Annotated in this window: 129 protein-coding genes, 2 tRNA genes and 18 pseudogenes (1 of these 149 only partly in view); 107 read left to right on the forward strand and 42 right to left on the reverse strand. The window is 46.4% G+C overall.

All coding sequences use genetic code 11. The annotated features are described in order from the left end of the window. The 6 genes from JCM16161_RS17950 to JCM16161_RS17970 all read right to left on the reverse strand — a co-directional run. Positions 1-29, reverse strand: the 5' end (the start) of a protein-coding gene (locus JCM16161_RS17950; RefSeq protein WP_243671325.1) for a DUF1616 domain-containing protein. 436 nt of this gene lie to the left of the window's left edge; only the first 29 of its 465 coding nucleotides appear in the window; its start codon is at positions 27-29; the stop codon falls past the left edge of the window. Continuing rightward, positions 2-466: a hypothetical protein gene (locus tag JCM16161_RS17955; protein WP_243671326.1), complete on the reverse strand. Its 465-nt coding sequence runs from the start codon at positions 464-466 to the stop codon at positions 2-4. Before JCM16161_RS17955 ends, JCM16161_RS17950 begins: the two co-directional genes overlap by 28 nt. Continuing rightward, complete coding sequence (locus JCM16161_RS09965) at positions 463-837, reverse strand: hypothetical protein (protein WP_054855747.1); 375 nt, start codon at positions 835-837, stop codon at positions 463-465. Before JCM16161_RS09965 ends, JCM16161_RS17955 begins: the two co-directional genes overlap by 4 nt. Positions 838-870: 33 nt before the next feature. Then, positions 871-1,227 (reverse strand): hypothetical protein, encoded by a 357-nt coding sequence (locus tag JCM16161_RS17960; protein ID WP_243671327.1) that lies wholly within the window; start codon positions 1,225-1,227, stop codon positions 871-873. Between the two features lie 76 nt (positions 1,228-1,303). Next, positions 1,304-2,089 carry a hypothetical protein gene (locus JCM16161_RS17965; RefSeq protein ID WP_243671328.1) on the reverse strand — a complete coding sequence of 262 codons (786 nt, stop codon included), beginning with the start codon at positions 2,087-2,089 and terminating at the stop codon, positions 1,304-1,306. Further along, on the reverse strand, positions 2,074-2,346 hold the full coding sequence (locus JCM16161_RS17970) for an oligosaccharide flippase family protein (protein WP_243671329.1): 273 nt from the start codon (positions 2,344-2,346) through the stop codon (positions 2,074-2,076). Before JCM16161_RS17970 ends, JCM16161_RS17965 begins: the two co-directional genes overlap by 16 nt. 102 nt (positions 2,347-2,448) lie before the next feature. Here JCM16161_RS17970 and JCM16161_RS09975 point away from each other — a divergent pair, with 102 nt between their 5' ends. The 39 genes and pseudogenes from JCM16161_RS09975 to JCM16161_RS10155 all read left to right on the forward strand — a co-directional run bounded on the left by JCM16161_RS09975 (position 2,449) and on the right by JCM16161_RS10155 (position 28,333). Further along, the gene (locus JCM16161_RS09975; protein WP_054855748.1) at positions 2,449-2,829 is read left to right on the forward strand and encodes a hypothetical protein; all 381 of its coding nucleotides are present in this window, start codon (positions 2,449-2,451) and stop codon (positions 2,827-2,829) included. Positions 2,830-2,912: 83 nt separating this feature from the next. Continuing rightward, positions 2,913-3,113 carry a hypothetical protein gene (locus JCM16161_RS09980; protein ID WP_054855749.1) on the forward strand — a complete coding sequence of 67 codons (201 nt, stop codon included), beginning with the start codon at positions 2,913-2,915 and terminating at the stop codon, positions 3,111-3,113. Next, positions 3,095-3,241: a hypothetical protein gene (locus JCM16161_RS17975; protein WP_243671330.1), complete on the forward strand. Its 147-nt coding sequence runs from the start codon at positions 3,095-3,097 to the stop codon at positions 3,239-3,241. The genes JCM16161_RS09980 and JCM16161_RS17975 overlap by 19 nt, the downstream gene beginning before the upstream one ends. A gap of 2 nt (positions 3,242-3,243) precedes the next feature. After that, on the forward strand, positions 3,244-3,498 hold the full coding sequence (locus JCM16161_RS09985; protein ID WP_243671395.1) for a thermopsin: 255 nt from the start codon (positions 3,244-3,246) through the stop codon (positions 3,496-3,498). Between the two features lie 26 nt (positions 3,499-3,524). Further along, entirely contained in the window at positions 3,525-4,757 is a 1,233-nt protein-coding gene (locus JCM16161_RS09990) for a hypothetical protein (protein WP_243671331.1), read from the forward strand. Between the two features lie 49 nt (positions 4,758-4,806). Next, a complete protein-coding gene (locus JCM16161_RS09995; RefSeq protein ID WP_054855752.1) occupies positions 4,807-6,432 on the forward strand; it encodes a hypothetical protein in 1,626 nt (541 codons plus the stop codon). Beyond that, entirely contained in the window at positions 6,429-6,593 is a 165-nt protein-coding gene (locus JCM16161_RS17980; protein WP_243671332.1) for a hypothetical protein, read from the forward strand. Before JCM16161_RS09995 ends, JCM16161_RS17980 begins: the two co-directional genes overlap by 4 nt. Before the next feature lie 80 nt (positions 6,594-6,673). Further along, the gene (locus tag JCM16161_RS10000) at positions 6,674-6,925 is read left to right on the forward strand and encodes a hypothetical protein (RefSeq protein ID WP_054855753.1); all 252 of its coding nucleotides are present in this window, start codon (positions 6,674-6,676) and stop codon (positions 6,923-6,925) included. Positions 6,926-7,031: 106 nt separating this feature from the next. Further along, positions 7,032-7,412 (forward strand): hypothetical protein, encoded by a 381-nt coding sequence (locus JCM16161_RS10005; protein ID WP_243671333.1) that lies wholly within the window; start codon positions 7,032-7,034, stop codon positions 7,410-7,412. 49 nt (positions 7,413-7,461) lie between these two features. Then, positions 7,462-8,469 (forward strand): ATP-binding protein, encoded by a 1,008-nt coding sequence (locus JCM16161_RS10010; RefSeq protein WP_054855754.1) that lies wholly within the window; start codon positions 7,462-7,464, stop codon positions 8,467-8,469. Next, positions 8,466-9,470 (forward strand): annotated as a pseudogene (locus tag JCM16161_RS10015) (ATP-binding protein). Before JCM16161_RS10010 ends, JCM16161_RS10015 begins: the two are co-directional and overlap by 4 nt. Then, a complete protein-coding gene (locus JCM16161_RS10020; protein WP_243671334.1) occupies positions 9,467-10,561 on the forward strand; it encodes an ATP-binding protein in 1,095 nt (364 codons plus the stop codon). Before JCM16161_RS10015 ends, JCM16161_RS10020 begins: the two are co-directional and overlap by 4 nt. Positions 10,562-10,598: 37 nt before the next feature. After that, positions 10,599-11,813, forward strand: a complete 1,215-nt coding sequence (locus JCM16161_RS10025; protein ID WP_054855755.1) for an ATP-binding protein — start codon at positions 10,599-10,601, stop codon at positions 11,811-11,813. Next, entirely contained in the window at positions 11,791-12,177 is a 387-nt protein-coding gene (locus JCM16161_RS10030; RefSeq protein ID WP_054855756.1) for a hypothetical protein, read from the forward strand. Before JCM16161_RS10025 ends, JCM16161_RS10030 begins: the two co-directional genes overlap by 23 nt. Positions 12,178-12,358: 181 nt before the next feature. Then, positions 12,359-13,371 (forward strand): annotated as a pseudogene (locus JCM16161_RS10035) (ATP-binding protein). Then, positions 13,368-14,387: an ATP-binding protein gene (locus JCM16161_RS10040; protein ID WP_054855757.1), complete on the forward strand. Its 1,020-nt coding sequence runs from the start codon at positions 13,368-13,370 to the stop codon at positions 14,385-14,387. Before JCM16161_RS10035 ends, JCM16161_RS10040 begins: the two are co-directional and overlap by 4 nt. Beyond that, entirely contained in the window at positions 14,384-15,388 is a 1,005-nt protein-coding gene (locus JCM16161_RS10045) for an ATP-binding protein (protein WP_054855758.1), read from the forward strand. The genes JCM16161_RS10040 and JCM16161_RS10045 overlap by 4 nt, the downstream gene beginning before the upstream one ends. Positions 15,389-15,464: 76 nt before the next feature. Beyond that, positions 15,465-16,022, forward strand: a complete 558-nt coding sequence (locus JCM16161_RS10050; protein ID WP_054855759.1) for a PaREP1 family protein — start codon at positions 15,465-15,467, stop codon at positions 16,020-16,022. Between the two features lie 97 nt (positions 16,023-16,119). Continuing rightward, entirely contained in the window at positions 16,120-16,707 is a 588-nt protein-coding gene (locus JCM16161_RS10055) for a class I SAM-dependent methyltransferase (RefSeq protein ID WP_054855760.1), read from the forward strand. Between the two features lie 57 nt (positions 16,708-16,764). After that, a complete protein-coding gene (locus tag JCM16161_RS10060) occupies positions 16,765-17,007 on the forward strand; it encodes a glycosyltransferase (protein ID WP_054855761.1) in 243 nt (80 codons plus the stop codon). Positions 17,008-17,025: 18 nt separating this feature from the next. After that, positions 17,026-17,742 carry a glycosyltransferase gene (locus JCM16161_RS10065; RefSeq protein ID WP_054855762.1) on the forward strand — a complete coding sequence of 239 codons (717 nt, stop codon included), beginning with the start codon at positions 17,026-17,028 and terminating at the stop codon, positions 17,740-17,742. Further along, positions 17,733-17,909: a hypothetical protein gene (locus tag JCM16161_RS17985; RefSeq protein WP_243671335.1), complete on the forward strand. Its 177-nt coding sequence runs from the start codon at positions 17,733-17,735 to the stop codon at positions 17,907-17,909. The genes JCM16161_RS10065 and JCM16161_RS17985 overlap by 10 nt, the downstream gene beginning before the upstream one ends. Then, positions 17,906-18,148, forward strand: a complete 243-nt coding sequence (locus JCM16161_RS17990) for a glycosyltransferase (protein ID WP_243671336.1) — start codon at positions 17,906-17,908, stop codon at positions 18,146-18,148. The genes JCM16161_RS17985 and JCM16161_RS17990 overlap by 4 nt, the downstream gene beginning before the upstream one ends. Before the next feature lie 17 nt (positions 18,149-18,165). Then, the gene (locus tag JCM16161_RS10070) at positions 18,166-19,041 is read left to right on the forward strand and encodes a glycosyltransferase family 4 protein (protein ID WP_243671337.1); all 876 of its coding nucleotides are present in this window, start codon (positions 18,166-18,168) and stop codon (positions 19,039-19,041) included. Then, a pseudogene (locus JCM16161_RS10075) lies at positions 19,031-19,989 on the forward strand (NAD-dependent epimerase/dehydratase family protein). The gene JCM16161_RS10070 and the pseudogene JCM16161_RS10075 overlap by 11 nt, the downstream one beginning before the upstream one ends. Before the next feature lie 6 nt (positions 19,990-19,995). Further along, on the forward strand, positions 19,996-20,640 hold the full coding sequence (locus JCM16161_RS10080) for a hypothetical protein (protein WP_054855763.1): 645 nt from the start codon (positions 19,996-19,998) through the stop codon (positions 20,638-20,640). Positions 20,641-20,645: 5 nt separating this feature from the next. Beyond that, positions 20,646-21,131: a hypothetical protein gene (locus JCM16161_RS10085; protein WP_054855764.1), complete on the forward strand. Its 486-nt coding sequence runs from the start codon at positions 20,646-20,648 to the stop codon at positions 21,129-21,131. Between the two features lie 164 nt (positions 21,132-21,295). Beyond that, positions 21,296-21,703 (forward strand): hypothetical protein, encoded by a 408-nt coding sequence (locus JCM16161_RS10090; protein ID WP_054855765.1) that lies wholly within the window; start codon positions 21,296-21,298, stop codon positions 21,701-21,703. Positions 21,704-21,707: 4 nt separating this feature from the next. Then, positions 21,708-22,139 (forward strand): hypothetical protein, encoded by a 432-nt coding sequence (locus tag JCM16161_RS10095; RefSeq protein WP_054855766.1) that lies wholly within the window; start codon positions 21,708-21,710, stop codon positions 22,137-22,139. Further along, positions 22,127-22,873, forward strand: a complete 747-nt coding sequence (locus tag JCM16161_RS10100; protein ID WP_054855767.1) for a glycosyltransferase — start codon at positions 22,127-22,129, stop codon at positions 22,871-22,873. The genes JCM16161_RS10095 and JCM16161_RS10100 overlap by 13 nt, the downstream gene beginning before the upstream one ends. Continuing rightward, positions 22,870-23,157, forward strand: a complete 288-nt coding sequence (locus tag JCM16161_RS10105; RefSeq protein WP_054855768.1) for a hypothetical protein — start codon at positions 22,870-22,872, stop codon at positions 23,155-23,157. Before JCM16161_RS10100 ends, JCM16161_RS10105 begins: the two co-directional genes overlap by 4 nt. A gap of 166 nt (positions 23,158-23,323) precedes the next feature. Then, positions 23,324-23,668 carry a hypothetical protein gene (locus JCM16161_RS10110; protein WP_054855769.1) on the forward strand — a complete coding sequence of 115 codons (345 nt, stop codon included), beginning with the start codon at positions 23,324-23,326 and terminating at the stop codon, positions 23,666-23,668. After that, complete coding sequence (locus tag JCM16161_RS10115; protein ID WP_243671338.1) at positions 23,665-23,868, forward strand: hypothetical protein; 204 nt, start codon at positions 23,665-23,667, stop codon at positions 23,866-23,868. The genes JCM16161_RS10110 and JCM16161_RS10115 overlap by 4 nt, the downstream gene beginning before the upstream one ends. After that, positions 23,843-24,490, forward strand: a complete 648-nt coding sequence (locus JCM16161_RS10120) for a glycosyltransferase (RefSeq protein ID WP_054855771.1) — start codon at positions 23,843-23,845, stop codon at positions 24,488-24,490. The genes JCM16161_RS10115 and JCM16161_RS10120 overlap by 26 nt, the downstream gene beginning before the upstream one ends. 25 nt (positions 24,491-24,515) lie before the next feature. Beyond that, positions 24,516-24,833, forward strand: a complete 318-nt coding sequence (locus JCM16161_RS10125; protein ID WP_243671339.1) for a hypothetical protein — start codon at positions 24,516-24,518, stop codon at positions 24,831-24,833. Then, entirely contained in the window at positions 24,830-25,495 is a 666-nt protein-coding gene (locus JCM16161_RS10130) for a hypothetical protein (RefSeq protein ID WP_054855773.1), read from the forward strand. The genes JCM16161_RS10125 and JCM16161_RS10130 overlap by 4 nt, the downstream gene beginning before the upstream one ends. Positions 25,496-25,497: 2 nt before the next feature. Continuing rightward, positions 25,498-26,414, forward strand: a pseudogene (locus JCM16161_RS10135) (NAD-dependent epimerase/dehydratase family protein). Between the two features lie 1,006 nt (positions 26,415-27,420). Continuing rightward, positions 27,421-27,933, forward strand: a complete 513-nt coding sequence (locus tag JCM16161_RS10150) for a glycosyltransferase (RefSeq protein WP_054855776.1) — start codon at positions 27,421-27,423, stop codon at positions 27,931-27,933. 148 nt (positions 27,934-28,081) lie between these two features. Next, on the forward strand, positions 28,082-28,333 hold the full coding sequence (locus JCM16161_RS10155) for a hypothetical protein (protein WP_054855777.1): 252 nt from the start codon (positions 28,082-28,084) through the stop codon (positions 28,331-28,333). Positions 28,334-28,382: 49 nt separating this feature from the next. Here the strand turns inward: JCM16161_RS10155 and JCM16161_RS10160 are convergent, their stop codons facing one another. Beyond that, positions 28,383-28,862 (reverse strand): hypothetical protein, encoded by a 480-nt coding sequence (locus JCM16161_RS10160; RefSeq protein WP_054855778.1) that lies wholly within the window; start codon positions 28,860-28,862, stop codon positions 28,383-28,385. A gap of 158 nt (positions 28,863-29,020) precedes the next feature. Then, positions 29,021-29,395 (reverse strand): glycosyltransferase, encoded by a 375-nt coding sequence (locus JCM16161_RS10165; protein ID WP_054855779.1) that lies wholly within the window; start codon positions 29,393-29,395, stop codon positions 29,021-29,023. Between the two features lie 62 nt (positions 29,396-29,457). On the opposite strand from JCM16161_RS10165, the gene JCM16161_RS17995 reads away from it, so the two are divergent. The 4 genes from JCM16161_RS17995 (at position 29,458) to JCM16161_RS10180 (ending at position 32,591) form a co-directional block, all read left to right on the forward strand. Then, positions 29,458-30,603 carry a glycosyltransferase family 4 protein gene (locus tag JCM16161_RS17995; protein WP_243671340.1) on the forward strand — a complete coding sequence of 382 codons (1,146 nt, stop codon included), beginning with the start codon at positions 29,458-29,460 and terminating at the stop codon, positions 30,601-30,603. Next, a complete protein-coding gene (locus JCM16161_RS10175; RefSeq protein ID WP_243671341.1) occupies positions 30,600-31,547 on the forward strand; it encodes a glycosyltransferase family 2 protein in 948 nt (315 codons plus the stop codon). Before JCM16161_RS17995 ends, JCM16161_RS10175 begins: the two co-directional genes overlap by 4 nt. A 23-nt stretch (positions 31,548-31,570) precedes the next feature. Continuing rightward, positions 31,571-31,834, forward strand: coding sequence for a hypothetical protein (locus JCM16161_RS18000; protein WP_243671342.1), 264 nt, complete (start codon positions 31,571-31,573; stop codon positions 31,832-31,834). Between the two features lie 112 nt (positions 31,835-31,946). Continuing rightward, a complete protein-coding gene (locus JCM16161_RS10180; RefSeq protein WP_054855781.1) occupies positions 31,947-32,591 on the forward strand; it encodes an FkbM family methyltransferase in 645 nt (214 codons plus the stop codon). 10 nt (positions 32,592-32,601) lie between these two features. On the opposite strand, the gene JCM16161_RS10185 is transcribed toward JCM16161_RS10180, so the two are convergent. From JCM16161_RS10185 to JCM16161_RS10230, 10 genes are all read right to left on the reverse strand, one after another. Then, positions 32,602-32,802, reverse strand: coding sequence for an FkbM family methyltransferase (locus tag JCM16161_RS10185; protein ID WP_054855782.1), 201 nt, complete (start codon positions 32,800-32,802; stop codon positions 32,602-32,604). 323 nt (positions 32,803-33,125) lie between these two features. Then, positions 33,126-33,428, reverse strand: coding sequence for a hypothetical protein (locus JCM16161_RS10190; RefSeq protein ID WP_054855783.1), 303 nt, complete (start codon positions 33,426-33,428; stop codon positions 33,126-33,128). Positions 33,429-33,659: 231 nt separating this feature from the next. Beyond that, positions 33,660-35,867 (reverse strand): DNA-directed DNA polymerase, encoded by a 2,208-nt coding sequence (locus JCM16161_RS10195; RefSeq protein WP_054855784.1) that lies wholly within the window; start codon positions 35,865-35,867, stop codon positions 33,660-33,662. Beyond that, positions 35,864-36,142, reverse strand: coding sequence for a hypothetical protein (locus JCM16161_RS10200; protein ID WP_054855785.1), 279 nt, complete (start codon positions 36,140-36,142; stop codon positions 35,864-35,866). The genes JCM16161_RS10195 and JCM16161_RS10200 overlap by 4 nt, the downstream gene beginning before the upstream one ends. Continuing rightward, positions 36,135-36,656, reverse strand: coding sequence for a hypothetical protein (locus JCM16161_RS10205; protein ID WP_054855786.1), 522 nt, complete (start codon positions 36,654-36,656; stop codon positions 36,135-36,137). Before JCM16161_RS10205 ends, JCM16161_RS10200 begins: the two co-directional genes overlap by 8 nt. A gap of 29 nt (positions 36,657-36,685) precedes the next feature. Next, positions 36,686-36,856, reverse strand: a complete 171-nt coding sequence (locus JCM16161_RS18005) for a hypothetical protein (protein WP_243671343.1) — start codon at positions 36,854-36,856, stop codon at positions 36,686-36,688. Between the two features lie 260 nt (positions 36,857-37,116). After that, positions 37,117-39,030, reverse strand: a complete 1,914-nt coding sequence (locus JCM16161_RS10215) for a hypothetical protein (RefSeq protein WP_243671344.1) — start codon at positions 39,028-39,030, stop codon at positions 37,117-37,119. Then, positions 39,024-39,356, reverse strand: a complete 333-nt coding sequence (locus tag JCM16161_RS10220) for a hypothetical protein (RefSeq protein WP_054855789.1) — start codon at positions 39,354-39,356, stop codon at positions 39,024-39,026. Before JCM16161_RS10220 ends, JCM16161_RS10215 begins: the two co-directional genes overlap by 7 nt. A 62-nt stretch (positions 39,357-39,418) precedes the next feature. Then, the gene (locus JCM16161_RS10225) at positions 39,419-39,823 is read right to left on the reverse strand and encodes a hypothetical protein (protein ID WP_243671345.1); all 405 of its coding nucleotides are present in this window, start codon (positions 39,821-39,823) and stop codon (positions 39,419-39,421) included. After that, positions 39,820-40,380 (reverse strand): hypothetical protein, encoded by a 561-nt coding sequence (locus tag JCM16161_RS10230; protein ID WP_054855791.1) that lies wholly within the window; start codon positions 40,378-40,380, stop codon positions 39,820-39,822. Before JCM16161_RS10230 ends, JCM16161_RS10225 begins: the two co-directional genes overlap by 4 nt. A 232-nt stretch (positions 40,381-40,612) precedes the next feature. Here JCM16161_RS10230 and JCM16161_RS18010 point away from each other — a divergent pair, with 232 nt between their 5' ends. The 6 genes from JCM16161_RS18010 (at position 40,613) to JCM16161_RS10245 (ending at position 42,685) form a co-directional block, all read left to right on the forward strand. Next, the gene (locus JCM16161_RS18010; RefSeq protein ID WP_243671346.1) at positions 40,613-40,804 is read left to right on the forward strand and encodes a hypothetical protein; all 192 of its coding nucleotides are present in this window, start codon (positions 40,613-40,615) and stop codon (positions 40,802-40,804) included. A gap of 20 nt (positions 40,805-40,824) precedes the next feature. Then, positions 40,825-41,133 carry a polysaccharide pyruvyl transferase family protein gene (locus tag JCM16161_RS10235; protein ID WP_054855792.1) on the forward strand — a complete coding sequence of 103 codons (309 nt, stop codon included), beginning with the start codon at positions 40,825-40,827 and terminating at the stop codon, positions 41,131-41,133. Positions 41,134-41,184: 51 nt separating this feature from the next. Further along, complete coding sequence (locus tag JCM16161_RS18015; RefSeq protein ID WP_243671347.1) at positions 41,185-41,550, forward strand: hypothetical protein; 366 nt, start codon at positions 41,185-41,187, stop codon at positions 41,548-41,550. Further along, entirely contained in the window at positions 41,550-42,194 is a 645-nt protein-coding gene (locus tag JCM16161_RS18020; RefSeq protein WP_243671348.1) for an ATP-binding protein, read from the forward strand. The genes JCM16161_RS18015 and JCM16161_RS18020 overlap by 1 nt, the downstream gene beginning before the upstream one ends. A gap of 114 nt (positions 42,195-42,308) precedes the next feature. Then, a complete protein-coding gene (locus JCM16161_RS18025; RefSeq protein ID WP_243671349.1) occupies positions 42,309-42,539 on the forward strand; it encodes a hypothetical protein in 231 nt (76 codons plus the stop codon). Further along, the gene (locus JCM16161_RS10245; protein ID WP_243671350.1) at positions 42,443-42,685 is read left to right on the forward strand and encodes a hypothetical protein; all 243 of its coding nucleotides are present in this window, start codon (positions 42,443-42,445) and stop codon (positions 42,683-42,685) included. The genes JCM16161_RS18025 and JCM16161_RS10245 overlap by 97 nt, the downstream gene beginning before the upstream one ends. 173 nt (positions 42,686-42,858) lie before the next feature. On the opposite strand, the pseudogene JCM16161_RS10250 reads toward JCM16161_RS10245, so the two are convergent. Further along, positions 42,859-43,378, reverse strand: a pseudogene (locus JCM16161_RS10250) (PaREP1 family protein). Between the two features lie 167 nt (positions 43,379-43,545). Here JCM16161_RS10250 and JCM16161_RS10255 point away from each other — a divergent pair. Further along, a pseudogene (locus JCM16161_RS10255) lies at positions 43,546-44,056 on the forward strand (PaREP1 family protein). A 249-nt stretch (positions 44,057-44,305) separates the two neighbouring features. Then, a complete protein-coding gene (locus JCM16161_RS10260; protein WP_054855793.1) occupies positions 44,306-44,608 on the forward strand; it encodes a hypothetical protein in 303 nt (100 codons plus the stop codon). Positions 44,609-44,640: 32 nt separating this feature from the next. On the opposite strand, the pseudogene JCM16161_RS10265 reads toward JCM16161_RS10260, so the two are convergent. The 7 genes and pseudogenes from JCM16161_RS10265 to JCM16161_RS10295 all read right to left on the reverse strand — a co-directional run bounded on the left by JCM16161_RS10265 (position 44,641) and on the right by JCM16161_RS10295 (position 49,219). Beyond that, a pseudogene (locus JCM16161_RS10265) lies at positions 44,641-45,181 on the reverse strand (PaREP1 family protein). Positions 45,182-45,722: 541 nt separating this feature from the next. After that, positions 45,723-46,166: a hypothetical protein gene (locus JCM16161_RS10270; RefSeq protein WP_243671351.1), complete on the reverse strand. Its 444-nt coding sequence runs from the start codon at positions 46,164-46,166 to the stop codon at positions 45,723-45,725. A 55-nt stretch (positions 46,167-46,221) separates the two neighbouring features. Continuing rightward, on the reverse strand, positions 46,222-47,232 hold the full coding sequence (locus JCM16161_RS10275; RefSeq protein WP_054855795.1) for an ATP-binding protein: 1,011 nt from the start codon (positions 47,230-47,232) through the stop codon (positions 46,222-46,224). Between the two features lie 129 nt (positions 47,233-47,361). After that, positions 47,362-47,502, reverse strand: a complete 141-nt coding sequence (locus tag JCM16161_RS10280; RefSeq protein WP_243671352.1) for a hypothetical protein — start codon at positions 47,500-47,502, stop codon at positions 47,362-47,364. Positions 47,503-47,724: 222 nt separating this feature from the next. After that, a complete protein-coding gene (locus JCM16161_RS10285; RefSeq protein ID WP_243671353.1) occupies positions 47,725-48,030 on the reverse strand; it encodes a hypothetical protein in 306 nt (101 codons plus the stop codon). Then, the gene (locus tag JCM16161_RS10290) at positions 47,976-48,209 is read right to left on the reverse strand and encodes an ATP-binding protein (RefSeq protein WP_054855798.1); all 234 of its coding nucleotides are present in this window, start codon (positions 48,207-48,209) and stop codon (positions 47,976-47,978) included. The genes JCM16161_RS10285 and JCM16161_RS10290 overlap by 55 nt, the downstream gene beginning before the upstream one ends. 233 nt (positions 48,210-48,442) lie before the next feature. Beyond that, on the reverse strand, positions 48,443-49,219 hold the full coding sequence (locus JCM16161_RS10295; protein WP_243671354.1) for a glycosyltransferase family 2 protein: 777 nt from the start codon (positions 49,217-49,219) through the stop codon (positions 48,443-48,445). A 233-nt stretch (positions 49,220-49,452) separates the two neighbouring features. Between JCM16161_RS10295 and JCM16161_RS10300 the strand changes: the two genes are divergently transcribed. The 7 genes and pseudogenes from JCM16161_RS10300 (at position 49,453) to nadC (ending at position 54,863) form a co-directional block, all read left to right on the forward strand. After that, a tRNA-Met gene (locus JCM16161_RS10300) sits at positions 49,453-49,545 on the forward strand. Positions 49,546-49,762: 217 nt separating this feature from the next. Next, the gene (locus JCM16161_RS10305) at positions 49,763-50,506 is read left to right on the forward strand and encodes a hypothetical protein (protein ID WP_243671355.1); all 744 of its coding nucleotides are present in this window, start codon (positions 49,763-49,765) and stop codon (positions 50,504-50,506) included. Continuing rightward, positions 50,452-51,318: a hypothetical protein gene (locus tag JCM16161_RS10310; RefSeq protein WP_243671356.1), complete on the forward strand. Its 867-nt coding sequence runs from the start codon at positions 50,452-50,454 to the stop codon at positions 51,316-51,318. The genes JCM16161_RS10305 and JCM16161_RS10310 overlap by 55 nt, the downstream gene beginning before the upstream one ends. A 429-nt stretch (positions 51,319-51,747) precedes the next feature. Continuing rightward, positions 51,748-52,594: pseudogene (gene nadA, locus JCM16161_RS10315) on the forward strand (quinolinate synthase NadA). Between the two features lie 17 nt (positions 52,595-52,611). Next, positions 52,612-53,701, forward strand: a pseudogene (locus JCM16161_RS10320) (FAD-dependent oxidoreductase). 47 nt (positions 53,702-53,748) lie between these two features. Further along, positions 53,749-54,039: a hypothetical protein gene (locus JCM16161_RS18030; RefSeq protein WP_243671357.1), complete on the forward strand. Its 291-nt coding sequence runs from the start codon at positions 53,749-53,751 to the stop codon at positions 54,037-54,039. Next, a pseudogene (gene nadC, locus JCM16161_RS10325) lies at positions 54,036-54,863 on the forward strand (carboxylating nicotinate-nucleotide diphosphorylase). Before JCM16161_RS18030 ends, nadC begins: the two are co-directional and overlap by 4 nt. 106 nt (positions 54,864-54,969) lie before the next feature. Here nadC and JCM16161_RS10330 read toward each other — a convergent pair. Continuing rightward, positions 54,970-56,205 (reverse strand): AMP-binding protein, encoded by a 1,236-nt coding sequence (locus tag JCM16161_RS10330; protein ID WP_243671358.1) that lies wholly within the window; start codon positions 56,203-56,205, stop codon positions 54,970-54,972. Further along, positions 56,195-56,440 carry a hypothetical protein gene (locus tag JCM16161_RS18035; protein ID WP_243671359.1) on the reverse strand — a complete coding sequence of 82 codons (246 nt, stop codon included), beginning with the start codon at positions 56,438-56,440 and terminating at the stop codon, positions 56,195-56,197. The genes JCM16161_RS10330 and JCM16161_RS18035 overlap by 11 nt, the downstream gene beginning before the upstream one ends. 202 nt (positions 56,441-56,642) lie before the next feature. Here JCM16161_RS18035 and JCM16161_RS10335 point away from each other — a divergent pair, with 202 nt between their 5' ends. The 6 genes and pseudogenes from JCM16161_RS10335 (at position 56,643) to JCM16161_RS10355 (ending at position 61,643) form a co-directional block, all read left to right on the forward strand. Beyond that, positions 56,643-56,855, forward strand: coding sequence for an alpha/beta hydrolase (locus JCM16161_RS10335; RefSeq protein WP_054855801.1), 213 nt, complete (start codon positions 56,643-56,645; stop codon positions 56,853-56,855). A gap of 75 nt (positions 56,856-56,930) precedes the next feature. Continuing rightward, a complete protein-coding gene (locus tag JCM16161_RS10340; protein WP_054855802.1) occupies positions 56,931-57,356 on the forward strand; it encodes an alpha/beta hydrolase in 426 nt (141 codons plus the stop codon). A gap of 574 nt (positions 57,357-57,930) precedes the next feature. Further along, positions 57,931-58,713: a hypothetical protein gene (locus JCM16161_RS10345; RefSeq protein WP_243671360.1), complete on the forward strand. Its 783-nt coding sequence runs from the start codon at positions 57,931-57,933 to the stop codon at positions 58,711-58,713. Between the two features lie 170 nt (positions 58,714-58,883). Beyond that, positions 58,884-59,461: pseudogene (locus tag JCM16161_RS18040) on the forward strand (hypothetical protein). Between the two features lie 17 nt (positions 59,462-59,478). After that, positions 59,479-60,718 (forward strand): annotated as a pseudogene (locus JCM16161_RS10350) (aldehyde ferredoxin oxidoreductase C-terminal domain-containing protein). A 58-nt stretch (positions 60,719-60,776) separates the two neighbouring features. Continuing rightward, entirely contained in the window at positions 60,777-61,643 is an 867-nt protein-coding gene (locus JCM16161_RS10355; RefSeq protein ID WP_054855803.1) for a hypothetical protein, read from the forward strand. An 81-nt stretch (positions 61,644-61,724) separates the two neighbouring features. Here the strand turns inward: JCM16161_RS10355 and JCM16161_RS18045 are convergent, their stop codons facing one another. The 3 genes from JCM16161_RS18045 to JCM16161_RS18055 all read right to left on the reverse strand — a co-directional run bounded on the left by JCM16161_RS18045 (position 61,725) and on the right by JCM16161_RS18055 (position 63,047). Further along, positions 61,725-61,958: a hypothetical protein gene (locus JCM16161_RS18045; protein WP_243671361.1), complete on the reverse strand. Its 234-nt coding sequence runs from the start codon at positions 61,956-61,958 to the stop codon at positions 61,725-61,727. A gap of 180 nt (positions 61,959-62,138) precedes the next feature. Continuing rightward, positions 62,139-62,450, reverse strand: coding sequence for a hypothetical protein (locus JCM16161_RS18050; RefSeq protein ID WP_243671362.1), 312 nt, complete (start codon positions 62,448-62,450; stop codon positions 62,139-62,141). A gap of 108 nt (positions 62,451-62,558) precedes the next feature. After that, positions 62,559-63,047 carry a hypothetical protein gene (locus JCM16161_RS18055; RefSeq protein WP_243671363.1) on the reverse strand — a complete coding sequence of 163 codons (489 nt, stop codon included), beginning with the start codon at positions 63,045-63,047 and terminating at the stop codon, positions 62,559-62,561. 252 nt (positions 63,048-63,299) lie between these two features. Here JCM16161_RS18055 and JCM16161_RS10365 point away from each other — a divergent pair. From JCM16161_RS10365 to JCM16161_RS10380, 4 genes are all read left to right on the forward strand, one after another. Further along, positions 63,300-63,387, forward strand: a tRNA-Leu gene (locus JCM16161_RS10365). Positions 63,388-63,869: 482 nt separating this feature from the next. Next, positions 63,870-64,424 carry a hypothetical protein gene (locus JCM16161_RS18060; RefSeq protein ID WP_243671364.1) on the forward strand — a complete coding sequence of 185 codons (555 nt, stop codon included), beginning with the start codon at positions 63,870-63,872 and terminating at the stop codon, positions 64,422-64,424. 14 nt (positions 64,425-64,438) lie between these two features. Then, complete coding sequence (locus JCM16161_RS18065; RefSeq protein WP_243671365.1) at positions 64,439-64,726, forward strand: hypothetical protein; 288 nt, start codon at positions 64,439-64,441, stop codon at positions 64,724-64,726. Positions 64,727-64,894: 168 nt separating this feature from the next. Beyond that, the gene (locus JCM16161_RS10380; protein ID WP_243671366.1) at positions 64,895-66,127 is read left to right on the forward strand and encodes an aminotransferase class III-fold pyridoxal phosphate-dependent enzyme; all 1,233 of its coding nucleotides are present in this window, start codon (positions 64,895-64,897) and stop codon (positions 66,125-66,127) included. A gap of 105 nt (positions 66,128-66,232) precedes the next feature. Here the strand turns inward: JCM16161_RS10380 and JCM16161_RS10385 are convergent, their stop codons facing one another. Beyond that, complete coding sequence (locus JCM16161_RS10385) at positions 66,233-67,075, reverse strand: class I SAM-dependent methyltransferase (protein WP_243671367.1); 843 nt, start codon at positions 67,073-67,075, stop codon at positions 66,233-66,235. A 479-nt stretch (positions 67,076-67,554) separates the two neighbouring features. Between JCM16161_RS10385 and JCM16161_RS18070 the strand changes: the two genes are divergently transcribed. From JCM16161_RS18070 to JCM16161_RS10415, 7 genes are all read left to right on the forward strand, one after another. Continuing rightward, positions 67,555-68,013, forward strand: a complete 459-nt coding sequence (locus JCM16161_RS18070; protein WP_243671368.1) for a hypothetical protein — start codon at positions 67,555-67,557, stop codon at positions 68,011-68,013. Between the two features lie 95 nt (positions 68,014-68,108). Continuing rightward, positions 68,109-68,687: a DUF996 domain-containing protein gene (locus JCM16161_RS10395; RefSeq protein ID WP_054855806.1), complete on the forward strand. Its 579-nt coding sequence runs from the start codon at positions 68,109-68,111 to the stop codon at positions 68,685-68,687. A gap of 50 nt (positions 68,688-68,737) precedes the next feature. Next, entirely contained in the window at positions 68,738-69,403 is a 666-nt protein-coding gene (locus JCM16161_RS10400; RefSeq protein ID WP_054855807.1) for a hypothetical protein, read from the forward strand. A 76-nt stretch (positions 69,404-69,479) separates the two neighbouring features. Further along, the gene (locus JCM16161_RS10405) at positions 69,480-69,992 is read left to right on the forward strand and encodes a hypothetical protein (RefSeq protein WP_243671369.1); all 513 of its coding nucleotides are present in this window, start codon (positions 69,480-69,482) and stop codon (positions 69,990-69,992) included. A gap of 5 nt (positions 69,993-69,997) precedes the next feature. Further along, entirely contained in the window at positions 69,998-70,207 is a 210-nt protein-coding gene (locus tag JCM16161_RS10410) for a hypothetical protein (protein ID WP_243671370.1), read from the forward strand. A gap of 172 nt (positions 70,208-70,379) precedes the next feature. Next, positions 70,380-70,703 carry a hypothetical protein gene (locus JCM16161_RS18075; RefSeq protein WP_243671371.1) on the forward strand — a complete coding sequence of 108 codons (324 nt, stop codon included), beginning with the start codon at positions 70,380-70,382 and terminating at the stop codon, positions 70,701-70,703. Beyond that, entirely contained in the window at positions 70,646-71,116 is a 471-nt protein-coding gene (locus tag JCM16161_RS10415; protein ID WP_054855810.1) for a hypothetical protein, read from the forward strand. Before JCM16161_RS18075 ends, JCM16161_RS10415 begins: the two co-directional genes overlap by 58 nt. Before the next feature lie 21 nt (positions 71,117-71,137). Here JCM16161_RS10415 and JCM16161_RS10420 read toward each other — a convergent pair whose 3' ends face one another. From JCM16161_RS10420 to JCM16161_RS10430, 4 genes are all read right to left on the reverse strand, one after another. Beyond that, complete coding sequence (locus tag JCM16161_RS10420; protein ID WP_243671372.1) at positions 71,138-71,695, reverse strand: DUF86 domain-containing protein; 558 nt, start codon at positions 71,693-71,695, stop codon at positions 71,138-71,140. Beyond that, positions 71,692-72,018 carry a nucleotidyltransferase domain-containing protein gene (locus JCM16161_RS10425; RefSeq protein WP_243671373.1) on the reverse strand — a complete coding sequence of 109 codons (327 nt, stop codon included), beginning with the start codon at positions 72,016-72,018 and terminating at the stop codon, positions 71,692-71,694. Before JCM16161_RS10425 ends, JCM16161_RS10420 begins: the two co-directional genes overlap by 4 nt. 57 nt (positions 72,019-72,075) lie before the next feature. Further along, positions 72,076-72,234 carry a 30S ribosomal protein S30e gene (locus JCM16161_RS18080; protein WP_243671396.1) on the reverse strand — a complete coding sequence of 53 codons (159 nt, stop codon included), beginning with the start codon at positions 72,232-72,234 and terminating at the stop codon, positions 72,076-72,078. A 75-nt stretch (positions 72,235-72,309) separates the two neighbouring features. Further along, positions 72,310-72,522 carry a hypothetical protein gene (locus tag JCM16161_RS10430; protein WP_054855812.1) on the reverse strand — a complete coding sequence of 71 codons (213 nt, stop codon included), beginning with the start codon at positions 72,520-72,522 and terminating at the stop codon, positions 72,310-72,312. A gap of 111 nt (positions 72,523-72,633) precedes the next feature. On the opposite strand from JCM16161_RS10430, the gene JCM16161_RS10435 reads away from it, so the two are divergent. The 30 genes and pseudogenes from JCM16161_RS10435 (at position 72,634) to JCM16161_RS10545 (ending at position 100,331) form a co-directional block, all read left to right on the forward strand. Further along, entirely contained in the window at positions 72,634-74,193 is a 1,560-nt protein-coding gene (locus JCM16161_RS10435) for a hypothetical protein (protein WP_054855813.1), read from the forward strand. A 1,338-nt stretch (positions 74,194-75,531) separates the two neighbouring features. Beyond that, the gene (locus JCM16161_RS18085; RefSeq protein ID WP_243671374.1) at positions 75,532-75,690 is read left to right on the forward strand and encodes a hypothetical protein; all 159 of its coding nucleotides are present in this window, start codon (positions 75,532-75,534) and stop codon (positions 75,688-75,690) included. 46 nt (positions 75,691-75,736) lie between these two features. After that, positions 75,737-77,017 carry an ATP-binding protein gene (locus JCM16161_RS10445; RefSeq protein WP_054855815.1) on the forward strand — a complete coding sequence of 427 codons (1,281 nt, stop codon included), beginning with the start codon at positions 75,737-75,739 and terminating at the stop codon, positions 77,015-77,017. An 88-nt stretch (positions 77,018-77,105) separates the two neighbouring features. Beyond that, positions 77,106-77,564: a hypothetical protein gene (locus JCM16161_RS10450; protein WP_243671375.1), complete on the forward strand. Its 459-nt coding sequence runs from the start codon at positions 77,106-77,108 to the stop codon at positions 77,562-77,564. Between the two features lie 72 nt (positions 77,565-77,636). Then, positions 77,637-77,945 carry a hypothetical protein gene (locus tag JCM16161_RS10455; RefSeq protein WP_243671376.1) on the forward strand — a complete coding sequence of 103 codons (309 nt, stop codon included), beginning with the start codon at positions 77,637-77,639 and terminating at the stop codon, positions 77,943-77,945. Positions 77,946-78,410: 465 nt separating this feature from the next. Then, positions 78,411-78,788, forward strand: coding sequence for a DNA replication complex GINS family protein (locus tag JCM16161_RS10460; protein WP_243671377.1), 378 nt, complete (start codon positions 78,411-78,413; stop codon positions 78,786-78,788). Beyond that, positions 78,785-80,844: pseudogene (locus JCM16161_RS10465) on the forward strand (minichromosome maintenance protein MCM). The gene JCM16161_RS10460 and the pseudogene JCM16161_RS10465 overlap by 4 nt, the downstream one beginning before the upstream one ends. 56 nt (positions 80,845-80,900) lie before the next feature. Then, positions 80,901-81,275 (forward strand): hypothetical protein, encoded by a 375-nt coding sequence (locus JCM16161_RS10470; protein ID WP_243671378.1) that lies wholly within the window; start codon positions 80,901-80,903, stop codon positions 81,273-81,275. Positions 81,276-81,403: 128 nt separating this feature from the next. Continuing rightward, positions 81,404-82,504 carry a 4Fe-4S binding protein gene (locus tag JCM16161_RS10475; RefSeq protein ID WP_054855818.1) on the forward strand — a complete coding sequence of 367 codons (1,101 nt, stop codon included), beginning with the start codon at positions 81,404-81,406 and terminating at the stop codon, positions 82,502-82,504. A gap of 110 nt (positions 82,505-82,614) precedes the next feature. Next, positions 82,615-83,218, forward strand: a pseudogene (locus tag JCM16161_RS18090) (pyruvate ferredoxin oxidoreductase); the annotation flags it as partial. 153 nt (positions 83,219-83,371) lie between these two features. Further along, a complete protein-coding gene (locus JCM16161_RS18095; protein ID WP_243671397.1) occupies positions 83,372-83,755 on the forward strand; it encodes a hypothetical protein in 384 nt (127 codons plus the stop codon). 48 nt (positions 83,756-83,803) lie between these two features. Beyond that, a complete protein-coding gene (locus JCM16161_RS10485) occupies positions 83,804-84,826 on the forward strand; it encodes a thiamine pyrophosphate-dependent enzyme (protein WP_243671379.1) in 1,023 nt (340 codons plus the stop codon). Between the two features lie 249 nt (positions 84,827-85,075). After that, on the forward strand, positions 85,076-86,089 hold the full coding sequence (locus JCM16161_RS10490) for an MFS transporter (RefSeq protein ID WP_243671380.1): 1,014 nt from the start codon (positions 85,076-85,078) through the stop codon (positions 86,087-86,089). Further along, complete coding sequence (locus JCM16161_RS18100; RefSeq protein ID WP_243671381.1) at positions 86,077-86,349, forward strand: hypothetical protein; 273 nt, start codon at positions 86,077-86,079, stop codon at positions 86,347-86,349. The genes JCM16161_RS10490 and JCM16161_RS18100 overlap by 13 nt, the downstream gene beginning before the upstream one ends. A gap of 158 nt (positions 86,350-86,507) precedes the next feature. Continuing rightward, a complete protein-coding gene (locus tag JCM16161_RS10495; protein ID WP_054855819.1) occupies positions 86,508-87,917 on the forward strand; it encodes an FAD-binding protein in 1,410 nt (469 codons plus the stop codon). 4 nt (positions 87,918-87,921) lie between these two features. Beyond that, the gene (locus tag JCM16161_RS10500; protein ID WP_054855820.1) at positions 87,922-89,115 is read left to right on the forward strand and encodes an FAD-binding oxidoreductase; all 1,194 of its coding nucleotides are present in this window, start codon (positions 87,922-87,924) and stop codon (positions 89,113-89,115) included. Positions 89,116-89,173: 58 nt separating this feature from the next. Further along, on the forward strand, positions 89,174-89,377 hold the full coding sequence (locus tag JCM16161_RS18105) for a 4Fe-4S dicluster domain-containing protein (RefSeq protein ID WP_243671382.1): 204 nt from the start codon (positions 89,174-89,176) through the stop codon (positions 89,375-89,377). After that, positions 89,346-90,404: a (Fe-S)-binding protein gene (locus JCM16161_RS10505; RefSeq protein WP_243671383.1), complete on the forward strand. Its 1,059-nt coding sequence runs from the start codon at positions 89,346-89,348 to the stop codon at positions 90,402-90,404. The genes JCM16161_RS18105 and JCM16161_RS10505 overlap by 32 nt, the downstream gene beginning before the upstream one ends. 124 nt (positions 90,405-90,528) lie before the next feature. Then, positions 90,529-92,052 (forward strand): L-lactate permease, encoded by a 1,524-nt coding sequence (locus JCM16161_RS10510; protein ID WP_243671384.1) that lies wholly within the window; start codon positions 90,529-90,531, stop codon positions 92,050-92,052. Positions 92,053-92,229: 177 nt separating this feature from the next. Next, positions 92,230-92,691: a hypothetical protein gene (locus JCM16161_RS18110; RefSeq protein ID WP_243671385.1), complete on the forward strand. Its 462-nt coding sequence runs from the start codon at positions 92,230-92,232 to the stop codon at positions 92,689-92,691. After that, positions 92,688-93,098, forward strand: a complete 411-nt coding sequence (locus JCM16161_RS18115) for a hypothetical protein (protein ID WP_243671386.1) — start codon at positions 92,688-92,690, stop codon at positions 93,096-93,098. The genes JCM16161_RS18110 and JCM16161_RS18115 overlap by 4 nt, the downstream gene beginning before the upstream one ends. An 87-nt stretch (positions 93,099-93,185) precedes the next feature. Further along, a complete protein-coding gene (locus tag JCM16161_RS10520) occupies positions 93,186-94,310 on the forward strand; it encodes an FAD-binding oxidoreductase (protein ID WP_054855821.1) in 1,125 nt (374 codons plus the stop codon). A 54-nt stretch (positions 94,311-94,364) separates the two neighbouring features. Further along, positions 94,365-96,654, forward strand: a pseudogene (locus JCM16161_RS10525) (DEAD/DEAH box helicase). 116 nt (positions 96,655-96,770) lie between these two features. After that, a pseudogene (locus JCM16161_RS10530) lies at positions 96,771-97,486 on the forward strand (sugar phosphate nucleotidyltransferase). A gap of 42 nt (positions 97,487-97,528) precedes the next feature. Continuing rightward, complete coding sequence (locus tag JCM16161_RS18120) at positions 97,529-98,011, forward strand: hypothetical protein (RefSeq protein ID WP_243671387.1); 483 nt, start codon at positions 97,529-97,531, stop codon at positions 98,009-98,011. Continuing rightward, positions 97,936-98,532, forward strand: coding sequence for a glycosyltransferase family 4 protein (locus JCM16161_RS18125; protein WP_243671388.1), 597 nt, complete (start codon positions 97,936-97,938; stop codon positions 98,530-98,532). The genes JCM16161_RS18120 and JCM16161_RS18125 overlap by 76 nt, the downstream gene beginning before the upstream one ends. Then, the gene (locus JCM16161_RS18130; protein ID WP_243671398.1) at positions 98,525-98,938 is read left to right on the forward strand and encodes a M20/M25/M40 family metallo-hydrolase; all 414 of its coding nucleotides are present in this window, start codon (positions 98,525-98,527) and stop codon (positions 98,936-98,938) included. Before JCM16161_RS18125 ends, JCM16161_RS18130 begins: the two co-directional genes overlap by 8 nt. A gap of 136 nt (positions 98,939-99,074) precedes the next feature. After that, the gene (locus tag JCM16161_RS18135; RefSeq protein ID WP_243671389.1) at positions 99,075-99,593 is read left to right on the forward strand and encodes a peptidase dimerization domain-containing protein; all 519 of its coding nucleotides are present in this window, start codon (positions 99,075-99,077) and stop codon (positions 99,591-99,593) included. Next, a complete protein-coding gene (locus JCM16161_RS18140; RefSeq protein ID WP_243671390.1) occupies positions 99,581-99,715 on the forward strand; it encodes a M20/M25/M40 family metallo-hydrolase in 135 nt (44 codons plus the stop codon). Before JCM16161_RS18135 ends, JCM16161_RS18140 begins: the two co-directional genes overlap by 13 nt. Positions 99,716-99,778: 63 nt before the next feature. Continuing rightward, positions 99,779-100,331: pseudogene (locus JCM16161_RS10545) on the forward strand (50S ribosomal protein L22). On the opposite strand, the gene JCM16161_RS10550 reads toward JCM16161_RS10545, so the two are convergent. Genes JCM16161_RS10550 through JCM16161_RS10555 form a run of 3 tightly spaced genes read right to left on the reverse strand, consistent with a single transcriptional unit; the run spans position 100,325 to position 101,496 of the window. Further along, the gene (locus JCM16161_RS10550) at positions 100,325-100,699 is read right to left on the reverse strand and encodes a hypothetical protein (RefSeq protein ID WP_054855823.1); all 375 of its coding nucleotides are present in this window, start codon (positions 100,697-100,699) and stop codon (positions 100,325-100,327) included. The pseudogene JCM16161_RS10545 and the gene JCM16161_RS10550 sit on opposite strands and share 7 nt — an antisense overlap. Beyond that, a complete protein-coding gene (locus JCM16161_RS18145) occupies positions 100,671-100,892 on the reverse strand; it encodes a hypothetical protein (protein WP_243671391.1) in 222 nt (73 codons plus the stop codon). Before JCM16161_RS18145 ends, JCM16161_RS10550 begins: the two co-directional genes overlap by 29 nt. Positions 100,893-100,920: 28 nt before the next feature. Further along, positions 100,921-101,496 carry an NAD(+)/NADH kinase gene (locus JCM16161_RS10555; RefSeq protein ID WP_243671392.1) on the reverse strand — a complete coding sequence of 192 codons (576 nt, stop codon included), beginning with the start codon at positions 101,494-101,496 and terminating at the stop codon, positions 100,921-100,923. Positions 101,497-101,596: 100 nt separating this feature from the next. Between JCM16161_RS10555 and JCM16161_RS10560 the strand changes: the two genes are divergently transcribed. Beyond that, a complete protein-coding gene (locus tag JCM16161_RS10560) occupies positions 101,597-101,995 on the forward strand; it encodes a translation initiation factor IF-5A (protein WP_054855824.1) in 399 nt (132 codons plus the stop codon). Positions 101,996-102,001: 6 nt separating this feature from the next. Here the strand turns inward: JCM16161_RS10560 and JCM16161_RS10565 are convergent, their stop codons facing one another. Together JCM16161_RS10565 and JCM16161_RS10570 are read right to left on the reverse strand one after the other, a co-directional pair. Further along, positions 102,002-102,565: a DUF655 domain-containing protein gene (locus JCM16161_RS10565; protein ID WP_054855825.1), complete on the reverse strand. Its 564-nt coding sequence runs from the start codon at positions 102,563-102,565 to the stop codon at positions 102,002-102,004. An 11-nt stretch (positions 102,566-102,576) separates the two neighbouring features. Then, a complete protein-coding gene (locus JCM16161_RS10570; RefSeq protein ID WP_054855826.1) occupies positions 102,577-102,924 on the reverse strand; it encodes an RNA polymerase Rpb4 family protein in 348 nt (115 codons plus the stop codon). A gap of 108 nt (positions 102,925-103,032) precedes the next feature. On the opposite strand from JCM16161_RS10570, the gene JCM16161_RS10575 reads away from it, so the two are divergent. Then, the gene (locus tag JCM16161_RS10575) at positions 103,033-103,323 is read left to right on the forward strand and encodes a 50S ribosomal protein L21e (RefSeq protein WP_054855829.1); all 291 of its coding nucleotides are present in this window, start codon (positions 103,033-103,035) and stop codon (positions 103,321-103,323) included. A 162-nt stretch (positions 103,324-103,485) separates the two neighbouring features. Here the strand turns inward: JCM16161_RS10575 and JCM16161_RS10580 are convergent. Next, positions 103,486-103,730: pseudogene (locus JCM16161_RS10580) on the reverse strand (hypothetical protein); the annotation flags it as partial.

Here is a 103,730-nt window from a genome sequence, read left to right on the forward strand (position 1 = left end):
ATTACGAGGGATAGGGCCACCGCAGCCACCTCCTCATTGAAGATGAAGTCCTAGACCTGCCAGGACCGCCACCCCTAACCCTATTACTGCCCCTGACCCTCAGCCATACCGAGCCTATCAACTCACGCCTCTTAACGTAAAGAACGGCTATTAAGGCTACTACCACGGCTATAGTAATGACCTTAAAAACAATACCTACCATGTACCAAAACCTGGCACTTGGTATTAGTGATTGGGCCTTCGAGACCAGGTTGCTCAGTATTATGGATGCGTTGCTCACCTGCCCTGAATCCTCGAGGCTTATTGCGTTATTTAATTCATTAACCAGTGGCGTGGTGTTGACGCCCAACCTGCTTAATTCGACAATATATTGGTACGCCGCTAATGCGCCTAATTGCTGGGCATGCGTGGCAATCCCCAGCACCACGATTAATACTACTAATAGCAGTAGCGGCCGATAATTCACCCGAGCAACCACCTATACTGCATAGGCCTATTTAGCCACTGCAACCCGGCAATCACCGGATCCCTAAACCTGCCAAGCTTAATTCCTACGACGTACGCCACAAAGGATAATTTCCTAATCGTGATATCGACCAATACGTCAATAATGACGTCTATGAGCATACTGGTTAGGGTCGTTGATCTAATGATGAAGCCAGCCCTTAAATACGCTATCGCGGCGTTAATTAACGCCCTCCTGAGTGGGTTGACCCTCCACCAGGAGCCGGACCTAAGGGCTAGGGCCCTTACGTGGGTTAGGATGGGCAGGTTAATGCCTCTCACGTACTTCATGAGGAAATTCCTAACCATGTTAATCACACTACGATCAATCATTTAACGCTATAAACCAGGTAGCAAAATAAAGTTTTACTCACCAACCTGGGTGAAGGGCATGAGCATAGGCCTTGCGAAATCAGGTAATTGATCAATCACGGATCTCGGTATTGGCTTCAGGAGGTAGGTCACAATTAACGAAACTAGGAAAATACCCAGTTGATAAAGGGGCCAGGAATTAATGATTAATAGGTAGGACAGGGATCCCGCAATGGTGAGGAATAGGTACGTAATTGCATTAATTACGATATCGTAAATCGAGGACTCCCTATTCATGAGTAGGTAAATCACCATAGGTATTAATGAACCCAGGTACGACGCAATTACGACGGAGTAGAGACCCAAGCCCTTATTAATTATTAGTAATGCTAATGCCGAGGCAACATTCACGCGATGCCTACGGACGAAACCTCAAGGGCGAGCCAACCCCTACCCGAAACCCAATAATACGTTGAGTATATCGAGTTTACAGACCCGAGTATTGCCGTACCAAACAGCGCAACGCCATAGGGTATTGCCTCGGCGTAGTTGCCATGTACGATGCCCAACAACGGCAATAAGGCGCAGCCAATATGGCCCCAACCGCCAGTATTCCGCTCACGGATATTGCGGCCACGGCATAGTCATGGATTAGGCGATGCCCATTCACGGCGCCAGACCCCAGTGCGTGGGCCACCCTACTCCCGAACACGTTTGTCACTGCGCCGCCCAGCGCAGTGATGGCTCCCAGGATGTAGCCTGCCAGGCCGTATAGGGCGACATATGTCGTACCCATGAACGAGTAAACGATGTACGTAATCACGTAGCCACCGATAGAGCCCAGGTAACCAAGTAACCAATTCTGAATCCCAAGGCTTAGGTAGTTCCTGAAGCCCCTCCTAATAAGTGCAATGCCCCTACTCGGGCTAACCAGGTGCCTCACTATGGCTAGGTAGTAGATTAGTGCGGCTAATTGGCCCGTTGCCATGCCTATCAATATGGCGTAGACGCTCTTGAGGAGTATCAGTAGGGCTATCTCGACGCTTCTAAAGGTCATGTTACCCACTATACCGCCTATCCCCTGGGAGGCAAGCCTACCCGTCATCCATAGGTAGGCCGATAATGCGCCGTTGATGCCGGCCGTGATTACGTAGATGGCGTAGATAAAGACGAGGCCCACGTACTCACTGGGTATCTTACTAACTAGGTAGAGTGGTATTGCGATTATTAGGGCTGCGGAGTAGAGTGTTGACACGGTTAGGGAAATGGCCAATAGGCTGCGTAGTGATCATCAATGCTTAAGCCCCTTGAATGCATCATGGCGCCTTCCCTAGCTATCGCGGCATCAATACCGAGTGTTGGGAAGAATAGGCCTATCATGCCCATCATGGCCATTAAAGTGTTGTAGTAGCCATATTGGGCCAGCGGTATGAGCCTCGTCAGTAATATCACGTAGACTAGGGCGAACACGTAGGTGGTCGCCGTGTATAGGTATCCAAATACCACGCCACCGACCGGCGATTCACCCATGAACAAGGCATTAACTAACCTGGGATAAATATAACGATTACCAGTAATACCCCTGATTCTAACTAAAGGCCCTATAAGGAATACCGTATTACCATGTCACGGATGAGGTATGTAGTGGTGATGCTTATCCTAATCGCAGTCACGTTAATGCCTATCACGGCGCATGCGCAGTTGGTGGTCGTTAAGCCCCCAATTAATGGAGCCTGTTGGGGTTTGTGGAACGTGACGATACTTCCAGGCCAGTACTTAGTGATCCACGTGTTAAGTAATAATTATAGCCTATACGTATTCACCCCAACCCAGTACAGCGATTGGGTCTCCGGTGGCGGGGCCTTTGCCGTTTACGCTCAGTACGTGGTTGACGGTGAAGCTTACGTGGTCCCATTACCGCCAGGTCAGTACTCGGTGGTCCTATACCCAACGCCATGTGGTGTGGGGGTTAATGCCGTGATTAGGGTGGTTGATTGGCCAGGGTTGGTATAACGGCCTTAGGCCCATAACCACTAATGAGTTGTTGGCCTACGTAAACCTAACGGAGTACCAACGACACCCCAATCAGTATTGCGGTGGGTTCCCTAGTGGTGGGTGGTGGCTACTACGGAAGTGCGGAGTACTGGGTTGAGGGTGTACTCAGTATTGAGGGTGGTAATGCCCTGTTATTAACCCGTGTAATCAACGTCACGGGGCAGAGACCCCAGGTGGTTAGTGCCAGGTCATTGACTCTGGGGCGTGTGAAGCTCCATGCGCCATGTACCTGGCAATTATGACAAATGCGACGGGCGGGATTGCCGAGGCCTGGGTTGGTTACGCGGTCCTGGAGAACGGCACCCAATTAGGCGAACCAGTGATTAACTGGGTCTATACGGAAGCCTGGGCCCCGCCACCAAGGCCGTGATAATGATGAACCCATACTTAGCCACACCCAGTGGTTATTCCTACGACTCGGAACTAATCATCAGTAATGGGTTGGGCAATGAACAACCACTCAGTGCCGAGGTGGCGTTACTCTATTGGGACGGTGAGTCCTTCATGCCCGTGGTGAATACGTACAACTTCGCCCTAAACACGAACCTAACATCGACATACCTAAGCACAACAACGTGCAATGGACTACCCTGCGTGGTGACTGGCGAGCCCAACTATGGCGGGTAGGCATTGCTAATGCGTCGAGCGTGCCAATGACGTATGTTGAGTGGGAGGTGCCGAATGGATCCTTGGTTAGTAGGTACATAGTTAGTCCAGTGAATATTACCTACCCACACGTACTAAGTTCGGCACCTGGCACGGTAATGAGGCTCGTGGGAATTACAGTAATCAGCGATGGAGGCGGCGAGTTCCTAAACACGACCAGCGTCGTGATTAGTCCGTCTGGTAGGCCCCAGGTAATAGTGGTGAAACCCAACTACTCAGCGTATTACCTAGTCTCCGTAAGGAGCCTTGGTTGGGTGACGATTAATGGAACAAGGACTAATAACTACACTAATTGGCTTATCAACGGCTCCGTGCTCATAATAAGGGCGGAACCAAACTACCTCGGTAATGGAACTAGGCTTGTGCCCATTAATGGTAGTGAGGTCTCCATAATTATTGAGAGGCCCATGAACCTAACCATTGATTGGGTTAGGCAATACCTGGTCTCCATAGCCAGTAATTACCCGGTCATGGTCAATGGGTCCCTAACCACTAATTACGTTGGTTGGATTAATGAGTGCGATTACTTGGTCGTAAATGCAAGCATTTATTACGAAAGCGGTGGGGTGAGGTACGTACCCATTAATGGAACTGGCGCCTTCAGGATTTGCACTCCCATGAACATCACGGTGGGTTGGGAGACGCAGTATCTAATAACTGTCGTGAGCCCCATACCCATTGAGGTGAATGGCGCTATGGCGAGCGACTACGTTGGTTGGTTCGCCAATGGTTCGAGGATAAGCATCTTAGTTCCTAAGTACTATTACCCCGGTAATGGGACTAGGTTCGTACTTTGGTCTCCGGTTAACGGCACGGTAACCGTGAGGGGGCCAATGCTCATTAAAATAACGTACTCGCCTCAGTACTTAGTCATTATAACGAGTCCCCTGCCCATAATCATCAACGGGACCAGAGCCATGAACTACACGGCCTGGGCGTACCCAAGCACAATCATTAAGCTGTCAATCCCTAAGTACCAAGTACTGCCTAACCTGACCCTAATGATTGCCACGTCAATATACGTGAACAATCATGAGTACCCACTGCGGGGTAGCGTGTTATTGATCATAAATTCACCGACCTCGGTAGTGGTGGAGTACGGAAGAAGCTACATGACGTACCTAGCCTTGGCATTAATAACACTCCTCGCCCTAGTAATAATCATGAAGTTCAGAGGCAGTGCTAATGATCACCACGGAGATGAAGCGGTTACTCTGTGATTTATTAGTAACTGAAAGAATTAAATACAGGGCTTTAAGAAAAGTATTAATGGATTTGGTCAGGGTAGTCGCGGCGCTAGCGGCAATAATAATCGTACTAACCTACGTAGTTATCAATGACGTACCAGCGCACATGGGCGACTACGTAAACCAACCATATGAGATAGTACATAAGGCTCTTGAGGAATTGGGAAGCAGCGTTGTTATACCCAACATAGGCATCAACGGTGGGGACCTTACCAGGGCCTTAAAGGTAATGGGTAGCCTAAGCAATGCATTAAGCATAGGCATACCTAATCCACCCATAGGTACAGCCGGTGGGCTGGTATTCATGGTACCCGCGCAACGGGCGGTCGTGAGCATTCCATTGGGCATCAACGTTCAGTCCTACAACAAAGACTCCGTAACGCTTAGGCTCATTAATTACGGCAACTGCACGTTAGTTATAAGCAACGTGACTGGGAATTACGTGGTATTGAGTTCGCGGGTAGTGATACCACCGATGGGTATCGGCTACGTCGTACTAACTGTGACAAACCCAACAGCCCTCTATCAATCCTACATGGAGGGTAATGAGGTGCTGACCATGGACTTAACGGCCTGTGGAGTAAGCACTACCGTGATGTATACCCTGGGTTCACAGGGCAATGTCTCAATACCAATACCCAGCGTGGGTAGTGGCATCATGAGTATTGGGGTTAGGAATAATTACCCGTTTGAGGTCGTTATTTACAACATAACTGGCGAGTATATAAGGCTGGTGAAACCGGTTGATGTGAGGCCTGGCGGTGTAGCGTCTGCGGAGTTCTACGTATCTAACTATACCGGCTTCTATGAGTTGTGGTCGGGCAATAGGGAGGTCATTAATGCGACCATGAGGTTAGGCAATGCATTAGTGAGTGGCGAGTTCCTGATTGGTAGGGGCATAAACATTACGCCAATAAGCGTTGGTGGTTCCGTGGAGGTTAACGTGACGAACAACCTAGGCACTGAGGTGATGATGTACAGCATGCAGGGGCCGTATATAGAACTTGCGGCACCGAAGCCTATACCGCTAGGTATCTCCGTAATCACGGTAAACGTGAGTAATTACTACGGTCTCTACAGGAGTATTGAGTTGGGTAATGAGGACATTGTGATGACCCTGGGCATACACGGCGTGAACATCACGGTAACGGCAACCCTGGGGGGTGCGGTGGGTATTAGGCCGAGGAATGCCGTGTTAAGCGTGGCCGTCGAGAACCCACTCAATTACACGTTATTCATAAATAATATAACGGGGCCCAACCTCCACCTACTAAATAGTGTCGCGATACTGCCTGAAGGCAGGGCATTGGTGAGACTATTGATAACTAACGTGACCAGCATTGTTAATGAGACGATAACCCTGGACCTAACGTTAATGGGTGTTAACCTGACCGAGGTATTCATGGTCACCTCATTGGGTATTGAGCCCGTGATCATGGAGGTCCCAATTAGGAACCCGCTTAATGTATCCATGGTGATTATGAACGTAACCAATGAGTACTTACACCTAACAACCCCAGTGTTTTTGGCGCCCCACGGCGTAGGTGTTCTCAGGATTAGGATTATCAACATTCATGGGTTGAGTGGTTACGTCAATGTAACTGCTGAGGTTGGTAACACGGTGATTAGGCTAAGGGTGAGGTTATGAGGTACCCGATAGCCCTGGCCCAGACCATACTCAGCCTGGTAGTTGTTGCTATACCACTTTATTGGTGGACATACAGCTTCGGCGGCTTGCTCATTATTGATTCATCGCCGTTCCAATTCACGGCAAGGCTACTGGCACGACCCTGGGAATATCATACTTAGTATCGGCGATACTTGAGGCGTATAGGGCCTATTTAATCATAGTCCTGGGTAGGAACACATATTTAATTCTCAGGGGAATTATGGTGAGGAGCCACGCCCTATTAACAGCATCGTTGTCGTACCTCGCCTACCCACTGGTTATTTATTACGTGGCGAATTACGTTATAGCGATCCAACACATACCGACCAACTACCCATTGATACTCATGGGCAGTGGGCTTATGAGTATTAATTACGGTGAGGTCAGTATGACGATGACCATTACGATAATGCCACACCCAATATATTGGTTTGCCCTGGCCGTGGGCTCATGGCGATACCGGCATACCTAGAGGCCAGGTGGCGCGGTCAATCCATTTCTAAGGGCAATGTTTAAAAGCGATGCCATATAATACATGGTGTAATGCTTATTCCGCCCGAGGAGGCCCCTGCCTGGTGATGGAGTTTCTCGAGAGGAGTATTAAGGTAGTTAGCCTGCAATTGATTATTTCCGTGAGGAGGAGAGCCATTAGGCTCGGTGTTTGGTGGAGGGTTAACCCACTGCGCAGGGGCCTCCTTGAGGCGTCCATCCAATACCTAAGGCGGGGGCTTAGGTTTAGGTCGCCCAGGGCCTTGGAAATGCTCAGGGAGGCAGTAATAGAGGTCCTAACGCTGGTGCTTATGAGGAGTGTTAGGTTTATGGCGTTCATAATTGGTTCTAGGATTGCCAGGGCTTTGGGCAGGGTGGTTAGGGCAGTCGAATTAATAGCCATTGGCATACAGTGGCTAAACACACCACCTGAATATAGGACTAGGCATGCACTGGAGATGCAAAGTTAATAATGCCAATGGTGGTTTTAGGTCGCCATTAACCGGCTAGGGAATAGGGATGAAGAGGATTAGGTTGGGTTTCGCAAACTTACAGGTGGAGTTCGTGGATAGGGAATCGGCATTGAGGCTCACCGAGGAATGGGCGAGGAGGGGTACTGGTCTTCCAAAGGTGGTTTATGGCCCTGAGGGTTGTGGTAAGACGGCGTGGCTACTTCAATCGGTGGAGCTCCTTAAGGATTACGGCTTCGAGGTTATTTACGTGAATCCACTAAATAAAGTGGCTATTGCGGAAATCGGTATTACAAGCTTAAGGGAGGAGTTCACCAAGCTTGTTAGGGGAGCCATTAGCCAAAACGCCCTGGGTAGGCTAACATGGCTAGCCTTCGACATGGCCAAGGAATTAATCAGGGCGACGAGGGGTAGGGTGGCCATACTGGCTGATGACGTATTCCAGGTAATCGGCGTTAAGGAGTCGGCAATGTACGTTAAGGCTTTGTTGAACCTAATCGAGTACCCGCCCGAGAGGTATGAGAGGATAGTCACCATAGCGGCCACGAGCGAGGGGATGAGCTTACACGAGATTGGTAGGCATTCATGGTCCGACACAGCACCAATGTGGAACATGGGTAGGGAGGGGTTTGAGCAATTATACGAGCAAATACCCGGTAACAAGCCCGACTTCGACCATGCTTGGAGGCTAACGGGTGGAAACCCAAGAACGCTAGAGAGGCTTTATGAGAGGGATTGGAACACGGATGAAGCCATTAACAGCCTCATTAAGGAGAAAGGGCTCTCGCACGCCTTCATTAGGAGGTGGCGCGACCACCTTAAGGAAGCCATTAATGACCCTGATTACCTATGGTTCAATGCGCCCGAGGAATTGATTAATGAGCTCGTTGAGAGAAACCTCATAGTATACTTCTTACTCGAGAGGAGGCAGGGCCTTTGGATTGACCAACCACCGCCAGAGAGGGACTTGGAACTTGGTATTGGACGCTATGTGGCTTGGCAGAGTCCATTACACAGAGAAGCCGTGAAGATGGCGTTAGAGAGTGTTAGACCGTGAGAAGGATCAAACTAAACTTCGCGGATAAGGAAATAGAGTTCGTCGATAGGGATTCTGCGCTTAGGCGTGTTGAGGATTGGGCCGAGAGGGGGACGTATCCTGTTCAGGTGGTTTACGGCCCTGAGGGATGTGGGAAAACTGCATGGCTTAGGCAATCAGCCGAGCTCCTCAAGGAGTTGGGCTTCGACGTCATTTACATAAACCCCGTTGAGAGGGAATTCCTAGCTGAAGTCGGCGTCGAGGACTTGAGGAGGAGGCTCATTGATATTCTCCGTGAGGCTACAGACAATGCATGGATTAAGGCGGTATGGGCGGTCATTGACTTGGCGAGGGAATTAATTAAGGTTGGCAGGGGGAGAATTGCCGTGTTGGTGGACGACGTTTTTCAAGTGATTGGCTAGATAGGGCGGCTATGTATGTCAAGGGTATGCTCGGCCTAATAGAGCACCCACCGGCTGAGTATGAGAGGGTGGTAGCAGTCGCCGCAACGAGCGAGGGATTGAGTAGGTGGGAGATTGGTCGCCATAGGTGGCTGATTTACTGGCAATGTGGAACATGTCGAGGGAGGGCTTTAGGCAACTGTATGATCAAGTACCTGGTGGTAAGCCATCGTTTGAGGAGGCCTTTAGATTAACGGGTGGAAACCCATCATTACTAGCTAGGCTATACAGGGAGTCCTGGGACACGAACCTAGTCGCGAGGAAACTCGTTGAGGAGAAGAGGGTCACGCCGGGATTCGTGGCTAAATGGAGGAACTACCTTAAGGATATAATTGATGACCCAGACGCACTATGGCGCCCTGACGTACCCGAGGAATTAATCAATGAATTAACCAGGAGAAACCTAATACTTTACTTCATGCCGGACCGCGATGCAAGGCTGTGGATTGATGAACCACCGCCGGAGAAGGATCCGGAATTGGGGATTGTAGGTACGTGGCTTGGCAAACACCGCTACATAGGGAGGCTGTCAGGATTGTTCTTGAGGGTGCCGGGAAGTGAGGAGGGTTATACTCGACTTCGCCAACACTAAAGTCGAGTTCGCCGATAGAGAGCTCGCAATTAAGCAGGTCGAGGAGTGGGCTGATAAGGGCACGTACCCAGTCCAGGTTATCTATGGGCCTGAGGGCTGTGGTAAGACTGCCTGGTTGCTTCAGTCTGTTGAGTTGCTTAAGGAGCTTGGCTTCGAGGTTATTTACGTTAACCCAATTAATAAGTTCACCATAGCTGAGTTCGGCATTGAGGGTTTAAGGAATAGGTTCCTAAAGCTCGTTGAGGAGGCGATTAGTCAGAATGTATTGGCTAGGATTGCGTGGATAGCCTATGATACAGCCTATGAATTGGTTAAGGTGACGAGGGGCAGGGTTGCGATCATTGTTGATGATGCATTCCAGGTGATTGGCGTTAAGGAGTCGGCAATGTACGTTAAGGCGCTGCTAAATTTGATAGAGTATCCACCTGAGCATTACGAGAGGATAATTACGATTGCTGCAACCAGTGAAGGATCCTCGAGGTTCGAGGTTGGTAAGCATAGGTGGGCTAACACGCTGGCCATGTGGAACCTGGGTAAGGAGGGATTCAAGCAATTATACGAGCAAGTGCCAGGCAGTAAGCCTAGCCTTGACGAGGCCTGGAAATTAACGGGTGGAAACCCAGGAATTCTAGAGGAGCTTTACAGGGCGAATTGGGATGTTGATAAGGTCATTGATAGGCTTATTGAGGGGAAGAGGCTTATGGCGTTCATAACCTCACTCAACCCCAGCGAGAGGGAGCTCATAATGAGGGCCCTAGACGACCCAGACATATTGATGAGTGGAAAAGGGATACCGCTACTCAACAGGCTAATCGAATTAAACCTAGCCCTAGACATACCCAGTAGGAAGCCATACCTATGGGTTGATGAGCCACCGCCAGAGAGGGACTTGGAACTTGGTATTGGACGCTATGTGGCTTGGCAGAGTCCATTACACAGAGAAGCCGTGAAGAGGGCGTTAGAGGCACCTAGCAGTAGGTTAATGGCCATGGTTACGGCGCCTATTGATTGCGAATTGACGTGGGATTTTAAGCACCATAGACGTGGTGGAAAGGTTTGATTAAACCCTTTAGAAAGCCATCAATAATTGGCGGTGTATGAGGAGACTCACTATTAGGAATATTGGTCCAATTAGTAAGGCCGATATTGAGATAACGCCCTGGGTTATCATAGTCGGTGGTAACGCCTCGGGGAAAACCATAATATCAACAATTCACTACCTAACCCTCTTCCAATCAGCACCGTCAATGCCCTGGAGAATTAACCTAGGCACCATTAGAGCGGGGGTGCAGGAGACCTCAATAAGTGTTAAGGAATTGATAGAAGAAAACCGTGAATTATTCAAGCAATTATTAACCAATGAGATAAGGAGATTATTCAATGCGGAGCCACATGGGCTGGTTAAGATCGGTGAGGATGAGGGTAGGATAGAGGTAATTACTGACTCGTTGGTGTTAAGCGTCATTATTGATAGGCGGGGTAATGCCGTGGGGTTTGACGTGAATGGTGATAGGAAGTTGAGCGTAATCATAGAATACGCAAAGAGCAACTACACACAATGCATCTCAAGTGGAGTTGTTGAGGATGGCCAGTACAGGGTCTCAGTCATGGGTAGCAACACCGACTGCGCGGCGCACATAATAGGGTCTTACGTACTGAGCCGGGCATTTGGCGATACATGGTCCCCAGCCGCCTTCCTAGCCACTGAGAGGATCGCCATCTTAGCCCTGCACCCAGGCATTATGAGGCTAATCCTAACTCCAGAACCAGTGACCATAAGCAAACCATTACCATTATTAATGGACTTCCTAAGGTGGATTGCGCCCGGTGAGTATAGGGAGGAATTGAGTGGGTTGACAATAACATACCAACCAAGCGCAATAACGATTAGATCTGGTGGAGGTAACATACCGCCATCGCTGGTCTCGACCGGGATATACCAAGCATTCGCAATAGAGGCTGTGGCGAGGAACCCCATCGTGAGGACGATGATTATTGAAGAGCCGGAAATAAACCTACACGCAGACGCCGAAATAAGGATGGTGAGGTACCTAGCCAGTATAAGGGATAAGAACATGTTCGTAACAACGCACAGCGAGTGGATGGTGATGGGCATAGCCCATGAATTAAATAGGCAGGGGAGGCTAAAGGATCTAAGGATCTACGAGATTAGGAATGGCAATGTCGTTGAAGTACCCATTGGGAAGAATGGCGAGGTGGAGGCCCTAGAAACAATAACGCCGGTCCGGGAAGAATACCTAAGGGAAATTATTGAGGAGGTGCTCAGTAATGAGCAAGGTAATAACCATTAATGGAAACATCGCATGCATTAAATACGACTTAGTATGTGGCAAGGGCGTAGACGCACTATGCACGGACTACACAAAGGCACCAACAAGCGATAATATATACCTAGTCGAGATTAAGGGCAAGAACCTAACCAATGCGATAGAGAATATCGAGAAGACCCTGAAGAGAGATCCCAACACAGGCTGTGGGCTTGTATTAAAACCCCGAGAAGTATTCATAGTGTATGACGGGAACACACCCAAGAGTCAGCAGTATGAGTCGTTAAAGATCCAATTAATGGTTAAGTACAAACTCGTTATAAGTGAAATACCATTTAATGAAGCCAATAAACACCCAATACCAAGCACAGCATTAACGCTAGGCTGAGAAACCTAAAGTAAAACCATGAAGCCCTCGAAAGACCATTACTGAAACCAACCAGTGAGGATTACATGGCCGTGATCGCCGCGACAATCCTCGTAAAGGAGCCAATAAATAAAGTTGAGGAGCTTGAGCTAGGGACAAAGCGGAATTAAGGGCATCAGTAAGGCAAATGTACCAGGACACGATGAGGAGGATTAGGCTTAGCTTCGCCAATACCCAGGTGGAATTCGTTGATAGGGAGAAAGCCCTTGGACAGGTTAGGGATTGGGCTGAGAAGGGCACTTTCCCGGTGCAAGTTGTTTATGGTCCTGAGGGTTGTGGCAAGACTGCCTGGCTCCTACAGTCTGTGGAACTCCTTAAGGAACTCGGCTTCGACGTTATCTACATCAATATACCCAACAAGGAGGTTCTTGCTGAGTTCAGTATCACTGATTTACGGAGTAGGTTCCTCACACTGGCGAGAGAAGCCATTGCCCAGAACGCCCTTGGTAAATTGGCTTGGCTGGCCTTCGACATGGCCAAGGAGTTAATTAAATTAACGAGGGGCAAAATAGCGGTCATCGTTGATGATGCATTCCAGGTAATCGGCGTTAAGGAGTCGGCATTGTATGTAAAGGCACTGCTAAACCTCATTGAATACCCACCGGAAATGTACGAGAGGATAATTACGATAGCAGCAACGAGCGAGGGCGTCTCAAGGCGCGAGATCGGCAGACACACGTGGCTGAGATAATGCCGATATGGAACATGCCCAGGGAAGGATTCAGGCAACTCTATGAGCAGGTGCCCGGAGATAAGCCGGGCTTCGAGGAGGTATGGAGGTTGACCGGTGGAAACCCGAGGATTCTCGAGGAATTATACAGGGCTGGTTGGAACACCGACAGGGTGATTGAGGGGTTCATTAGGGGGAGGGGCATCGACATACTCATTAACTCATTAAGCGGTAGCGAGAAGCGCGTATTGGCGGAGACTGTGGATGACCCAGACGCATTATTCACGAGGGAGGGAGTACCGTTAATGGACAAATTAATAGAACTGAACCTGGTACTCGACATATCGGACAGGAAGCCATACCTATGGATTGATGAACCACCGCCAGAGAAGGATCCTGAGCTGGGCATTGGTAGGCGTGTTGCGTGGCAAACGCCACTACACAGGGAAGCCATCAGGAGGGCATTAGAGGGTGTTAGGCCATGAGGAGGATTAAACTGCCCCTAGCACAGGGACTACAGGTTGACTTCGTTGATAGGGATCTTGCCCTTAGGCGTGTTGAGGATTGGGTTGATAGGGGTATGAGGCTTGTGGAGGTGGTCTACGGACCAGAGGGCTGCGGAAAAACCGCATGGCTCCTTCAATCAGCGGAGTTGCTCAGAGAATTGGGCTTTGACGTTGTTTACGTTAATCCCATTGATAGGGAGGTCCTCGCCGAGTTTAGTGTTAAGGAGTTGAGGGGGGAGTTCATGAGGCTTGTTAGGGAGGTCATTAGCCAAAATGCCCTTGGTAGGTTGGCTTGGTTGGCCTTCGACATGGCTAAGGAGTTGATTAAGGCAACAAGAGGCAAAATAGCCGTAATAGTTGACGACGCCTTCCAAATACTCGGCGTAAAGGAATCAGCAATATACGTAAAGGCTTTGTTGAACCTAATCGAATACCCACCCGAGAGGTATGAGAAAATACTAACCATAGTAGCCACCAGTGAGGGCGTTTCGAGGCGTGAAATAGGTAGGCATGAGTGGGCAAACCTAAGACCCATGTGGAACATGGCGAGGGAGGGCCTCAAGCAACTATACGAACAAATACCGGGAAGTAAGCCGGGCTTCGAGGAGGTTTGGAAAATAACCGGAGGTAACCCAAGGATGCTGGGGAGCCTTTATGAGGCTAATTGGGACGTTAATAAGGTGGTTAATGATATAATTAACAGGAAGAGGCTGAGAACATTTGTATCAACCCTCCCAGGCAACGAAAGAGCCTGGCTTTTAGAGGCTGTTGAGGATCCAGATACGTTATTCACTAGGGAGAGGATACCCCTAATGGATAGGCTCGTCGAATTAAACCTAATAATCGACGACATACCCGAAAGAGATGAATACCAATGGGTTGATGAGCCACCGCCTGGGAGGGACTTGGAGCTGGGCATTGGGAAGTACGTCGCATGGCAAAGCCCACTCCACAGAGAGGCCGTTAGAAGAACGCTGGAGGAGGTTAGGCCGTGAGGAGGATCAGACTCAGATTCGCAGGTAGGGAAGTCGAGTTCGTTAATAGGGAGCAAGCCCTCAGGCTCATTGAGGATTGGGCCGAGAGGGGCACATACCCTGTTCAGGTGGTTTATGGTCCTGAGGGTTGTGGCAAGACTGCCTGGCTCCTACAGTCTGCTGAATTCCTTAAGGAGCTTGGCTTTGAGGTGATTTACGTAAACCCAATTAATAAGGAGGTTCTTGCTGAGTTGAGCATTGTTGATTTGAGGGGGGAGTTCATGAGGCTTGTTAGGGAGGTCATTAGCCAAAATGCCCTTGGTAGGTTGGCTTGGTTGGCCTTCGACATGGCTAAGGAGTTGATTAAGGCAACAAGAGGCAAAATAGCCGTAATAGTTGACGACGCCTTCCAAATACTCGGCGTAAAGGAATCAGCAATATACGTAAAGGCTTTGTTGAACCTAATCGAATACCCACCAGAAAGCTACGAAAGGATAGTCACCATAGCAGCCACGAGTGAGGGCGTTAGCCTGAGGGAGATCGGACGCCACAGGTGGGCCTGGTCAACCCCCATGTGGAACATGGCGAAGGACAGCTTTAAACAATTATACGATCAAATACCCAGCAACAAGCCACCATTCGAAGAGGTCTGGAAAACAACCGGAGGGAACCCAGCAATGCTAGAGAATCTATACAAAGTTGACTGGAACATAGACGAGGTAGTGAACAAGCTCATTAAGGAGAAGGACCTATCACACAGCTTCATTAAGAAGTGGTCAAACCACCTAGGGGAGGCCGTTAATGACCCTGACTACCTATGGTTCAACGCGCCCGAGGAACTAATTAATGAGCTCATCGAGAGAAACCTCATCCTATACTTCCTACCCAAGAGAGACCCAAACCAGTGGATAGACCAACCACCACCAGAGAGGGACCCAGAACTCGGTATTGGGAAGTATGTGGCATGGCAAACACCGCTACACAGGGAGGCAGTGAGAAAAGCGCTACGGGAATTAACATGATGACCTCGATCAGACTAGGCCCGAGGCGCCAACGAGACAATGACTATTTAAACCCATGGCAATTAAATGAACCAGCATGAACACAGAAGCCCTTGAGAGGCCTTTGCCTAAGCCGAGTATGGAGGACTACATTAATGCTAGGCTTTTGGAGGCCTTGATCGAGGCTAGATTGGCCCTTGAGTTCCTAGGCAAGGGCTTGGTGAGGAACGCGGCCGGCAAGGCCTTCCAGGCATGGAGGGCCTTGTTGGCTGCCTTACTGAGGCTCGAGCTTGATAAGCTAATCCAGGTTGCAAGGACTGAGGAGGAGAGGAATTGGCTAGTCAATAGGGCTGTTCCAAGGGTTCCAACAACGAGGATGGTTAGGCTATCACAAATGCTCGAGGAGGTTGGCCATGAGAGGCTGTCATTCATAACCGACAGGGCGCTCAACCTACATGATTATCAATACAATGGGCCAGACCCAGACCTAGCCCTATCAAAATTCAGGGATAGGCAGGAGGCGGCAACAGCAGTAATAAGCCTCATAAGGGAGTTGATAAAACGAATAGAGGAGCTGAAGGGCAGAGTAAAGTGGAACGAAGAACTGGAAAAGGCGCTCAAGGAACTCAAGGATCTATTGGGCGTTCCATCATAAGTACTGTGGCTATTGTAGCTGGTATGCTGGACCGAAGACACTTAATATTATATTACATTAAATAAGGCGTATCTAACGAAATACCTGACAGGCTTAAATGTCATCATTATTCTATAGGATTGGTGTTTACATAGCAAGTAAGTTGGGGCTTTATGAAGAGAGAAACATTAAATATTATTTAATAATGAATAGATATATTAGGGATAGTAAGTTAATCCTTGATGCAGGTTGCGGCGGCGGCTTCTTTAGCAGAACATTGAGCAATCAGGGACATGTTGTTATAGCATTGGATATTGAGTATAACGTTGTTAAAAACGTGATTGGGAATAACATTGAACGAATCCAAGCAGATGCGCAAATGATGCCCTTTAGGGATAACTCCGTAAACAGTATACTTGCAATATCACTTATTGAACATTTACCACAACCTAATAAATTCATTCAAGAATCACAAAGAATACTTAAGAGAGGCAGTTATTTAATAATACAAATACCGAATTTACAATACATAATAGAACCACACACTAAATGGCCAATAATATACGTATTACCTAATAAATTAAGGCAGGTAATAGCCATAAAGCAGGGCTATTACATAAACTTCGAAGTAACGATAAAAAAACATAATAAAGCAAGCACAACAAAAGAAACTACAATTAATAAAAACATACGACATATACCATAGCACAATAATGAAACTATTACCCTGGCCGCCATCTAAAATTCTAATATTCAAGAAACCATGAGGATAATCCACGTAGCCCCTCTCTACACGCCTGTTATTGGTGGTGTTGAGGATGTGGTTAAGCATATAGCCGAGTACATGGCTAGGAGGGGGCATGAGGTTTATGTAGTGACCTATAATAGGCTTAGGAGGGGTGGTGTTGGCTCACTGCCCAGGGAGGAGTTGATTAATGGTGTTAAGGTCATTAGGCTCAAGCCAACCATAACCTGGAGCCGTGAATCGCATGAATCTAAGCGGTGAAAGGTAGAGGTGGATAGCATGAGCGATTCACTATGCGTGTTAATACCGTCATACAATAGGGCAAATATTATAGGGTTGACATTACCCACATGGCTTAGGTCAAGGTGGGTATCCAGGGCTATTATCGTTGCCGAGTCAATGAGGGAGGAGGAAGTTGGCAAGTATGAGGAGGTCTTATCTAAATTAAATAAGGCTTATAATGGTAAAATAACATATGTATTAGGCAGGGGAAGGTCAGGCTCAGTAAACGCGAGAAACAAACTACTGAAACTTGCCACGGAATGCAACTGCAGATACGCAGTAATGGCTGATGATGACTACGTATTACCAAGCCCAGAATACCCGGCTAGGATGGCTAGGTGGCTTAGGATAAAGGACGTAGGGGCGGTTGGAGGCAGGGTAGTTATGGTGAATAAACGCATGGTAGACCCAGACTTCTTCCTAAACGCGCCAATACCGATAGCAGACGCATTAACAAAGATACTCGGCTATATTCTCCTAGACGTAAGAAATGGGCCAAGATACGCCGAATACTTAACACCCTTCTACATGATTAAACAGGATCTAATTGGCAAAGTCCAGTATAGCGGGGAATACCTAGGCACCGCCTTCAGGGAGGAGAGTGATGTTCACGAGCAAATTAAACGACTAGGCTATAGGCTAATCATCGATCCCCAGGTCTACGTATACCACCTGGGTCTAGAATATGGAGGAAACAGGCAGAAATGCCGATGAGGGATAGGATGTACTGGAAGGCGAGAAACCATACGAGGTTCATAAGGAAGTGGTTTAGGCAACCGTTAGAAACCTGGTACCTAATAACCGGCGCCTTAATACTAACACTATACAGACCCTGGCACCTACCAGCAATATTAAAGGGAGTACGTGAAGGGTTAAGATGAAGATAATACACGTACACCACCACTACTGGCCCGTGATTGGTGGCTTGGAAAACGCCGTTAAGGCACTAGCTGAGGAGCAGGCTAGGCTTGGCCACGAGGTGCACGTGGTGGCAAGCACTTATGGGGCTGCGAATAGGCCTAGGGAGGAGGTCATAAATGGTGTGCACGTGCATAGGGTTAAGGCGATTAGGCTAGCCGGCTACCCAGACTTAACCTACCACTGGAGTACCCTGACATAATTAGGAATGCAGACATTGTGCACGGGCACAGCCAAAACAGCCTATTCACAATGAAGATGCTCGAGCATGCCAAGAGGCACAGCGTAAAGACAGCCATGCACTTCATGGCAGTGGACGCCCTAAACGACCACCCAAACCCACTGGTTAAACTCATAGGTTCAAAGTACTCAAGCAAGATGACGAGGAAGGCCCTGAAGGAGTTTGACATATATATGGTGAGGAGCCTAAGAGATAAGGAATTATTAACGAGTAAATACGGTGCAAATGCTGATAATATTTATTACGTGCCAGATGGCATAAGCAACGAGCTACTAAACACTGAGTACTTGGGTGATCAGTTTAGGGAATCGAGAAATATAACGAGCGACTACGTTCTGTATATAGGCAGGTTACACCCACTAAAGGGCATTGAATACCTAATAAGGGCTATGAGAATCGTGAACAACGAGGTTAAGGACTCGCTGTTAATAATTATTGGACCTGGAGATCAAAGACCGTACATCGACCTAACCAATAAACTAGGCATAAGGGATAGAGTCCTCTTCCTAGGCTACGTAAGTGACAGGGAGAAAATAGGCGCCCTAGACGCATCAACAGCCCTAGTATTACCAAGCATAAGCAACTATGTCGAAGTATACCCAATGGTAATCAGCGAAGCATGGGCAAGGCAAAAACCAGTAATAGCAACAACGGTCGGCGGAATACCGTACAGGGTTAAGAACATGGAGAACGGAATACTGGTGCCACCAAGGGATGTAAAGGCCCTGGCAAACGCGATAATCACAATACTCACGGACAAGGAACTAGCGAGAAAACTAGGAGCAAGGGGCAGGGTAAATATTAAGAGTTGGAACGAAATAGCCAGGGAGGCGCTTAAGCTCTATGAGAAATAGGGCAGTACTGGTCACAGGCGGCGCAGGCTTCATAGGAAGCCACATCGTCGATAAACTAATCAACGAGGGTCACAGTGTGAGGGTCATAGACAACCTAAGCACGGGCAGGTTAGAAAACCTGAAACACCTCGAGGGTAACCCAAACCTAGAATTCATAAAGGGAGACCTAAAAAAACGAGTCAGACGCAGAGGAGGCGGTTAGGGGAGTCGACGCGGTATTCCACTTCGCGGCAAACCCGGAGGTTAGGTTAAGCACCACGAATCCAAGGACACACTTCGAGGAGAACGTGGTGGCAACCTTCAACCTACTCGAGGCAATGAGGAAATTTGGGGTCAGGGAGTTAATCTTCGCATCATCAAGCTCGGTATACGGCGAGCCAGAGGAAATACCCGTGGGTGAAGAAGCCCCGGTGAGGCCGGTATCGGTCTATGGGCTAGTAAGGCGGCCTGCGAGGACCTGATACACGCCTACAGTAGCTTTACGGCATTAAGGCCGTGATACTCAGGTACGCCAACATAGTAGGGCCCAGGCTAAGGCATGGCGTAACCTATGACCTACTAATGAAGCTCAGGAAGAACACGAGCGAACTCGAGGTCCTCGGCGACGGGACCCAGGTCAGGAGCTACCTATATATCGACGACGCTGTGGAGGCAACAATGCTTGCTTGGAAATACTCCACGGGCAATTACGAGGTTTACAACGTGGGTAATGAGGACTGGATAACAGTAAACGACATAGTAGGCGTAATACTCAACGAACTAAAACTAAGCAACGTGAAGATAATGCACAAGCCTGTTCTACACGGCGTGGGCTGGCCAGGAGACGTGAAGAGGATAGCCCTAAGGATAGATAGACTCAGGGCGATCGGCTTCAAGCCTAGGCACAACTCTATTGAGGCTGTTAAATTAACGATTAGATCGTTACTGAATATATCTAATCTTGAGTAGTTACCTGTGAATTTATTGCAATTACTTAATCAACCCATTGTACAATACACATTACTACTCTATATAGTATGGATTGTAATATTAATCATAAATGTATTTGTGAAAAGCCGAAGAAATAAGTCGATAGGCAATAAGTATGTATTGATATCATTAATGGTGATTTATATTATTGGTTCATTAATCTTGACGGAGAAGGCCTTACTTCATGTATTCCCGATATTTAACTCTATCATATTAGGGTTCACAGTATGGTTAATACTGAGTATGAATATAAGCAGCACTAATAACAAAGATAACGATAAACTCCTTCTATTACTCGTTATCCTACTGAATTTAATCCCCTACACAATAGTTAACCTATATAATTCATACCCACTGGGTGATGATGTTAGATTCACAGCAGGTTTTGCAACAGCCATTTCAGAAAACGGTAAGTGGATACCGCTTAAGTACTTTGAGAATGATTATTACCAGCCATTTGATGCTGAACCTGCACTAACATACATGGTAGCCTCAGTAATGGGAGTCTCACTGCTAAATGTGCCTATTTACTACCTATTTCTTAAATATACACTATATATTACATATTTATTAAGTACCTACCTGATAATAATTAACTACCTACATAATAAAAAAAAGCCGCATACCTAGCATTAATGCTATTCTCTATAACGCCGCCAATAAGCCTAACGCAAATAGTGGCACAAGGCGTCTCAATAATACTGGCATTAATGACTATAGCCATCCTACCTAGAATTGAAGACACCATTAATAAAGCCGTATTATTAGGCGTGATTTCGTTTATAGGCGTAATATTTCACGCAACATACGTTCTAGTCATATTGGCATTCTTATTACCAATGCTCATAAGAAATAATGCACTAACGCAAAGCACCTTAAGAAGCTCACTATTGATACCATCATTAATAGGCATAGGGTACTGGGCATTCACATACGCAGGGATAGCAGTCTTTGAAGGAATACCACCATCAATAACGAACTTCATAAACTTCCTACTAGGCTTAGAAAAATCCTACAGTACGGCCTGGACGCGTGGTACGGCGCTGGCACACAGAAATTCCTCGTCTCATGGGCGCTTGTGCCGCTATGGGAGCGGCAATGCTTACGTACTCAATAATTAATGGTATAATCAAGGTAATAAGGCAAAAGAAAGTTGGAATAAACTATGTAGAGGCAATGGGGTTACTGGGCCTTATAGGTACTATACTGAACTTTTTTTGCAAGGCAATCAACAGGGCTTGGAGGAAGGTACTTCTACTGGCTCTATCTGTTAATACTGATATACGTGGCATATTATATTGCCGCTAAACTGAAGAATAACATACTCGTAATATCACTCACAATAATATTAATAGGAATCATAGGATTCTACGCAATCCAGGACCCAACACACTCAGCAAATACATTCGTCTTAGGCATAGGCTGGGCGAACAACTACTCATGGAAAATCTCAAACATTATAGCGCAATTATTGCCCACGAACACGGCATTACTAAGCGACCCAAGAATCGGAACACCCCTATTCTTCTACTCATTCATATACAATATAAACATTACTGGTCCCCTCAAAGGACAGCCCTACCTCATAGCAATAGGCCTAGATAACATAGGGCAAAGGGTATTCATACCAAGCAATTCATCAAGTATCGTACTTAAATTCTCGAGGAAATATGAAGTAATATACGAATCATAGCATTATGAGATTTCTTTACGTTTCGCACGGTGATTTCTTCAATAGGCATGAGCTTGGTTTCGCTGCTGCGCTTGCTGAGTTGGGTAGTGTTGATGTGCTTGATCTCAAGGTTAGTTTAAGCACCAGGGTTATTAGGGTTGGTAGTGATAATGAGGTTAAATCGGTGAATCTCGTGGGATCTAGCGAACCTGTGTCAATTAAGTCTTTGTTCCTTAATTGGAGGTTAAGTGATTCCCTGCGGAGACTTATTAAGGATGAGTATGACGTGATTTTTGCAGCTCCCAGGGTGCCTATTTTCTTCCTTCGTAGGCTGGGCATGAAGTTACCTGTGGTGTTGAGGTTGTGGAGCATTAGGCTGCTAAGTTCAGGGATAACATTAGGTTTGGTTCATACGAGGATATTGCCATATTCATACCCAGTGTTATGGCTAACATGACGTATATGGCTATGGCAAATGCCTCAATAAGCGTTGATCATGCCACGTACGAATTCGCCAGAAAAATATATCCAATACTTCGCCGTAGGCTATTCAAGCTCTACCCACCATACGGTTACCTAGTTCAGGACGAGCCCAATAAAATTGATGAGCTTGCGCTCGCTAAATTAGACCGTATTAAAGATGATTACGTATTAGGCTTCACAAGCCTTAGCAAGACTGGAGCGTATCTTAAGTTCGAGGCAAGGCCGCATGCAATAGTCCTATACTTAATTGCCAAGAGACTTAGGAATATAAATGTCGTAATGGCAGGTAGTTCACTTAATGATTGGAATAGGGTATTTCCAGGGATTAAGCCTCCTCCAAACCTGCACTTAATCGATGGTGGTTTTTCAGACAAAATACTAGGTACGCTATATTCAAGGGCTAGATTAGTCATTATACCAATCACGAACAGAAGCATATCAAATAGATTGCTAGAAGCATTGTTCTTCAGTAAGGCAGTAATAACGTCTGAAGTCGTTAAGTTCATACACCCGGAATTAAGGCATAAAGAGCATGTCTATATTTCAAACTGGGACACAATAGTTGAGGATACAATTAAGTTAATGAATGATTGGGATATGATTAAAAGGCTTGAGAAGGGCGCCAGAGAAGCATACGTGAGGTACTTTTCAACTAAGATTAATTTGAGATTCGTGGATAAATTACTTAAGGCGTTCGACATAGTATGAAAATATCGATACTCCACGCATCGCACATATTGAATCCAACACCACCTAGTGGCTATGGAGGGATAGAACTCGTTGTGGACACATTGGCGAGGTATCAATTGAAGGAGGGGTTGAATGTAAAGGTTCTAGGAATTACGAACCCCACAAATGTATATGAGTATGAAATAATCCCTACCTTTAAGGAACCGGTTAAAAAGCCATTGACCTGGCACAAAATTAAGTACATGGTTAAGTTACTTAAGGAGTCAGTAAATGTCGATACAGTTCATTTACATGTTCAATAGCTTACACCAATAGCGTTAATTATCAGAGCAGGAAGCATCACATAGCTAGAGAGAAAGGCTGGAAATGCTTAGACCTAAGATATACTGCATTGAAAATGAGAAATGCCGTGTCATAGAAGGAGAGAATATGGTTTGTGAAGTTAACTAATAGGTCGTTATTAATTACATGAGGCTTAAGGTGCTTGTAGTCTCTGAACTTTGGTGGCCTGAGGGTGGGGGTGGTGTTTTGGCTACGTACTTTATTACGAAATTGTTGAGCGAGCATGCGGATGTCACCGTCGTTACTGGTTCTAGGAGGGTTGAGCCTATTAGGGGTGTGAGGTTTGTCTTTGAGCCGTTATTATCGGTAAGGGCTAAGCCACTACTTTGGGTTAACCTACTAAGGCTTGCAGGGAGGAGCTACTTCATTAAGCTCGTTAGGGATGCTGACGTCGTTTATATTCCTAGGTTAGCTTACCCGCTTATTCCCATTGTTAAGGGTTTTGGTAGGAGTTGTTGTTCATGTTCATGATCACCAACATTTCCTACTCCTCGGTTGTGTTTAGTGATAGGGAGGTTAGGGGCGTTTTTGATGATGTTGCTACGAGTGTTAGGCTTGAGTTGCTTGAGAATAGGAGTTTGTTTAGGGCCTTGGTTGGTGGCCTCTTGACGCCTGTTAATTCCCTTGTTAGACTTTGGCTTAGGGATGTCGACGCCATCATCTGCATCTAATTACTTGGCTAACGTCATTGGCGGTAGGTTCCCTGAGTTGAGGGGTAGGTTAAGGGTTGTTTATAACCCGGTCCTTGATGCCCCACCTACCGTTTCCAAGGAGGATTCCAGGGCTTTCCTCTATGTCGGTGGTGATAGCTATATTAAGGGCTTTCACGTCTTGATGGATGCAGTGGCTCGTGCATTGGGTAAGGGTTTGGAGTTTAGGCTTTTTATTGCGGGGAGTGTTCGTGGTAAGTTAGGTGGTAACGGGTTTGTGAGTTTCCTCGGTCGTTTAAGCCACAGCGATGTACTTAGGCTTCATGGTGGGGTTAGGGCCTTAGTATTTCCCTCAATTGTTCATGAGCCCTTACCAACGGCTGTTGTTGAGTCTATGCTCGTGGGTACATTACCCATTGCTTCCCGTGTTGGTGGTGTTCCCGAGATTTTGCGGGGAACACCTGCCGAGGGTTTAATGTTTAGCCCTGGCGATGTTGATGGGCTTGTTGATAGGATGGAGCAGGTGCTTTCGATGTCTCGTGAGGAGGTTGTTGATGCTGGGTTGAAACTTAGGAGACATGCATTGAGGCTCTTTGATGTTGATGAGGTTAGGGCTAGGCTCATGAAGGTATTCATTGGGTGATTTTATGATTGTCAGGCATTTACAGGTGTTGAGTGCCAGCTCATTTAATGGCTCATTATTTGCATTAATTAAGAAGGGACGTGATCTTGCATTGGCTTTATTAGGCAGTGGCTTGAGTGTTAAGGATGAAGTTTACGTGTTTAGTGGGTCTCATGGGTTTATTCTGTGGGGTGATGGTCGTGAATTTCTCGTTGGTGTTGATGATTCGTTATTCCTTGTTCGTGGTAATGAGGCTAGGCCTGTGCTTAGGCTGGGCCTGGTAACTTCTTCTGGCATGCGGTTGAGGTTGGTGGTAAGGTCTTTATTCATGAGTATGGTGAGCCCCCGACTGGCATTTACGTGAGTGAGGATCTTGAGCATTGGGTTAAGGTTGTCGATAATAAGGCTGTTGATGAGTACTCAAGGCACTTCCACTTCATTGGTTATGACCCGTATAGGGATTGGCTAGTGGCTACCCTCGGTGATGCCAACCCCATTAGGGTTGTGTACTCACCTGACCTTGGTAGGACGTGGAGGCGCTTATACGTTGGCCCCTGGCAGTTCGTGCCCTTTATCGCCCTTGGGGATAGGCTTGTCTTCGGTATGGATAGTGGAGTTGCTAGGGGTGGTGTAGGGGTTTATTACCCAAATAGTGATCGCTGGAGCTTTAGGTTTTTGAGGTTTGTTCATGGACGCGCCTCGGTTGTTCAATTCTCGTCACTGATTAAGGTTAATGACCTCTGGGTCGCGGCGCTCGGCTCTCCCCAGGTCTTTGTCGCCTCTAGGGATTTGAACAATTGGTTCCTGCTCTACGCTGAGGGTTATAGCACTGATTATAATCATCACATGGGCGTTATACCAGCCGGTGATTCCGTGATCGGCTTTACCGGTGAGTCCATAGTCCTGTTTAATGTTGATGAGCTAGGTAATTACTTTAACCCGCCTCCCGCTGTCATTACCTACCTCGGCATTACTGATAGGGTTAAGGGCCTTGGCTTCAGGGTTAAGCGCCTATTTAGGCGATAGTCATGAGGATTCTCATAACCGGTGGTGCGGGCTTTATTGGACATAACCTGGCCATATACCTCGCTGAGAGGGGTTTTGACGTCACTGTCTTGGATAGCCTTGAGAGATCTACGGAGTTCGCCGTCAATAGGCTTAGGGAGCGTGGCATACCCATTATTAAGGCTGATATTAGGAACCTCGGTGATTGCGGCGGGTTTGATGTGGTTGTTCATGCTGCAGCCTACGTTAGTGTGCCCGAGTCTGTTGTTAGGCCCATTGATTATATTGAGAATAATGTCGTGGGCACAGCTAAGGTAGCTCATGAGTGTGGTAGGGTCAGTGCGAGGATTATCTACCTGAGCTCAGCGGCGGTCTATGGAAACCCAATTAAGTTGCCTATTCCTGAGGATCACCCGATAAACCCGCTATCGCCATATGGCTTAAGTAAGTACCTCGGTGAGTTGGTGATCAGAAACTTTAGTAAGGTTTACGGGTTTAGGTACGTGATTCTTAGGCTTTTTAATGTCTATGGGCCTGGTCAGAACCCGGCCTACGCAGGCGTTATCTCTAGCTTTATCGAGAGGGCCTTAGGGGTGAGCCACTGGTTATTTATGGCGATGGTGAGCAGACTAGGGACTTCATATACGTGAATGACGTGGCCGAGGTTATACTGAGGATCATTGAGAGCGATTTGTTTGATAACGGGATTTATAATATTGGTACTGGGAGGCCGACTACAATAAATGAGTTGGCGAGGATCGTTATGGAGGTTCTCGGTAGGGATGATTTGAGGATTATTCACGAGAAGGAGAGGCCCGGGGACATAAGGCATAGTTACGCTGATGTTAACAGGCTAGTATCGAATTTTAAAATAACTTTTACATCGTTAAATAAGGGCTTAAGAATTATGTTGAACGATATGAATACGCTGTATTCATAGTATGAAATGTAATAATGATGTCTTTCATTATAGTTAATAAGAGGTAATTATGAAAGTTCGTAATTTAAGTAATACATTAATATTCGTAGGCTTGGTAGGTAGCGGTAAATCGACACAAATAAGCTTGTTAAAGAGATTTATTAGTAAAAATAATTTGTGTGTTAAAGATACGTATTTAAAAACTGTATTTATATTTACGCCTTTATTTCTGGGTCTTTTTAGGCGTTTTCTTACGAATAGAGGTATTAAGATTATTCATAAGATCGCTGTTGAGCTTGATTTAATTCTCAACGTATTTGTTTTACCGTTACTGAAAGCGTTGAAATGCGTATTTTGTAAAGGGTGTTTGGTCTTAGTTGAGGAGCATTTTCCTGGTAGTATTGTTGATTATTACCATGCATCTTTAATTCTGGGGATAAAAATGTCTTTAATTCGAATATTAATACGTATGATGTATACTCTTTTTAATAGGGATTTGAAGAATGCTACAACTATTATTTTATTCAGTGATTTTAAGACCCTCAAAAATCGTTGGAGGAAAAGGGGGTCTAGGGATGAGGCGGTTACTTATCTTTATGTACAATTGCTCGTATTTAATGCATGGAACAAATTATTCCCTACAATAAGTATTAATAATTCTAATCTAGGTATTTATGAAACAGCCTTTAATATCATTGTGAACCTGAAAAGACGGAAAATATTATGAGAATACTCGTAATTGCTCCTGTTGATTTGAGGTTGCGTGAAGGGACTTCGGCGAGGGTTATAAATATGATAAAGCATAGTAGTGGGTATGTTGAGCACATATATCTTGCATCTAAGGGTTTGAGTGGTGAACTTTCTATTCCTAATTTAACATTTCTTAAAATTTCATACGTTAGACCCTTGTTTCTCATACCAATGAGTTACGTATATACGGCGTTGAAATCATACTCATCCTCCTTATTTGCAGGAATGATTATAAAGAGTATTAGAGGTGTGTTGAAAAAATGTTGATATTATTCATGTGCATACACTCGCGGGTTTGCCCTTAGTTCCTAAGAATGACGTACCTATATTATTAGATCTTCACGGTCTTTTCGAATTAACCCCCGTGGCTGCGAGCTTCTCCTTAAGGGACAAACTTGTTGTAGAGCTCCTCAGGATAATCGAAAAAGTTGTCTTAATGAACTTGAATAGTTATGGCGATCAAATCTATATAATTGCTCAATCTCCTTACATTAAGAAATACATCATTAAGAGATTTGGGATTCCTGAGCATAGGGTCTTTGTGGTACCTGATGGAATTGACTTATCCTTGGTTCCAATTTTTAATGAGACGAGGAGGTTGAAAATACGTGAGAAATTGAACCTTATAGATAGATACGTCATGGCATATGCTGGTACACCTTCGTATTATCACGGATTTCATGATTTACTACGCGCATTTAAGTACGTACATCAAGTTTATGAAAAGTCGCATCTTTTATTAATGGTTCCTAATAAAAAATATTGTAATAAATCAATTAAGGAAATATGACGTAGATTTATCCTACGTTACTGTATTAGAAAATATACGTAAACCATGGTATTACGAAATTCTATATGCCTCCGATGTTCTTATATTGCCACATAGAGGAAATACGCAATTTGATTTTATTTATTCTAATAAATTATTAGATTATATAGTGACCGGTAGGGTTATCGTGGGTTACGATTTAATGCCTGTCAGGGATATGCTAGCTAGATATCCATTAAAAATTCTGGCGAAACCAAATGATCCCAAGGCCCTAGCAGAGGCTATTCTAGAAGGTCGAGCATTTAGAGATTCTTACGTAGATGGAAAACAATATATTAGGGGCTATGAGTGGAGCATCCTTGCAAAAGAGATTGTTAATATCTATAAATATTTGTTGGAAAATCAAGGAAAAATAATTTAAATTAAATAAGTACTGCATTTATATACATGGAAATTCTTCAAAGATAATATCATGCGGCATTATAATTCTTTCTTTTTTTAAACTTTATAGGTACCAAATACGTAAAAGCCTCGATAAAATTCACCTTAACATAAGGTGCGCAGTATAAGTTTAAAGACTTACCAAAAAGTGAAATAGCCTCTTCACCTAATTTCAATCCCTCAATAAGTGCGCGATATTTATTATGACTAAGAAGCTTGTATATTCTTCGCTCAGTCATTAATATATTATAAATCCAGGAATATTTATACTTCGTTTCAACAAGCTTGCTCAACGCTATGTGAGCTCTATAGCCATAATATTCCGAAGACATGCTTATGGTTTTTCCATGGTAATGAATACCGCATGCGATAGGAACGTATTTAACCCCGAATCCCCTATTCCATAAGGCTAATCCTAGGACGTAATCATCAAAGAACAAAAATGCGCTATCTATAAAGGGCTTCCCATGCGGCATTACTTGTTTGACACTACTTACTCTAGTGACCATGTAAGCACCATCAGCATACGTGGTGTAATACTCATTTATAACGCCAGAGCATGACTGATCCAAAGCCCCGTGACATATGCCCTTAGCAACCCATAGTTCATTTACCCACCCTCCTGCTGAGTATATTGTTTTGCCGTCTCCGTAATAGATTAACCCGCTTACGCTCCCACCTTCTCGTCTCCTTCCATGTGTTCTATTAGTTTGGTTAATGATTCTGGCGTTGTTATGAGGTCGTTGTTTGCGAAGGCCACGTACTTCGAATCCGGGTCCCTGGCATCCCAACCAATGTTCATACCGCCTGCATAGCCCAAGTTTCTATCATTGCGAATGACCTTAACCCTCACGTTGCTCGGTCTCCTCTCCTCAACAAACCTCTTAATACGCTCAAAACTACCGTCAGTCGAGGCATTATCAACAACAATCAACTCGTAATCACCAAAGTCGAGGTTAAGGAAAGACTCAAGACTCCTCAAAGCAATATCAATAAAACCCATACTATTGTAGTTCAGCCAGATCACTGAGGCCTTAACCATTTATTTAGTGGTTATGGTAATGTTATTAAAGGGTTATCTCTATTTTACTATTCGTTGATTTTATGAGAATTGTCTTTGTTGGATGGGATGTAGGTATTGCCGGTGGTAATAGGGCTATTTTTGAGGTTGCCAATAGGCTTAGTGAGCGTGGGCATAGCGTCAATATTGTGGCGCTTGGTGGTGATCATTCGTGGTTTAATGTTAAGGTCCCAGTGCATTATATCAATGTACCACCTATGCTCGATAGGTTACTCCTTGTATATAGGGTAGCCAGGGGTAAGCTACGTAGGAGGTATAAGGCACTTGATACTGAAGGCTTCGCTAAAAGGCTTGGCTTTCACGCCGATTTAATCAGGCTACTCGCTGAGCATTTACCAAATGCTGATGTCTACATAGCTACCTGGTACCCAACAGCCTTGTCTGTTTGGCTCGGCTCTAGGGATGGTTCTAAGAGGCTATTTTTCATGCAAGACTTTCCCGAACTTGTTAAGGATGCTGATGGTGATTATGGTCTTAGGCTATTTAAACTCGTACTTTCATTACCATTTACATTTGTCGCTAATTCGAATTTTGCGAGGAACTTGATTCTAGAGAGTAACCCTAGCGCCAGGGTCTACGTATCCGGTGTTGGTGTTGACACAAGCATCTTTTACCCAAGGAGGGTTAGGGTCATTGATTCCAAGGGTAGGCATGTTGTCATGGCAATAATTAGGGGCGGGTGGTATAAAGGCGCTGACGTAGCTGTAAAGACGCTCAATGAGTTGAATAAGAAATTGCCAATAATGGGCTTACTCGTTGGCGATAAAAACATAATAAATAACATCCTTAGTAAAATTAAGCCTGAATTCCCATACACAATATTCAGTAATGTTAACGATGATGAGCTTGCAAGGCTATACTCGAGCGCAGACCTATTCCTGTACACATCATATGTTGAGGGCTTTGGCTTGCCTCCGCTTGAGGCCATGGCTTGCGGTACTCCGGTCGTGATGACCGATGCCAAGGGTAATAGGGACTATGCAGTTAATGGGTATAATGGCATTGTCGTTGAGCCTGGGAATATAGAGGCGCTTGCCAACGCTGCCTACCAAGTACTCACAAACCAAGAACTAAGGGATAAGCTAATCCAGGGAGGGTTGGAAACAGCAAGGAAATGGACGTGGGATAGGGTTGTGGATGTTCTTGAGAATGCGATGAGAGAGGCATGAATATGAGGGTTTCGGTTATTGTTGCTGCATATGGTAGGAGGAAGTTTTTAATGGATGCGTTAAGGAGTATTGCCAATCAATCTAAGCCTCCTGATGAGGTTTTTGTTGTTAAAAATTTCCTAGATAGAGAGGTTGATGATTACATCTCTAGGAATGGTTGGGTAAGTATTGAGAATGATGCGGTTAATTATGGTGAATTCATAGTACCTGCAGTTGAGGAAGCCAGAGGTGATGTAATTACATTCCTAGAGGATGATGACGTATTTGAGAGGGAGAAGATAGCGGTGATTAGGAGGGTCTTCCAACGGCGGGAAGTAAGCTACTTTCATAATGCCAGGTCATACATTATTGAAAGACCTACTCTAAATCCCGCCGAGGTACTTGGTATAATTAGGTTCTTAGAAGGCATAACGCCTAAACGTGATGTCGCTATTAATGCATTTGATAATGGTGTAGATAGATATATCGTTAAGTATAGGGATGTTGTATCTACGGTTAGCCTAATGAGCGTTAGGTCTAAGTGCATTAAGGGACGGATTAAGGAGCTGAAGAAAATTAAGATTAGTATTGAGTCATTCATACCCGCCATAGCCAGCGAATGCGGTCTCCTGTATCATACAGCCTTAAGACTAACGCGCTATAGGATCCATAGCAGTTCCTCAATCGCATTCACGAGAAGGGATGAATTGCGCGTACTTAGGAATTATGCCAGGGCTATTCAGGACCATGAAATCGTAATAAAAATGTTAAGTCATGAGAATAAATTAAGAAATGCAATTAGGTACCTTCAATCCGAGGCTAAGCTAATATTACTACGTGCAGGGTTAATAACATTTAAGTCATTATCGTTTAAGGATGTTAAAGGCCCGTGCATGTATAATGTGAGGAGTTGTCCATGGATTATGAAGCTTATCGTAAAGAGTTTAACTAAGGAAATACATTAATTGTCTCGCTATTAATGAATGCGATGGTATTAAGAACTATCAAGGTAGTCCTAGCCATTCTAAAGTCTAAGCCACTTTTCAGGAATTATTATGGTTCTCTTTTTAAGTACGGCTTGTCTAGGTTTGGGTTGGTAGGTGTAGGGGACTTGGCTATTAGGTGTTTTGATGGTTCTGAGATGCGTGTTGACCCGCGCATGTTTAGTTCGGTAATTCATCTATACCTTGATGGTGTGATTAATGGTATTGATTGCGTGAAAGGCGCATCAAGACGGTTAATGGCTCCCTAGTCCCTATTGACGAGTTCGTATTAGGCAGTGCCGTTGAGGTCGCCTTAAGAAATGGCTGGGGCTATGACTCAATGGTCGGTACTGGTTTAAGGGTGGTGTTAGGTTTAGGCATATGCATTGGCCCATAATTGAGACCTTTGACTTAGGCCAATACGACTTCATGAACGTCGATGGTAGGGTTGTCCTCGACATCGGAGCCTTCGTTGGTGACACGGCTATTTACTTCACAATGAGGGGTGCAAGGCTCGTGCATGCTGTAGAGCCACTACCAAGCAATTACGAGGAAATGCTACAGAACATTACACTAAATGGACTGGATAATAGGGTAATTCCCATGAAGTTGCTAATAGGCTATGGTGAGCGTAGGGTGAGTATGCCGCATAGCACTGATGTTAACCTTAGGGGTGGTTCCGTTAGTGAGGTGTTGAGGGTTCCCCATGGCGGTTATGAGTATGTTGACGTAATGCCACTGAGGGAGTTATACGAGGCGTTATCCATTAAGCCTGATGTGCTTAAGCTTGATTGTGAGGGTTGTGAATTTGACGTTATACTCAATGATTATGAGACCATTAGGAGGTTTAATGAGATAGTCTTTGAGTATCACTCATACATAACTGGGCGTAGTGTTGGTGAATTAATGAGTATACTCAGTAAAGATTTCAGATGTAGCTTCGTTAATGATGAGTTTTACAGGAAGTACTATAGTAATTTCTCGAGGGATGAGTTGGGCATGATTCATTGTGTAAAAGCTACCTAGCCAGTCTTATCTACGCCATGTCCTTCACATGGTCAAAGTGCTTAATACCGATTGGCCTATAGCCGTAGTCGCCTAGGTAGTTTATTACGTCGATTGTTCTGACCTGGTCTGTGTGGACCTCGATGATAAGCTTATCAATTGGCCCCTTACTTAGTGCGTTCCTCGAGCCCATTAGTACCCTCATTTCATAACCCTCAACATCAATCTTCATAATGTCTATGCGGTCAATAACCTTACCGAAAAAAAATGCCTAGACCTACTCAGCACGTAGTCTAAAGTCACGACAGGTACATCATAATACTTAATTAAACCAAGGTTACCAATTGGTTCTTAATTAAGTGATCCTTGATGAGTGATGATGCCTCGACATTACTCCTCGGTATGTAAAGCCTTGCAATGCTTATCGAATCCCGAGCGCGTATGGCAATGCCTAATGTTCCTAGCCCTATTTAACTCAATATTGCTCCTCAACCACCTATAAGTCTCTGGGTTTGGCTCAAAGGCTATGACAAGTCCATCATCGCCGATAAGCCTTTAGGCCCACAGTGAGTATATGCCAATGTACGCACCAGCATCAACAACGACGTCGCCCCTGGCCGGTATGAAGTCCCTATGAAGTGAATACTCCATCCTCTCAAACATGTCTGGTATGTTTATGCTAAGTGTGTCGAGGTTATTAATGAAGACTTTAACACCAAGGGGTAATGCCATAACTGGGTGTTTGATTAAGCCATAGGTAATTAACGGTTCGATTAATCGTGCCCTAAGCCATAAATCATCACCAAACCTAATAACCTGGGGGAGACTCCTTAAAAGAGCCCTTATGAAACTAATCACATAGGCATATAGTGCATGTGAAGACCGCATTATTAAGCCTAACGCATGCCATTATCATAGAGGCATTAATACAGCACAAGAGCCATAGACAAAGACCCACAGGACACCTCGAAATCCCTCACACTAGGAGGACTAGGCGCTATGTACGTACAAGGATGGCTAATAAGAAAGAGGTGTGGTTAATGATTTTGTGTTAACCTCTTATTTCAGGTGTTAATATCCTTGGCTTAGCTATGTTGTTAGGTGGTTGAATAGTCCTGAGTCCCTTATTGTTTTTGCGCTTAGTTTCTCAATGTCCTGCCTTGTGACCTCTACTAGGTTTGTAACCTTAGCCATTATCTTGCCAACCTTCTTGTCGTAGGTTATGCTTACTCTGGCGATAACGGGCTTGTTATTGACTAGGAAGGCGAAGGACTTCATGTCTCCTTGCGTCTCGATTGGTAGGTAGAGCGTGTCTATGAAGGCATCCAAGTCAATGGGTTCGCCATTGATTGCCCTACCCCTCACGTCGATGATGACGCCCTTGCCGTTTGCAACTGCCAAGTACGCGATTGCCGGGAACCTGGTCCTGTCAACACTGCTTATTGCCCTACCCTCACTCGTGTATAGCAGGTCCCTGTAGCTGATGCTGTGCTCGATGAATAGGTCCTCAAGGCCTGCACTGCCCACGAACTGCTTGATCAAGTCATCAAGCCTAGAATCACCAAGAAGGATTGCCCTAACCCAGTCCCTATATGCCCCGTACCTCAAGCCCCTGGGCAGGTCACGTGGCTTCAGTGCCCCTCCCTTGATGACTAACTCGTCATTCTTCATCTTTATGTATGTCTTCTCCGCTGCACCACCTGCCTTACTCCTCGGTATGTAGACTATGTCCCAAACACTCTCCAGCTTCATCTCCATGAGTGGGCCATAGGTCCTGTGGAGGTAGTCATTAATCCCCTCAAGGAGCTTATTGGCATCCCTGCCATTAAGCTCGATGTACATCGAGTCAGTGTCACCATAGATTGGGCTGTACCTGCTCCACAAGTCGTCAAATATTGCCTGCGTCCTCTGGGCTATGTATGCGGCGACCCACTCATTAACCATGCCAATACCGCTCTTGCCAAAGATGCCATATGCTGAATTAACCAATATCTTCACTGCCTGGTCAGGGGCCTCGCCAAATGCTGCCTTCAATGCCTTTGTTGCCCTCCTAGCCCTGTAGAGGCTGGCCAGTACTTTATGAACAAGCCCGTTTGGTTCGAAGCATATCCTCCTCGTCCCGGCAGAAGTCCTCACTGGGAAGCCGTCCTGGCACTCCCTAATGTTTATTGGGTCCACATTATCCTGTGTGTAGAGGCTTGGGTACATGGCACTGAAGTCATACTCCGCAACACTCCTGAACAAGCCGTGTGCCCTAGCCCTAGTCTTGTCACCAGCCTCGTAGCTGAACTCCCTCTCCCTATCCTGAAGCACGATGCCGTTAAACTCAAGCCACCTGTGGATAAGGGCCTCAGCGAGGTGCCCCGGAGAGGCTGACTCAGCTACTTGGTTAATTACCATGGGGTTCGACCCAGTGATGGCGCCAAGGGCCTGAAGCACGGGTAACCACCTCTGTGCCAGTGCGTATGTGACCATCACGTCAAAGCCCAAGTAAACCTCCAACTCACTCCTACTTAGCTGGTTGACCCTGCCCTGCATCGACTTGAGCCTCAGTAGCTCCGCCTCAGTAATGCCCAAGTCCCTGTGGATACCCAACTGAATCGCCACGTCATACAGCTTACTAGCCTCCTCCTGAATCCCGAGGCTTGACTTGAAGCCCGACTCAACGAACACGTAGAGGTCCATCAACGGCTTGATACCATGCTCGGTATTCAGTGCGTACCTGCTCCTCTCGTACATCGGTAGGTACTTGTAGTCAAAGCCCCAGGTGTTGTAGCCGACTGCCACGTCGAACTCCTCGGTAACGAGGTCGTGCACGTCGTTTGTTATTGTGATGTCTTCGCCATCGATTGTGTAGCCGATGATGGGCTCGCCATTAATGACCTCAACATCGAGGGTCAGTACCCTGGGCATCCTACCCAGTGCATCCCTAATGACCGAGTCAATACTGCCCAGCATGTTCTCAATGGCTGCCCTACTCCTGAGTGTCCTGTCAATGCTGTTCCTAAGGCTGAACTTAATATATGATTGTCCAACCAAGTAGCCCCTCCTGATGTATGCATCCCTCACGCTGGGCACGTACGTGGGTGAGGAAACCCTAACCAGGTAAACAACCTTGTCACTCTCCCTGTAGCCAATGCCGTCCCACGTGAATGCCGTTAGGCTTGTATCCTCAATGCCAATGACATTCCTCACCTTGACAGGCCTCGAATCACTAATCACGTAGAAGTATGGGTAGAACACCTCAACCTCCCCATCCTCCTTAACGAAAATGTTCTTAGTGACGTAGAACCTCATGAACCCTCACCTGGGCACCTCAGATCCTCGGGTATCTCATGCCCATTGCACCTCTCCCTCACTGTTTTGCATGAGATGGGTAACCTGCCCTGGCTAATCCAGTGCTCGTACGCGTACTTAATATGATACCTAGTCCTTTCCTCATTAAAGTCACTCGCTGCCTTGAACACATCCACAATCTCATCCTCACTATGACCCAGGTAGAGGAGCCATTCTGCTATTGCCAACCTGCCGTAGTGGCAAAGCTCACCTGTCTTCCTTAGGTACTCAATCAATTGTTGGACCAATTGGGCAGTTTCTTCGTGGCATCCCTACTACTCCTAACCACCCTAGAAATGAGCTTGGGTCGACCTTCTTCGCTGGTGGCTTAACGTCCTCGAAGAGGATCCTTGAGGGAACCCTATTAATTATTAATTTGTTTATTACACTGAAGTCGAGGCTTAGGAACTTGCCTACATTCCCAGTCCTTGGGTGTGGCGTGCCGGGTACCCTAAAGGCGTGCTTCGCCTCAGTGACTGCCATGTCCATGCCGAGTTCATCAAGGAGCTTGACCCAGGGCCTCCTAAGCTCTGCACTCGCCACGACGGGCTCGAGTAGGTAATTGATGAAGTATAGGGACTTGTTTCCATTCCACCAAATGGTCGGCATTAAATTCAGTATTGGCCTCAGTGAGTCCCTCCTCTCCCTAGCCCAGTTAACCACGCACTCGAGCCTACTCTCGGCGTCCTCACATTCGTCAATGTCGGCCTCGAAGACAACCACATCCCTAAACACGCAGTCCTCATCCAAAGCCAGTGAGTAGCACTGCCAAACACCGATTATTTCACCATCCCTAACAAGCCTAAGGGCGTCATCCCTACCAATGGGTAGCTTACCCGTGAGCCACGTGTTACCTGCCAGTAGTTATAACGCCTATAGCCCCAGGTCAATGAGTTAATGAACATGTTTATCACATCCACATCAACCCTAGAGTTGATCTTTGACCTCATCCCACCTCACCTTTTCCCTCCACTTACCCTTACTCCCTTCAGTCCCTCTTGACCCACTTTCAACCCCTATCTTATCTGAACCTTGTTCAGAAGACCCCGGGGTTAAACTAACGCTCTCTACACCCTCTACGCCCACCTGTTCTGGAGTATATTTATTTTGTCTCTTCTCATCTAGAACTGAACGACCAGTCTCGGAACTGGGGTTTAGATTGCCTATATATGCGCCCCCGGTGGGCGTAGTGGGTGTTGGGGCGTTTAAATTACCCCGGGTCTCTTCTGTACTTTTTTTCATTGTCTACGTGGAGGTCGAACAGGATTGAAAGTAACTCATCAAGTGTAAACCTATAACCATGCTCATCGCCAATTTCCATTTTACTCCTCCCAAGTAGCTGCCTTGGTGTTCCAATGCCGTTCCTGTTTCTAGCACTGGGAAACGCATGGTACAGTAAGTAAACGACCACGCTGTTCCTCCTCAGTAATTCATTTATAATATCAATAAACACATCATCAATTATTGGGCTCCTCCTCCTGCATTGCTGCTTATCAATCTCGCTAACATCACCAAGTTCCTCACCATTCTCGCAAATGAGGCTAATTACCCTCCTCCTTATTTCAATCGACTCATCGCTCCACCTTGGCTCCTTAAACACGACCCTGGCCCTGTCTGCGTTCCTTACCAATGCCTGGAGCCTGTCAGCAGCCGTCTTGATCTGTATGCCTAAGCCCTCGAGCCAATCCTCAAACGCAGCCCTAATCCTCGTAACGTCCCTTTCCCTTATTGACTTGTCAATCTCCTCCTCAATAACGAGCCTCCTATGCCTACCCGCCTCCTCACGCTCACTCGCAAGTGCGTATAGTGCGTCCTCAACATCGCTGAAGTCAATACCGAACTCCCTGGTTATGAAGCCCCACAGGCTCGCCGCAAACCATAGGAAGTTGAGGTACTTATCCCTCGTCTTCTCCGTCTCCTGCTTCATGAGCATTAGCAACTCATTGCCGTAGTTGCTCACGATGTGGTTGAGCACGAGGAGCATGTTCGGCATTTCGATACTGTAGAGTATCTTTCTTAGCTCAGCACCGTTCGGCCTAGCCTCATTCATATTAATCAGCACCAACCTCCTATCCAGAATTGCAATTGCCCTCGCCCTATTCCCCTCACCCATCGCCCTAATGACTTCGTTGTACACATCCACCTCGCCCTCCGCGTTCGTGATTATGAACGCCATCCTCATGATTGGCATCCTCTCCCTCAGGCCTGGCCCGTACTGCCTAGCCCTAGCGAGGCTCACGGACTTATCGCTCGCGGCGCCCATCTGCAGGATTAGGTTCACGACCTTGTCATTCATTATCACGTCGTCAAAGACCACGGGTAGTGTGGACTCAGTCATCAAGCCAAGCAGTCTCGGCAGGGTCTCGGTGACGTGCGTGCCCTCCGTGATCAATGTGACCCTATCCCCAACGCCGAGGGTCTCAACCAACGTGTTGAAGAGCGTTGTCTTGTTAATGTTTGGGTAGCCGAACACGATTGGTACGGGCGTGTCGGAGTTCCTCATGAAAGACCTATACGGCTGAAACAACGCGTATGAGTAATACAAACCAGCGATTCGCAGCGGCACCGCCGGGTTGCGGAAGGCGCCCTTAACCTCGTCAAGTAATTTCCTGATCTTCCCGAGCTCATTAACGACCTCCTCCCTACTCGCTTTCTTGACTTCAACACCCGCGTAGCCGGGCTCCCAGTAGATGCCCCTCGCTGGGTCGTAGATGAAGCCAACCGTGAAGTGGAATGACGCCACGTACTTAGTTGCTAGTACCGTGCGTAGCCTATCAATGACGTCACGCCTCGCGGTAACGCCAATCGTCAGTAGTCCCTCCGTCAACGCGGTGCTCGAGTAGTCAAACACGTACGTCTCGACACCGCCTCCATTCCTAATCCTCGCAACGTAGAAGTCGGCGTGAAGCACGGCATCGCTGATGCGCATTAGGTCGATGAGGTTGTTCAGCTTGTACACCGTGTCAACAACGAGACACCTAAGCCTCGTGTAGAGCTTTCCATTCCTAGTGATCGCTCCATTGACTGCGCAGTCCTCGGTGAGAAAGCCGACAACCCCCTCATGGTACGCGTCCCTCTCCCTAAAGACGACGAGGTGGAGCACGCCATCAGGGCCCCTCACCACGGCATAGGCCTCACGGCCCTGCTATCCACGAAGCCCCACAGCGCGTCCCTGGCCCTCGCAACCTCAATGAATATTGAGAACTTGGCATCAGGCGCCCTCTTGGCGTCTAGGTCCTTCAATAGTGAGTAGGCGCTGAGGAACTCACTGGTTACGTACCCCAGGGCACCACTGTCCATGCCATGCCTCCTCACGTAATCCCTGGCGAGTCCCGCAATGAATGCCTGCTCCACCTCGCTCAGGGTGTTCGGCCCAGGCGCATTAACGGCGCTGTAGGCGCCACCAACACCCTCCTCAATCCCCCAATTATTCGTGTTCGCCGAGGCCATGACTCACCCCTCGTTAGCCCCCATACCGAGGTGATGAGTGAGTGCCCACCTAACGTGGCGCATCAAGCACTTGAAGGCATGGTCACCAACCTCCCCATACAGCCTCCCCACATCATCGCCATTGAGTAGGTCCAGGGCAACACTGCAGTGGGGGCGCCCCTGGGTGCCGGGGAGCAGTGACTTAACGCAAATGCATGGAGCAGTCCATGTATGTACCTCTCGGGGCTGTGCCCAACGTCGTAATCGGCAACGAAGACCCAGGCCAGGCCAGGGCCGCCCGACCTAACCAGCAATGAGGCGTGGGTTACCGTGTCATAACTATCAATCACCAGTATAATCGGTGCATAGCCCTCAAACTCATTGAGTAATTCTACGTAGAGGTCCCAACCACTTTTGCCGCAATCCCCAGAGGCAATGCACGACTCATCACCCGGCCTATCTGGGTAATCGCGGGACCGCATCATCAAGGGTCACCACCGATGTGCCACTTCTCGTACATTGGGTACGTGCAGTGATTCGTCACGTTGCACTCAATACTCCTCCACTCATACTCAATGGCCTCGCTATACGTTACCACTTCCCTCACGCACCTCCTGTTCGGTTTACCCAGGAAGACGCGCAGCGGTTCATTGGAGAGCCAGTAGTTCTCCGCAAGTACGTTTAATCGCCTCGGTATGTAGATCGCGGGCCACCACCGGTAAGTCGTGACCCTGGCGATGAACCTATCGAGCAACTCATTACCCTCATCAACAATGATAACCAGGACACGCACACCACGGAGCGCGCTTAGGAATTCCGACACAAAGTCATCACCCCTCAGCGGCTTAGCAATGTAGTGGTTACCATTCTTGATCAAACCAAGCCTAAGCGGTTTCCTCCTATCTAACCACTCATTTAGTACTATGTTATATAGAAGCAATAGGGCCAGTGGACGCCCAACACCAACCACGCCGCCTGGCTTAATACTATTAATCAACCCTACGATTGAGTTCCTCATGCATCCTATATCGAATATGTTGACCATACGACGGAACCCAGGAAGGGGGCTTAATTAGAAGGGGGTCTGAATTACATCCCTAAGATAAATATCAAAAATAATCTATAAATATTTAAATAAATCTGACAATAAATCTTTTATATTTACCAAAGGATCTGGCTGCTAATTAGTAATTTAGGTAGATAAAAGACAAACCTGGCAGGACACCGTGTAAGATAATGCTTTTCCACTCCTAGGCTGAACATCGCAGTCCTAGTCATTGGCACGCCCAGGGAGGATTCGGGGAGCGCTATGGATAGGCTTGGTTGGTGCTGGGGTTCTTGGGGTTAATCCTAGGACTCTCGATGATGAGAGTGATGAAGTCGTTGTTGACTTTGTGGCTAGGTTGATACGTGGGTTCCTTGGTAGGGGTTTCTCTAGGGTTGTCTTTATTCCGTTTGGTTTTTGGTAGTTTTAAGGGTAGGTTCTTCGATGATGATCTTGATTATTGCCGAGATGCTCAAGTCCAGGGTTCCTGGACCTAGGGTAATCAATGAGGGGTTGAGCCCGCTGCAGGTTCTTTGCCTATTTAATTACCTGGATCATGTGATTGCCATGAGGCATCATGCCGCGGTATTCGCATTGTTGGCAGGCAAATCAGTGACTGTTATTGTTTACGATACGAAAATCATGGAGCTCATTAAAAGGTTTAGGGGAGGTGGGGTTAAGACGGTGTTCACACCTGCGGATTCATGGCGGATACCCGCGAGGGGTGAGGAACCGTTCAGGCCCAAACCCTAGTCTTCTTTATTAAGGGTAGATTTAATAATGGGGTGTTAGTTAACTAATAGGGTGTTAGTAATGTTGTTTGATGATAGGCCTAAGGAGTTGAGGAGTGACTTATTTGATAGGGATAATGAGTTGAGGAGGCTTCACTCGGTGGTCTCGGAGCCGTTGGTCGTGATTACCGGTATTAGGAGGATTGGGAAGACTTCCGTGTTGAGGGTTTTCCTCAATGAGGCTGGGATTCCCTATGCGTTGATTGACGCCAGGGCCCCGTTAACGTCATATAGGGTATTGTACACGATGTTCTCGGATGCTTTGACGCAGCTCGTTAGGCGTGGGGTGGGGAGGGATGTGCTGAGGCACATAACCGGGGTTTCAATACTGGGATTCAGCGTTTCCCTATCCTGGGAGCCAGGGGGAGGGCTCCATTGATGCGTATCCTAGATGAGGTTAATGATAGTGGTAGGGTTATCATAGCCATTGATGAGGCCCAGAACCTTAGGGGTAGGTTAGGTAATGAATTATTGTCATTAATGGCGCACTGCTACGACTACTGCAGGAACGTCACATTCATAGTAACCGGCTCCGAGGCAGGCCTACTCAACGACTTCCTAAGGATTGATGACCCTGAGTCGCCACTCTACGGTAGGCACGTGGAGGAGGTTAGGATTGAGAGGTTTAGTAGGGAATTGTCCCTGGACTTCCTCAGGGAGGGGTTTAGGCAGGTGGGCATTAATCCACCGGTCGAGGTGCTTGAGTACGCAGTGGATAAGCTGGATGGCGTTGTTGGTTGGTTAACCGAGTTCGGCCACAGGTGCGCAATGATTGGTGAGGCTAGGGCGTCAATAGTAGATGACGTACTTGAACTAGCCGCCAGGGCCACCATTAATGAGTTGAGCCACTTCTCCAGGGAGTACGTGACAGTCCTCGAGGCGATTGCCAAGGGCTATGAGAGGTGGGGGGAGATTAAGGGTTACCTTGAGGAGAGGAGGAAGAGGGTCATATACGATGCGGAGCTGAGGAGGTACCTAACGGCGCTTGAGAAGAGGAGCTACATAGCCAGGGTGGATAGGTAGGTACGCCATAATAGACCCGGTGGTTAAAAACGCATTAATTAAATTAAGGAGGATTAACACCGCCAAGCAATAATGCAAACAAAGTATTTTAACCACGGTAGTTGAAATCACTTGGTGTACGCCATGGGTTCCGTGGCCGTTAATGCGGTTGTTCGTGGACCTGGCGGTAAGGTTAGGTTAAGGGCCTTAGTCGACACGGGCTTCTACGGCGACATCATCACCACCCGGACAGGGTTCAGGGCCTGGGCGTGGAGTTTAGGCATGAGAGGGTTAGGAGGCTGCCCGACGGCAGGGCCGCCAGGGTTAGGTACGGTATTGGTGAGGTTGAGGTTTTGGGTGAGGTGACGGGCGGCGACATTGAGGTTTGGCCAGACCTTAAGCTACCCACGGGCGTGGACGCGCTACTGGGCGTAACCGCGCTGGAGAAGCCGGGGTTTAGGGTTGATCCAAAAACTGGGAGGCTGGAAAGGGTTGAATTATACCTCCTATAATTGAGCCTCTGAGCATCGTTCAGCATCCTAACCCTTCCACACAAACTTTAGCATATCGATAACCTACCCTAATAGGACCCACCTGCCCAGGTCTTCGGCTAGGGTTTACCAGCCTAGCCCTTACGAACTTACCATGTCCAAGCACCTCAAATCGTTAATGAGGCGACGCATCATTACGGCTTAACCACCTTATCAATCTCCTCCTTTAGTTCCTTTAGTGTGTTTTCGAGCTCGTCACTCCACTTTGTCCTTGGTTTAAGTTCCTCAACCCTTCTTATTAACTCCCCTATCAGCTTTACCACGGCCACCGCGGCCTCCTCCCTATCCCTGAACTTTGATAGGGCTAGGTCTGGGTCCGGCCCGTTGTACTGGTAATCATGTAGTTCCAGGGCTGTGCTTGTGGCGAAGTATAATCCCCCATGGCCAACCTCCTCAAGCATTTGTGATAGCCTAACCATCCTCGTTGTTGGTACCCTAGCACAGCCCTATTAATCAACCATTGCCTCTCCTCCTCGGTCTTGGCCGCTTGAATCAGTTTATCAAGCTCGAGCTCAGTAAGGCAGCCAACAAGGCCCTCCATGCCTGGAAGACCTTACCAGCAGCATCCCTAACAAGGCCCCTACCCAGGAACTCAAGGGCCAATCTAGCCTCGATCAAGGCCTCCAAAAGCCTCGCACCCACATAATCCTCCATACTCGGCTTAGGCAAAGGCCTCTCAAGGGCTTCTGTGTTCATTGGTGTTGTTTTGCTTGGCTTGTTTAAATGCTTGGCGTTGGGTATTGTCTCGTGGTGTGGTGGTTCATGGTTTTGATGTGTTGGGTTTCTGTAAGTCTTATTAAGGGGTTGTGGTCCTTGTTTATGTGGGTTTTGTTGTTGAGTTGCCCGAGGTGCTTGTTAGGGAGTTGGTAGGTTGGGTGTTGATGTTGAGGGCTTCGTCATAGACAGCGTATTGGCCAGGCTCAGGCTGGACCCGGGCACAGAGCTCGAGGTCCACCTAGAGCTCGCCGGGAGGTTCCTTAACGAGGGTGAGGCATTGATTGATAGGGACCTGTGCGGGCCAGCGAGAAGCTTTACAGGGCGGCTGAGGAGGCTGTTAAGGCTATTGCCATCGCCCTGAACCTTGATGAGGCTAGGGCGGCGTTGGAGCAGGGTAGGTGGACTGCCGCGTTGTTGTTTAGGGCCGTGGACTCAATAAGCGATAGATTGGGAAGGGAGGAGGTCAGGCTCTGGTGGGGTAGGGCATGGTTCCTACACGTGGAGGGATTTCACGAGGTGAGGCTAAGCCAAGGCCAGGTAAGGAGGGATTTGAAGTACGTGGAGTCCCTGGTAAGGCTGGCCCAGGAATGCTACCGAGAAGGGAGTAGGAAATGAATTAGGGTGGCCTTTGGACGTGAGCGTCACAGCAGTTATATGTGCGTGGCATCACGGCTCCACCTATAAACGTTTATTGATTGCCTTGCATTTTTGTTTGTGTTGGGTTTATTAGGGGTTGTGGTTAATACCTTCAGGGAATGTTATGGGCTTGGTTAGGGCTGACGTCACGCTCATAGGTGTTAAGGGTTCCAGGAGCGTTACTGCGCTCGTTGATACTGGGGCGGCTGTTACGGTGGTGGATAGGCTTTGGCCGAGGAGGTTGGGGTCGCGTACACGGGTAGGAGGAGGGCTTTGGTCACGGCGTTTGGGCATAGGGTTGAGGGTGAGGTGGCGATTATTAGGGAGCTTTTGATTGAGGGCGAGGTACTCGATTACGAGAGGGTCCTGGTCCTCGAATTAAGCGAGGGCGTTAAGGAGACACTTAGGAACGCTGGCGTGAGTGACTCGGTGATAATTGGCTTAACAACCATAGAGGCTGCGGGCTTAATACCCGACACAGTAACTGGTAGGCTTAGGAAGACCGAGGCATTCCTATTCACAACCCATTAACCCGAAGCATGCGGCAACCAACGACGCCCAACCTACTTAATACTCCCTCTCAATTCGTTTAGTGCATTCTCGAGTTCGTCATTCCACTTTATTCTCGTTTTCAATTCCTCAATCCTCCTCATTAACTCCTTTATGAGTAGTTTTACGTCTATCGCGGCCTCCTGCCTATTCCTGTACTTGTTTAGTGTCGTGTCTGGTCCGTTGTATTGGTAGTTGTGTAGTTTCAGGGCTATCGCAGTTCACGGTAATACCCTGATGCCCCACCTCCTCGAGCAATTGCGATAGTGCCCTCATCCTGCTCGTGGAATCCTCGGAACAGCCCTACCCACGAGCCACCTACGCCCCTCATCAGTTCTCACCACCTTCAGCAACTTATCAAGCACAAGCCTCAATAAGGCAAGCCAGGAAAACCCTCCAAGACCGAAACACCCTACCAGCCACATCCCTAACAAGGCCCTTGCCTAGGAACTCAGGGGCAAACCAAGCCTCAACCAAAGCCTTAAGAAGCCTCACACCAACGTAATCCTCAGTGGTTGGCTTAAGCAAGGGCTTCTCGAGGGATTCCGCATCCACAAACTTGCTCATCTCATCGCTTCCTTAAATACTTATTAATGGGATGATTCGTCCGAGAGGTTGGGGAATCAGTGTGCCCGGGCAGGGTTGCGTCGTGGGTGGAGGTGCCTGTGGTTGGGGTTGCATTATTATTAACGGCATTTGAATGGGATGCGTTTCCTCCTTCTTACTGCCTCATGCCTTTCCCTGATTTATACGGGTTTAAATAAGTCAGGTATTGTTTTGGTGTTTGTTGATTATTGGTACGTCATTGAGTAGTTAGTCCTGTGCGGTGGGTATTACGGTTATTATCCTAATCCTCTCGCCATTATGTTTAATGGATGTGTAGATTATTATGACCGTGACATTACTACACCTATTAATTGGCATGCATAGGATGCTTTGATTATTCTGGTTTTTACGTACTCTCCATTGCATGCATGTTCTATTGCCTTTACAATCTCCTGCCCAAAGTCGTCAATGCAGACCCCACCGGACCTGAGCTCATGAATTCTTAACCGTAGTCTCTGCTCGGCATGAACCGTCAACTCGAACATCATTTTTATCGCCAAAATACTGACCAATTGAGTACTATGCATGGTGAACAGAATTGATCCCTATAATCTGGGTAGAAGGATATGTTCGTTGGTTTAATTATGACCTCCTTCTCACTCCCATCACCTAATTTAAGCCTCAAAACACCATCATTAACTACCTCAATCCTCTCGGCCTTGGCGGGTCGACCCATCACGATGACCGGGTTACATTGGGGACCCGGTCTTGGCTCGTTGATCTTCGTCGAGACTAGTACGTTCACCCATATTGAGTAGTTATTCTCGTACTTAAGGACCTTAAGCACCACCGGCATTGCCGTAATCGTTAACTCCTCATCAACAACCAGGGCCTTAATGACCATGGGCTTTATCGAGACTAATAGACATACTAAGCAATGAAGCCAATCAAGAAATAAATACCTTATACCTAGTGTTATCCATGTCCTCGGCATCAAACACCCATGACCTATCCAGGGATACGCAATAGAAAAGGCCAATAAACACTGCCTAAGTCATCCCCAACGCCCTCTTGACGGCTTCCCTATGAAGCGGTGATTGCCAGGCCACGTATTTACCTATCCCAAGCTCTAGATCCCTCTCGGGTGGTGGGGCGTCAATCCATAGGTTGTCGTCTCGCCACTCCGGTATTTCCAGGGCTAGGTTTAGTTCGATTAACCTATTCATCAGTGGTATCCCCTCCCTACCCATGAGCACGTCCGGATCCTCCAACGCCCTAATCAATAACTCCCTGTCATTAGGCCCTAGTGATGCTATGAATGCCCTAACGCCCTTTTTATCAATCAACTCCCTCACCACGGCATCACCATTCCAGTTATTTTCATAGAGCCTCTCGAGAATCCTCGGGTTCCCACCCGTCAGTTTCCAAACTTCCTCAAATGGCGGCTTATCGCCGGGCACTTGCTCGTACAATTGCCTAAACCCATCCCTACCCATGTTCCACATCGCTAATAAATCAGCCCATTCATGCCTACCAATCTCACGCCTCGAAACACCCTCACTCGTAGCCACAATCGTGACTATCCTCTCATAGGGCCTCGGCGGATGCTCTAAAATACCCAGGAGACCCTTAACGTATATTGCGGCCCTGTCCAGGCCTATCGCTTGGAATGCGTCGTCAATTATTATTGCGATTTTTCCACGGCCAAGGCTTATTGCCTCCCTCACAACATCAATTACCGACCAAGCAACACCACCCCAGGATAACCGCGATGTAGCCTCCCTAACCAGGTTGATTAACCTATCCCTGAGGCTTTGTACGCCAATCTCAATCGCGAACTCCTCCTCGATTGGGTTTAGGTAGATCACGTCGAAACCACGCTCCCCAAGCAACTCCACAGACTGCCTAAGCCACGCGGTTTTTCCGCAGCCCTCAGGGCCGTAGACCACCTTCGGGAATCCAGTACCCCTATTAGCCCAATACTCAATGCGCTTAAGGGCAAGGTACCTATCGGTGAATTCAATGATTAAATTGGCGAAGCCCAGCCTAATCCTCTTCACGGTGTAATTCCCTGCCTCCTTCCTTTTTAGCCTTTGGTATTATCCAATACGGTGCTTGGGAAGGCCTAGGCTATGCGTGTTACCACTTATTCACTTAGATATTAAGGCCTAACGAAGTAATTACGCCTATTATGCAATGACGAAGAGCCCACTAAGCATTAGGCCTAGCGTAAATAGTGTTTTAACGCCCTGTCCGTCCATGCGTATGGTTCTACATAGCCAGCCTTCTTCATGAGCCATCTGCCTCCTCAGCCCCGGTGACCTAGTCAACTTATCGATTCCGAGCCTAAGCAGGGCAGAAAAATGCCCTCCATGCCGGGAACGCCTTATCCGTGGCATCCCTTTGACTTAAGTTAATGTTGATTAACCGTTCGTGAGTACTTCCTAATTAGCTCATCATAGTCAACCTCCCTGAGCATTGGTCGATTAACCTATACTCTCCCTCCCTAACCTTCTCAATGAAGTTATAATTAATTAGGGCGTTTAGTGCGTTCACGAGTTCTCTGTCACTAATTCCCTGTTGAGTCTCGTCATCACGGCTAGCTTAATGTCCCTCCACCTATTCACAAACCTCAACACCGATAGTATGGCTAGGTAGAGCGCCCTGTTTGCCTTATCCTCGAGGAAGTGCTCAAGCTCAGTAATCATCATTTTAACGCCCTCATTAACCGTCTTCCTCAGGGAATCCTTGAGGCCCATTCCCCTAACCCCATGGTAATTACCAAATAGTGTTAGCCAACCAACTATGTCATCAAGCCTGTTGATGACGGTGTCAAAGGCGCTGAATCGAATACCCAACTCATTAAACCCCTTCTCAGGAACTCCCTGGATAACTCATTTATTACCACCCTCATTAGGCTAGTCTTACCAATACCACGCTGACCACTAATGACAACCCAATTACCAGCCCTAACCTGTCTCTTAACATACTCAACCTCCTCATCCCTAACCTCCTTCGGGTGCAGGTCAAAGTGCACTGAAGACCCAGCAGTTAAAAGGTATCTCTTTATTAATGAGGTCCCGAGCCAGGTAGATTAATTTATTGACTGACCCGGTACGAGCATTATGGTGTTAATCCCTACGTAATGACTCGATGGCCTTCCTTAGTCTGAACTCCATCCTCTTCATGTATAGTGCCATCGTCGCCATCCCAAGGAATTGTAGGCCTATGAGGGTTAGCATTATGGCAACCAACCCCTTCAGGTAGTACTTAATGCCGTAGAATATGTACCAATAACCGACATAGCGCCGAGGAGAAGCCTGGTATGAGGAGGAGTGCGCCTAGTAGGAATAGTATTAGCATTGGGTTGTACCTAGTGGTTAGCAGGACCATGTCCCTAAAGATCCTCAGCCCATCCACCACACCCAGCTTCTTCTTACCAACCCTGGGCCTATACTCAATGGGGATCTCCCTAACCACCCTGCCCGTGCTGATCATATGCGCGGCTATGTGTGCCTCAATACTGAAGCCGCCTACCTCCGCAACCGCGTCCCTAAGGGACTCAACCCTGACGATGTACATGCCGCTGAGCACGTCATGAAGCTTCGTGTCAAATAGTAGGTTGAAGACCCAGGTAAGTAGCCTATTACCAAGCCTGTAGATTGGGCCCTGGCTACAGGGTAGTGGTTTCCTGACGCCTATCACCTCGTCAGCCCCAGTCCTCATTACCTCCCTAACCATCTCCGGGATGTACCTGGCTGGGTATGAGTAGTCGCCATCCATGACGAGCATGTATGGCGTATTCACGTACTTAAGCGCGGTCCAAATGGCGTCAGCCTTACCCCTACCCTCCTGCTGAACAACCCTAACGCCGTACCTCACAGCCACGTCTACGGTGCCATCAGTACTACCACCATCGACGACCAAGACCCTCTCCCTGGGAACACCAACGCTCAACACCTCATCAAGGACCAGGCCAATGCCCTTAACCTCATCCCGCGTGGGTATGACCACAGTGACCAGGCCCAGCAATTCATCACCGGCCATATGAATTATTAATCCAGTTTATGGAAGCACAATTAAGTATTACTGCAAACACCAAGCCACCACAGCACTGATCAAAGAAATGATCAGCACAAAGCCAGCGACAATCACGCGTCATAACCCCCTCCCATCATCACCCACTAACTACCCAATACACCAAGACTAAAAACCAAACCCCACCACAGAACAACCAAGGCAGCGAAAGCCTTAAAAGCATAAGGAAGGACCCATAAAACAGCGGGGTAGGGTAGCCTGGTAGCCTGCGGGCTCATAACCCCGAGAACCCAATCGGGTCGGGAAGTCCCCGGTTCAAATCCGCCCCGCTACCAAGACTTTTTTTCATAAATTTATTGATTATTTTATGAAAATTTCTATGAATAAATAATCCTTAAATTCATTAACAGTTACTAGGTTTTACGGCATAAGCACTAATAATATTCACGTCTATGAATTTTTAATCTTAATACCGCGGGTTTGCTTCATATCGGCAATGTGCCTATCTTTTCCTTAGTGATTTATTAATTATTTTGAGATTATGGTTATAGTATGTTTATTGCTCGGTGTCGAGAGACCGCAACCATGGAAATAGATGAGGGATTAGTTAGGAAGAATAGATTCTGTCGTGGTGGAAGGGGTGGACTTAAGTGCAGCGGTGAGGTAGAGGATCAGGAAACTATTAATAGAGTTATCGCCCTATTAATTGAGGCGCTTAGGCGATTAATTAATTGGTGTGTTTGGGATCAATGGTGGATAGGTGAGAAGGAGAAGGAGTTGCTGAGGCTTAGGAATGATGCCGAGACCAAATTTAGAGGTAGATATAGCGATGATGTAGTTGATGATTTGTTAAAGGTCATTGATGGGTTCATACAGTACATTGCCGAATTTAGGAAGTATTGGATTGAGAATAATATTGGGGATGAAATTAAGAAATTAATTGAGGATTTAAGAAACGGTAAAGCCGATGTGGTCATTAGAAGTACGGGCAAGGCGCTGACAATTAGTGCGTATGGTAAATACGCGATATTAGAGGTGAGTAGATTAGGCGGTATGAGGGTTCGTTTGATATTTAGGAAGATTAGGGGTGTAACCATTGACGTGCCGGATATCTTCAGGAAGGTAATGGGTAGGGATGAGTATGAGGATTTTACTAAGATACTGCAGGGATTACGGAGGGGATTTGCGGAGACTGATGAAGGTGTAGATGGAGTTAGGCCTAGAATGGGGACTGCTCAGACGTGGCAGGTCATTCTTTGGTCGCTATTATACCAGGTAGGGTTCGTGCATTTATAAATGCCGTTGATGTTAATGTAGAAGGCGTAGCCATGGTGTGGCAACTAAGGGCCAATAGCCATAAATCGCTTAGGAATAGTACGTATGAAGTACTTAACGATAAAGAGACATTGATGGCATTTATGTTAACCGCAGTTCTCGGTGATGGTTACGCATATATCACGGATAAACCAAGAATTAAACTTGTAATTGGTACCGCCAAGTTCAGGAGGTGGGAACCAATCCTTAACCAATTAAGTAATATAGGCTTCAAATGGAGTCCGCAACCAGGCCGAGATGCAGTACAAATAACGTTTACCGCAGGTTACGCAATAGACATGGCTCAGGCAATGATTAACATCGCACCACCCATATTGAGAGACATCTTAGACGTACTCAGCATAGAGAAATGGCAAAGGATGAAGAAAATAGCCAATATGGAGGTTAGGTTTAGGCTTGGTGAGTCGCGGGTTTTGGTTGGTGGTGAGCCGTTCACTGTGGCTGTTAGTAGGGGTTCGGTTAGGTTGTTGCGTAAGGTTAGGGATTGGGCCGGGGTTTATAGGGTTCTTGAGGTGTTGAGGGGTGGTTACGGTGAGGACTTTGTTTCTCAGGTTAAGGTTCATAGGAGTGGTGGGTATATTGTCATTGCTATACCTGCGAGGCTCATTGAGGGTCGTGAGGATATTAGGGCGCAGGTTATTAGTGTGCTTTGTAGGAAGTACTGGAGGACTAGTGATGATAGTAGGAGGATGGAGGTGGTTAGGGCATTGAGTAGGTTTGCGTCTTTGGAGACCATCAGCGCCTGCCTAGGTAATGCTTCACAACCCCATTAATCGCCATACGGCACTTCCTCCAGGCGCATTCCTGTGCCGGTGCGTATACCCTGGATGTGTGGATTACTTTCTATTTCTATTCAACCTTGAATAGGTGAATTCACTCACCATACCTATCCCACCGCCTAAAACTGATAGTTACCGCCAAAACAATGCCCATCTCGTGGAAACCATAGTCAATACCATGCCACGGCGATGTAGGTGTTTTTCTGGGTACTACGTTTATTAATTGCCATTAATTTCCACGTTCTAGATGGCACTTCTTGCCCTAGCTTCGAAATTCAGCCTTATGCTTGCCATTACCTGTTTGCCGGGTAGAGAATATCTTATGGTTGAGCCGCACCGTTATTAATGGGCAATGAGGACCTGGTTAATGAGGTACTGTCCCTAAAGCGTGAGAGGAATGCGGTAATACTGGCCCATAATTACATGGATTACGATATACAGGTTGTTGCGGATTTCATTGGTGACTCGTACGACCTGGCGCTTAGGGCTATGGAGACTAAGGCCGAGGTCATCGTATTCGCCGGCGTTAGGTTCATGGCTGAGCAAGCAAGCGCTCAATTACGATAGGACCGTCCTCGCCCCAGACCCCGGTGCCGGTTGTACAATAGCCGATGCCCTCAATGCGGATATGCTAAGGCGTGCTAGGGAGGAGTACCCCAACGCACCCGTGGTCCTCTACGTTAATAGTAACGCCGATGTTAAGGCATTGGCTGATTACATCGTTACGTCATCGACCGCCATTAAGGTCGTTAAGAAATTAAGTAGTGACGTGGTAATCTTCGGCCCAGACTCTAATTTAGCAGACTACGTCGCTCACATGACCGGTAAGAGGATAATTAAGGTCCCTCCCAACGGTAAGTGCATAGTTCATGCCAGTTACACGGTTGACATGGTGAGGGAGGCTAGGGCTAAATACCCGGGAGCCAAGGTGATGATACACCCAGAGGCACCCCTTAATGTGCTAAGGATGGCCGACTTCGTAGGGTCCACGAACCAGATGATTGAGTACGCCAGGGATAGTGGTTATGACGAATTCGTGGTTGGTACGGAAATAGGAATGCTAAATGCCCTGAGGATTAAGGTGCCCAATAAAACGTTTCATCCATTAACGACAGGCCCAAGTGCTAAGTGCCCATTCATGGCAATGGTGACTCTCGATAAGGTCTATAGGTCGCTCCGAGACATGGTTCATAAGGTTGAGATACCGAAATCAACCGCCGACGCCATAAGGGAGGCCTTCGAAAGGACTCGAAAACTCCTTGAGGGGTGAGGCTGTTGATATACATAGTGGGTAGCGGTATTGCTGGATTATCAGCCGCAATCGCCCTTAGGAGGGCTGGCCATGATGTTACTGTAATAACTAAGGAATTGAGTGGGGGTTCGAGCCATGTGTCTAAGGGCGGCATAGCAGCTGCCACGGCGGTTGATGATTCACCACAAATACATGCAGAGGATACGCTTAGGTTGGTGATGGGCTTTGCGATGTGGAGGCCGTTAAGTACTTCACGAGTGAGGCGCCCGTCATTATTGAGGAATTGATTAAGATGGGGTTTGAATTTGATAATGATCTAAGGCTTGAGGGCGGTCACTCAAGGAGGAGGGTTCATCATAGGACAGATGAGACTGGGAAGGTATTGACCGAGTTTCTGCTTAGGAAGGCCATTGAGCTTGGCGTGAATATTGTTGAGGATGAGTTGATGGCACTGCAGGTAAGGGATGGGGTGATTAGGGGTTTCGTGACTAGGGAACGGGGTCTCATTAGTAACGTGGATTACCTGGTGTTGGCGACGGGTGGTTATGCCTATTTATGGCAGTACACGTCAAACCCACCAACAAACACTGGCGATGGGATAGCCATAGCCTTTAGGGCAGGTGCCGTGGTCTCGGATATGGAGTTTGTTCAGTTCCACCCAACCATAACCACCCTAGATGGTGAGGTGATGCTCCTAACAGAGACATTGAGGGGTGAGGGTGCAGGATAGTTAATGAATTTGGTGAGAGGTTCACGTTTAAGTACCATGAACATGGTGAGCTGGCCCCAAGGGACGTGCTCTCTCGAGCGATTTATATAGAGTTAATGAATGGTCATAAAGTATACATGGATTTAAGCGGTATTGAGGGTTTTGAGGAAAAATTCCCTGGCGTCAGTGATTTCTTGAGGAGGCATGGGTTGAGTATTAAGGATAGGGTACCTATTTACCCAGGTGCGCACTTCACCATTGGTGGATTGAGGGTTAATGTTAGGGGTGAGACGAACATCAAGGGCCTCTACGCCATTGGTGAGGTAGCCGATACCGGCCTGCATGGAGCCAATAGGCTAGCCAGCAATTCATTGCTTGAAGCGTTGGTAATGGGCTTTAACCTGCCAGATACCTAGGCGAGCCTTGGGCTGGACCGAGGCTAGACGACGGCTCATTAACAACGGTGAGGCTGAGGGATAACGGGCCCTTAATGAGCGTTGATGAGGTTAGGAGGGTTAATTGGGAGTACGTGGGCATACTAAGGAGTGGCGATGGGTTAAGGAAGGCCTTGAGTCTCTATGAGGGGGTAAACACCGCAGTAGGTACGAGGGAATCCAACGCAGCATTGGTGTCTTACCTAACGGCTTACTCAGCCCTACTTAGGACTGAGTCCAGGGGCGTTCATTATAGGGTTGATTACCCAGGTAAGGACGCTGGTTGGCGGAGGAGGATTTACCTCAGGGTGTCCCCATGATTGAGGAGTTGTACATAAATAGGCTCCTCAGCTACCTGGAGGAGGACGTATATCCGGAGGACATAACTAGTAGGTTTCTTGAGGGTATTAGGGCTAGGGGCATTGTTAAGTCTAGGGATGAGGGAATAATCGCTGGGCTTAGGTTCATAATACCATTCCTCAGATACCTCGGTTTTGAGGTAATCACGTATAAGCGTGATGGTGAGGTAATACGTAAGGGCGACACGATAATGGAGATAGTCGGTGACGCGGGCAGGTTGTTAACCGTTGAACGATTAACCCTGAACTTCCTCTCAAGGCTTTCGGGTATCGCCACCGCCACAAGCACCATGGTTAGGTTAGCTAGGTCCGTTAACCCAACGGTTAGGATCGCAGGGACGAGAAAGACAACGCCTGGGTTTAGGGTGTTTGAGAAATACGCAATAGAAATTGGGGGAGGCGACCCACATAGGTTCAACCTTGCGGATGCCGTGTTAATTAAGGATAACCACATAGCAATTTACGGAGACCTCGAGAAACTCATTAAAGTAATTAAGGAGAGGACGAGCTTCACGAAGAAGATTGAGGTTGAGGTTTCCACGTATGAGGATGCGATTAAGGCCTATAGCTGGTGCGGATGCCATACTGCTTGACAATATGAGACCAAGCGATATAATACCGATAGTTAATGAATTAAAGGGAAGGGTGATACTCGAGGCAAGCGGTGCATAACACCTGACAACGTGGTTGAATACGCAAGGACAGGCGTTGACGTAATATCCAGCGGCTACATAACGCATAGTGCCCGATCAATAGACCTAACAATGGATGCGGAGAGTATTTAAACGATTTAAAAATTGAATATAGTGCCCTCCTATTTACTGTACATCTGCCTTAGTTTATATCTCTGTATTTTTCCGCTCTCTGTCTTTGGTAGTGAGTCTACGAATACTACCTCGTGCAGATGCACGTGCTTTGAGTAATTCTCCCTAACGAAGTTATTAATTCCTTAGCCAGTTCATCGCTTGGCTTATAACCTGGCTTTAACACAACGAAGGCCTTAAATACGTGGCCCCTAACCGGGTCCTCAAATGCCACCGCGGCCGACTCAAGGACTGCCGGGTGCTTTATCAATACGCTCTCTATCTCGAATGGACCTACCCTATAACCCGATACCTTAACCACATCGTCCTGCCTACCTATGAACCACACATACCCATCTTCATCGATCCTCGCAGTATCTCCGGTTAAGTACCACTCGCCCCTGAAGGCATTCCTTGTTCTCTCCGGTGCATTTATGTAACCCATGAAGCAGAATCCCTCGGACGTAGTCCTAACGGCTAGTGTGTCATCAATAACAGTTACCTCATAGCCAGGTGCTGGTAGTCCCATACTACCGGGTTTAAGCTCTGCCTCGTAGCCCCAGCCATTATAAACAACCATACCAACCTCGGACTGTCCATAATGATCCTTAACCGGGACACCCAGCCTTTCCTGGAACCACTTAATCACCTCTGGATTGAGCGGTTCACCTGCCGAGCTAAGCTTCCTAACCCTCAGGTTATACCTACCTATGTCCTTTACGGTACCCATGATTAACCTATAAGCCGTTGGTGCAAAGGTGAAGTTCGTAACCCTCAACTCCTCAAGCAATCTAAGCGTATCCTCGGGGGAGAAGGGCTTGTCGAGGAAGACAACGGGCTTTCCAAACATTAATGGACCTATAACTCCGTAGTAAAGTCCATAGGCCCAACCAGGATCTGCGCCGTTCCAGAACACGTCACCCTCCTCGAGACCAATGCCATACTTCATATAGACATACGTATTGTACAGCAGTCTGTAATTCACCATGGCGCCCTTAGGCTCGCCCGTGGTCCCCGACGTATATATTAAAATGGCCATCTCATTCAAATCGGGTTCCCTAACCTCCTTAACCGGCTCGGCACTAAGGGTTTCATCAAAAGAGATTGCCCTACCGACCTTACCTGGGAAGGACACAAGCTTCACATTCAAGTCCTTAACCTTCTCATACTGATCCTCCTGAATAAACAATACACTCGGTCTTCTATCCTTAATCCTCGCCTCTATGGCAAGCGGGCCGAATGCCGTGAACAATGGTTGATAAACACCACCTACAATCCATGTCGCTAGGAGCACGATAACCTGCTCAGCCTTCTTAGAAGCCAACACAGTAACTACATCTCCAGCCTAACGCCATTATCCTAAGCCAACCAGCCAGCCTAAGGGCCTTCTCAGTAACCTCATAAAAACTCATTACCTGCCTATTCCAATCCTTATCAAACCTAATAACAGCAGGGTCACTACTCCCTCTCAAGAACGTACGTATCAACCCACCATTACCCGTAAAGTAGTTCCTAACCTCATTCCACGAAAATGTTTTTACTAAATCTGCGTACTTCATACATTATTTTTTTATAAAAATCCTTAATAAGCATTATCCTCTTTTTATAACTCTACACTTGAAGAAGAAATAAAGTACTAGGACATGGCACGTTATTCTTACGATCTAATGTTTAAGGGAGTGAAGTGATGAATTAAGTTATATAGCACTATATAGTTACTGTTCAAGTCGCATAAATTAATCACTTAATTGCGAAATAGCCATGCCGTTTACCACGTCTAAGGATGGTACTCGGATTTATTATGAAGTTATTGGTAGTGGTGAACCGCTCGTATTAATACAAGGCTTTAGTTGGGACCTAACCACCTGGCACTTCCAATGGGAGTTGGCTTATAAATTTAGGCTCGTCCTACTTGATAATAGAAGTGTTGGGCTTTCCGATAAACCTGTTGATTCATACTCCATGGATAGATGATAGAGGATGTTTATAGCGTTGTTAGCGCATTAAATCTAAAGAATATTAAAGAATATTCACCTACTTAGCTTCTCAATGGGTGGTATGATAGCCCAGGGCTTCGCACTTAAGTATGGCGATCTTATTAAGTCATTAATCCTAGTATCAACAATGCCTAGGCCGTTAATAGCCGTGAGTGTTAGTGCCGAGTTCATATCATTACTTAAGAGTCAATATAATGAATACGGCTTCTTCAAGTCACAACTGGAGTTGGCGTTTAGTGAACAATGGATTAGGAGAAGTCCTGACGTCTTTGAGAATTTCGTAAGGCTTAGGTATAACCTAAGAATGCCATTACATGCCTATCTCGGTCAATTAGCAGCAATACTGGCGACTAATTATGTCGATAAGCTGGGCAGTATTAATGTACCAACGACGATAATGCATGGCAACGCGGATCCGGTCACGCAATCTATATTGAGAGACCAAGTGACTTCAATAGGAGTGTTGAGGAGCACGTAAAATTAGTTAACGAGAATAGATTTAGGAGGGAGGGGCCAATAATCATTTAGGGGTTCGTAGATGTTTTAAATCATGAACCCATGTAATTTTTCCTGTTTGTTTTAATTATTCACGTGTAGTATGTTTTAAATGGGCCTTAAACCATGCTTGCCATTGTATGGACCTTATCTATGGACGGAGCACTAGGTGGGTATTGTCCTTACTGCCGTACAGCGTTGCCATCGGTCCACTGAGTACCTTAATTACTCTCGAGATTGCCTCATTGAGGGGAGGTCCTGTTGATGTTGGTTATGCCATGCTGCGGGCTCTGCGGCAGGGATCATCGCACCACTGCTGTGGGGCTTCCTGCTTGATAGGTATGGCAGTAAGGAGGTGCTTGCCCTGGGCTTCCTCGGCACGGCCTCTTCATCCTAGCCCTAACCTACGCGCCCAATATTCCGCAGATAGCCCTTTACTACGCCGCATCATCGCTGTTCTCCTCCGCCGTTGGTGTTTCCACGAGCTTTATCCTAGTTAAATCCTCGAGTAGGTATAGGCTCAATGAGTCATATTCCTGCTCAACTTCATTAGTTCGTTGGGTTACCTCATTGGTGATGTCTTGGCTGCCGTATTGTCAGGCTTCATGGTCACTAAATCCATATTACTCATCATGGGCTTACTGCCAATCATCTCCTTCGCTTGGTCGTTAATTTCCGTGCCGCGGGTCAGTAACGGTAGGAGACAAATAATGGGTAGCGTCGGGTTTGAGAGGCGTATCCATAATGTTGAATTGGGTGAATTAGTCACCCTTTACTCTGCGTTGATTATTTTCTACTTCTCATCTGGCATCTTCAATACGCTCTATCCCTATGGACTGAGGAGTGGTGGCCTATCGAGGAGTTGGGTGATGGCGATAATCTCCGTTGGCATGGGAGTTCAAATAATCGGTTATGTGATTACACCGCGCATGATACGCATGCTTGGTGGTAATGCGAGGGCCTCATCACGCGCATTAATACTGAGGGGACTATCATACTTCCTAATTGGCTTAACATCAACGACGCCTGAGGCCATGATTATTACGGGATTAACGCTATACCCACTGGCCGCGGGTATCGCCTTCTCAACCTTTTACACGGCATCAAGCGTGATGGTCTTTGAGAGGCTTGGTAGTGGTGAGGAGGGTAGGGGTCTCGGAGCCTACAACTTCATCACGGGCTCTGCATACCTAGCTGGGTCGTTGGCGTCTGGTTACTTGGCTGATTCCGTGGGCATTGGTGGTAGTTACATGATCGCTGGTGCGATGCTTTGGGTTTCGTCATACCTATTTGAGCATATGCACAGGAGTGAGGGAGTTAAGAACGTACTTAATCCCTAGGCTTATTTTCCCATATTTCACGGTTAGGGCAATAACCATGTCTTAGTGGCATAAACCTCCGGGTTTAACTTTAAAGGTAGTATTGCTGGTGCTTTATCGTGACCATTAAGGGTGTTAATGGGGTTGTAGGCTTCGTTAACCTCTCGACTGGTGAGGTCAAGAAGATACAGGTGCCCGATGAGGTTTATAGGAATTTCCTAGGCGGTTATGGGCTGGGCGTCTGGTTCCTATATACTCACATGAAGCCTAGGGTTGACCCACTCGGCCCCGACAACATACTGGGCATAATATCGGGCCTACTAAACGCCAGTGGCATTCCAATGACTGGCAGGTCCATGGCCGTCGGTAAGTCACCACTGACTGGTGGTTGGGGTGACTCAAACGCCGGCGGTAGGTTTGGGCCTAAGCTTATGGAGCCGGCCTAGACGCAATATTCGTCACGGGCGTTTCCGAGAAGCCCGTCTACATACTAATTGATAATGGCAATATTCATATAGAGAGCGCAGCTGATCTCTGGGGTAAGACGACTAGGGAGACTGAGGATGAATTAAAGCGTAGGCATAGGGGCGCTCAGGTGGTTAGTATTGGGCCTGCTGGTGAGAGATTGCAGTTGATTGCGGCGATTATTAATGAGTATGGTAGGGCATATGGCAGGTCGGGTCTTGCTGCTGTGATGGGTAGTAAGAGGTTGAAGGCTATAGTGCGGTCGGTGATAAGAAGCCGGAAATACACGATAGGGACCTACTGAGGCAAAGGATTAAGGAGATGCTTGATGCCCTAAAAACAACTAGGGCGAGGGCCTACGAGATTTGGCATAAGTACGGGACAATATCCACATTAGACACGAGCGTTCTCTCCGGCGACACGCCGATTAAGAATTGGGCGGGCATTGGCGTTAGGGATTACGGGACCAAGAACCTCGAGAAGTTCGGCACAAACACGGTCATTAAGGATAATGTCAAGCCCTATGGCTGCGCAAGCTGCCCGGTGGCCTGCGGCGCATGGATTAGGAGAAACACTAGGTACGGCCTTGTTGAGGGGCATAGGCTTGAGTATGAGACAGCTCCCTATTTGGACCAGCCCTACTAAATGCTGATCAGGACTCCGTGGTTTACGTAGGCGAGCTCTGCAACATGTACGGGCTTGACACAATATCGACCGCGAATGTCGTGGGCTTCGCCTTCGAGCTATACGAGAAGGGTATACTGACTGAGAAGGACGTCGGTTTCCCACTGAGGTGGGGTGATCCTGATGCCGTGGTTAAGCTCGTAGAGTTAATAGCTAAGGCCGAGGGTATCGGCAAAATACTTGGGCAGGGCGTTAAGAGGGCCGCCGAGATAATCGGTAAGGGCGCCGAGCAGTACGCAATGCATGTTGGTGGTCAGGAACTACCGTCACACCACCCGCAGTTCCTGCCTGGACTAGCCATTACATACACGGCGGATCCAACACCTGGCAGACACACTGCAGGCGGTGTCCACTTCTGGGGCGAGGGCGGTAAGAGGCTTTGGGCGCCGTTTGATATCGGCATGGACCTGGGCGCATCGCCAAAGTATGATTATAGTGATAAGGCCGTAAGGCAGCCATAATAGCCATGTCCACGCAAGTCGAGAATTCCCTAGGCTTCTGCCAATTTGCTTCGCAGGTCATTTATAGGACGCTGCCATACATAGACCTGATATATGCCGTGACTGGCATGAAGTATACACCGCAGGAACTGCTTAAGGTTGGCCATAGGATACACACGCTTAGGCAATTATTCAATGTTAGGGAGGGTATTAACCCTAAGAAGGACTTCAAGCTACCCAAGAGGGTTCTCGAGCCATTCCCAGAGGGCCCACTTGCCGGCGTTAAGTTGACTGAGGAGGATGTGGAGAGAATGAGAGAACAGTACTGGGAGACACTTGGCTGGGACCCGAGCACTGGCTACCCAAGGAGGAGGACCGTTGAAGAACTTGGACTCGCCGAGATAGCCGGCGACATCATAAATGTCCTGCCTCCATGATCATTTTACCTAATTAATACAATAGGTTTAAAAACGGTAATTCCCTAACCACAACCTCGTGCTTCGAGGAAGCATCATAACCGTATTATCAACGAACGAACAAGAAGCCATTAAACTAGCATCAATGCTAGGCAAGAGGGATAGGGGCGAGGAGAGGGTTTATTACAGGAAGATTGGTGAGCTTGTTCGTAGCGTCTTAATACCAAGCCCAAGCAGTATCCTTGACGAGGCCATAGCTCTGTCAATATCGAGCTCCTTCTACTTCAGAGTTAATAATGAGGTTACTTGGCTCGATGGCGAGAAGGCGTTACTGCTTGAAGCCTCTGGAATACCTGGCGTTGTTCTTGCAGATGACGCTAACCTATTCATGAGGTACTTCGGCGAGTTAAGTATCTCTAAATTCGTCTCTGAATTTAGGGAGCTTGACCCTGAAGTACCTGACAGGGGTATCGTCTACGTTGATAGGGCATTTAATGTCAGGGGTGTTGGTGTCGTAGTACTCGGCTATGCGTTGACCCAGGTGTCCGTTCATGATGAGTTCATTGCCTACCCAATGAATTTGGAGGTTGAGGTTAGGAGCATACAGGTTCTTGACGAGGATCAAGACTCCGTGCTGCCAGGAACTCGCGTTGGTTTAGCGCTTAGGAATGTTAGGCTTGAGGATATTGAGGGGGTGCAGGCGTTGGTTAGGCCTGGTACGAAATTCATAAACTCCATCAATGATTTCAGCAGGTTTAAGTGGAGCGATGATGCTAGGGAGGTTCACGTGGTGTTTAACGGCATTAAGGTCATGGGTAAGGTCGAGGGCAACAACATCACCCTAGCCAGGGAGTTGCCCATGGCTAGTGGTAGAGCATTGGTAATAAATGTTAATGCCAGGCCCAGGAGACCAAGGATAATGGGTTACGCCATAATCAACGCCTAACAGCCTTCTCAACAACCTCTAATAGGCCCATGCGCCCATCCCTAAACACTAATTCATCCATTGGCTGTAGGTTCTTTGAGATTATGGCTTAAACTCCATCTTAGCCAGTATGTCCCTCTCAATATCAACACCTGGTGCGTACTCCTCAAGGACCAAGCCCTCACCCGTTAACCTGAAAACCGCCCTCTCGGTTATGTAAAGGACTTCCTTACCCATCTTAAGGCCGAGCCCGGCATTAAAGCCCACCTTATATGGTCTCCTCACAAACTTTATTATTGGCCCATCCCTAACTATGGCAAGCCTACCATTAATCACGGCAATATCCCTCTTACCCGCCGTGAAATGCCGCCCTCATACATTATGAATTGATCCGGCATTGGCAGTATCGCCTTGGGCGATACTGCAACTCCAAAATCATCATCGCTAAGTGCGATTCCACCCCAGGGCCCGACTCAACGGTTGTGACCACGTAATCCACAATACCCTCACTCCTTATTATCCTCGCGGCCAGGCGGGTATCCCAATGCCGAGGTTAACGGCTATTGGCCTACCCAACCTCTCCACAAGTCTCACAAACTCAAGCACAACCCTCCTGGCTATTACATACTCGAAGTCAGGTTTGTCATTATTGGGTAAACACGCATTACTAATTACAACGCGGCCGCAAATACTTGGATCATACTTAACACTGGCCGATTGGGTGTGGTACTCAGGTGGTGAGATCACTACGTAGTCGATTAATGGTCTTGGGACATGGACATCCCTGGGATTAACAAACCTACTAACATAGAGCAACTGGGCAATCACAGTGCCAGGGTTTGGCCGGCCTTAACGGCCTGGGTTATCGCCAAGACAGACCCATAAATCGCCTCATCACTCATCGTTAAATTACCAAACTCATCAGCGGTGCTACCCCTAATCAACCAACCCTAGGCTTTGGGCAGTCGTAGATAGGTACTCATCACCATTAACACTAACTAATTCAACCCTGCACGTCCTCCTCTCCCTGGCCAAGTCATTTAAGTAAATACCGTCCTGCCTAGGGTCAAGGAATGTCCCAAGGCCAACCTTGGTTATTGTAGGTGTTCCAGAGGCCACACTCCTAAACCACCTAGTCGCAACACCAATGGGGAATGAGTAGGCCTCAACCCTATTCTCAATAACCAATCTTTGAAGTGATGGGGCCACGCCGAAGAACGTAATCATGAAACCCCTGATGAAACCAAAATCACCATCAATAAGCATACGCTCAGCAACTAAGTCAAGCCCACGCCCCCTAGACGCAGGCAATGAATCAGTAACTATTAACAAATCACGTGGATGCCCTGTCTCCCTATACTTCTCATAAAGCTTAATGAGTATGTACTCAGGGGGTTGTTGCCATGTTAAAGCCCGAAACCGCAATAACATCACCATCCCTAATAACATCCAATGCCCTACTAATATCCACGACCTTGTCCATGATCAGATGAAATTAAATTCTCGAAATTTATACCTTTATAAAAATGCATTTTTGCCTAATCCCTTGACAAACTATACTTGAATAAGTATGCGTGAAAATAAATAAATAAATGAGCACAACCACGAAACACAATCAACAAAAATGAAGATCGAAACAAAAAAGGTTAAAAAAGACCGTGAATACTAACTAACCCTGCGGGGGTGCCCGAGCCTGGTCAAAGGGGGCGGACTCAAGATCCGCTGGCGAAGGCCTGCGTGGGTTCGAATCCCACCCCCCGCACCAGGAATTGATTTATCACGAGATCTAGATTATTAAGTCATATTTTGCACAGTTGGTTTCATGTAATAGGCCTGCGTTGGTTAGTATTTCTGGGTGCTTTTTCCAATAGTATATTGCCATTAATACGCCTATTATTAACAATGTAAAGCTGAATAATACTGCTACGTTATATGGATATGGTGGTAGTGGGTATACACTATAGAAGAATACTACGGCGCCCAAGATCGAGGCGATTATGGGTACCAAACCATGCTTAAGCCAAGAGAACTGGCGCTGGGGGTGTTATTTGTGTTGGCGGTGGTTCAATGATTGACCTTATTAAGTACGTTGGCATAAACCTAGGTCTTAGGGCATGTCTATCCGAGGTGGGCTGAAAAATTGCTTAGGTATATTGGTGTTGTTTAGTCGTGATTAGCCATAATGCATGTTAATAAATAATGCTTAAAAGTCGAGCGCAGTCACTCACGTGATGAGCCTTGAAAAAAATGAGTAAGGAGGGTACGTGGTTTATTGAGTTTAATACTCCATTTAGTTACCATGTTAGGGGTATTAGGAGGGTTTTGTATAGTGGTGTTACTAAGTATCAGAGGATTGCCATTGTTGAGTTTGAGGACTTGGGTAAGGCATTGGTGCTCGATGGTAAGATACAAAGTTCGCTATATGATGAATTCGTTTATCACGAGTCACTCGTTCACCCAGCAATGATTACTCACCCACATCCGAGGAAGGTACTCATTCTTGGCGGCGGTGAGGGTGCCACAGCTAGGGAGGTGCTTAAGCATAGGGGTGTTGAGGAGGTAATTATGGTCGATATTGATGATGAGGTAATTAGGCTTGTTAAGGAGTATTTACCAGAGATGAGTCAGGGCGCGTTTGATAATCCAAAACTTAAGCTCATACTTCAGGATGGTAGGAAATTCCTCGAGGAGTCAAGGGATAGGTATGACGTGATAGTACTGGACCTGACAGACCCGCTCGAGGGTGGTCCGTCATACCTACTATACACGATTGAGTTTTACAGCATTGTTAAGGATAGCTGAGTGATGATGGTATAATGGTGACACAGGCGACATCAACATCATACTCACTCAGGACATTCGCCACGATCTACAGGACCGTTGCCTCGGTATTCCCAATAACCAGGGCTTACCAGGTATACATGCATTCCTACGATAGTACGTGGGGCTTCGTAATTGGGTCTAAGAGATACGACCCAGCGGCATTAACGCCGGATGAGGTTAATAATAGGATTAGGGAGAGAATAGGTGGGGAGCTTAAGTTCTATGAGGGTGACATTCATAGGGCATTGTTCATACTGCCAAAGCACATAAGGCTGTGTTGAGTGATGAGTCAATAAAGCCGGCAACCGATAAAAACCCAACATTCCTACCAGCGTGATTATTAATCCATTGTTAGTTAATTATTTAAGTTAATGCGTAATTACTTGATAAATTTCTAAAAATATTCTAATAAAATTTATTAATATATTTCATAACTATTGATAATAAATATGAGTGGTGAGGACGTTAGTAGGGTTGTTCGTGAGCATTTATTTGGTACCTGGCGTAGGCAGAGGGGTTGGGAGCCATTGAATGTTGTTAGGGCTGATGGTGTTTACTTCTATGATTCCCAGGGCAGGAAGTACCTGGACTTCTCCTCGCAACTAGTCAATGTCAATCTTGGTTATGGTAATGAGAGCGTGATCAATGCAATCAAGAGGCAGTTAGAGACTCTGCAGTACATATCGCCGGCCTTCGCGACTGAGGCGAGGGCTAGGGCCGCCAGGGCATTGCTCGAGATAATGCCCGAGGGCCTTACCAAGTTCTTCTTCTCCACGTCAGGCACGGAGGCTAATGAGGCTGCGGTTAAGATCGCAAGGCTTTACAAGAAGCCTGCTTACAAAATAATTGTTAGGTATAGGTCGTACCACGGTTCAACACTTGCCTCAATATCAATGACGGGTGACTATAGGCGTTGGTTTGTGGAGCCACACACAATGCATGGCGTTGTTAGGGTACCTGAACCGTACTGCTATAGGTGCCCACTCGGTCTTAAATACCCCGAGTGTGGCTTGGCATGTGTTAATTACGTGGATTACGTAATCAAGAATGAGAAGAATGTTGCCGCAATACTTGTTGAACCAATAACCGGTACTAACGGCGTTGTTGTTCCACCTAAGGAGTACCTGCCAACGCTTAAGAAGGTCGCTGAGGAGAATGACGTATTATTCATTGCGGATGAGGTAATGACTGGTTGGGGCCGTGTCGGTGATTGGTGGGCCGTGAACCTATGGGGCGTTAAGCCTGACGTGCTTACAACGGCTAAGGGTGCGTCGGCCTCGTACGTACCCATTGGAATAACGGCTGTGAGTAAGAAAATAGCTGATTACTTCGAGGATGAGTTCTTCGCACATGGACATACCTTCGAGGCGCACCCAGTCTCCCTGGCCGCAATACCCGCGGTCATTGAGGAGTACAGGAGGCTTGACTTGCTTAGTCATGTTAGGGCCATGGGCGAGTACCTTGCGAAGAGGCTTGAGGAGTTGAAGGAGAGACACAGGAGCATAGGCGACGTTAGGGTGTTGGCCTATTCTGGGCAATTGAATTTATTAAGGACAGCAGGAAGACCCCCTTTGGTACATACGACGATAAGTATAGGGGCGTGGCTACGCCAGTTGATAGGGTTGCTGCTGAGCTGCTTAGCATGGGTGTTTACGTGTTTAATGGTCCATCCTGGTTCATAATAGCGCCACCCTGATAATAACGAGGGAGCAGATTGATGAGGGTATTGAGAAGATAGATCAGGTAGTTAGGAAGCTCGATGAGCAATATCAGGGTTAGTGATTACGTTAATTCAATTTCCTACTAACAACCAGGAATGTGGTGGCCACATACTTAAATGGTATGTGCTTACCCAGAATATTATCAAGCGAGTAAAGCAGTGATGCCACTTTCGTGATTTTACCACCGCTCCACTGGTGTATCCTGGATGGGATTACATTGGATAGTACATGAATACCCTTCAGACTCACCACCTCAAACCCGTAATTACTCAATATACTTAGTATTTCCTTAACAGTGAAGAACCTAAGCGGTATTGCCTCACTGCCATGGCCATACCAATAACCAACATGGCCCTTACCACTAATTAAGCCCTTGAGGAAGCCCCTTATTGACACACCACCGAGCAACGCCTCATAAGCCATGTCGGGACAAACCAGGTTATCAACATCAAACAGTAAATAACCGCCACTACCTAGAACCCTTGAGACCTCCCTAAAGGCCTCCTCAGACCTCACAATATGATTGAACACACTACCGTAGGCAATGACAGCGTCAAAATAACCATCCCTAAACGGTAGCTTGACAGCATCACCCTGCACAGGATCGCTACACCTACTCGACCTGACACACTTAATGAGGGATGCACGGGATATGTCGAGGCTAATTACGTGGTATCCACGTCTCCTAAGCAGCATCGTCCAAATACCAGTACCGCTTCCAAGGTCGAGAACCTTACTATGTATTTTAACCCCATCGAAGTAATTCCTGAAGATTTCATACAACTCATTATATACATGCCTATAGTACTGGGAGAGTCTAAGGAAGACCCTTTCATAGACAGGGGCTAATTCGTCATAGACTGTGCTTACAATTGATTCGTAACTAGATGATTGATCGTCACCCTCCACCTTAACCTCCCAATTAATGATTAAGTGTCTCTGGTTTAATAAAGTCTTCTACCGCATAAATATAATATATATCTCACATTTTTCATGGTTGTTTTGTAAAATATGTGTTAAAGAAGCTACATCATATGATGTTCCGTAGAAATAAAAAATTTTATAAATCAACGACCTAGTAGGACTGCGATGTCGCAAGACGCTGTTGAGGAGAGGATTAGGAGGGGATTATCACTTATTAACGCCTGCGACAACAATGGGGTAACATGTAGGTTACTTGGTGGAGTTGCGGTAGTTACCTAGTACGTGATGTATACGCGGAAGCACCCATACTACTGCATGAGCCTAAGGATATTGATATAGCGGCGCATAGGAGGGATTCGGGTAGGCTTACGAGGATTTTTGAGGGGGTTGGTCTAAAGGCCGATGCTAGGTTTAATGCACTCCATGGTGCCGAGAGACTCAGGTTCTTTGACACGCTGATGAACGTGAGAGTTGATGTTTTCCTGGACATCTTTAGGGAGAGCCACGTAATAGAGCTTAAGGATAGGCTTGAGAGGTTCAGCCCAACACTACCACCGAGCGACCTACTAATGACCAAGTTCCAGATATGGGAGATTAATGAGAAGGACCTCAAGGACATAATAGCAATGCTATACAAGTTTGAGCTAGGCGATAGGGATGACATGAATACCATAGATCTCGGTAGAATAATAGAATTAACATCAGACAACTGGGGATTATACAAGACAACCACTGTTAACCTGGACAGGACAATAAATTACATGAATAATGCAGACCTGCCAAGTAAGGTCAAGGACAGGGTAATGAGCAATATAGATAGGTTAAGGCAATCAATAGAGAAGGCTCCAAAATCCATGAAGTGGAAGATGAGGGCTGCAATCGGTGAGAGGGTTAGGTGGTACGAGACACCTGAGGAGGCTTAAAATTGCACTTTCTATTAAATTAAATGGAAAGAAGGATTTTCATTCGAAATAGAAAGATAAGGCATATAAAATCGTGTTAGTGTATTAGGAATTACATGGATTTTGATACAGCAAAGACACTAGCCGGCATAGGAGCTATACTGGCGGGCTTTGGCATGTTTACACATGGTATATTGACCATAGTAGGTATTGTACTATTCCTCATAGGCATGATAAATCTAGCCGAGTACTTCAACGACGATGAACTCAAGTCAAATATTATTCATTGGTTCATATTCGCTCTAATAGCAGCTATCGTAATTGTGATTGGGGCATTCATATTCGTACTAAATGCGGGATTATTACTTAGTCACCTCTTAACACTAGCACAGCCAAACATCCCATACCCACAGTCATTACTGCCAACATTACTACCCATAATAGCAACGGCAGCAATAATCATGGCATTAGCAGGAGTGTTCTACGTAGTATCAGCAGTATACCTACGCAAGGCAATGAAGAATATATACACGCACACAGGCGAGAACCTCCTAAATACTGGCGGACTGCTCTACCTAATAGGCGCAGTATTAACATTCATAGTGATAGGCCTAGCAATAATCCTAGTGGCATGGATCATAATAGGCATTGCAATACTCACAGCAAAACCAATGGGCAAGACGCAAAATATTTAATAGGAGCTTAAATAAGTAAACATTTAATGGCACACCAAGGAATTAACATTATGACTATTCTAAATAATAATAGGTTATTACTTATTGTTGCCATAGCACTAATAATTCTTGATGCCTACATAATATACGTCCATACTCTAGGGAGTCCATTACCATACACAAAGGTGTTGGGAGACCTAGGCCCGTATATTGTAGTTAGCATCCATAATAATGACCTACTACTATATAGCGGAATACAAAAAGCATCATATACCACCAAGCACATGTACATCAATAAATACATTGTTAGTATCAAGGATTATGACATATCGAGTAATAGACAATTATGGGTTACGAGCATAACGGCCAACACAATAACAATATTAATGCCACAATTCGACATCATCAATAACACATTATTTATGTTAAGTTATGGTGAGTATTTAACCCACCCACTTATCGAAACGATTATAAATGTAACGGTAATAAATATACCGACTGGAGACGTAATAAACTCCACGGCAATAGCAAGCACTTACTATCCCTTCACAACTGGCATAATTGATAATTCCATATACCTATTCACATTCCCACCCACGGGAAAAGATATAATGAACCTCACATACTACGGGCTCATGGATCGACCTCCCTACGTGATCATGCTCTGGAACCGCACATTCACCAACATCTGTGGGCCATACAACACATCAGCTCATAAATATATACGTTTTCAATAATTACCTGCTCATAACCATACCATGCAATTCATCATTACGCATATACCTACTCAATAAAACAAGCGGTGAACTAATAATGAGCACGCTCATAGCAATCAATAAAAGCGTAGTCCATGTCTTTGGACTTCTCAATAACACGATCGTTTACAAATGCGGATCGCAAATATGTGGTCTAAACATAATTAATCACAGTATCTGGACGGTACCAATAAATGGTGATTTAATATCAGTAGGCATTTATGGAAATAAGGCCTTAGCCCTGGTGCTTTTGAATAATACGATATGGCTAGACACCATTAATCAGGATGGGTCGTTAATACTACGTAAAAGCATATGGAGAGACCTAAGTGCGCTTAATTCGTATTGCTACATAGATGTTTACCAATATTCGGCAGGTATACTTCAATTAACGAGAAACATGTTCTTAATAACGGTGGGTCCCTTCGCCTTCAGCTCCTACAATCTAAATTATTATTGTTTACCTGTGCTGTACATGATCGTGAATATCAATAATAGTGAAGAGGTGATGAGATTAATTAGGTTTGATTGGTCGGGAGGTATATACGGTATCATCCATCATTGTACATAGACTATGTGAGTAATCATAGCGTCATATATTCGTTATGTAGCGGTGGTCACTGCATTAGGTACTTAACAACGCCTAATGCATTAATCAATGATTGGTGGTATTACGTAATCTTTGACTCGCAATACCCAATAATCATGATAACAATAACATGGATAGCACTTATAGCAATTGTAGTAATAAAACCATACCTAACGAAGAATAAACTCAGAAATTAATGATGTAACGCACATCTGCGAACAAGGAATTACTTAATTATTAATCAGCGCGTTGATAATATCAATATTGCCTACTCAATACAACTTAGGTGGTATGTGATCTACGGAACACCACCAACAACCCAAAATTTAGTTAGGGATAAAAGGGGCGGGTTATGAGTAGATTAGTAATATGAGGCTTTCATACACATTGCTGATTATAGTGCTGGTTCTCATATCTTCAGTAACTACATACTATGCGTACCAATACCTAACGAAGCCGATATATTGCATGTGCCCCGCGGTATTTCTCAATGAGGTCTATAATACTTACGTTTATTACAACAACAAATTGATCTATCACGAGTGGTATTTCGAGGCTTGGCCGACACCCTGTTGCGATAATTTCCCAGGGTTAAAACCACCAATAACCTTCATCGGCATAGTTAACGAAACAACATGCATAGAAATAACGGGAATAACCCACCACCTGGTATCGTCAATTACACATGCATGATAGCCCACAGCGGTAATGCCATGATCATAATACCAACGAGGATAGTAGCCCAGGAGGATAGGGCGTGCAGTATTGAGAGGCTACTGCAGAGATTCCTCACTTATAACGAAATGGGCCTAGGCACACTGTATGGAAATACGCAAACCCTAATAACGGGCATACCAATCATTAAGGAGTTCATAGGCAATAACAGGGTCTTCCTAATCAGCCAGGAATTCATAACAAACACGACAAAGGCTAGCCACTACCTAATTGTTTACGTTTCGGGAATCGAATTAAAGATAAGCGTTGAATCAATAGGCATAAGGACTGGTATGACGCAGGAGATAGGAACAATAACCGTGCAGTACTACTACTCAACAAACATTAATGAGACCAACACAATAATCATAATGCTAACGCCAAGGCAGTGAACTATACATCAATGTTATTACTCACGGCATAATCATACAGCTAAGGGCAATCCTCAACAAATCCCTGTAAAGCGCCTTAGCCAGGATTTCACGAAGAACATCAATAGAGACCTGTGAATAATTATGCACGAGGACGTTCCTAAAGCCTATCATCCTCCTAAAGACCCTTGAGTCATCATCACTTATAATACTGACTTGGCCTAAGTAAATGGGTACCTCGGAGTACGTTGATGGTGCCTTAAGGCCCTTCTCAACCATTATGTGCGAGCCCATGTCGATTAACGCCTTTATTGCGATCTGAAGCATGTGTAATGTGGCGTTCAGTAGCACATAATCATTAATTAACTCATTAACGCCATACCTGGAGACCAGGGCATCGACCTCATCAACATTCCTCTTAATAATAGCCAATAAATCACTTAAACGACCCACGCAACTCACCAACCTCCTCCTAATCAACCCATTAAATCCATTGGCCCGTAAAAACACTTGATAATCACCGTAAAGGCTGGCTGCCCTAACAACCTCCCTAATGAATACCCCACGGTCACCAACGTAAACAGGCACGCCCTGCGTCAAAGCCTAAACCTAACCTCAAAGGGTAGCAATGGGTCATTAAGCACGGCAACGTCAACCCTATCCTCAGGAAAGCCCAGCGCCAGTGCAAGGTCGCTAACAAGCATGGGCAGCGCATCAATAACGTTAACACCGTCCCTAAACATAACCGCAACATCCACATCACTAAGAGGACCAAACACACCATAAACCAGGGAACCGTAAAGCACGGCAAAGTGAATAAAATCCTTATAATAATTATTAGTAATCACATCTCTAACAACACCCAACACCCTAAGGCACTCCTCACCACATACACCCATCAAAGCCAATAAAACAACAACCAATTTAAAAGGACTATTTATTGCTTAACAAATAAAACAACAACAACATTTTAAACAAAACTACGAAACCTGCTGACCCTGACCAAGCCTATAAAGCAAACGCCTATAATTACGACTATTCCTCCTCCTAGGAAAAAGATTCCTCCTAGGCTTAGGCGGAATCCTAGGCGTCTGACTCCTCACCTTGCCTGCCTTTGTAAGGCTGCCGTGACTAGGAATTGAAAATCACCCGTTAGTATTTGCTAAGCAGTCCTATTTAAGTGTTTCCTCATTAATTAAATGAGGATTATTGATTTAACGACGATTTTCCGCTTCATTAGTTGCGAGAGGAATTTTGTCAATGTCTATTCCCATTTCAAGGAGGAGGAACTTCGATATGTAGTGTTGCTTATCTGGCCAGTGTATTACGTAGGCCTGCCTGTACTTACCTTTAGTCTTTATTATTAATGTCCCATAATTACCACATTTGGGGCAGCGAATCCTTATGCCCGTGTTTATGTAGACCATTGCACCTAATCTGGTGCAAGGGCTTTATAATGCTATCCTTTATTTAACGTTCAATTTTACATTACACCAATTGGGGTAATGCTTAAATACCCGTGATTAAGTGCGTCAACCATGGCCACAATTCAAGACCTAACGAAGGACCTGCATAGCTCAGAGATTAGGTTATCAGAACTTAACAACCTACTAACGAATTTAAGTAATGAGATAATAAATAATTGGGACGAAATAAAGCACAATAGCGTTAAGAGTGTACGAAATTCAGGATTAGGCACTAGGATGCACGAGTTAAGCGAGTCGTTCAAATTAAATATTGAGTTAGATGAGGTGAATATTGACCGCGATACCCTAAGGCAGGTCTTAGCAGGGCTCGCAATAAGTGACGTGTACTTAAGTGGCGATATATCATCAATATCAACACCAGACCCCCATTTAATATCATCATTCATATCTGCAGTGGGGAATTACCTACGTGAGAAGAAAATGACAGCGCGCTTCTACATAACAGCGGCAGAGGGAAAGAGGGGACTATCCGTCTCGTACCACGTAGTTATTACGAATAAACATGACCTAGACATATTCAGGGTTAATAACATCAAAGCCCAAGATCTCCTCAATAATTCCAAGATACCCAATCACCTAATCCCCTGGCTCAGAGACGCCATAAATAACTGGAACAGTATTAAAACGAAGAAGCAGATTAGGTTTGTTTATTATGCGGTTAATGGTTTTATTGGTAGGGCTTCTTTGTTTGGTTGGTTTGTTGGTGATGGTATTTTGGGCCATGTTGGTCGTGGCTCCTTTGACATTGGGTTTTCGTTTGTGGCTGATGAGCCTGTTAGGAGGTTTATGGATGAGTTTTTGTGTGGGCTCTATGGTTGTTCTGGTAATTTCTTTGGTGGTTCTTCGGGTAGGGGTAGTGAGCATTACGTGGTTTGTCCTGTGAAGGCTATGGTGATTAGTGATATCGTTGGTTTGGCTGGTAGTTGGCCCACGTATGGGCTTACCGATAGGGTTGTTAAGTTGGTGGAGGCTGTTAGGTACTCAACCCCCTGCCTGACCTACGCCAAGTACCCCGTGATTAATGTTCTTGGTCATGACCTAATACTGAGGAAGCATAATATGGGCCGTGGATGGTACCTGGCCAAGTCGACGAGTGATGAGGGTTTGGCGAGGGCCATGGTCAACGACCTGAGGTCGGCTGGTTTTAACGTGAGTGTTAATAACCGTGGTGGGGTCTTCGAAATATACGTGTCCATTGAGGATACCAAGCGCATTCTCAGGATGCTTGGTGTTTATGAGAAGTTTTATGGCGAGCCCAGGAGGTTACCAAGCGTTGATGAGGTGATTAACGTGCTCAGGAGGTACGTTATCAAGAGGTGGCATGTGCACGTGGCCAGGGCCCGTAATGGGAGGGGCTACGAGTATACCGAGTCCTGCGTATTAATTTCACTTGGCGACTCAGGGGAGGCTAGGAGGCTTAGGGATGAGCTTGTTGGTCTCGGTATCAGGGTTCGTAAGGTGGTTTGGGGTACAGTAATCATATGTAACGGCGAGGATAGGGAGTTGCTCATCAACGCCTTGAGCATCGTGAAGCCCAGTGATTACTTGGTATCGCTAGTTGCTCCATTGGTTCTATTGACCTGCTCATTATCCGATTCAGGCTATTCATAAGTCTCATAGTTGAATGAGTAAGGGTAGGGTGCTATCGCAATACCAGTGATGATAAGCATGAGGCCTATGGCTGTGCCACTCATGCGGTCTATTACGGAATTATAAAACGTAATTAATTACCCTTTGCCAAGCAAAGCGTGGTAATTGGAGCATCTAGGCGGAGCGTGATGAGGTAATGTTAGGTGAGCATTGATGTATTGAGGATTTGCTAGGGTTGATCACTGCCGGCCCAGTTTACATCATTGGTTCAGTGGGGACGGGAAGGGCTCATCCAGTTATTAGTTATTGGTGTCCGTTTATTAACCTTCCTCGGAGTATGGCTCGAGTATTTTGTCTGAACATCCGAGGCAAAAAGCCCGCTATAATGGGACTACCGTATGGTGTCTCTCGCCAGAACTGAGGGTGCGAGCTTAAAGCATAAACTGTGGAAATACGGTGGTGTAATTGTCGGTTTATTTTCTATCTACTTAATCATGCTCTTTATATTAAACCTACTAAGTCCTCCAATTGCATTAGTGCCCACGAACGGTGCAGTAATAATCAAGCCAACCACTATTGTCGAGTACTGCGCATTCACATGGGGTTCAACATCCATCTCACCTGGACAGACAACGTCTTTTCAGATAAACTGCATTATGATTGACCCATTTGGAATTTACGATTATTTCATCGTTACTTGATATAAACGGACAAGGACTTCTAAATGCCTTAATCCTCAGCCTCAAGTTACGTATTGGAACTTGCCTGGCTTTAGCGGTACTCCCTCATTTAGTTATACGTATACAGGTACTTCGTTCTACGGCATCTCAGTACCTCCTATAGCTGGTACTTTATATCTGGTTGGATCCTTTATTACGTACCTGGCGACTTTATAGCCACTGTGTCATTAACCGGTAAATGGGCTCTAGTAGTTAGTGGTACGTACGAAGGATGCGTATATAGTGATCTAAATGTTTATTCATTATTTACTAATACGTGGTCCTGTCAAAACTTAAATGTCTCCTAGGCTTAAAACTCAATGGTGATAGGTATGCCTCAAAATTACACCCGCTTATTGTATGGGCTTGGTGTTGCTGTTTTTCTTAATCCGTTTGCCTGGGTCTTCGTTATTCCAGTCACCTTAGCTAGGGAATTTCAATTGTCAATGCTTTATTTGGTGGCTATTTCAATTATTGGTTTTGCGCTAGTGATTAAGTTCCTTAGGGATGACATTGTGGAATTCGGCTTTGGGTTTAGGAGGCTTTCCTTCAGTCCCTGGTTTACCTCGCCATGTGTCTTATTGTACCGGTTGGTGAGCTCGCCTTTTTATACGCCGTCATGCGCTTCCCTCCGCACTTAATGGCTTCCGCGCCGACGCCCGGCGATTTAATTGTTCTTTACATCGCTATGTACGTCCCAGTAATGATAGCTGCTTTATTCCCTATTTACGCATTAGCCATGGCGCTCCTCAGCACGTGGTGGTCTAGATCAACCGTTAAGGGAGTGAGTATGCCGTGAATTGATTTTTCAAAAGGTATTTTAGCCCTGTTGTTGCATTTATTTCGTGGTTGTTGTATTGAGGCGGTTATTGCTTGAGGATTACGGACCATTCGATAAGCTCGATATTGAGCTTAGTGATATTACGGTCTTCGTTGGTAGGAATAACACGGGTAAGAGTACGGCGCTTGAGGCCACTGCCCTGCTCCTCTCCTCAGTGAGTGATTTTAAGATTACCACATCAGAGTCCTATGTTGTTGATGTGCTTTCAGAACTTGAATCTAAGAGTAATTATTTAATTAATTTGAGGAGTAATAGAAAGGTCGCCGTTGTGTCCGGCGACTTGATTAGCCAAGGTTCGGCTTATCGCATTAAAGTGGAGATAACCAAGGGTTTTGAGGAACTAGGCAATCTACGCAGTGACATAATGCGAGAACTAACGAAATCGCTCACCGAATTAACGCCGAAATCCCAGGAGATACTTATGAATGCTTTTCGTAGGATGCAGAGCGAGCGTAAGGATATTGAGGATCTCTCTGGGGCATTTAAGGAGTTTATTGATAATGTGGTGGCTGTACTTAATGATTATGTAAATGATTTGTTGTTGAGGATTATGATTGTAAGTGCGTATGTTGATGATGAATTATTCAGTGTTGCATTACTACCTTTAAGTGGGGTGGAAGTTAGTGAAGATGCAACTAGTAAGTTGAAGAAGTTGGGGTTGAGAAGCATTGAGGCTTGGGCAATATTACATAATCAATTAAGGAAGTTGTTTTCTGAAACTCGCATTCATATTGGCAAGAGGGTAGATGTAAAGCCAGTACGTGTTCAGCATTCGTCAATGAGCTCATTCTCAATAAAGGATTTACCACCCGATAAACAGACTGAGCTTGTTGACCTATTGAGGAAGGAGGTTCGTTATTTCTATGATTATAGGGGTGGGCATGTAATTCTAAGTTTTGGCGACAATAGGGTTTCTGTGCCCTATGGCTTGATGGGTGATGGCTTTAAGGCCCTGGTTAGGATGCTCAGCCTCATTGTCATGGGCGTTGATGTTGCCGTGATTGATGAGCCTGAGGCTCATCTGCACCCTGGTTTCATGGAGGTTCTCGCTAGGTACATGGTTGAGCCTAGGTTCCTTGACCGTATTCAATTCGTTATGGCCACTCAATCGCTTGAGTTCCTTGATTATCTGCTTAATGCGGCTAGGGATAAGAATGTCCTTGATAGGGTTAGGTTAGTTAGGCTTTACTTGATGCCTGATGGTAGCATTGATTACGAGCAATTGAGTGGTGAGGAGGCATATGGCGAGAGGCGCGAGCTTGAGTCGGACCTCAGGGGACCCTAACTGCGTCTTAATCGTCCTATGCGAAGGCATGCATGATTATGAATTCATCAGGGAAGTTATCTCGAGAATAGAACCTAATCGCAAGGTTATGAATGTAGAGCCCAAGGATAAAGACAGGCTAGTTAGGCATGTCATAGATAATAAAGAACTTCCCTATATACCAGTTATTATTGAGGGTTGTAGGGACAGGCTTGATCGTAATGTTAGGGTCCTCGTTAGTAAATTACGTTCTATTAGGTCGTTCACCAAGGTAAAGGTATTGGTTTTACGCGATTCCGATTCCAATGATGTAGTTAATACTTTCGATAGATTAAAGTGTGACGTTGAAAACTTCATCAGCAACAGGGATAAGTTTCCCCAGTATAAACCGAGTGTGGAGTGCGGGCAGGGAATTAATGCGGGGTCTTTCATGTCCCATGATTGCACCCTGAGGTATAGGGATGGTGAAGTTCTTTTCCGGTTTGTCCTCGTAATTCCATCTTTAGAGGGTTTTCTTCGTAGTTATGGATTTGCCGGTGATGAGTCAAGCTTCATGACTCCATTATGAGGGCTCTTGATGATCCTAGGAATAACGGTATAATGAATATCTTTAAGAGTGCGCTTTGTTCATGTTGATTTGATGAGTAGTAGGGTTTTGGCTCATGGAATTAGGGCGGTATTCCCTGTGGGTTTTGATCCCGTTGTTAACGTGATTAGGGATTATGATCCCGCGTCTAATGTTTATTTCACGGTTTTGGGTACTAATCCTAGGGTCGCTATTGCTTTTGGGCAGAAGTTCTTCTTTAGGATTGGTCATTACCTTGCATGTATGACCCTGGTTATTGAGCGTGGTTCCGAGACTGAGGTTAGGATCATCGCCCACTCTGGTCTTCAATTCTCCGCCTTCTCCGATTATGGCGCCAGCGCTGATTATGCTCGATGTGCTTGACCACCTGAGTAAGTCCCTTGGCGTTGATCCTAGGGATGTGGTTGAGGTTGATTACATGGATGTCACCAAGTCCCAGCAATTGGGTTAGGTTGTAGGTTTTAGGCGAATGCTTAATTTAGTGGCTTGATAAATCGCTAGTGAGGACATGGTTAAGGATTCTGTTGAGAGGGGTAGGATTGTAATTAGGCTTGGTAGGTCTATCACTGTTGAGGAGATTGAGAGGGCTATTGAGGAGGTTATGGATGTGGATTGCCGTGATCCTGCATCTTAGGATCTCATCAATATTACTTATCCTTTTCCTGTAGTGCCTTTTTTAATTGGTTTGTGGTAGTTACTTTTGATGGGTTTTTCGTACTTAATGCCGAGTGTTAGGGCTGTGTTGACGCGGGATGTGGATGGGGTTGACCTGGGCATAATTAGTATTGCCCCTGCCAAGCTGGTTCAGTAATTAATGCGCCGCCCAATGTGCTTGAGGTGTTGATTAAGCGAGGGGTTGCTTCGTTGCTTGATGAGGATAGGATCGGTAGTGAGGAGATTCTTAAGAGGGTTTGGCTTGAGAATAGGGCTCCAAGCGAATTGAGGGAGTTGCCTAGGGACTTCTACGTTAGGGCTAGGCTTAGCATGGTTGGTGGTGATCAGAGGAGTGTTAGGATTTATGCGCAGCAGTTGAGGGAGCTCGCCCAGTTGAGGCTTAGGAAGATACTCACGCTTTTAGCCGTTAATCCCGGGATCGCGGACTCCAGGGATTTCCTGGACAAGCTCACTATTGAGGAGGAGGAGCTTGTCAAATCCATCGCGCCGATAATCAGGGAGTTCCTCAATGCGGTGGTGGGTCTGCAATGACTGCGCCAGAAACCGCCGAGGTTAGCCTTGACTCATTAATTCAGGGGCTTAGGGGCTTTATTGAGTCCAGTGATAGGTATGTTGATGAGATTAATAACATGATTATACAGAGGAAGAGGTCCCTAGTCGTTGACTTCCACGACCTGTTAATCAATAATAAAGACCTCGCTGATATGCTTCTGGAGAGACCTCAGTTAGTTATTCAGGCTGGTTCCGAGGCTGTTAGGCAGGCAATAACCGAGAGGGACCCGGAGCTTGCCAAGTCCGTTAGGAACTTCTACATGAGGTTTAGGAGACTGCCCGAGTCCCTACCCATTAGGAGGCTTAGGAGCGAGGTCCTTGGTAAATTAATAATGGTTGAGGGCATAATAACTAGGCAGACACCGCCAAAGCATTACCTTAGGAAGTCCGTGTTTAGGTGCTCGCAGTGTGGTTATGAGATTGAGATCCCACAACCAACTACTGGCTTTGTCCAACCACCGAAGCGTTGCCCCAAGTGTGGTGCGTTAAACAGTATGGTGTTTGTTGAGGAGAGGAGTGAGTTCATTGATTGGCAGAAGATAATCGTCCAGGAGAAGCCCGAGGAACTACCACCCGGTCAATTACCCAGGAGCATCGAGGCGATACTACTCGATGACTTGGTCGACACCGTGAAACCTGGCGATAGGGTTTACCTGGTGGGTATTATGAACCTGGATTTGGCCGACCTGAGGAAGGGTAAGCCCCCTGTCGTATCTAGCTTCATGGAGGTCAATTACGTGGAGAGCCAACAGAGGGAGTTGGTGGAGATTGAGATCACGCCTGAGGATGAGAGGAAGATCCTAGAGCTTTCGAAAATGCCTGACGTTAGGGAGAGGATTATCAAGTCAATAGCGCCCTCGATATACGGCATGGAGGACATTAAGGAGGCAATTGCTGCCTACTCTTTGGTGGAGTACCCAAGGTATACCCAGACGGCATTAGGGTTAGGGGTGATATACACATTCTGCTTGTTGGCGATCCTGGCATGGCTAAGACACAATTGCTTAGGTTTGTTACTAAGATAGCCCCAAGGGCCGTGTACACGACCGGTAAGGGTAGCTCAGCCGCGGGTTTGACGGCAGCCGTAGTGCGTGAGAAGGACACGGGCGAGTTCTACCTAGAGGCCGGCGCACTTGTTCTGGCCGATACGGGCGTAGCCGTTATCGACGAGATTGATAAGATGGACGCTAAGGATAGGGTAGCAATTCACGAGGCCCTTGAGCAACAGACCGTCTCGATTGCCAAGGCGGGTATTGTAGCCACACTGAACGCGAGGTGCAGCGTGTTGGCGGCGGCTAATCCGGCCTTTGGTAGGTATTTGCCTAATAGGACCGTGGCTGAGAACGTGGATTTACCGGTTACTTTACTTTCCAGGTTTGACTTAATATTCATTATTAGGGATGAACCGAACCTCGATAGGGATAAGGCGATTGCTGAGCATATAACCACGCTACATGCCGGTGAGGTTCCCGAGGGATTCGCCGATATAATACCGCCTGACCTACTTAGAAAGTACATTGCCTATGCCCGTAAGCACGTTAAGCCAGTACTAACGCCGGAGGCTAGGGAGAGGATTGTGCAGTTCTACGTGCAGATGAGGCTAAGTCTAGGGAGCCGGACTCGCCCATAGCCATAACGGCTAGGCAGTTGGAGGCCCTGATTAGGCTTGCAGAGGCCGAGGCCAAGATGAGGCTTAGTCCCGTGGTTGAGGCTGAGGATGCTGATAGGGCGATTAGGCTCTTCATGAAGTACCTGAGTAGTGTTGGTATTGATGTTGAGTCCGGTAAGATAGACATTGACATTATAATGACTGGGAAGCCTAAGTCGGCCCAGGAGAGGATGGCGTTAATAATGAACCTGCTAGCCCAGCTCGAGGAGTCGAGTGGTGGTAAGCCTGTTAGGATTGAGGACCTTTACAGGGAGGCTGAGGCTGCGGGTCTCGATAGGCAGGCGGTGGATAAGGCGATAAACATGCTCCTTAAGTCAGGTGATATTTACATGCCGAGCTGGTTATGTGAAGAGGGTGCTTATTTAAACGTTAACGTCTTTATTATTGTGGTGCAAAATACTTATATTCATTGTTTTAAGGTATTGGTTGTGATTGATAGGTTAAATGCAATAATTACTGGGTTGAGAAATGCCGTAACGCTCACTGTGGAGAAATTGCTTGAAAAATTGAAGGAAGCAAACATAGAGGTTCCTGAGGAGGAAACAATCGGTGACTGGGGCTGGAGCGTGATCTCTAAGGCCATGGAGAATGGGATAATAAGTCTAAGCGATGCCGATATTGACGCCATGTACTACGTATTCAGGAGGTGCGCCACACTTGAGGAGATGGTTAAGGAGGCGCTGGCCAGGCCCAATGAGATTGATGAGAACTTCGTAAATAACCTATTAGATGACTTCAGGGAGAATATGGAGGCATTGGCGCGGGTTAGGGAGAGAATAAGCCAGTTGATTTCATAAACCTATATATACTATATATCATTGTTTATAAACCGGAGTCCACGTAAAGTACGTATCGAGTGTGTTATTTTTAATATACCTAGGAAGGCATTACTTTAAAATTACAATACTGATAATACCTGATTAAAATGTCTGTTCAGGCTCCAAGTATATACACGATAGAGATCATTTATAGGGGGATACACCAAAGGCATTTGGCTAGGAACCTATCTAGGGGCATCGTGTATGCCGCAAGGATGGCAGGCAATGTTGCACTGTCTTACCAGAGGTATGGTGATGATCCGGAGAGGGATGGTGTACCTGCCAAGTATTTCGTGGTTGTTGCTAAGGGCGCTAATGAGGAAATCCTTGATGCAGAGGCCGCCAGGGTTGAGCCTGACTATGTGGATGTCTCAATAGTGCTTGATGACACCATACTCAAGGGTGTTGAGTCCTGGGCTTGGCAGGGAATTCAACCGGTGCACCTTAAGTTAAAGGCCGGTGGATTACTAATAGTGGTTTCTAAGAGGAGCCCTGATGAATTGCTCAAATTCATACCTACCAGGGACTCCCCATACACATTAGTCGTTGTTTATGGTGAGAGAAGTATTGGTGATTTCTGGACGTTCCCAGATGATGGTACCGTGGAGAGGGTCCTTGGCGCAATCGCTAAGGTGGCACCAAACATACTCAGTATTGACGATGTTAAGAGGTACCTGGAAAGCCTTGATAAGCCTAGTGAGAGAGTTAACAAGGCTTTAGAGGCTTACCAATCACTCGTTAAGTTAAGGGAGGTTAAGCCTGGCGAGGGATTGCCATATAAATATGAACCACCACACCTACCTGGTTGGAAGGACATGATGATCGGCGGCGCAATACCCGGCCTTAAACCAAACCAGAGGAACCCATACTTCACGGGTGGCACTGCGAAGCATTACAGGCCCGTGATTAACTTTGATAAGTGCATAAAGTGTAGCCTGTGTTGGGAGTATTGCCCAGACTCGGTATTTGATGTAACGCCAGACGGCTACTTCAACCCAGTACTGGCTTACTGCAAGGGCTGTGGAGTATGCGCCGAGGTATGCCCAGTACCTGACACAATAATAATGGTTGATGAGATGGAGTTTGAGGACGGCTATGGTAAATTCATTGACGAGTACAGGGCTTGGAAGGAGGATAGGGAGGCCTATAGGAAGTGGTTTGAGTCGTTATTACCAAAGGCACAAATAATAAGTGTGAGGAAGAGGTGATGGGCATGTCCGTCTCCGCACTCGAATCCAAGCGCCTCGAGGCTGTGCTTAAGGGGGATGAGGAGGTGGAGGTCGTTGGCACGGGCACCGATGCCGTTGCCTACGCGTTAATGCTGGCCGACATTGACGTAACATCGGCATACCCAATAAGGCCCTATGGCGGTGTTATGCAGACTGTGGCTAGGTTAATAGCTGATGGTTACATGAAGGCCGAGTACATAGTGGCTGCTCATGAGCATGACCAGTTTGAGATCGTCAAGCACGCGTCAGCCGTGGGTGCCAGGACATTCGTTGGATCAAGCGGTGTTGGCTGGTTGCTGGCTATTGAGGCTATCGTAGCCATAAGCACCGATAGGTACCCAGTGGTTGCGTTGATAGGTAATAGGGCTTGATGACCCTGGCGCGTACGGTGTTGAGCACAACGACGCATTGATGGTTAGGGACGTGGGCTGGCTACTGGTTTGGGTTGATACGGCTCAGGAGGCCCTTGACACGACGTTAATTGCGTACAGGGTTGCTGAGGATCCAAGGGTTATGCTTCCCGTGGGCATCTCAATGGACGGCGCATTCCTGACGCATAGTGAGCACGTGTTTAAGATACCGCCTAAGTCAAAGGTTCAGAAGTTCCTACCACCGTATGACCTGGGCAATAGGAGGTTGCACCCAAGCAATGTGATTAGCGTGGCACCACAAGTCAATGAGGACTGGGTTACAGAGCTTAGGAAGCAGATGGATGAGGCAATGAAGAATGCGAGGAAGGTGATTGAGGAGGCCTATAGGGACTTCGCGAAGATCTTCGGTAGGGACTACGGCAACCCATTCGTCGAACCATACATGGTTGAGGACGCAGACGTGGTAATGGTCGGCATGGGCACGGTCTCCAAGCCAATCAAGGAGGCGGTTAGGAGGTTGAGGGCTAAGGGTGAGAAGGTTGGTTTCCTAAGGATTAGGTGGTTTAGGCCATTCCCAACCGATGACATCATACGATACCTGAGCGGTGTTAAGGTTGTGGCTGTCGTTGATAGGGACTACTCATTCGGCTCACCGTTTGATGGTGGTGCGGTCTTCACAGAGATTAGGAGTGCGCTGTACGAAGCCGATCATAGGCCATTAATGATGAACTTCATAGGTGGGCTTGGTGGTAGGGAGATAACTTACAATGATGCAATTAATATGTTCAATATGGCTTTGGAAGCCGCTAGAAAAGGTAAGGTTGAGCAGAGGGTGATTTGGTATGGAGTTAGAGAGTAAAATGGGAAAAGAAGAAAAATTTATAAGGAAGGTAGGGGGTGATTGGGTGTGACGATTTCGATTAGACTTGCGAGGACGGTCAAGGACCTACTACAAATGGCCCAGACCGAGTACTTCGATGCGGGCCATAGGACTTGCCAGGGCTGTGAGTCGGCAATGGTCCTTAGGTGGGTTGCTAAGGCAGCTGGCCCTAACACAATTGTTATTGGAGCCACTGGGTGCATGTACGTGGCGAACACAACGTACTACACAACATCATGGGCACTACCCTGGATACACACCCAATTATCCGGGACAGGCTCGGCCGTCGTCGGTACGGCGGCCGCATTAAAGGCACTTATGGAGAAGGGTAAGCTACCCAATGAAAAGATAAATGTAATTGGCATATGCGGTGACCTGGGCTGCGCGGATGCAGGGCTTTCTGAGGTATCCAACGCATTAACCCATACGAAGTACAACTTCCTAATACTCATGTATGACAACGAATCAAGCGCTAACACGGATATACAGGAGACAACCATGACACCATACGGAGCACTGACAACCTTCAGCCCAAGCGGTAAGCAGGTCAGGATAATGAAGTATAGGTGGAAGAAGAACATGGCCGCCATGATGGCTGTCGGACACCCAGAGGTTAGGTACGTTGCCACGGCGATAGCGGCAGACCCAATAGACCTGTACAACAAGGTAAGGAAAGCCCTGGAGATTGGCGGACCAACGTTCATACACACCCTAGACCCATGCCCCAAGGGATGGGGCTATGATCCTAAGTACAGCCATGAAATAGGCAGGCTAGCAGTCGAAACCGGCATATGGCCGCTATTTGAGATAGAGGATGGTAAGTTTAGACTAACGAGCACTAGCGCTAGAATAGCAAGTGGTGAGATCAAGAGAAAGCCAGTTAGGGAGTACCTAAGGAGACAGACAAGGTTTAAGCACCTAACGGATGAGGATATTGAGTACATACAGAGGAAGGTTGATGAGATGTGGGAAAAGTGGTTAATACCAGGGCTAATACCACTGACCAGGGAATTACCATACCCAGAAGTCACCAAGGCGGGCACTGGATAACGTCAGAAAATAATTGCATTTAAAATCAAAGTACATTTGACTTATATATTTATTCTGTCAATAAATTAATACTATTACTAAAAATAATTATATTCTTTTAAATTTTTATTAAATATTTTTTTTATTTTTTCGAATATATTTTTTCATGATATATCATTATTATTGGTTATTAATATTTGCTTTATTATGTTTATTATTGAATATATTTCTAGTTATATTTATAATTATCTAAAATGATTAATCATTAGTATGGCAGGGCATCCTCAATTAACGGATAAACAAATACTTGGCTTTAGTAGGTGGTTTGCCTTTGTTGGGGCTTTCCTGGCTATGTTCATGATTAGCCCCTACGAATACGCCTTTAGCGCCTTCTCTCATGATGTTACCCAATTCTTCCATATTAGTGCCGTTTTCCTGGGCACGGTATTCACTGTTAATGTCTTCCTAGAGTCCGTATTTGGTTGGCCAGCGGGCTTTGTTAGGGATAGGTATGGTCCCTGGCTTCTCCAACTTATAGCTGCATTCCTCGTTGGTATTGGTTATTTCGCAGCAATATTCGGCTCGCCGGCCCTACTACTGTGGGTTTACGCAATCATTGGTGGTATTGGGGCTGGCATTGTATATAATAATAGCGTTACCGTTGCTAATAAGTGGTTCCCTGACCATAGGGCTACCGTGGCCGGCACAATATCGGCAGGCTTTAGCTGGGGTTCAATACCAATAATACTACTAATAGGTATTTTACCCAGGATTCACCCAATTGCCGTGTTTAGGTCAATAATGCTTGGTCTCGCCGTGGCCTCCTTCGTGATAATAATAATCTCAGCCTTCCTAATGAGGAGGGATCCACCAAGGGGTTGGAAGCCACCAACATATAACACACAGGCTTCAAGGTCGAAGCTAATACGTGCGACTGATTATCAATTCACGTTTTCAGAAACCGTGAGGACATGGCAATTCTGGGTATTAGTCATAACATTCCTCCTGGTGGCGTCTGAGGGATTGACCATAGTCTCCAAGGCTGTTCAATACGGCCTATACTTCCACTTTGCCTTAGTCATAGCTGTGGCCGCTGCCCTCGGATCATCAATAATGGCTGGCCTGGGTAAGTTCATAACTGGCGTGGTATCTGACGCTATCGGTGTTATTAAGACGCTTATCCTATTCTACGCCCTATCCGGTGCATTCACATTGTTGAGTATCCTATTTGGTGTTATACATAATGAGATTGGGTTTGTGGTTTCCGTGGCTTGGCAATATTGACCTGGGCATCAATATACACCGTTAACCCAGCGGCCGTTGGTTACTTCTACGGCGAAGTGGCGTCAGGTAATAACTACGGACTACTCTACGCGATTGCCAAGGGCAGTGGCGCAATTTACGGAGGAGTGCTCACGGCAATAATGATCGGATCATTAGGCTGGATAAACACGATGATTGTGTCCGGCCTCTTCGGTGTAATAGCGGCATTACTAGCCATACCATTGCTTTGGAAAATACCAAAACCTCCAAGGAAGGCGTAGCCCGTAATATTATGAAAATTTATTAAAAATATCAAGGCATTTACATTATTTTATTTCTTATTAATGACAATATATAATGTATTTATTTTGCATTAATTGATTATAATTAAAATATCATTTAAGAAATGCTTATTAAATATTTACATATATATGTATATATGGGGATAACTAAAGGTATTATTACTGAGTTGGAGAGGATCGTTGGTAGTGATAATGTTATTACTGATGATGTTGAGTTGACGGTTTATGAGGCTGACGGTTCCTTCGTCTATACGGCTAGGCCTGACGTGGTAGTCTTTCCCAGGTCCACTGAGGAGGTTTCTAAGGTTGTTAGGGTTGCCTGGGAGAATAGGATACCTATTGTTAGTCGTGGCTCCGGCACAAGCCTTAGTGGTGGTGCACTACCCATTGAGGGCGGTATTGTGATTTCCCTGACTAAGATGAATAGGGTTCTTGAGCTTGATATTGAGAATGAGACAGCCACGGTTGAGGCTGGTGTCATTAACCTATGGGTTAGTGATGCCTTGGCTAAGCTTAATTATCAATACCCAATAGACCTTGGTTACTACTTCCCGGCTGATCCAGGTAGTCAGAGGGTATCTACGATAGGTGGTAATATTAGTCATAATGCGGGTGGTGTTAAGTGCTTCAAGTATGGTGTTACGGTTAATAACGTGCGTGGGTTAAAGGTCGTTCTCCCCAATGGTGAGGTTAGGTTCTTTGGCGGTAAGGTTGTTGAAGGCCCCGGCTATGACGTCATCGGCATTATAAGTGGTTCTGAGGGCACCATGGCCATAGTCACAGAGGCTGTTCTGAGGATTGTCAGTAATTATGAGTCTGTTAAGACAATATTGGCAGCGTTTAATTCAGTGGAGGATGCGGGTACGGCCGTGTCTAGGATAATAAGTGCTGGGATTAGGCCCGTGGCCCTCGAGTTCATGGATAAAATCGCCGTTAACGCCATTGAGGCAGGTCCATGGGGTGGTGGGTTACCTACCGATGCGGAGGCCATACTCCTAATTGATGTTGAGGGTTCTGAAGTAGGAACAAGTGCCGAGGCTAATAGGATAATCGAGATATTGAAGTCCTCAGGTGCATACATGGTTAGGCTTGCCAGGGATAGGGCTGAGGCTAATAGGTGGTGGAACGCCAGGAAGCAGGCCTTTGGTGCCATGGGTTTTGTTGGTCCAAATTACATAACTGGTGATGGTACTATACCAAGGAAGAAATTACCGGAGGCCCTGCGCAGGATTAGGGAGATTGGTAATAAGTACGGCTTCAGAATAGCCAATGTATTCCATGCCGGCGATGGCAACCTACACCCACTCATACTATATGATGAGAGGAAACCAGGCGAGAGGGAGAGGGCCCTGCAGGCTGAGGATGAAATACTTAGGATGTGCGTTGAGATTGGCGGTACAATAACCGGCGAGCATGGCGTTGGGTATTACAAGAAGCACCTGATTGGTTTGCTCTATACTGATTATGAATTGAATGTGATGAAGAACATAAAGTCGGTCTTTGACCCAATGGGTATCATGAATCCTGGGAAGATATTCCCAAGGTGATTGCATGGCCCTTGAAACAATGCTTAAGGGTATTGAGAGGGAGGTTAGTAATGACTCAATTAGGGAGCCGACGGGTAAGTACGTGATTGATGGCTTAGTGCCTAAGGTGGTGCTGTATCCGAGTGATGTTAATGAACTTAGTGCAATGATGAGGAGTATAAGTAAGGAGAGACTGAGTGTAATACCCATGGTTAATGGTTCTAAGACCTTCATGGGTAATATACCAAAGTCCTATGATGTGGCCCTTGACTTAAGCCGCGTGCACAGAGCCATAGAGCCTGACCCAGAGGAGATGGTTGGGGTTTATGGCGTTAGTGCGCCATTTAATGAGGTTCAAGAGACGTTGAGGAGGGTAGGTAGGAGGTTGCCCATTGACCCGCCCCTGTCAAGCCGCTCAAGTATTGGTGGTGTGTTTTCATGCAACCTATTTGGTCCGTTGGCATATACCTTCATGACTACGAGAGACTTAACGCTTAGGGTTAAGGCCGTCATGCCGGATGGGACCGTGGTTAGGTGGGGCACGGGCATGATTAAGGACGTAGCCGGCTACAACGTGAAGAGGCTCTTCATTGGTTCCTGCGGTTCTCTGGGTATAATCTATGAGGTTATGTCTAGGATTGCGGCAATACCCGACGTAATAGCCGTTGCGAGGCTAAATAAGGAGCTTGACCTACTCATGACAAGGAGGTTAAAGCCCTACGGCGCAATCGTGGTTAATGGCACCATGTACCTCAGGTTTGAGGGTGTTAAGGAGGAGGTGGAGTACCGACTAAGCAGATTGAGTGAGGTTTCAGGGTTTGACGTATTCTATGGCAATGAGGCTGAGGAATTATGGTATGAATTAACGTCAATGGATGAACTATTCAATAATTACAATATTGTTATTAAGGTAGTAACTCCACAGGCAAGGTTGAATGATGCTCTGAAGGAATTACAGAGTAATTACCTTGTTAAGATGCCCATGATCGGTGAGGCTTACCTAGGCATTAATGGAATTGACATTAATGAATTGAATAAAGCCAGAAATAGGGTGGGTGATTTAGGTGGTTACCTAATCATTCTTAAGGCACCTCTTGAGTTTAAACGCGAAATCGACGTTTGGGGCCTTAACCAGAACCTGGACATTATGTCCAAGTTAAAATCAGTCTTTGATCCATTGGGTATAATGAGCCCTGGAAGGTTTGTGGGTGGCTTATAATGAGTGGTGATGACTTATATAAGAGGTTTATTGAGGAGGGGCTCAATGAGGCCTATAAGTGCGTGCACTGTGGCTTCTGCTACCCACATGCCCCACCTACAGGGCTACGTGGAACGAGGCAGATAGCCCGAGGGGTAGGATATACCTTGTCAAGGCATTGCTTACGGGTAGGTTACAGCCCACAGAGACTTTACTTAAGCACCTTGATGCATGTGTAATATGCAGGAGGTGTGAGACTGCCTGCATCGGGTGTTCAATATAGTAAGGTCCTTGAGGCCGCATATGCCTACTTGGGCGATAAATTAATAGATTATGGATACCCATGGCACATAAGGACTGGGCTTCGGCTTCTTGAAAGCCCAGCAGTAATAAAACTGGCGCTGTCCGTGTCAAGTTCATTACCTGGAATACCAAGGCACATGAGGGGGTTCGCGATATCGAGGGATAGGGAAAGACTTGACGACGTACTTGGTAGGGTATTCAGGGTACCGAGGGATAAGCCTGTCAGAGGTAGGGTCCTCCTATTCGTGACGAATTCATGCATTGCTTGGCAATCCCATACGCACTTGGTTTATGCCACAATCAGGGTATTGACGTGGAATGGGTTTGAGGTAATTGTTCCTAGGGAGTTCAAGTGCTGTGGTGCGCCATACATGCACATGGGCATGTTTAATAAGGCAGTTGAGCTTGCGAGGCACAATATCGAGGTATTGAATAAGTACGATAAGGCGTATGGCATAGATTACGTAGTAATCCCAGACTCAGGTGGTTGCCAGGCCCAATGGCTTGAGTACGAGAGATTACTTAATGCAAAACTGAACATTAGACAAAGGGTTATGAATACCTTACAACTCCTTGATAAGGTGGGGCTCGTTGGTGAACTCGGCCCTGTTAAGATGAGGGTATCAATACAGCACAGTTGTCACCTGATGAATGTTGCGAAGGCTCACGATGCAGTACTACGTGTAATTAGTAAGATACCAGGCCTTGAAATAAGGGGTTTAGACACCGCCGATATTTGCTGCGGGGCTGGCATGATGTACCCAGATAGGTATCCAGACATTGCCAGGGAAATAACTAGGCAGAAGATTGAGGACTTAATGCGTCATAAACCCGAGGCATTAATACTGGAAAGCGTAACCTGCAAAGCCCATTGGGCCAACATAATTAGAGAGAACAACCTAAATATTAAGTTGCTATACCCAACAGAATTACTTGATATTTCATATATATCTGGTGGAAATAAAGGATATGAAACTATTATGAATAGAGTTTATTTTAGGGCGTAATTTTATAAGGATAATTTAAATAATTTAAATTAAAATATACGTAATATTTTTTTACTCTATACAAATATAAAATGCATCTCCATAGTAGTAATATTTAAAATTATAAACATTTATTAATATATTGATGTTTACCCAGCCCTTAAACCCGACGGGTAATATTGTATTAACGGCATTGGCTGCTTTAATACCCATAATAGTATTGTTAATACTACTGGCCGGTCTAAGGATGTCAGCTTGGCTCGCCACATTAATTGGCTCAATAGTAACTATACTTGTGGCAATACCTATTTGGCATAGTCCACCAGTAGAGACTATCGAGGCTTGGATTATTGGCGCGCTGGTGGGTTTTTGGTATATAACGTGGATCACCATTTGGGGCGTTACGATATATAACACACTGGTTTTAACCGGAAAATTTGACGTATTTCGAGAATGGGTTGTGGCTAACGCAACAAATGATGCGAGGGTTCAAGCAATATTATTAGCTTGGTCCTTTGGAGCCTTAATGGAAGGTCTCGTGGGATTTGGGTATCCCTGGGCAATTGTTTCGCCATTACTTGTTGCGCTTGGTTATGACTGGATTAAGGCAATACAGACATCCGCATTGGCAAATAATGCTCCTGTATCCTTTGGCGCTCTTGGTACTCCAGTTATCGCATTAGCTCTCGTTACGGGCATTCCGTTAATGACCATGTCGGCCGCGGTAGGCAGAGTTGTAGCGCTTTTAGCGGTCTTTGTACCATTCATGCTATTAATAATTGTGGATGGAACCAGGGGCCTAAAGGATGCATGGCCGGTAGCCTTAATTGGTGGACTAGGCTACGTTGCAGGGCAATTTCCAGTATCCAATTATTTAGGTCCATATTTACCGGATATTGCAGGTTCATTAGTATCATTCTTTATATTAATGGTCTTCCTCAAGGTCTGGAGACCAAGGAGAATAGTTACGTTTGGAACTCAGGCAGCAAATAGTTCAGGGCAACAAAGAAAATTCACAACTAAAGATGTCGTCATGGCATGGCTACCATTCATAATATTAATTATTGTAGTTACGTTGTGGACTGGTCCTTGGTCTCCATTACCGCGTTTTGTAATAACTACTTTGGTCGTGAAGGCCTATTCAACAGTGCTTCATAAGGTAATTGCCGTAGTCTTTGAGGTGAACCCATTCGTTGCTGGTACATCAATTTTTGTCTCATGGTTAATAATATGGGCCGTACTTGGTGCAAGTCCTAAGGTATTTATAGAGTCTTTGAGGAGAACTTGGCATCAGATGTGGGGTGCGATTTTAACAGGGTTCTTTGTCGTAGGATTAGCATACGTATTTAATTACTCAGGCATGGCATACTCATTGGCGTATGCAAGTTCATTAGTTGGACTTGCATTTATAGTAATATCACCTTTCCTAGGTTTTATAGGCGCTGCCTTATCCGGCAGTAATACGGCCAGTAATACGTTATTTGGCGCATTGCAGGCTACGGTAGGTAAATTATTGGGCCTGCCCGTACCATTACTACCCGCTAGTAATTCAGTGGGCGCCGAATTAGGAAAGCCCGTTGCACCTCAAACCGTCAGTGTTGGCGTATCAACGACACCATACGTTAGGAGGGAGGGCATAGTGGTTAGAAAGAATCTGCCTGGGCAATAATGTATGTGTTCTATCTAATATTCGTTGTATCATTATATGCATTTGTATTTCCGTGGGCAATGCCAAAGGTTTAACTAAGATAAAAATTCGTTATTTTAAAATCATTCTATTTTTCACGAGATTAATATTTTACACCAAAGTGATTACAGTTATAAATAGGCTCAATACTTATTACCGATGCCAATATGCATTAGGAGCCCAGCTTCTATAGCTAATTTAGGTCCTGGATTCGATGTATTATCGTTAGCCATCCAGGAGCCCTATGATGATGTTTATGTTGAGCTAAGTCGAGGGGATGACCGTGTGGACTTTATGGGTGATTATTCTCATTATTTACCTAACGATTATAGAGCTACCACGCTTTACCCAGTAATTGAGGAGTTTAGGAGGATTGCTGGCATTGACTTTGGTGTTCACATTGTGGTTAAGAAGGGTATTAAACCGGCGAGTGGTTTAGGTAGTAGTGGTGCTGATGCGGCGGCCCTTGCCTATGCCCTTAATAAGTTACTTAATGCTGGCCTTGATTATAAGTCGTTAATTAGGGTTGCGGCGCTTGGTGAAATCGCGGCAGCAGGTACTCCGCACATGGATAATGTGGCCGCATCCCTATTGGGTGGCTTGGTCATTATTAACCAGTGACTGGGGATTTTGTTCGGGTTGACGTACCTAGTAATTACTGGTTATCAATAGTCATAGCTGGTAATAAACCTAGTACCAAGGAGATGCGTAAGTTATTGCCCAGTGCCGTGGACATGACAAGCCTTAAGAACAACTCCGCCTATGCATCAATGCTCGTCTACTCACTGATTACTGGTGATAGGAACGTGTTGGGTAAGGCGTTAATGGGCGATGCGGTGGTTGAGCCTGTGAGGGCTAAGCTTTATCCACATTATGATGCGGTTAAGGAGGCGTTATTAAAGGCTGGCGCCATCGGCGTTGCCCTGGCCGGGGCCGGTCCATCATTATTCGGAATATTTGACTTTGAACCATCTAGGGAAGACATTAATAACTTATTGAGGAACCATGGCTTGAGGACTATACCTTAATTATTACGCGGCCGAGCAATGTCGGTGTTCACGAAATACCCTGCGGGGACCTTAATGCTTAATACACGCTATGTGCCTTAGGTTGGCATGAACGTTATAGTAATTGGTGGAGGAGTTATAGGGACCGTATTAACGCACTTATTCTCAGTAAGGGGTATTAACGTTACGTTAATTAACTCGGGGCTTCAAAGACCAAGATTCCCACTCATTCACTCAAAGCTTCTTAGATTTCCTGAGGACATTACGTTAGCGAGGATTAGTGAGGATGTGTATAATGGGTTATCAAGGGAATTGGGAGTTAATGTCTTAAGGCCCATGAGGTCGATAACCATAATACCAGAGACGTGTTATAGCGATGTATCACGCATAATGGGTATGTGGCGTGACTCCGGCGCTGAATTACATGTGGTTGATGATATTGGTGAGTATGGCCTTAGGAGGGTTAGTGACCAGGAGATATACATTCTAAGTATTAATGGTGATAATCTCGTTAATTACCCATTATTGATTAATAAAATTCATAAGATCAACGATATAAATTACGTTAGAGGTACCGCCACTGTTAAACTTAGTAGTGACGGCGTTAAGGTTTTAGTAAATGGTGAGGAATTGCGCGGGGATTACATAATCCTCGCCGCGGGGGCTTGGAACTCCATAGTAATTAAGGGTGCTGGTCTAAGGGCACCGTTATTACCGTATAAGTGCCAGGCGGCGGCATTCATGGCCAGGAAAGCCGGTGGTATTGTTTATGATTATGTACTCAACATTTACATGAGACCCCTCGGTTCAATAATTGATAATGCATTAAGTGGTCTGGGCCTTTCAATAATTGTTGGTGGAGATGGTAATTCGAAGATTACAGAGCCAGGTAAGGATGCTGGTGTCGATCGCGAATTCCTCAATGAACTTAAGGGTAAGGTTAGGGCTAGGGTTGGTAAGGCGCTGCTTATCGGGTCAGGGTTTGGTTATTGCGAAGTTACGCCTGACATGAGGCCCGTGATTGGCACTATTGGGCCAAGTAACTTACTATTAATTGGTGGGTTTAATGGCTATGGGGCCGAGGTGGGGCCTGCATTGGCCTTGGCTGTGGTTAATTACGTGCTTAGTGGTTCATGGCCTGACTACGCAAGGCCATACCTAATAGACAGGTTTGGTAGTAATTGGCCGAATACCTGGGACGTCAGTGTTGAGGCGCATGAATTATGCGTCTAATGCGGCCTAAACTCTTTATTAATTCTGTTGAGAATTAATGACTGGCTGATTACGTTGCGCATCGCCGACCTGCCACTTCCAGACATACTGAAGGACTTCGTAATTAGGGAGAGGGGTATTCAGGAGCTTTATCCGCCGCAGGAGGAGGCTGTGCGTAAGGGGTTATTTGACGGTAGGAACATGGTCATGTGTACGAGCACTGCGACAGGGAAGACGCTGATGGCGGAGCTGGTTATGATAAATGCCGTGCTCACTAGGGGTGTTAAGGCCATACTCGCCGTCCCACTGAGGGCCCTGGCCTATGAGAAGGCTAGGGACTTGAGGATTTACGAGAGACTCGGCGTTAGGATTGCCGTAACAACCGGTGAATATGATAGGGAGGATGCTTGGCTCATGAATTACGACATAGTGGTTACAACGTACGAGAAACTCGACAGCCTACTGAGGCATAAGGTTGAGTGGCTTAAACAGGTCGGTGTTTTAGTCATTGATGAGATTCACTATATTGATGATGATAAGAGGGGGCCAACTATAGAATCAATAATCGCAAAGGTAAAGGCACTTAACCTCAACACGCAATTACTGGCCCTATCAGCGACAATAGGCAATGCGAGGAGATCGCAAATTACCTCAATGCCGAGTTAGTAGTCTCCGATTGGAGGCCTGTCAAGCTTAGGGAGGGCGTCTATTACGATGGCGTTATTTACTACGCAGATGGATCCAGGGCATTGATTAAGGACCTAGGAAATCCTGTGCTCTCACTCGTGATGGATACGATAATTAATGGTGGCCAGGCCCTCGTATTCACAAACTCCAGGTCAAACACGGTCAAGCTAGCCCAGCAAATTTCTCATTACATATGTAATTACGGGATAAAGCTTATAGAGCCAGGTGCATTAACGAAGGTCTCAAGCTCGATCATTGAGGCGTCACAGTCCAAATTACTTGGTGAGGAGTTGGCTAGGATTGTTAAGTGCGGTGTTGCGTTTCATCATGCGGGTCTCGACATGGATACAAGGTCAATAGTTGAGAATTCCTTTAGGGATAGGCTGATTAAGGTTGTTGTTGCAACGACGACGCTGGCTGCCGGCGTTAATTTACCGGCGAGGAGGGTTATTATCCATGAGTATAGGAGGTATGAGCCGGGCATTGGGATGGAGGAACTCCCCGTGATGGAGTATAAGCAGATGGCTGGTAGGGCGGGCAGGCCTGGGCTTGATCCGTATGGCGAGGCCGTGCTTATCGCCAGGGGTGAGGACGAAGTTGATTACCTAATTAGGAATTACATAAATGCCAGGGTAGAGGATGTCAAGTCTAAGTTCCTGACCGATAAGAACCTGACCACGCACATGCTATCAGCAATAGCCAGTGGCTATGCCTCGAACATTGATGACGTGATGAGGTTCGTATCATCAACCCTAGGGTACATTCAAGGTGGTTTCCACAGGAATGAGTTTCTCAGGGACCTATTAAGGAGGAAGATTGACGATGTGGTTAATTTCCTGGTCGAGTCGGGATTCCTCGAGAGGAGGGATAGCTATGTGACTGCGACGTCCTTAGGTTTATTATTAAATAATCTTTACCTGGATCCATACACGGCGAATACCTACATTCACGGTCTCAGGGCTAGGGATGAGACGAATGACTTAGGCTACACCCACTTAATTATTCAATCGCCTGAGGTGCCGAGGCTTAGGGTTAGGAGGAATGAGTTTGATGATTACCTGGAGCTAGTACTTGATAATTGGGATTACTTATTAATTAAACCGCCGATCACGAGGGATGAAATTGAGAATGGGGAGTTTGAGGATGAGGAGATTGAGGATTACCTCTCCACTGTGAAGACCGCGGTAATGCTCCTTGACTGGGCTAACGAGGTTTCCGAGGATGAGCTATATAAGAACTATGACGTGGGACCCGGCGATTTAAGAGTATATAGCGACTTAATGGATTGGCTAGCTAGTGCTGTCGCTAGGCTCGCCGGCGCATTGGTATGAGGGGGCATGAGGAGAGATTGAATATACTCAGGTGGAGGCTGACCTATGGGGTTAAGGATGAATTAATAGAGTTGGTGGTGAATCTCGAGGGTGTTGGCAGGGCTAGGGCTAGGGCATTATACAACGCTGGATTTAGGAGTGTCGAAGACATTGCCAATGCAGATCCGAGGGCTATAGGCATGATTAGGGGCTTTGGTGATAAGCTTGCGCGTTCAATAATTGAGCAAGCCAGGAAATTAATTGAGGAGGGTAAGGTGATTAAACCGTCAATGAATAACGCAGGTAGGGAGGAGGGCAGTAGGCAGGGGTATACCAGGAGGAGGGGTTCGCTTCTTGATTACCTTTGATATCGAAAAATGAAATACTTATATATTATCACCACAGACCTAGCCTGTTAATGATTAGCAAGGCAGTCATTACAGCGGCTGGGCTTGGCACGAGGATGAGGAACATGACTCTCATAATGCCAAAGGCGTTACTGCCATTAATTCGTAGGAATGAAATGCCCATGCTTGTTCCAATAATTGACCTAATAATGACGCGCCTCCAGGAGGTTGGTGTCTCCAAGTTCCTAATTATTGTTGGTAGGAATGGAAAGCCACTAATTGATTACTTAATGGATAAATTATTCACTGATTCGCTTAAGGTTCAAATATCATTCACATTCCAGGAGAAACCCCTCGGCTTTGGTGATGCCGTGCTTAGAGCCGAGGACTTCGTGAACTCCGACCCATTCTTCGTCCATGCAGATGACGGCATTTTAACGAGTGGATACCTAGAGGGTGTTAGGCTGTATAATGAGTTGAGACCTGATGCTGTATTGTTCCTTAGAAGGGTTAGTAATCCAAGTAGGTATGGTATCGCGGTCGTTAAGGACGAAGGGACTTATGGCGCTATGGCCTGGTTAAGGTGTTGAATGTTGAGGAGAAGCCGAGTAATCCCAAGTCTAATATTGCCATATCCGCTGTCTACATATTTAATAGAAGGATATTTGATGGACTTAGGTCTGTCAGGGTGGGCGGGGAGCTTGAATTGACGTACGGCATTGAGAACGTGATTAATAGCGGTGGTGAGGTCTATGGATTATTACTTAGTGATGATTCCTGGCTTAGTGTTGGCGACCCTGAGAGCTACTTCAACACAATTACTAGAACATTCAACTTACGTGAAGGAGACTAATATTTAATAATAGCCCTGGTTTACTCATTTACGACTTAGCCTATGCTTGTAAACATTATTGTAAGTAGGAACAGGGTTTCTGGGGAGATAAGGACCGGGATTAGGTTAAGGCTTGAGAATCCACCACCTGGCGTTAATTATAGGGTCATTAATGAACCCGTTGGTTTATCACCATCATCTAATGACTTCTACATAACCAGGGACACAACAACTAAGTGGTTTCTTAAGGCATTAATAGAACCAGCATACTCACTTAAGCTGAGGGGATTAACCCACGCCTTTTTCCTGAACCTATTCATACCACGAACACCCTGGGTACAGGAGATTGACCAACCAATATTTAACCTATTCGAGAAGTACATAGGTAAGTCAAGGAAGAGTTCGTTATATAGACTCGCCATAAAAACCTTTAGGTACTTATTCAATAGGGATAACGTGGCAGTGATAACATGGACCAATGGAGTAAGGAGGGCCTTGAGGAGGAGGGGTTTAGGGATGTTAGGGTTGTGCCACCGCCAATGGTGACGAGTTTTAGGAAAATCGATGATAAGATAACGGTTGGATTCGTCGGTGTTGAGTATCGTAGGAAGGGTGGTGACATTGCGGAGGACGTTATGTCAAAGCTACCAAGGCGCATTAGGAAGGTTTATGTTGGTAAAAGCCCAAGGAGGATTGAGGGGATTGAGTATTATAAACCAATGAGGAGGGATGAACTACTCAGGTTAATGGCTGAGTTTGACGTGCTCCTCTTCCCAACTAGGGGTGAGGCCTATGGGTTCACGGCACTCGAGGCGATGAGTATGGGGATACCTGTTGTCGCGTCTAATGTGGATTCGGTGCCTGAGGTCGTGGGTGATGGCGGGATACTATGTGAGGTTAATGATGTTAAGTGCTTCCTGGATAGTGTTAAGGAGTTGATTAACTCCCCCGAGTATGCCATGGAGCTTGGCGCTAGGGCCAAGGCGATCATTGCCCAGAGGCATTCGCCCAGTATTGTTGGTAAGGAATTATTAGCAATATATAATGAGTTAGGTGGGGATGAATGAAACCGTTAAGCAAGTAATTGATGTATTGATGGAACTAATTAGGTTAAGGACGGTAGCACCGCCTGGCGAGAATTACCTGGAAATCGTCACCTACCTGGATAATTTATTAACTAATTATGGGTTGAGTACGAGGATTGTCGAGGTACCCCGATCCATCGTTAAGGAGAACTACCCTGAATATGCTGATCATCCAAGGTACATATTACTGGCCGAGCTATGTAATGCCAGGGACAAAAGAATACACTTCAATGCTCACTATGATGTGGTTCCTGGAGGAAATGATTGGTTGGTTACGGAACCGTTTAAGCCAGTACTCATCAACGGCAGGATCTACGGCAGAGGCGCATCCGACGATAAGGGTGGTGCGGCAGCCTCGTATCATTGGCGAAAAGGCTTAGTGAACTAGGAGATTTCCATGGGTGCGTTGAGTTCTCCTTCACACCCGATGAGGAACTTGGTGGTATGACTGGCGTTGCTACCTAATTGGCCAGGTTCGTAAACCCGATTATGCCATTGTCGCCGAACCAACGGGCCTTGATACAGTGTGGGTTGGCAGTATGGGGATACTACAACTGGATATCGTCGTTAGGGGCCTACCAAGTCACGCCTCACAACCGTGGTATGGAGTTAATGCCTTTGAGGATGGCGTTAGGATAGCCCATGCATTAATTAACGACTTAAAACCTAGGATTGAGGATAGGCAATTCCTGGGTGAGAGGGCGGCAATCACATTGGGAGGGTTTGTTGGGGGTGGTTATTCTCGTAATATTGTACCTAATTACTTTCAATTCTCAATAGATAGAAGGATACTGCCAAACGAGGATCTCGAGACCGTACACAATGAATTAATTAATTACATAAATACGTTAAGGGATGGTGTTAAATCAGCAATAGATATTTACATAGTAAATAGGGTGGAACCCGCCCTAAATAATAAATCAGACCTATTAGGTAAGTTAATGAATTCAATAGACCATGTATTGCACGTGAATCCCAGGGTAGGCATATCGAGGTTCCCGTTGATACTCGATACTTTCAAAGGGCCGGTGTGGATGCATTAACGTACGGGCCAGGCAATATCACCAGCGCCCATGGACCTGATGAGTACGTGGAGATTGATGACATTATTAAGTCTGTGGATGTATACTTACGATTAGTTAGGGAGATTTATGGTAATGCCTAGGTATCTCGCATGAATTACGGTAGGTAAATATTTTTATATTGCATTGCTCACGTTGGTTTGGGTATGGCTAGGATTGATTGGAGTATTGATGCTGAGGACGTCATTAGGAGGGTTAGGGAGATTTATGGGGCAAACATTACTGAGGATCAGGTGGTTAAGGCCCTTGGCTATGAGTATAGGATTAGTTGGAAGAAGGCTGTTGAGGTTGCCCGGTTCATTAGGGGCTTCACGATTAAGCAGGCCGAGGAATACCTGAACAATGTCATTAAGATGAAGGCCCCAATACCAATAAGGAGATTCACCAAGAAGCAGGCACACCACACAACGCCCTGGGAGGGTTGGCCGGTGGCTAAGTGGCCTGTTAAGGTTGCCAAGGCTACCTAGAGGTTCTTAAGAACCTCGAGAATAACGCGAGCTATAGGGGCCTCAATGTCGATAACGTGGTCATCATCCACGCAGCGGTGCATAAGGGTCGTAAGATCAGGAACTACATGCCCAGGGCCTTTGGTAGGTCAACACCCTGGTTCCAGGACACAGTAACAATAGAGTTGCTGGCGCCGAGATACCTGAGGAGAACGTGCCGAAGAAACTTAAGTTAAGGCCAAAGCCCTACTGACGCCTTCTCAGGAAGACCACTGAGTACCTAATCCCCAACCTCCTAAGGAACTTTATTAGCATTGAGTCGTCGGTAATAACTAGTGGGTTCTCATCCTTTAATTTCATTGCCAGGACTATTAATGAAACGTCAGCATCACTCAATAGCCTTGGTATGTGGTAATTCCTCCGTGCATTGGCAACCTCATCTTCGCTAACCTCATAAACGCTTATGTTCAGTATTTCAGGAACAACAATGGCCCTCTCATCCCTCAACTCATTAATCACGTAATTCGTGGTTACCAGACTGCCCATGCTCATTAATGGGCGTAAATCCCTCATGTGAAGTATTGCGGACGTATCAAGTATTACAACATCTCCGGGACTCATGGTATGAATAACCTCCTAAACACCTATCGTACATTCTGTACTGGCGTGTCCTGATAAACCTAACCTTCCTATCACCCGGGACTATGTGTATCTCAGCACCCCTCTGAGCGACAATACCATCGCAGAGTATGTGGGCCACCTCACTCGTTAATACCTTAATGGGTATTTCATATGGATGCACGACTGGGACCAAGGCCCTTGAGAAGGCGCAAGCGGCACTATTAACTTAACGGCCAACCTACTATCGACAGCAGGGCCTCCTGCCGCCAGGCATAAGCCGTGGAACCCGTGGGCGTCGCTATTATGACACCATCCATCCTAGCCCTCATTATCTCCTCACCGCCATCCTCGACAATCGTCACGTTTATTAAGTGCCCTGGATCAACCCCCTTAACCAAGACCTCATTTAATGCCGTGCACTCGAAGTCCTTAGCCACGGCCTTCAATGTGAGCCTCTCCTCGATCGTGTATTCACCCTTAACTATCCTATCAAGGACCTGGGGCAACTCCCTGGCGCTCACGTCACTTAGGTAATTAACCCTGCCAGTACCTATGTGGAGTATTGGCGTATTTATGGAATTGGTGACCTCATGAATAAACCTTAATACCGTACCATCACCACCGATCACCATAGCCATATCAACATCCTGGGAACCATCCCACTTAGGTATGCCTAGGTTCTTGACCTCCACGTCCCTGGCGGCGACGACCTCAACCCCATTACTACTAAGCCTATTGATTATTAATTTTGCCAGTGCGTAATCCTCGTACTTACCAATGTACATCATTATTCTCATTAATACTCAGGCTAATGCATAACCAAGTGAATTAATAAGTAATTTCTCAGGAAATTACTCGATAGAAAACCTTTTATTGGCTCTAGCTATGTCGACTTGTATGTCAACGAAGCCAACAGAGGCAGGTTCGGTGAAGGAGGGTAGTTATGTGATGATTGATGGGGAGCCATGCAAGGTAGTTGAGGTTGAGAAGAGTAAGACTGGTAAGCATGGCTCTGCCAAGGTAAGGATAGTGGGTATTGGGGTTTTCGATAACGTTAAGAGGACCCTGATAGTACCTGCTGATGCCCAGGTTGAGGTGCCGATCATTGAGAAGTTCGTTGCCCAAGTCGTGGCTAAGGTTGGTGATTCCTGGCAGTTAATGGACCTTAGGAACTACAGCACCTTTGAGGTTGCCCAGGACCAGATGGAGGAGGAGGTTAAGGGTAGGATTGAACCCGGTGTTGAGGTTGAGGTTTGGGATATTGCTGGGCGGAGGAAGATTATTAGGGTTAGGTAGTTAAAATTAACCCACGAAGATCCTATACTGATCAGTGCCCTGTAACTCCCTCAATATCCTGTCAATAATTAACTTCTCAGGGTCAATACCAACCCTACTCTTTATATCATCGAAGGATTGGAAGGGCTTCTTCCTCCTCTCCTCAAGTATTTGCCAAAGGGTCTTCTTGCCAATACCCTTAAGCAATTCTAGGCTATGCATTTTCAGGGTTATTGGGCCAGCCTTATTGAAGAAATCCACGAACCTACTCTCCTGGGCCTTAACAATCTTGGCAATAACCTCAGGAAGTGCGTTCTTGGCCTCGTTGGTTAACTCGTCATAGTTAATCCTCCTGACAATCTTATTCACCTTATCCCTAGTCCCACTACCTATGTAAACCCTCTCACCAACCTCAGCCGTGGCGTTGGGCTTAAGCGTTAACTCAAGTAGTGTGAAGTACTGCTCACCAATGGCCTGCACGTACGCCTCATTCCTCGGGAAGCCCTTCTTAATGAGGGATGGGTCTTTAATGAGCATTTGCTCCGGAGGTATTATGTCGAGTATGTATGCGTAGTCCTCCCTCTTAACCATTCAGAACACCCTCAGGAACCCCTGGCACTCTTTAGTAGGTTTAGGATCTCCTCAACATCCTTATCACTGAACTCCCTCTTCTCAGTCCCAAGCAATACCCTAAGCTCATCGGCTGTCTGAGGCATTAAATCGACTATTTGTATCGCGGTCAATCTAGCCAGGCCGAATCTCTTCATTAATTCTGAAATCAATTCCCTAGCCTTGTCCGGGCTAACCTTGGAGAATTTCCTGAGGTAGTCCAGGGTGTTGTTCACGACCTCGTCAGTAATGCCAGGATTAACACTGATTAGTTTCTCCTCGAGAATCCTGAGTGCCTCGGCCATGGAAATATCCTCAGAATTAATGATACGCTTAACCACAATTAAGTCCCTAATAAAAATCCCTATTTAAATTTAAGGATTGGTGGACATGAGTCATTAATGAAGGGAATGCTTAAATACTCCATAGGGTTGTGGTGCTTGGGGTTCATCGTGCACCGAACACATGGATTACGTTACAAGTCAAGGAAGCTATTGACAAAGAAGCCCAGGGAGAAGGGTAGGCCTGGGATTTCCAGGTGGCTCTATGAGTATAAGGTCGGTGATAAGGTGGTCATTGACATAGACCCAACATTCATAACCACGGCACCGCATAGGAGGTACCAGGGTAAGGTCGGCACGATAATAGGCAGGAGGGGTAAGGCCTATGAGATTGAGATTTACGTTGGCGGTAAGAGGAAGATCATCATAACAACGCCAGATCACATAAAACCTTACTAGTGTTAGCAAAGGACCGCATCACCCTCAGCCGTACTCCCTAACATCATTATATGCTTGGGGTGGGTGTTGAATTGTATGCTGGGTGTGGGGATGGGGCTTGGTGTGCCTAGATTTGGGTGAAAATTGGGATGTGTGGATTTACGCCTTGGTTCTTTTTGGCGGTTATTTCGGCAACGTGTTGGGCTGCGCTTCCTTGATGAGTGCCCTGGGCTTAATGCCCAATCGCCGTCCGCCGTGTGTGGTCTGTGGGTCCACAGCCTTGTTGGTTCGATCGCCGGCCATCGACGGCTCGATTAAGTACCTCATTGTCTTGCTTAATGCCACCTCTTGTTCACCGGCCTCATCACCGCACGCGTACCTAATCTTAATGGTCTTCGGCTCTTTGCTTATTATGATGTATGTTGCCC

The sequence above is a fragment of the Vulcanisaeta sp. JCM 16161 genome, from assembly GCF_001316285.1.

Excerpts from the sequence above, each read along its gene's own strand:
- JCM16161_RS09965 (WP_054855747.1), bottom strand. The coding sequence starts at position 837 with ATGATTGATCGTAGTGTGATTAACATGGTTAGGAATTTCCTCATGAAG.
- JCM16161_RS17970 (WP_243671329.1), bottom strand. The coding sequence starts at position 2,346 with ATGGGTGAATCGCCGGTCGGTGGCGTGGTATTTGGATACCTATACACG.
- JCM16161_RS09975 (WP_054855748.1), top strand. The coding sequence starts at position 2,449 with ATGAGGTATGTAGTGGTGATGCTTATCCTAATCGCAGTCACGTTAATG.
- JCM16161_RS17975 (WP_243671330.1), top strand. The coding sequence starts at position 3,095 with ATGTACCTGGCAATTATGACAAATGCGACGGGCGGGATTGCCGAGGCC.
- JCM16161_RS09985 (WP_243671395.1), top strand. The coding sequence starts at position 3,244 with ATGATGAACCCATACTTAGCCACACCCAGTGGTTATTCCTACGACTCG.
- JCM16161_RS09990 (WP_243671331.1), top strand. The coding sequence starts at position 3,525 with ATGACGTATGTTGAGTGGGAGGTGCCGAATGGATCCTTGGTTAGTAGG.
- JCM16161_RS09995 (WP_054855752.1), top strand. The coding sequence starts at position 4,807 with ATGGATTTGGTCAGGGTAGTCGCGGCGCTAGCGGCAATAATAATCGTA.
- JCM16161_RS17980 (WP_243671332.1), top strand. The coding sequence starts at position 6,429 with ATGAGGTACCCGATAGCCCTGGCCCAGACCATACTCAGCCTGGTAGTT.
- JCM16161_RS10000 (WP_054855753.1), top strand. The coding sequence starts at position 6,674 with ATGGTGAGGAGCCACGCCCTATTAACAGCATCGTTGTCGTACCTCGCC.
- JCM16161_RS10005 (WP_243671333.1), top strand. The coding sequence starts at position 7,032 with ATGGAGTTTCTCGAGAGGAGTATTAAGGTAGTTAGCCTGCAATTGATT.
- JCM16161_RS10010 (WP_054855754.1), top strand. The coding sequence starts at position 7,462 with ATGAAGAGGATTAGGTTGGGTTTCGCAAACTTACAGGTGGAGTTCGTG.
- JCM16161_RS10025 (WP_054855755.1), top strand. The coding sequence starts at position 10,599 with ATGAGGAGACTCACTATTAGGAATATTGGTCCAATTAGTAAGGCCGAT.
- JCM16161_RS10030 (WP_054855756.1), top strand. The coding sequence starts at position 11,791 with ATGAGCAAGGTAATAACCATTAATGGAAACATCGCATGCATTAAATAC.
- JCM16161_RS10040 (WP_054855757.1), top strand. The coding sequence starts at position 13,368 with ATGAGGAGGATTAAACTGCCCCTAGCACAGGGACTACAGGTTGACTTC.
- JCM16161_RS10050 (WP_054855759.1), top strand. The coding sequence starts at position 15,465 with ATGAACACAGAAGCCCTTGAGAGGCCTTTGCCTAAGCCGAGTATGGAG.
- JCM16161_RS10055 (WP_054855760.1), top strand. The coding sequence starts at position 16,120 with ATGTCATCATTATTCTATAGGATTGGTGTTTACATAGCAAGTAAGTTG.
- JCM16161_RS10060 (WP_054855761.1), top strand. The coding sequence starts at position 16,765 with ATGAGGATAATCCACGTAGCCCCTCTCTACACGCCTGTTATTGGTGGT.
- JCM16161_RS10065 (WP_054855762.1), top strand. The coding sequence starts at position 17,026 with ATGAGCGATTCACTATGCGTGTTAATACCGTCATACAATAGGGCAAAT.
- JCM16161_RS17985 (WP_243671335.1), top strand. The coding sequence starts at position 17,733 with ATGCCGATGAGGGATAGGATGTACTGGAAGGCGAGAAACCATACGAGG.
- JCM16161_RS17990 (WP_243671336.1), top strand. The coding sequence starts at position 17,906 with ATGAAGATAATACACGTACACCACCACTACTGGCCCGTGATTGGTGGC.
- JCM16161_RS10085 (WP_054855764.1), top strand. The coding sequence starts at position 20,646 with ATGCTATTCTCTATAACGCCGCCAATAAGCCTAACGCAAATAGTGGCA.
- JCM16161_RS10095 (WP_054855766.1), top strand. The coding sequence starts at position 21,708 with ATGAGATTTCTTTACGTTTCGCACGGTGATTTCTTCAATAGGCATGAG.
- JCM16161_RS10100 (WP_054855767.1), top strand. The coding sequence starts at position 22,127 with ATGGCTAACATGACGTATATGGCTATGGCAAATGCCTCAATAAGCGTT.
- JCM16161_RS10105 (WP_054855768.1), top strand. The coding sequence starts at position 22,870 with ATGAAAATATCGATACTCCACGCATCGCACATATTGAATCCAACACCA.
- JCM16161_RS10110 (WP_054855769.1), top strand. The coding sequence starts at position 23,324 with ATGAGGCTTAAGGTGCTTGTAGTCTCTGAACTTTGGTGGCCTGAGGGT.
- JCM16161_RS10115 (WP_243671338.1), top strand. The coding sequence starts at position 23,665 with ATGATCACCAACATTTCCTACTCCTCGGTTGTGTTTAGTGATAGGGAG.
- JCM16161_RS10120 (WP_054855771.1), top strand. The coding sequence starts at position 23,843 with ATGTCGACGCCATCATCTGCATCTAATTACTTGGCTAACGTCATTGGC.
- JCM16161_RS10160 (WP_054855778.1), bottom strand. The coding sequence starts at position 28,862 with ATGGTCACTAGAGTAAGTAGTGTCAAACAAGTAATGCCGCATGGGAAG.
- JCM16161_RS10165 (WP_054855779.1), bottom strand. The coding sequence starts at position 29,395 with ATGGTTAAGGCCTCAGTGATCTGGCTGAACTACAATAGTATGGGTTTT.
- JCM16161_RS17995 (WP_243671340.1), top strand. The coding sequence starts at position 29,458 with ATGAGAATTGTCTTTGTTGGATGGGATGTAGGTATTGCCGGTGGTAAT.
- JCM16161_RS10175 (WP_243671341.1), top strand. The coding sequence starts at position 30,600 with ATGAATATGAGGGTTTCGGTTATTGTTGCTGCATATGGTAGGAGGAAG.
- JCM16161_RS18000 (WP_243671342.1), top strand. The coding sequence starts at position 31,571 with ATGGTATTAAGAACTATCAAGGTAGTCCTAGCCATTCTAAAGTCTAAG.
- JCM16161_RS10180 (WP_054855781.1), top strand. The coding sequence starts at position 31,947 with ATGCATTGGCCCATAATTGAGACCTTTGACTTAGGCCAATACGACTTC.
- JCM16161_RS10185 (WP_054855782.1), bottom strand. The coding sequence starts at position 32,802 with ATGAAGATTGATGTTGAGGGTTATGAAATGAGGGTACTAATGGGCTCG.
- JCM16161_RS10195 (WP_054855784.1), bottom strand. The coding sequence starts at position 35,867 with ATGAGGTTCTACGTCACTAAGAACATTTTCGTTAAGGAGGATGGGGAG.
- JCM16161_RS18005 (WP_243671343.1), bottom strand. The coding sequence starts at position 36,856 with ATGAGGTCAAAGATCAACTCTAGGGTTGATGTGGATGTGATAAACATG.
- JCM16161_RS10220 (WP_054855789.1), bottom strand. The coding sequence starts at position 39,356 with ATGGCCTCGGCGAACACGAATAATTGGGGGATTGAGGAGGGTGTTGGT.
- JCM16161_RS10230 (WP_054855791.1), bottom strand. The coding sequence starts at position 40,380 with ATGGTCAACATATTCGATATAGGATGCATGAGGAACTCAATCGTAGGG.
- JCM16161_RS10235 (WP_054855792.1), top strand. The coding sequence starts at position 40,825 with ATGATGATCTTGATTATTGCCGAGATGCTCAAGTCCAGGGTTCCTGGA.
- JCM16161_RS18020 (WP_243671348.1), top strand. The coding sequence starts at position 41,550 with ATGCGTATCCTAGATGAGGTTAATGATAGTGGTAGGGTTATCATAGCC.
- JCM16161_RS10270 (WP_243671351.1), bottom strand. The coding sequence starts at position 46,166 with ATGCCGAGGACATGGATAACACTAGGTATAAGGTATTTATTTCTTGAT.
- JCM16161_RS10295 (WP_243671354.1), bottom strand. The coding sequence starts at position 49,219 with ATGGCCGGTGATGAATTGCTGGGCCTGGTCACTGTGGTCATACCCACG.
- JCM16161_RS10305 (WP_243671355.1), top strand. The coding sequence starts at position 49,763 with ATGTTTATTGCTCGGTGTCGAGAGACCGCAACCATGGAAATAGATGAG.
- JCM16161_RS18035 (WP_243671359.1), bottom strand. The coding sequence starts at position 56,440 with ATGAAGTACGCAGATTTAGTAAAAACATTTTCGTGGAATGAGGTTAGG.
- JCM16161_RS10335 (WP_054855801.1), top strand. The coding sequence starts at position 56,643 with ATGCCGTTTACCACGTCTAAGGATGGTACTCGGATTTATTATGAAGTT.
- JCM16161_RS10340 (WP_054855802.1), top strand. The coding sequence starts at position 56,931 with ATGGGTGGTATGATAGCCCAGGGCTTCGCACTTAAGTATGGCGATCTT.
- JCM16161_RS18060 (WP_243671364.1), top strand. The coding sequence starts at position 63,870 with ATGAGTAAGGAGGGTACGTGGTTTATTGAGTTTAATACTCCATTTAGT.
- JCM16161_RS18065 (WP_243671365.1), top strand. The coding sequence starts at position 64,439 with ATGGTGACACAGGCGACATCAACATCATACTCACTCAGGACATTCGCC.
- JCM16161_RS10380 (WP_243671366.1), top strand. The coding sequence starts at position 64,895 with ATGAGTGGTGAGGACGTTAGTAGGGTTGTTCGTGAGCATTTATTTGGT.
- JCM16161_RS10395 (WP_054855806.1), top strand. The coding sequence starts at position 68,109 with ATGGATTTTGATACAGCAAAGACACTAGCCGGCATAGGAGCTATACTG.
- JCM16161_RS10400 (WP_054855807.1), top strand. The coding sequence starts at position 68,738 with ATGACTATTCTAAATAATAATAGGTTATTACTTATTGTTGCCATAGCA.
- JCM16161_RS10405 (WP_243671369.1), top strand. The coding sequence starts at position 69,480 with ATGAGCACGCTCATAGCAATCAATAAAAGCGTAGTCCATGTCTTTGGA.
- JCM16161_RS18075 (WP_243671371.1), top strand. The coding sequence starts at position 70,380 with ATGAGGCTTTCATACACATTGCTGATTATAGTGCTGGTTCTCATATCT.
- JCM16161_RS10415 (WP_054855810.1), top strand. The coding sequence starts at position 70,646 with ATGCATAGAAATAACGGGAATAACCCACCACCTGGTATCGTCAATTAC.
- JCM16161_RS10430 (WP_054855812.1), bottom strand. The coding sequence starts at position 72,522 with ATGGTCTACATAAACACGGGCATAAGGATTCGCTGCCCCAAATGTGGT.
- JCM16161_RS10435 (WP_054855813.1), top strand. The coding sequence starts at position 72,634 with ATGGCCACAATTCAAGACCTAACGAAGGACCTGCATAGCTCAGAGATT.
- JCM16161_RS18085 (WP_243671374.1), top strand. The coding sequence starts at position 75,532 with ATGGCTTCCGCGCCGACGCCCGGCGATTTAATTGTTCTTTACATCGCT.
- JCM16161_RS10450 (WP_243671375.1), top strand. The coding sequence starts at position 77,106 with ATGAATGTAGAGCCCAAGGATAAAGACAGGCTAGTTAGGCATGTCATA.
- JCM16161_RS10455 (WP_243671376.1), top strand. The coding sequence starts at position 77,637 with ATGAGTAGTAGGGTTTTGGCTCATGGAATTAGGGCGGTATTCCCTGTG.
- JCM16161_RS10475 (WP_054855818.1), top strand. The coding sequence starts at position 81,404 with ATGTCTGTTCAGGCTCCAAGTATATACACGATAGAGATCATTTATAGG.
- JCM16161_RS18095 (WP_243671397.1), top strand. The coding sequence starts at position 83,372 with ATGGGCACGGTCTCCAAGCCAATCAAGGAGGCGGTTAGGAGGTTGAGG.
- JCM16161_RS10490 (WP_243671380.1), top strand. The coding sequence starts at position 85,076 with ATGGCAGGGCATCCTCAATTAACGGATAAACAAATACTTGGCTTTAGT.
- JCM16161_RS10495 (WP_054855819.1), top strand. The coding sequence starts at position 86,508 with ATGGGGATAACTAAAGGTATTATTACTGAGTTGGAGAGGATCGTTGGT.
- JCM16161_RS10500 (WP_054855820.1), top strand. The coding sequence starts at position 87,922 with ATGGCCCTTGAAACAATGCTTAAGGGTATTGAGAGGGAGGTTAGTAAT.
- JCM16161_RS10510 (WP_243671384.1), top strand. The coding sequence starts at position 90,529 with ATGTTTACCCAGCCCTTAAACCCGACGGGTAATATTGTATTAACGGCA.
- JCM16161_RS18110 (WP_243671385.1), top strand. The coding sequence starts at position 92,230 with ATGCCAATATGCATTAGGAGCCCAGCTTCTATAGCTAATTTAGGTCCT.
- JCM16161_RS10520 (WP_054855821.1), top strand. The coding sequence starts at position 93,186 with ATGAACGTTATAGTAATTGGTGGAGGAGTTATAGGGACCGTATTAACG.
- JCM16161_RS18120 (WP_243671387.1), top strand. The coding sequence starts at position 97,529 with ATGCTTGTAAACATTATTGTAAGTAGGAACAGGGTTTCTGGGGAGATA.
- JCM16161_RS18125 (WP_243671388.1), top strand. The coding sequence starts at position 97,936 with ATGGACCAATGGAGTAAGGAGGGCCTTGAGGAGGAGGGGTTTAGGGAT.
- JCM16161_RS18130 (WP_243671398.1), top strand. The coding sequence starts at position 98,525 with ATGAATGAAACCGTTAAGCAAGTAATTGATGTATTGATGGAACTAATT.
- JCM16161_RS10550 (WP_054855823.1), bottom strand. The coding sequence starts at position 100,699 with ATGAGTCCCGGAGATGTTGTAATACTTGATACGTCCGCAATACTTCAC.
- JCM16161_RS10555 (WP_243671392.1), bottom strand. The coding sequence starts at position 101,496 with ATGAGAATAATGATGTACATTGGTAAGTACGAGGATTACGCACTGGCA.
- JCM16161_RS10560 (WP_054855824.1), top strand. The coding sequence starts at position 101,597 with ATGTCAACGAAGCCAACAGAGGCAGGTTCGGTGAAGGAGGGTAGTTAT.
- JCM16161_RS10565 (WP_054855825.1), bottom strand. The coding sequence starts at position 102,565 with ATGGTTAAGAGGGAGGACTACGCATACATACTCGACATAATACCTCCG.